The 104219-nt window shown below is 67.2% G+C and carries 117 protein-coding genes (1 of these 117 running past the window's edge); 11 read left to right on the top strand and 106 right to left on the bottom strand.

What is annotated here, in order from left to right; genetic code table 11:
• The 4 genes from ASF54_RS15435 to ASF54_RS15420 form a co-directional block, all read left to right on the top strand.
• Positions 1-1325, top strand: a 1325-nt coding sequence (locus ASF54_RS15435) for a branched-chain amino acid ABC transporter permease (protein WP_084816344.1), incomplete at its 5' end; no start/stop codon positions are given.
• A gap of 12 nt (positions 1326-1337) precedes the next feature.
• Positions 1338-2324 carry a branched-chain amino acid ABC transporter permease gene (locus tag ASF54_RS15430; RefSeq protein ID WP_055965080.1) on the top strand — a complete coding sequence of 329 codons (987 nt, stop codon included), beginning with the start codon at positions 1338-1340 and terminating at the stop codon, positions 2322-2324.
• A complete protein-coding gene (locus ASF54_RS15425) occupies positions 2317-3348 on the top strand; it encodes an ABC transporter ATP-binding protein (RefSeq protein ID WP_084816343.1) in 1032 nt (343 codons plus the stop codon). The genes ASF54_RS15430 and ASF54_RS15425 overlap by 8 nt, the downstream gene beginning before the upstream one ends.
• A 59-nt stretch (positions 3349-3407) precedes the next feature.
• Positions 3408-4130: an ABC transporter ATP-binding protein gene (locus ASF54_RS15420; RefSeq protein ID WP_370275166.1), complete on the top strand. Its 723-nt coding sequence runs from the start codon at positions 3408-3410 to the stop codon at positions 4128-4130.
• Between the two features lie 340 nt (positions 4131-4470).
• On the opposite strand, the gene ASF54_RS15415 is transcribed toward ASF54_RS15420, so the two are convergent.
• From ASF54_RS15415 to groES, 3 genes are all read right to left on the bottom strand, one after another.
• Positions 4471-5802: an ABC transporter substrate-binding protein gene (locus ASF54_RS15415; protein WP_055965076.1), complete on the bottom strand. Its 1332-nt coding sequence runs from the start codon at positions 5800-5802 to the stop codon at positions 4471-4473.
• A gap of 111 nt (positions 5803-5913) precedes the next feature.
• The gene (gene rarD / locus ASF54_RS15410; RefSeq protein WP_055965073.1) at positions 5914-6915 is read right to left on the bottom strand and encodes an EamA family transporter RarD; all 1002 of its coding nucleotides are present in this window, start codon (positions 6913-6915) and stop codon (positions 5914-5916) included.
• Positions 6916-7040: 125 nt separating this feature from the next.
• A complete protein-coding gene (gene groES, locus ASF54_RS15405) occupies positions 7041-7337 on the bottom strand; it encodes a co-chaperone GroES (RefSeq protein WP_055965070.1) in 297 nt (98 codons plus the stop codon).
• Positions 7338-7474: 137 nt separating this feature from the next.
• On the opposite strand from groES, the gene ASF54_RS15400 reads away from it, so the two are divergent.
• On the top strand, positions 7475-8689 hold the full coding sequence (locus ASF54_RS15400; RefSeq protein WP_055965067.1) for a class I SAM-dependent methyltransferase: 1215 nt from the start codon (positions 7475-7477) through the stop codon (positions 8687-8689).
• Between the two features lie 95 nt (positions 8690-8784).
• On the opposite strand, the gene ASF54_RS15395 is transcribed toward ASF54_RS15400, so the two are convergent.
• From ASF54_RS15395 to glmS, 10 genes are all read right to left on the bottom strand, one after another.
• A complete protein-coding gene (locus ASF54_RS15395; protein WP_055965064.1) occupies positions 8785-8976 on the bottom strand; it encodes a hypothetical protein in 192 nt (63 codons plus the stop codon).
• Positions 8973-9554, bottom strand: a complete 582-nt coding sequence (locus tag ASF54_RS16975) for a DUF4190 domain-containing protein (protein WP_055965061.1) — start codon at positions 9552-9554, stop codon at positions 8973-8975. The genes ASF54_RS15395 and ASF54_RS16975 overlap by 4 nt, the downstream gene beginning before the upstream one ends.
• Before the next feature lie 290 nt (positions 9555-9844).
• On the bottom strand, positions 9845-10903 hold the full coding sequence (gene tsaD, locus ASF54_RS15385) for a tRNA (adenosine(37)-N6)-threonylcarbamoyltransferase complex transferase subunit TsaD (RefSeq protein WP_055965058.1): 1059 nt from the start codon (positions 10901-10903) through the stop codon (positions 9845-9847).
• Positions 10900-11370, bottom strand: coding sequence for a ribosomal protein S18-alanine N-acetyltransferase (gene rimI, locus ASF54_RS15380; protein WP_235481102.1), 471 nt, complete (start codon positions 11368-11370; stop codon positions 10900-10902). The genes tsaD and rimI overlap by 4 nt, the downstream gene beginning before the upstream one ends.
• On the bottom strand, positions 11367-12098 hold the full coding sequence (tsaB, locus tag ASF54_RS15375) for a tRNA (adenosine(37)-N6)-threonylcarbamoyltransferase complex dimerization subunit type 1 TsaB (RefSeq protein WP_055965052.1): 732 nt from the start codon (positions 12096-12098) through the stop codon (positions 11367-11369). The genes rimI and tsaB overlap by 4 nt, the downstream gene beginning before the upstream one ends.
• 227 nt (positions 12099-12325) lie before the next feature.
• The gene (tsaE, locus tag ASF54_RS15370; RefSeq protein ID WP_268761024.1) at positions 12326-12856 is read right to left on the bottom strand and encodes a tRNA (adenosine(37)-N6)-threonylcarbamoyltransferase complex ATPase subunit type 1 TsaE; all 531 of its coding nucleotides are present in this window, start codon (positions 12854-12856) and stop codon (positions 12326-12328) included.
• A complete protein-coding gene (alr, locus tag ASF54_RS15365; RefSeq protein WP_055965049.1) occupies positions 12853-14031 on the bottom strand; it encodes an alanine racemase in 1179 nt (392 codons plus the stop codon). Before alr (ASF54_RS15365) ends, tsaE begins: the two co-directional genes overlap by 4 nt.
• Positions 14028-15131 carry an alanine racemase gene (gene alr / locus ASF54_RS15360; protein ID WP_055965046.1) on the bottom strand — a complete coding sequence of 368 codons (1104 nt, stop codon included), beginning with the start codon at positions 15129-15131 and terminating at the stop codon, positions 14028-14030. The genes alr (ASF54_RS15365) and alr (ASF54_RS15360) overlap by 4 nt, the downstream gene beginning before the upstream one ends.
• Positions 15131-15523: a holo-ACP synthase gene (locus tag ASF54_RS15355; RefSeq protein WP_233572915.1), complete on the bottom strand. Its 393-nt coding sequence runs from the start codon at positions 15521-15523 to the stop codon at positions 15131-15133. The genes alr (ASF54_RS15360) and ASF54_RS15355 overlap by 1 nt, the downstream gene beginning before the upstream one ends.
• A gap of 3 nt (positions 15524-15526) precedes the next feature.
• Positions 15527-17374 carry a glutamine--fructose-6-phosphate transaminase (isomerizing) gene (gene glmS, locus ASF54_RS15350; protein WP_055965044.1) on the bottom strand — a complete coding sequence of 616 codons (1848 nt, stop codon included), beginning with the start codon at positions 17372-17374 and terminating at the stop codon, positions 15527-15529.
• A 65-nt stretch (positions 17375-17439) separates the two neighbouring features.
• Between glmS and coaA the strand changes: the two genes are divergently transcribed.
• The gene (gene coaA, locus ASF54_RS15345) at positions 17440-18390 is read left to right on the top strand and encodes a type I pantothenate kinase (RefSeq protein WP_055965469.1); all 951 of its coding nucleotides are present in this window, start codon (positions 17440-17442) and stop codon (positions 18388-18390) included.
• Positions 18391-18420: 30 nt separating this feature from the next.
• Here coaA and glmM read toward each other — a convergent pair whose 3' ends face one another.
• From glmM to infA, 10 genes are all read right to left on the bottom strand, one after another.
• The gene (gene glmM / locus ASF54_RS15340; protein ID WP_055965041.1) at positions 18421-19791 is read right to left on the bottom strand and encodes a phosphoglucosamine mutase; all 1371 of its coding nucleotides are present in this window, start codon (positions 19789-19791) and stop codon (positions 18421-18423) included.
• A 19-nt stretch (positions 19792-19810) separates the two neighbouring features.
• A complete protein-coding gene (rpsI, locus tag ASF54_RS15335) occupies positions 19811-20296 on the bottom strand; it encodes a 30S ribosomal protein S9 (protein WP_055965039.1) in 486 nt (161 codons plus the stop codon).
• A 29-nt stretch (positions 20297-20325) separates the two neighbouring features.
• Positions 20326-20772: a 50S ribosomal protein L13 gene (rplM, locus tag ASF54_RS15330; protein ID WP_055965036.1), complete on the bottom strand. Its 447-nt coding sequence runs from the start codon at positions 20770-20772 to the stop codon at positions 20326-20328.
• A 185-nt stretch (positions 20773-20957) separates the two neighbouring features.
• Positions 20958-21836, bottom strand: a complete 879-nt coding sequence (locus ASF54_RS15325) for a tRNA pseudouridine synthase A (protein ID WP_233572916.1) — start codon at positions 21834-21836, stop codon at positions 20958-20960.
• 208 nt (positions 21837-22044) lie between these two features.
• The gene (gene rplQ, locus ASF54_RS15320) at positions 22045-22641 is read right to left on the bottom strand and encodes a 50S ribosomal protein L17 (RefSeq protein WP_055965034.1); all 597 of its coding nucleotides are present in this window, start codon (positions 22639-22641) and stop codon (positions 22045-22047) included.
• Positions 22642-22692: 51 nt separating this feature from the next.
• A complete protein-coding gene (locus ASF54_RS15315) occupies positions 22693-23685 on the bottom strand; it encodes a DNA-directed RNA polymerase subunit alpha (protein ID WP_055965031.1) in 993 nt (330 codons plus the stop codon).
• 201 nt (positions 23686-23886) lie between these two features.
• The gene (gene rpsK / locus ASF54_RS15310) at positions 23887-24285 is read right to left on the bottom strand and encodes a 30S ribosomal protein S11 (protein WP_055799944.1); all 399 of its coding nucleotides are present in this window, start codon (positions 24283-24285) and stop codon (positions 23887-23889) included.
• 42 nt (positions 24286-24327) lie between these two features.
• Positions 24328-24702, bottom strand: coding sequence for a 30S ribosomal protein S13 (gene rpsM / locus ASF54_RS15305; protein ID WP_055965028.1), 375 nt, complete (start codon positions 24700-24702; stop codon positions 24328-24330).
• A gap of 204 nt (positions 24703-24906) precedes the next feature.
• Positions 24907-25023, bottom strand: coding sequence for a 50S ribosomal protein L36 (gene rpmJ / locus ASF54_RS15300; protein WP_055965025.1), 117 nt, complete (start codon positions 25021-25023; stop codon positions 24907-24909).
• Between the two features lie 104 nt (positions 25024-25127).
• Complete coding sequence (gene infA, locus ASF54_RS15295; RefSeq protein ID WP_055965022.1) at positions 25128-25349, bottom strand: translation initiation factor IF-1; 222 nt, start codon at positions 25347-25349, stop codon at positions 25128-25130.
• A gap of 267 nt (positions 25350-25616) precedes the next feature.
• Between infA and ASF54_RS15290 the strand changes: the two genes are divergently transcribed.
• Complete coding sequence (locus tag ASF54_RS15290; protein ID WP_055965019.1) at positions 25617-26927, top strand: LCP family protein; 1311 nt, start codon at positions 25617-25619, stop codon at positions 26925-26927.
• Positions 26928-26974: 47 nt separating this feature from the next.
• On the opposite strand, the gene map is transcribed toward ASF54_RS15290, so the two are convergent.
• The 49 genes from map to ASF54_RS15045 all read right to left on the bottom strand — a co-directional run bounded on the left by map (position 26975) and on the right by ASF54_RS15045 (position 72246).
• A complete protein-coding gene (map, locus tag ASF54_RS15285; RefSeq protein WP_084816341.1) occupies positions 26975-27808 on the bottom strand; it encodes a type I methionyl aminopeptidase in 834 nt (277 codons plus the stop codon).
• 32 nt (positions 27809-27840) lie between these two features.
• Entirely contained in the window at positions 27841-28458 is a 618-nt protein-coding gene (locus ASF54_RS15280; protein WP_200919634.1) for an adenylate kinase, read from the bottom strand.
• The gene (gene secY, locus ASF54_RS15275) at positions 28455-29777 is read right to left on the bottom strand and encodes a preprotein translocase subunit SecY (protein WP_055965016.1); all 1323 of its coding nucleotides are present in this window, start codon (positions 29775-29777) and stop codon (positions 28455-28457) included. Before secY ends, ASF54_RS15280 begins: the two co-directional genes overlap by 4 nt.
• Positions 29778-29843: 66 nt before the next feature.
• Positions 29844-30413, bottom strand: coding sequence for a 50S ribosomal protein L15 (rplO, locus tag ASF54_RS15270; protein ID WP_084816340.1), 570 nt, complete (start codon positions 30411-30413; stop codon positions 29844-29846).
• A complete protein-coding gene (rpmD, locus tag ASF54_RS15265; RefSeq protein ID WP_194600685.1) occupies positions 30413-30595 on the bottom strand; it encodes a 50S ribosomal protein L30 in 183 nt (60 codons plus the stop codon). Before rpmD ends, rplO begins: the two co-directional genes overlap by 1 nt.
• Positions 30595-31317 (bottom strand): 30S ribosomal protein S5, encoded by a 723-nt coding sequence (gene rpsE / locus ASF54_RS15260; RefSeq protein ID WP_084816339.1) that lies wholly within the window; start codon positions 31315-31317, stop codon positions 30595-30597. The genes rpmD and rpsE overlap by 1 nt, the downstream gene beginning before the upstream one ends.
• Positions 31314-31685, bottom strand: coding sequence for a 50S ribosomal protein L18 (rplR, locus tag ASF54_RS15255; RefSeq protein WP_055965011.1), 372 nt, complete (start codon positions 31683-31685; stop codon positions 31314-31316). Before rplR ends, rpsE begins: the two co-directional genes overlap by 4 nt.
• Before the next feature lie 2 nt (positions 31686-31687).
• Entirely contained in the window at positions 31688-32224 is a 537-nt protein-coding gene (gene rplF, locus ASF54_RS15250) for a 50S ribosomal protein L6 (protein ID WP_055965008.1), read from the bottom strand.
• 6 nt (positions 32225-32230) lie between these two features.
• Positions 32231-32629, bottom strand: a complete 399-nt coding sequence (gene rpsH / locus ASF54_RS15245; RefSeq protein WP_055965006.1) for a 30S ribosomal protein S8 — start codon at positions 32627-32629, stop codon at positions 32231-32233.
• A gap of 140 nt (positions 32630-32769) precedes the next feature.
• Entirely contained in the window at positions 32770-33363 is a 594-nt protein-coding gene (gene rplE, locus ASF54_RS15240; RefSeq protein WP_055965002.1) for a 50S ribosomal protein L5, read from the bottom strand.
• Positions 33363-33722 carry a 50S ribosomal protein L24 gene (gene rplX / locus ASF54_RS15235; protein ID WP_055964999.1) on the bottom strand — a complete coding sequence of 120 codons (360 nt, stop codon included), beginning with the start codon at positions 33720-33722 and terminating at the stop codon, positions 33363-33365. Before rplX ends, rplE begins: the two co-directional genes overlap by 1 nt.
• A 3-nt stretch (positions 33723-33725) precedes the next feature.
• The gene (gene rplN, locus ASF54_RS15230; protein WP_055964996.1) at positions 33726-34094 is read right to left on the bottom strand and encodes a 50S ribosomal protein L14; all 369 of its coding nucleotides are present in this window, start codon (positions 34092-34094) and stop codon (positions 33726-33728) included.
• Positions 34095-34122: 28 nt separating this feature from the next.
• Complete coding sequence (gene rpsQ / locus ASF54_RS15225) at positions 34123-34434, bottom strand: 30S ribosomal protein S17 (RefSeq protein ID WP_055964993.1); 312 nt, start codon at positions 34432-34434, stop codon at positions 34123-34125.
• Positions 34434-34769, bottom strand: a complete 336-nt coding sequence (rpmC, locus tag ASF54_RS17025; RefSeq protein ID WP_055964990.1) for a 50S ribosomal protein L29 — start codon at positions 34767-34769, stop codon at positions 34434-34436. The genes rpsQ and rpmC overlap by 1 nt, the downstream gene beginning before the upstream one ends.
• Entirely contained in the window at positions 34769-35188 is a 420-nt protein-coding gene (rplP, locus tag ASF54_RS15215; protein WP_055964987.1) for a 50S ribosomal protein L16, read from the bottom strand. Before rplP ends, rpmC begins: the two co-directional genes overlap by 1 nt.
• A gap of 2 nt (positions 35189-35190) precedes the next feature.
• Entirely contained in the window at positions 35191-35982 is a 792-nt protein-coding gene (gene rpsC, locus ASF54_RS15210) for a 30S ribosomal protein S3 (protein ID WP_055964984.1), read from the bottom strand.
• A complete protein-coding gene (gene rplV / locus ASF54_RS15205) occupies positions 35982-36374 on the bottom strand; it encodes a 50S ribosomal protein L22 (RefSeq protein ID WP_055964981.1) in 393 nt (130 codons plus the stop codon). Before rplV ends, rpsC begins: the two co-directional genes overlap by 1 nt.
• A gap of 25 nt (positions 36375-36399) precedes the next feature.
• Complete coding sequence (rpsS, locus tag ASF54_RS15200; protein ID WP_055964978.1) at positions 36400-36681, bottom strand: 30S ribosomal protein S19; 282 nt, start codon at positions 36679-36681, stop codon at positions 36400-36402.
• 12 nt (positions 36682-36693) lie between these two features.
• Positions 36694-37533 (bottom strand): 50S ribosomal protein L2, encoded by an 840-nt coding sequence (rplB, locus tag ASF54_RS15195; protein WP_055964975.1) that lies wholly within the window; start codon positions 37531-37533, stop codon positions 36694-36696.
• Positions 37534-37551: 18 nt separating this feature from the next.
• On the bottom strand, positions 37552-37851 hold the full coding sequence (gene rplW / locus ASF54_RS15190; protein ID WP_055964972.1) for a 50S ribosomal protein L23: 300 nt from the start codon (positions 37849-37851) through the stop codon (positions 37552-37554).
• Complete coding sequence (gene rplD / locus ASF54_RS15185; protein WP_055964969.1) at positions 37848-38507, bottom strand: 50S ribosomal protein L4; 660 nt, start codon at positions 38505-38507, stop codon at positions 37848-37850. Before rplD ends, rplW begins: the two co-directional genes overlap by 4 nt.
• A gap of 3 nt (positions 38508-38510) precedes the next feature.
• Positions 38511-39164 (bottom strand): 50S ribosomal protein L3, encoded by a 654-nt coding sequence (rplC, locus tag ASF54_RS15180; RefSeq protein WP_055964965.1) that lies wholly within the window; start codon positions 39162-39164, stop codon positions 38511-38513.
• A 14-nt stretch (positions 39165-39178) separates the two neighbouring features.
• On the bottom strand, positions 39179-39487 hold the full coding sequence (gene rpsJ, locus ASF54_RS15175; protein WP_055964962.1) for a 30S ribosomal protein S10: 309 nt from the start codon (positions 39485-39487) through the stop codon (positions 39179-39181).
• Positions 39488-39940: 453 nt separating this feature from the next.
• Positions 39941-40750: a DarT ssDNA thymidine ADP-ribosyltransferase family protein gene (locus ASF54_RS15170; protein WP_055964959.1), complete on the bottom strand. Its 810-nt coding sequence runs from the start codon at positions 40748-40750 to the stop codon at positions 39941-39943.
• A 67-nt stretch (positions 40751-40817) separates the two neighbouring features.
• A complete protein-coding gene (locus ASF54_RS15165) occupies positions 40818-41792 on the bottom strand; it encodes a DNA topoisomerase IB (protein WP_055964956.1) in 975 nt (324 codons plus the stop codon).
• A 102-nt stretch (positions 41793-41894) separates the two neighbouring features.
• Positions 41895-42113, bottom strand: a complete 219-nt coding sequence (locus ASF54_RS15160) for an Rv0909 family putative TA system antitoxin (protein ID WP_055964952.1) — start codon at positions 42111-42113, stop codon at positions 41895-41897.
• A 200-nt stretch (positions 42114-42313) separates the two neighbouring features.
• Entirely contained in the window at positions 42314-43504 is a 1191-nt protein-coding gene (gene tuf / locus ASF54_RS15155) for an elongation factor Tu (protein ID WP_055964949.1), read from the bottom strand.
• 161 nt (positions 43505-43665) lie between these two features.
• Entirely contained in the window at positions 43666-45780 is a 2115-nt protein-coding gene (gene fusA / locus ASF54_RS15150; protein WP_055964947.1) for an elongation factor G, read from the bottom strand.
• Between the two features lie 124 nt (positions 45781-45904).
• A complete protein-coding gene (gene rpsG / locus ASF54_RS15145) occupies positions 45905-46375 on the bottom strand; it encodes a 30S ribosomal protein S7 (RefSeq protein ID WP_055964944.1) in 471 nt (156 codons plus the stop codon).
• Complete coding sequence (gene rpsL, locus ASF54_RS15140) at positions 46375-46749, bottom strand: 30S ribosomal protein S12 (protein ID WP_055964941.1); 375 nt, start codon at positions 46747-46749, stop codon at positions 46375-46377. The genes rpsG and rpsL overlap by 1 nt, the downstream gene beginning before the upstream one ends.
• 269 nt (positions 46750-47018) lie before the next feature.
• The gene (locus ASF54_RS15135) at positions 47019-47489 is read right to left on the bottom strand and encodes a CBU_0592 family membrane protein (protein ID WP_157510225.1); all 471 of its coding nucleotides are present in this window, start codon (positions 47487-47489) and stop codon (positions 47019-47021) included.
• 154 nt (positions 47490-47643) lie between these two features.
• The gene (locus ASF54_RS15130; RefSeq protein WP_157510224.1) at positions 47644-48096 is read right to left on the bottom strand and encodes a DUF6121 family protein; all 453 of its coding nucleotides are present in this window, start codon (positions 48094-48096) and stop codon (positions 47644-47646) included.
• Positions 48097-48278: 182 nt separating this feature from the next.
• Positions 48279-49082, bottom strand: a complete 804-nt coding sequence (locus ASF54_RS15125; protein WP_162237149.1) for a hypothetical protein — start codon at positions 49080-49082, stop codon at positions 48279-48281.
• Complete coding sequence (locus ASF54_RS15120) at positions 49079-49954, bottom strand: hypothetical protein (RefSeq protein ID WP_055964930.1); 876 nt, start codon at positions 49952-49954, stop codon at positions 49079-49081. The genes ASF54_RS15125 and ASF54_RS15120 overlap by 4 nt, the downstream gene beginning before the upstream one ends.
• On the bottom strand, positions 49951-51000 hold the full coding sequence (pilM, locus tag ASF54_RS15115; protein WP_055964927.1) for a type IV pilus assembly protein PilM: 1050 nt from the start codon (positions 50998-51000) through the stop codon (positions 49951-49953). Before pilM ends, ASF54_RS15120 begins: the two co-directional genes overlap by 4 nt.
• Before the next feature lie 46 nt (positions 51001-51046).
• A complete protein-coding gene (locus ASF54_RS15110; protein ID WP_055964924.1) occupies positions 51047-51877 on the bottom strand; it encodes a prepilin peptidase in 831 nt (276 codons plus the stop codon).
• Positions 51874-53721, bottom strand: a complete 1848-nt coding sequence (locus ASF54_RS15105) for a hypothetical protein (RefSeq protein WP_055964922.1) — start codon at positions 53719-53721, stop codon at positions 51874-51876. The genes ASF54_RS15110 and ASF54_RS15105 overlap by 4 nt, the downstream gene beginning before the upstream one ends.
• Positions 53721-54431, bottom strand: a complete 711-nt coding sequence (locus tag ASF54_RS15100; protein ID WP_055964920.1) for a prepilin-type N-terminal cleavage/methylation domain-containing protein — start codon at positions 54429-54431, stop codon at positions 53721-53723. The genes ASF54_RS15105 and ASF54_RS15100 overlap by 1 nt, the downstream gene beginning before the upstream one ends.
• Positions 54431-55798 (bottom strand): hypothetical protein, encoded by a 1368-nt coding sequence (locus ASF54_RS15095; protein ID WP_055964917.1) that lies wholly within the window; start codon positions 55796-55798, stop codon positions 54431-54433. The genes ASF54_RS15100 and ASF54_RS15095 overlap by 1 nt, the downstream gene beginning before the upstream one ends.
• A gap of 90 nt (positions 55799-55888) precedes the next feature.
• Positions 55889-56353: a prepilin-type N-terminal cleavage/methylation domain-containing protein gene (locus tag ASF54_RS17020; RefSeq protein WP_084816338.1), complete on the bottom strand. Its 465-nt coding sequence runs from the start codon at positions 56351-56353 to the stop codon at positions 55889-55891.
• A 227-nt stretch (positions 56354-56580) separates the two neighbouring features.
• Entirely contained in the window at positions 56581-57048 is a 468-nt protein-coding gene (locus tag ASF54_RS17015) for a type II secretion system protein (RefSeq protein ID WP_055964914.1), read from the bottom strand.
• 238 nt (positions 57049-57286) lie between these two features.
• Positions 57287-57769, bottom strand: a complete 483-nt coding sequence (locus ASF54_RS17010) for a type II secretion system protein (RefSeq protein WP_055964911.1) — start codon at positions 57767-57769, stop codon at positions 57287-57289.
• A 41-nt stretch (positions 57770-57810) separates the two neighbouring features.
• A complete protein-coding gene (locus ASF54_RS15075; RefSeq protein WP_157510222.1) occupies positions 57811-59037 on the bottom strand; it encodes a type II secretion system F family protein in 1227 nt (408 codons plus the stop codon).
• Complete coding sequence (locus ASF54_RS15070) at positions 59037-60650, bottom strand: type IV pilus twitching motility protein PilT (RefSeq protein ID WP_326934342.1); 1614 nt, start codon at positions 60648-60650, stop codon at positions 59037-59039. Before ASF54_RS15070 ends, ASF54_RS15075 begins: the two co-directional genes overlap by 1 nt.
• 92 nt (positions 60651-60742) lie before the next feature.
• A complete protein-coding gene (locus ASF54_RS15065; RefSeq protein ID WP_055964908.1) occupies positions 60743-62410 on the bottom strand; it encodes a GspE/PulE family protein in 1668 nt (555 codons plus the stop codon).
• A gap of 185 nt (positions 62411-62595) precedes the next feature.
• Complete coding sequence (locus ASF54_RS15060) at positions 62596-63633, bottom strand: GNAT family N-acetyltransferase (RefSeq protein ID WP_084816365.1); 1038 nt, start codon at positions 63631-63633, stop codon at positions 62596-62598.
• A gap of 237 nt (positions 63634-63870) precedes the next feature.
• Positions 63871-67752, bottom strand: coding sequence for a DNA-directed RNA polymerase subunit beta' (locus tag ASF54_RS15055; RefSeq protein ID WP_055964902.1), 3882 nt, complete (start codon positions 67750-67752; stop codon positions 63871-63873).
• 42 nt (positions 67753-67794) lie between these two features.
• Positions 67795-71286 carry a DNA-directed RNA polymerase subunit beta gene (gene rpoB, locus ASF54_RS15050; RefSeq protein ID WP_055964899.1) on the bottom strand — a complete coding sequence of 1164 codons (3492 nt, stop codon included), beginning with the start codon at positions 71284-71286 and terminating at the stop codon, positions 67795-67797.
• 342 nt (positions 71287-71628) lie between these two features.
• Positions 71629-72246, bottom strand: a complete 618-nt coding sequence (locus ASF54_RS15045) for a LysE/ArgO family amino acid transporter (protein ID WP_055964896.1) — start codon at positions 72244-72246, stop codon at positions 71629-71631.
• Positions 72247-72315: 69 nt separating this feature from the next.
• On the opposite strand from ASF54_RS15045, the gene ASF54_RS15040 reads away from it, so the two are divergent.
• Positions 72316-73239: a LysR family transcriptional regulator ArgP gene (locus ASF54_RS15040; protein WP_055964894.1), complete on the top strand. Its 924-nt coding sequence runs from the start codon at positions 72316-72318 to the stop codon at positions 73237-73239.
• Positions 73240-73282: 43 nt separating this feature from the next.
• On the opposite strand, the gene ASF54_RS15035 is transcribed toward ASF54_RS15040, so the two are convergent.
• From ASF54_RS15035 to ASF54_RS15015, 5 genes are all read right to left on the bottom strand, one after another.
• Positions 73283-74110, bottom strand: a complete 828-nt coding sequence (locus ASF54_RS15035; protein ID WP_055964891.1) for an SDR family NAD(P)-dependent oxidoreductase — start codon at positions 74108-74110, stop codon at positions 73283-73285.
• 178 nt (positions 74111-74288) lie between these two features.
• Positions 74289-75575, bottom strand: coding sequence for a sensor histidine kinase (locus ASF54_RS15030; protein ID WP_055964890.1), 1287 nt, complete (start codon positions 75573-75575; stop codon positions 74289-74291).
• 222 nt (positions 75576-75797) lie between these two features.
• Entirely contained in the window at positions 75798-76487 is a 690-nt protein-coding gene (locus ASF54_RS15025) for a response regulator (protein WP_442855789.1), read from the bottom strand.
• On the bottom strand, positions 76484-77674 hold the full coding sequence (locus ASF54_RS15020; RefSeq protein WP_055964888.1) for a sensor histidine kinase: 1191 nt from the start codon (positions 77672-77674) through the stop codon (positions 76484-76486). The genes ASF54_RS15025 and ASF54_RS15020 overlap by 4 nt, the downstream gene beginning before the upstream one ends.
• A gap of 7 nt (positions 77675-77681) precedes the next feature.
• Positions 77682-78179 carry a hypothetical protein gene (locus ASF54_RS15015; protein WP_055964886.1) on the bottom strand — a complete coding sequence of 166 codons (498 nt, stop codon included), beginning with the start codon at positions 78177-78179 and terminating at the stop codon, positions 77682-77684.
• Positions 78180-78311: 132 nt separating this feature from the next.
• On the opposite strand from ASF54_RS15015, the gene ASF54_RS15010 reads away from it, so the two are divergent.
• Positions 78312-79178: a spermidine synthase gene (locus ASF54_RS15010; protein WP_055964884.1), complete on the top strand. Its 867-nt coding sequence runs from the start codon at positions 78312-78314 to the stop codon at positions 79176-79178.
• A gap of 111 nt (positions 79179-79289) precedes the next feature.
• On the opposite strand, the gene csrA is transcribed toward ASF54_RS15010, so the two are convergent.
• The 25 genes from csrA to ASF54_RS14885 form a co-directional block, all read right to left on the bottom strand.
• Positions 79290-79556 carry a carbon storage regulator CsrA gene (gene csrA, locus ASF54_RS15005; protein ID WP_055964882.1) on the bottom strand — a complete coding sequence of 89 codons (267 nt, stop codon included), beginning with the start codon at positions 79554-79556 and terminating at the stop codon, positions 79290-79292.
• A gap of 128 nt (positions 79557-79684) precedes the next feature.
• Positions 79685-80737, bottom strand: a complete 1053-nt coding sequence (locus ASF54_RS15000; RefSeq protein WP_055964880.1) for a hypothetical protein — start codon at positions 80735-80737, stop codon at positions 79685-79687.
• A 44-nt stretch (positions 80738-80781) separates the two neighbouring features.
• Positions 80782-82776 (bottom strand): flagellar biosynthesis protein FlhA, encoded by a 1995-nt coding sequence (locus tag ASF54_RS14995; protein ID WP_233573023.1) that lies wholly within the window; start codon positions 82774-82776, stop codon positions 80782-80784.
• A 47-nt stretch (positions 82777-82823) separates the two neighbouring features.
• Positions 82824-83969 (bottom strand): EscU/YscU/HrcU family type III secretion system export apparatus switch protein, encoded by a 1146-nt coding sequence (locus tag ASF54_RS14990; RefSeq protein ID WP_055964874.1) that lies wholly within the window; start codon positions 83967-83969, stop codon positions 82824-82826.
• On the bottom strand, positions 83969-84730 hold the full coding sequence (locus ASF54_RS14985; RefSeq protein WP_055964873.1) for a flagellar biosynthetic protein FliR: 762 nt from the start codon (positions 84728-84730) through the stop codon (positions 83969-83971). The genes ASF54_RS14990 and ASF54_RS14985 overlap by 1 nt, the downstream gene beginning before the upstream one ends.
• Entirely contained in the window at positions 84730-85005 is a 276-nt protein-coding gene (gene fliQ / locus ASF54_RS14980) for a flagellar biosynthesis protein FliQ (RefSeq protein WP_055964871.1), read from the bottom strand. The genes ASF54_RS14985 and fliQ overlap by 1 nt, the downstream gene beginning before the upstream one ends.
• A complete protein-coding gene (gene fliP / locus ASF54_RS14975) occupies positions 85005-86042 on the bottom strand; it encodes a flagellar type III secretion system pore protein FliP (RefSeq protein ID WP_084816337.1) in 1038 nt (345 codons plus the stop codon). Before fliP ends, fliQ begins: the two co-directional genes overlap by 1 nt.
• Positions 86039-86539: a FliO/MopB family protein gene (locus ASF54_RS14970; RefSeq protein ID WP_055964869.1), complete on the bottom strand. Its 501-nt coding sequence runs from the start codon at positions 86537-86539 to the stop codon at positions 86039-86041. The genes fliP and ASF54_RS14970 overlap by 4 nt, the downstream gene beginning before the upstream one ends.
• Before the next feature lie 3 nt (positions 86540-86542).
• The gene (fliN, locus tag ASF54_RS14965) at positions 86543-87241 is read right to left on the bottom strand and encodes a flagellar motor switch protein FliN (RefSeq protein WP_055964866.1); all 699 of its coding nucleotides are present in this window, start codon (positions 87239-87241) and stop codon (positions 86543-86545) included.
• Entirely contained in the window at positions 87238-88170 is a 933-nt protein-coding gene (locus ASF54_RS14960; RefSeq protein ID WP_233572919.1) for a flagellar motor switch protein FliM, read from the bottom strand. The genes fliN and ASF54_RS14960 overlap by 4 nt, the downstream gene beginning before the upstream one ends.
• A 66-nt stretch (positions 88171-88236) precedes the next feature.
• Positions 88237-89262 (bottom strand): OmpA/MotB family protein, encoded by a 1026-nt coding sequence (locus ASF54_RS14955; protein WP_084816336.1) that lies wholly within the window; start codon positions 89260-89262, stop codon positions 88237-88239.
• Positions 89259-90071 carry a motility protein A gene (locus ASF54_RS14950; RefSeq protein ID WP_055964863.1) on the bottom strand — a complete coding sequence of 271 codons (813 nt, stop codon included), beginning with the start codon at positions 90069-90071 and terminating at the stop codon, positions 89259-89261. The genes ASF54_RS14955 and ASF54_RS14950 overlap by 4 nt, the downstream gene beginning before the upstream one ends.
• A 1-nt stretch (position 90072) precedes the next feature.
• Positions 90073-90414, bottom strand: coding sequence for a flagellar FlbD family protein (locus ASF54_RS16210; protein WP_084816335.1), 342 nt, complete (start codon positions 90412-90414; stop codon positions 90073-90075).
• A 212-nt stretch (positions 90415-90626) separates the two neighbouring features.
• Entirely contained in the window at positions 90627-91799 is a 1173-nt protein-coding gene (locus ASF54_RS14940) for a flagellar hook protein FlgE (RefSeq protein ID WP_055964861.1), read from the bottom strand.
• 182 nt (positions 91800-91981) lie between these two features.
• Positions 91982-92428: a flagellar hook assembly protein FlgD gene (locus ASF54_RS14935; protein WP_055964859.1), complete on the bottom strand. Its 447-nt coding sequence runs from the start codon at positions 92426-92428 to the stop codon at positions 91982-91984.
• Positions 92429-92441: 13 nt separating this feature from the next.
• Positions 92442-94130, bottom strand: coding sequence for a flagellar hook-length control protein FliK (locus ASF54_RS14930; RefSeq protein ID WP_055964856.1), 1689 nt, complete (start codon positions 94128-94130; stop codon positions 92442-92444).
• Positions 94127-94870: a C40 family peptidase gene (locus ASF54_RS17005; protein WP_055964853.1), complete on the bottom strand. Its 744-nt coding sequence runs from the start codon at positions 94868-94870 to the stop codon at positions 94127-94129. The genes ASF54_RS14930 and ASF54_RS17005 overlap by 4 nt, the downstream gene beginning before the upstream one ends.
• Entirely contained in the window at positions 94867-95319 is a 453-nt protein-coding gene (locus tag ASF54_RS14920; RefSeq protein WP_055964850.1) for a flagellar FliJ family protein, read from the bottom strand. Before ASF54_RS14920 ends, ASF54_RS17005 begins: the two co-directional genes overlap by 4 nt.
• Positions 95316-96689: a FliI/YscN family ATPase gene (locus ASF54_RS14915; RefSeq protein WP_084816334.1), complete on the bottom strand. Its 1374-nt coding sequence runs from the start codon at positions 96687-96689 to the stop codon at positions 95316-95318. The genes ASF54_RS14920 and ASF54_RS14915 overlap by 4 nt, the downstream gene beginning before the upstream one ends.
• Positions 96686-97294: a FliH/SctL family protein gene (locus ASF54_RS14910; protein ID WP_055964848.1), complete on the bottom strand. Its 609-nt coding sequence runs from the start codon at positions 97292-97294 to the stop codon at positions 96686-96688. The genes ASF54_RS14915 and ASF54_RS14910 overlap by 4 nt, the downstream gene beginning before the upstream one ends.
• Positions 97287-98312 carry a flagellar motor switch protein FliG gene (gene fliG, locus ASF54_RS14905; protein ID WP_055964845.1) on the bottom strand — a complete coding sequence of 342 codons (1026 nt, stop codon included), beginning with the start codon at positions 98310-98312 and terminating at the stop codon, positions 97287-97289. The genes ASF54_RS14910 and fliG overlap by 8 nt, the downstream gene beginning before the upstream one ends.
• The gene (gene fliF / locus ASF54_RS14900) at positions 98309-99973 is read right to left on the bottom strand and encodes a flagellar basal-body MS-ring/collar protein FliF (RefSeq protein ID WP_055964844.1); all 1665 of its coding nucleotides are present in this window, start codon (positions 99971-99973) and stop codon (positions 98309-98311) included. The genes fliG and fliF overlap by 4 nt, the downstream gene beginning before the upstream one ends.
• Positions 99973-100311 (bottom strand): flagellar hook-basal body complex protein FliE, encoded by a 339-nt coding sequence (fliE, locus tag ASF54_RS14895; RefSeq protein WP_055964842.1) that lies wholly within the window; start codon positions 100309-100311, stop codon positions 99973-99975. Before fliE ends, fliF begins: the two co-directional genes overlap by 1 nt.
• Positions 100311-100706, bottom strand: coding sequence for a flagellar basal body rod protein FlgC (locus tag ASF54_RS14890; RefSeq protein ID WP_055964840.1), 396 nt, complete (start codon positions 100704-100706; stop codon positions 100311-100313). The genes fliE and ASF54_RS14890 overlap by 1 nt, the downstream gene beginning before the upstream one ends.
• Entirely contained in the window at positions 100706-101047 is a 342-nt protein-coding gene (locus tag ASF54_RS14885; RefSeq protein ID WP_055964838.1) for a flagellar basal body rod protein FlgB, read from the bottom strand. The genes ASF54_RS14890 and ASF54_RS14885 overlap by 1 nt, the downstream gene beginning before the upstream one ends.
• A gap of 241 nt (positions 101048-101288) precedes the next feature.
• On the opposite strand from ASF54_RS14885, the gene ASF54_RS14880 reads away from it, so the two are divergent.
• Both ASF54_RS14880 and ASF54_RS14875 read left to right on the top strand, forming a co-directional pair.
• The gene (locus ASF54_RS14880; RefSeq protein ID WP_055964834.1) at positions 101289-101675 is read left to right on the top strand and encodes a DoxX family protein; all 387 of its coding nucleotides are present in this window, start codon (positions 101289-101291) and stop codon (positions 101673-101675) included.
• A 312-nt stretch (positions 101676-101987) separates the two neighbouring features.
• On the top strand, positions 101988-102467 hold the full coding sequence (locus ASF54_RS14875; protein ID WP_055964832.1) for a hypothetical protein: 480 nt from the start codon (positions 101988-101990) through the stop codon (positions 102465-102467).
• A gap of 46 nt (positions 102468-102513) precedes the next feature.
• Here ASF54_RS14875 and ASF54_RS14870 read toward each other — a convergent pair whose 3' ends face one another.
• The 4 genes from ASF54_RS14870 to fliD all read right to left on the bottom strand — a co-directional run.
• Entirely contained in the window at positions 102514-102729 is a 216-nt protein-coding gene (locus tag ASF54_RS14870; RefSeq protein WP_055964829.1) for a hypothetical protein, read from the bottom strand.
• A 295-nt stretch (positions 102730-103024) separates the two neighbouring features.
• Entirely contained in the window at positions 103025-103330 is a 306-nt protein-coding gene (locus ASF54_RS14865; RefSeq protein WP_123939668.1) for a hypothetical protein, read from the bottom strand.
• Positions 103323-103751, bottom strand: coding sequence for a flagellar export chaperone FliS (gene fliS / locus ASF54_RS14860; RefSeq protein ID WP_055964824.1), 429 nt, complete (start codon positions 103749-103751; stop codon positions 103323-103325). Before fliS ends, ASF54_RS14865 begins: the two co-directional genes overlap by 8 nt.
• A gap of 7 nt (positions 103752-103758) precedes the next feature.
• Positions 103759-104219 carry the 3' portion of a flagellar filament capping protein FliD gene (gene fliD / locus ASF54_RS14855; RefSeq protein WP_055964821.1) on the bottom strand. The gene runs 922 nt beyond the window's last position, so the window shows 461 of its 1383 coding nt (coding positions 923-1383); its start codon lies beyond the right edge, outside the window; the stop codon is at positions 103759-103761.

The following is a 104219-nucleotide window of genomic DNA, read 5'->3' as shown; positions in this document are numbered from 1 at the left end:
CCCGCCACTCGCTGGTCGTCGTGGCATCACTGCTGATGCTCGGGCTGCTGGCCAGCCTCGCCTCGCTCGTGCTCGCGCCGACCTCGGCGCAGGCGGCGACCACGACCTGTGTGGCCGACGCGACGACCGCGTGCATCCAGGGCACGCTGAAGACCAGCGACGGCAAGCCCGCCGAGGGCGTCACCATCTCGGCGAAGCCCGAGTCGGGCGATGCCCTCACCGGCACGACGAATGCGGTCGGCCGCTGGGTGATTCCGGCCAAGACGGCGGGCACCTACACCGTGTCGCTCGACGAGTCGACCCTGCCGAGCGGGCAGTTCCTGGCGAACGCCGGCACGAACGACCGCAAGGTCCAGGTGAGTCTCGGCTCGTCGGCCGGAACGCTCTTCCAGCTGACGACCACGAAGGGCGCAACGATCGACAACGCCGCGACCAACGACGTCACCTGGCAGCGCTTCGCCCAGCAGGCGGTCTCCGGGATCCGGCTCGGCCTCCTTCTGGCCCTCGCTGCCATCGGCCTCTCGCTGGTCTACGGCACCACCGGCCTCCAGAGCTTCGCCCACGGCGAGCAGGTGACGCTCGGCGGGTTGCTCGCCTACACGTTCGCGAACGTGCTGGGGCTCAACCTCATCCTCGCCGCGGTCGTCACGGTGGTGATCTCGGCGGCCACCGGGTTCTTCCAAGACGCCCTGATCTGGAAGCCGCTGCGCAAGAAGCGGCTCAGCCTGACGCAGCTCATGATCGTCACCATCGGTCTCTCGATCGCCCTGCAGTACGCGTTCCAGTACTTCTACGGCGCGGCCACGGTGCGCATCTCGACCGCCAACCCCCAGACGGTGACGATCGGCGGCGTGACGCTGACCATCCAGTCGTACGTCGCAATGGGCATCTCGATCGTCGTGCTCGCCGGCGCCGGCTTCTTCCTCCTGAAGACCCGCACCGGCCGTGCCACCCGCGCGGTCTCGGACAACCCGTCGCTCGCCGCCGCCTCCGGCATCGACGTCGACCGGATCATCCGCCTCGTGTGGACTGTCGCCGCCGGTCTCGCCGGCCTCTCGGGCGTCATGCTCGGCCTCGTGTTGAACGGGGTGAACTGGCAGACCGGTCTGCAGATCCTTCTGCTGATCTTCGCCGCGGTGACCCTCGGCGGCCTCGGCACGGCGTTCGGCGCCCTGGTCGGTTCCATGATCGTCGGCATCATCGTTGAGCTCACGAACCTCGTGCTCCCCGGTGACTTCAAGTACGCGACGGCCCTCCTCATCCTCATCCTCATCCTGCTGTTCCGGCCGCAGGGCATCTTCGGCCGCCGCGAGCGCATCGGTTAAGGGAGACAACTCATGGACTACATCGTCAATCTCTTCCAATCCCTGACCGTCCAGGCGCTCGCGCCGACGACGGCCGCCTTCGCCATCGCGGCGATCGGCCTCAACGTGCACTTCGGTTTCGCGGGTCTGCTCAACATCGGTCAGGCGGCGTTCCTGCTGCTGGGCGCCTACGGCTTCGCCATCGCGGTCGAGCGGGGTCTGCCGATCTTCGCGGCCGTCCTGGTCGCCATGCTCTGCGCGCTCGTCTTCGCGTTCATCCTCGGTCTACCGACGCTCAAACTGCGGGGCGACTATCTCGCGATAGTCACGATCTCGGCCGCCGAGATCATCCGGATGGTCGGCCGCTCGAGCATCCTCACCGATCTCACCGGCGGATCGAACGGCATCACCGGCAACTCGTACAACGGCGCCTTCACCGCCCTCTCGCCCCTGCCGAACGGCACGACCACCATCTTGTGGTTCACGTACGACAACAACGGCGTCAACGGCTGGTGGATCCGCATCGTCGGCTGGAGCCTCGTCGCCCTCTTCCTCCTGCTGATCTGGGCTCTCGCCCGCAGCCCGTGGGGTCGCCTGCTCAAGGGCATCCGCGAAGACGAAGACGCAGTTCGCAGCCTGGGCAAGAACGTCTACAGCTACAAGCTGCAGGCGCTGGTGCTCGGCGGTGTGATCGGCGCGATCGCCGGAATCATCTACGTGCTGCCGTCGTCGGTGCAGCCGGACGGCCTCGGTCGTTCGACGACGTTCTTCATCTACACGGCGCTGCTACTGGGTGGCGCGGCGACCGTCTTCGGCCCCGTGCTCGGCGCGATCCTGTTCTTCGTCATGCGTCTGCTCATCCAGACGCTGGCGCAGGATTTCATCCCCGACTCGATCATGGGAGCCCAGCAGACCGTGCAGTTCTCGTACGTTCTCGTCGGAATCGCACTTATGTGCCTGATCATCTTCAGACCACAGGGAATCCTGGGTAATAAGAGGGAGCTGTCGTTCAGTGTCTGAGACCACAACCAACCTGAAGCCCGGTTACGACTACGACCGCGTCGAACTTCGCAAGAAGCTCGCGACCGTCTCCGAACAACCAGGATCCGCCAAACCGAACCCGATCCTCACCGTCGACAATGTGATCCGCAAATTCGGGGGCATGACGGCCGTCGATGTGCAGCACGTCGAGGTGCAGCGCGGCGCCATCACCGCGCTGATCGGCCCGAACGGCGCCGGTAAGACCACGTTCTTCAACCTCCTCACCGGTTTCGACAAGCCGAACTCGGCTCCGTCGCTCACCAACCGGGGCGAGGGCACCGCCCGCTGGGTCTTCGACGGCAAGGCGATGGGCGCGGTCGGCGCGGCGAAGGTCGCCAAGAGCGGCATGGTGCGCACGTTTCAGCTGACCAAGGCGCTTTCGCGCCTGACGGTGATGCAGAACATGCTCCTCGGAGCGCGCGACCAGCCGGGCGAGAACTTCTTCATCGCGATCGTCAAGCCGCTCTGGAAGAAGCGCGAGGCCGAGATCGAGGCGAAGGCCGAAGACCTGCTGCAGCGCTTCAAGCTCTACGAGAAGAAGGACGACTACGCGGGCAGCCTCTCGGGCGGCCAGCGCAAGCTCCTCGAGATGGCTCGGGCGCTCATGAGCGACCCCGAGATGATCATGCTCGACGAGCCCATGGCCGGCGTGAACCCCGCGCTGACGCAGTCGCTGCTCGGGCACATCCAGAGCCTCCGCGACGAGGGCACCACCGTCCTCTTCGTCGAGCACGACATGCACATGGTTCGGCACATCTCGGACTGGGTCATCGTCATGGCCGAGGGCAAGATCGTCGCCGAGGGGCCCGCCGACACGGTGATGGACAACCAGGCCGTGATCGACGCCTACCTCGGCGCCCACCACGACACCGACCTCGGTGACGACTCCCTCCTCACCGACGACTCACTCGAAGAGCTCGAGGCCGAGGTCAAAGAAGAGGACGCCGCCCGGGCCGAGACCGAGCACGGCGCAGACGGCAAGGCATCGGAAGGCAAAGCATGAGCATCCTCGACACCAGCACCCACAAGGGCACGGAGAAGTTCGCCGGCCAGGAGCCGATCATGCGCGCTGAGCACCTCGTCGCCGGCTACCTCCCAGGCGTCAACATCCTGAACGACTGCGACCTCGTCTGCTATCCGGGCGAGCTCATCGGCATCATCGGGCCGAACGGCGCGGGAAAGTCGACGCTGCTCAAGGCGCTGTTCGGCGGCGTCAAGATCCACTCCGGGTCGGTCACGCTTGCGGGCCGCGACATCACCAATCTGAAGGCCAACAAGCTGGTCCAGGCCGGTGTCGGGTTCGTTCCGCAGACGAACAATGTCTTCCCGTCGCTGACCATCGTCGAGAACCTCCAGATGGGCATGTTCCTCCGCCCGAAGAAGTTCGAGGAGCGCCTCGACGTCATCTTCGATCTCTTCCCCGTGCTCCGAGACCGTCGCGACCAGCGCGCCGGCTCGCTGTCGGGTGGCGAGCGTCAGAGTGTCGCGATGGCACGAGCCCTGATGATGGACCCGAAGGTGCTGCTGCTCGACGAGCCGAGTGCCGGGCTCTCCCCCGTGCGTCAAGACGAGACCTTCATCCGCACCCGTCGCATCAACAAGGCCGGCGTCTCGGTGATCATGGTCGAGCAGAACGCCCGCCGCTGCCTGCAGATCTGCGACCGCGGCTACGTGCTCGACCAGGGCCGCAACGCCTACTCGGGCACGGGTCGCGAGCTGGCCGACGACCCGAAGGTGATCGAGCTCTACCTCGGCACCCTGGCGAAAGACGTCGACGGCGAGTAACCCCGCCCGCCTGCCCCGAGTGGCGGCATCTGCGACTTCGGCTTCGGCCGGAGCGGCAGATGCCGCCACTCGGCAGTTAAGGCGCCGCGAGGGCTGGCTGAGCGGCGGACCGCAGGATCCTGCCCCCGCCGCTCTGAAACCCCCACGACCGGCACGAACGCTCGCCGATCGGCACGGACGCCGCGGCTAGGCGTGCTGTTCATGCCGGCTGTGCGGGTTTCTGACGGCCAGGCGGGTCTCAGCCAGCCGCGCAGCGCAGCCCGCAGCCGATCCCCGCAGCACACGCCAAAGGGCCCGGCAGGATCGCTCCCGCCGGGCCCTCTGTGTCAGGGGTGGTGAATTACTTCACGTCACCCTGGATGCTGCTCTGGTAAACCGGCTTGTTGTCTTTGTCGAACTTGTAGATGCCGATGTAGGCGCTCGACGGGTCGTTGTTCTCGTTGAACGGTCCGATACCCGAGGGGCCCGTGTACTGGATGTCCGTGCCCGCGTCGAGGAGCTTCTTGCACTCGGCGTAGGTGGTGCACTTCGTACCACCGTCGGCACCCGAGACAGCGGCCATCTTCGACTGGATCGTCGGAGCGTCGGTGCCCTTGCCAGCTTCGGCGGCGAGAGCGGTCAGGATGATCGCGTCGTACGACTCAGCCGCGTACGAGTAGTCGCTGAGCGCCTTGCCGTTGTTCGTCTTGTACCAGGTGTTGAGGCGCTTCTTGAGGCTGTCGTTCGGCTGCGCGCCGGGGATGGTGCCCTGGGCGCCCGCGAGGGTCTTGGCCTTGAAGTCTTTCGAGTAGTCGGCCGTATTGCCGTCCGACATGTAGACGGTCGACAGGTTGGCGCCCTGCGAGACGAGCTCGGGAACGATCGACTTGGTCTCGTCAAAGGCCAGGATGACGATCGCGTCGGGCTTGGCGGCGAGCGCCGCGGTCACCTCGGACGAGAAGGTCGTCTGACCGGGAGGGAACTCCTGGCTCTTGCCCTTGCCGCCGTAGACGACCGAGCCGCCGGCCGCCTCAATGGCGGCCTGGGTCGAATCGCGGAGGCCGGTGCCGTACGAGTCGTTGAAGACGAGGAACGCGACCTTGGCGGCGCCATCGTTGACGATGAGCTGGCCGAGAGCCGAACCCTGGACCGAGTCCGGCGGTGCGGTGCGGTAGTAGTACGACGAGTAGCCCGAGAGAGTCGACGCCGTGTTGGCGGGCGAGATCTCGATGGTGCAGCTGCCGGTGATCTGGTCGACCACGTTCAGCGTGACACTGGACGACTCTGCGCCGAGCACGACGGAGACCTTGGCGGCCTTGAGCTTGGCGGCAGCCGCGCTCGAGACGGTGAGGTCGGTCGAGTCGCCGGAGTCGGTTGCGGTCGAGATCTCGGCGGGCTTGCCGACGACGCCGCCGGCCTTGTTGATGTCTTCGAGAGCGAGCCCGGCGCCGGCGATGGCGGGCGGGCCGAGGTACGCGAGCGAACCTGTGAGCGGCAGCATGGTGCCGATCTTCATCGCGTCAGTGCTCGGGGCCGACGGCTTTTTGCAGCTGGCGGCCGGATCGGCCTTCGTGGTCGACGACGCTGACGACGTGTTGGAAGGCGTTGCCCCTGTCGAGGAACAGCCCACGAGGAGCATGGAGGCTGCCCCCATGACGGCTAGTCCCTTGAGGGCGGTGATGGATCGGATCATCCGTGAACCCTTTCTTGACGGTGGTGATGCGGCCGCGCGATGGTGCGCGGCCCAACCGTGTGAATGGGTTAGAACCTATGTGCAGATTGTTTCGACCGTGTGTTGCGGGCGTCACCTTGCGGTTTCGTTAGCAATTCGTGATGAATCACCTGCGTGCTTCTGCGGTTCGTCGGCGGCGATACCGACTGCGGGCTCGGGTCGACCGCGCCTGGCCGCACGGACGGCGTCGGTGCTGAGCACGACGAGGGCCACCCAGATGAGCGCGAATCCGATCCACCGAGCGGTCGTCATCGGTTCGTGCAGGAGGGCGACGCCGACGATCAGCTGGAGGATGGGGGCGATGTACTGCGTCAACCCCAGCGTCGAAAGGGGTAGCCGCCGTGCCGCGCTCGCAAAGAGCAGCAGCGGAACAGCCGTGATCACGCCCGTGCCGACCACCGCCACGGTCTGCAGCGTGCCCGACGAGCCGAACGCGAGGCCGCCGGTCTGCGAGGTGAAGCCGGTCGCGCTCACGACGATAAGTGCGACGGCAGCGGGCACTGCCAGTGCGAGCGTCTCGATGCTCAGGCCGCTGACCGCGTCGACCCGGCCGCCGACCCTCTTCTTGATCAGACCGTAGAAGCCGAACGAGAACGCCAGGATCAGCGAGATCCACGGGAACCGGCCGTAGCCGATGGCGATTACCAGGATCGCGACGAGTGAGATTCCGACGGCCACCCACTGGAGCACCCGCAGGCGTTCGCGCAGCAGCAGCACGCCCAGCAGCACCGTCACCACCGGATTGATGAAGTAGCCGAGGGCTGCCTCGACGACGTGCCCGGAGAGCGTCGCGAAGATGAAGGTGGTCCAGTTGACGACGATGAACGCCCCGGCGAGCCCTAATGTGCCGGCGATGCTGCGATCGCGCAGAAGGGCGACGAAACGGCCGAACGAGCGCGTGACGGCGAGGAGCACCCCGCAGAAGACGAGAGACCAGAGGATCCGCCACGCCACGATCTCGACGGCGCCTGCGGGCCGCAGAAGCAGGAAGTACACCGGCAGCACACCCCAGAGGCCGTAGGCGATGACCGCGTAGATCAGGCCGGAACGGGCGGTGCCGATGTCGTCTTTCACTGGGAAAGACTATCGACGACCTCCGTCATCGGAGGGGTTCCGGACTGCCACACCCCGGCACGGGAGCGCCAACGACGAAGGGCCCCGTCTCCAGTGAGACGGGGCCCTTCGCAGGGGGCTTCGACCTAGTGGACGATGACCGCCAGCACGTCGCGGGCCGAGAGCACCAGCAGGTCTTCACCCGAGTACTTCACCTCGGTTCCGCCGTACTTCGAGTAGATGACCTTGTCGCCGACGGCGACGTCGAGGGGAACGCGGTTTCCGTTGTCGTCGATGCGACCCGGTCCGACAGCCACGACCTCGCCCTCCTGGGGCTTCTCCTTGGCGGTGTCGGGGATCACGAGGCCGGAAGCAGTGGTCTGCTCGGCGTCGACCTGACGAATGACGATGCGATCTTCGAGCGGCTTGATGTTGACCGACACGGTTGACCTCTTCTTTCTCACAAGCGGCGTGACTCTGGAAATCTCTGGTTGGCACTTCACGCGTGTGAGTGCCAGAACAAACTCTAGAGCGTGGCTGGCACTCGGTCAATCCGAGTGCCAGGTGCGACGATGAACTCATGGAATCCTCCGAGCTCCGCGAGCTCCTCACGCCCGAGGGGCTGCGGCTGCTCGATTCGCTGCCCGCCTTCGACCCGAAAGCGGACGTGGTGTCGCAGGTCGCACGCCTCCGAAAAGCCGGCCACTCCCCCGAGCTCGTCGCCGCGGTGCTCGGCCAGTCGCGGCTGCGCGCCAAGGGTCGTACCAAGTTCGGTGACTTCGCCGAGCGCATGCTCTTCACCGAGGCCGGGCTCGAGCAGGCCACACGCCTCGCGGTCGCCTCCACCCACGCGGGCCGCTTCCGCCGGGCGGGTGTCACCCGGGTGGCCGACCTCGGCTGCGGCATCGGCGGCGACGCCCTGGCGTTCGCGGCGCTCGAGCTGGGAGTGCTGGCCGTCGACCGCGACGAGGTGACCGCGGCCGTCGCGACCTACAACCTCGCCCCGTGGAGCGGCGCCGAGGTGCGGCTGGGTGACGCCGAACAGGTGGATCTGGCGGGGGTGGACGGCGTGTTCCTGGATCCTGCGCGCCGGACGGCCGGCCACGCCAACACGTCACGAATTCAGGATCCGAGTCAGTGGTCTCCGACACTCGACACCGCGTTCGCCTTCGCTTCGCGTTTTCCGACCGGAGTGAAGCTCGGCCCCGGCGTCGACCGCGATCTGCTTCCGAGCGATGCCGAGTGCCAGTGGATCTCGGTCGACCGCTCCGTGGTGGAGGTCGGCGTCTGGTTCGGCGCCCTGGCTCGCCCGGGCGTCGGCCGCGCGGCACTCGTCTTCGGCCCGGACGGGCCCTCCGAGATGACGGCCCCCGGAGACTCGGACGACGTCGACGTGGCGGAGCTGTCGGAGTACGTCTACGAGCCCGACGGCGCCGTGATCCGGGCACGCCTGATCGGCGATCTGGCCCGGACCCTCGACGCTCATACGATCAGCCGCGACATCGCCTACCTGTCGTCGGCGACCGCTCGGGCCACGCCGTTCGCGCAGTGCTTCCGCGTGATCGAAACGTTCCCGCTCGACGAGAAGCGCCTGCGCCAGGAGCTCAAGACGCGCGGCATCGGCCGGGTCGAGATCAAGAAGCGCGGGGTCGACGTCGACCCGGCGGCGTTCCGCAAGAAGCTGCAGCTGAAGGGTGCGAACGAGGCCACACTGATCTTGACGCGAGTTGCGGGCCGACACACGGCGTTGCTCTGCGAGCGCGTGACGGCGGCTGACCTCGGCGCCGGCGCCTAGCTCAGACGCCGCGTGAGATGGCCCGATCTCCCGCCGATCGGCACCACAGCCGCAGATACGGCCATCTCGCGGCGCTGTTGCTCTCGGCGCGGCACTCAGGCCCGGACGACAACCCAGACGAGCAGGGCGACGCACGCCACGACGACGAGCGCCGCCACGGCCAGCGCACCGATCCAGACACCGAGGATGACGCGCGTCGCCGTGGCCGGCAGGGTGCCCGGCGCACCCGGACGCACCCTGGAGCGGAGGGCGAGGAGCAGCCCGAGCCTCCAGAGTGCCGGGATCACGTGTTCGGGTAGGAGGAGGGGTCGAAGTCGCCGTTCGAGTATCCAGCCGAGAAGGCGACGATCACGAGGATGATGATGCCGATCGCGACGACGACGCCTGCGATGCCAAGGATGAGACCGGCCAGCGAGAGTCCCTTGCCGCCCTGGTTGCGCGCCTTGATCTGCCCGCGCGCGATGATCGCCAGGATGATGGCGGCGATGCTCGGCAGCACGACCGGGAAGATCGTGAGCCCAGCGATGCCCGTGATCAGCGACGCGATCGCAAGCCCGTTGGTGGTCGGACGGTCGTAACCGGGCTGGCCGTACGGCTGATACGGGTTCGGCTGCTGCTGGCCATACGCCTGCTGGCCGTACTGCTGCTGGCCGTAAGTCGGCTGCTGACCGTACGCCGGCGGCTGCGCGTTCTGCTGGCCGTAGGTCGGCTGCTGGCCGTACGTCGGCTGCTGGCCGTACGTCGGCTGCTGTCCGCTGGGCTGCTGCCCGTAGGTCGGGTTCGGCTCGTACCTCGGCGGCTGCTGCGAGTCTTTCCGCGCCTGGTCGTCGGCGGAAGGACGGTCGTGTGAGTTGTTGTCGGTCATGGTGACTAGCTCCGGTCTGTGATCGCGGCCGTGGGTCGTTCATCCCCGACAGTACCCGCCGCCAGGCAGAGGGTGGAGGCCCCAAAAGGAGTCTCCGCCACCGCCGACAGCTCCGGTCTGACTCGCCCCGGCCTCACCTGGCCCGATCGTCAACAATTTGAGAGCGATCCGTTCGGCGCCTCCCACAAGCACGGAGAAAAACGGGGCGACGACCAGAAATCACTCTCAAATTGCCGAGACGACCCCGAGCTCCCTAGCCGACCCACACGCACGCACGCACGCACCGGGCGTCAGCTCGCCTGCGCGCTCGTCACCGGCAACGTCGAGTCAGCGCCGAAGCCGAGGGGGCTGGGCGCCCGCCCGCGCGACGCCAGCTCAGCGCCGAGAGCCGCGATCATGGCGCCGTTGTCGGTGCAGAGGGCGAGCGGTGGGATCCTGAGTTCGATTCCCGCCGCAGCGCACCGCTCAGCCGCGACCTGGCGCACGCGCGCGTTGGCGACGACACCGCCGCCGAGCAGAAGGCGCGGCACGCCGAGCTCGGCGCATGCGGCGAGCGCCTTCGTTAGCAGCACGTCGACGACGGCCTCTCGGAAACTGGCGGCGACGTCGGCGGTCGGCACGTCGGATCCTGCGTTCTGAAGCTTTTCGACGTGCCTTGCGACCGCCGTCTTGAGGCCCGAGAACGAGAAGTCGTAGCGGTGCTGAGCCAGGTCTTTCGGCAGGGTGAGCCCGCGTGGAAAGCGGATCGCCTTCGGGTCGCCATCGGCCGCCACCCGATCGATCTGCGGCCCTCCGGGGTAGGGCAGCCCGAGCAGGCGCGCGACCTTGTCGAAGGCCTCGCCGGCAGCGTCATCGATCGTCTCGCCGAGCAGTTCGACGTCGTCGAGCAGGTCGCGCACGTGCAGCAGCGACGTGTGTCCGCCGCTGACCAGCAGTGCGATGGTGGGGAGTTCGATCTCGCTGCCGTCGTCTCGCAGCACATCGGCGCCGACGTGTCCGACGAGGTGGTTGACGGCGTACAGGGGCTTGCCTGCGCCGAGGGCCAGCGCTTTCGCCGCTCCGACGCCGACCATGAGCGCTCCGGCGAGGCCCGGGCCGCTCGTCACCGCGATGGCGTCGAGGTCGCCGAGCGTGACGCCGGCTTCGGCGAGCGCGGCCTCGAGCGTCGGTTGCAGTGCTTCGAGGTGGGCCCTCGCAGCGATCTCGGGCACGACTCCGCCGTAGCGCGCGTGCTCGTCCATCGACGACGCGATGACGTTGGCCAGCAGGGTGCGGCCGCGCACGATGCCGATTCCGGTCTCGTCGCAGCTCGTCTCGATGCCGAGCACGAGGGGTTCGGTGGCGCTCATTCGGCTTGCTCCAGGTCTTTCTTCATCACGAGGGCGTCGACGCCGTCGGGCATGTAATAGCGGGGGCGAACGGCGATCCCCTCGAAGCCGAGCGACTCGTAGAGGGCCTGCGCGCCGGGGTTGTCTACGCGCACCTCGAGGAACGTCTCGCGGGCGCCGCGCTCCACCGCCTCGGCGAGGAGACGGCTCATCAGGCTGCGGGCGATCCCCTGTCGCCGGGCCTCGGGCGCCACCGCGATCGTCTGCACGTCCGACTCCGGTGCGCCCCGAGGCGAGAGCAGCCCGGCGTAGCCGACCACGCTCTCGACCTGCTCGGCGATCAGATAGAAGCCCTGCGGATTCGCCAGCTCGGCAGCCATCAGCTCGGGGCTCCAGGCGTCGTTCACGAACAGCGCCGTCTCGAGCGCCATGATCGCGTCGAGGTCGTCGACCATGGCACGCCGGTAGACCGGTTCAGCGTTCGTCACGAGACCCTCTTGGGCGCGCCCGGAACGGTGACGTCGGGCGAGCGCAGGTAGAGCGGCTCGTCGCGGGCAAACGGACGCCCGGCGGCGAACAGCACCTCGCCGAGCATGCCCAGGGCGGCGGCCGACACGGGAGTGGAGGTCGGGTCGGTTCGCGTCGCCTCAGCGACGAAGGCCGAACCGCAGGATCCGGCGACAGCCTCATCGAGCTCAGCGGGGCGGGCCAGCTCGGGCGCTGCCAGCCGCACTGGCAGCCCGGCGTCGTCGAGTCCGCTGAACGCGCTCCAGTACAGCTCGCGGCGTCGCGCGTCGGTGATCACAAGAAGGGGGGCGGCGGGATCGGGTGCTGCGGGCTCGGGTGCTGCAGTTTCGGTGGCGGCGGGATCGGGTGCTTCGCCGCTGATCGCCAGGGCCAGCCCTCCGAGCCGCTCGAACGCGATGGCGTCGTGGCTGATGAGCGGCAAGCAGGGCTTGCCCGCTCCGAACGCGAATGCTCGCGCGGCCGCGATGCCGACCCGCAGCCCGGTGAAGGGCCCCGGGCCCATGCCTGCGACGACGGCGCTGAGCTCGTCCGGAGCGACGCCAGCCGCATCGAGGCAGAACGCGATCGACTCGCCAATGACCTCGGCGTGGCGGCGCGTATCGAGCTCGGTCACCTCGGCGAGCACGCCGCCGTCGCGGTCGACCACCGCCACCGAGGTTCCTGACGACGTGTCGATGGCGAGAAGCATCTGTCAACTGTATTCGCCCACGATGCGGACAAGGCACCACGGATCCTGATGGTGCCGAGTCCGCATCATGGGCCCGCCCGGCCTCCCCGCACCCCGAGCTGATTCGCGGGTGGCGGCACCTCCTCAGAGACGTTTTGCGCCGCATCAAATTTGATCGCGCGCAAAACGCCTCTAGGGAGGTGCCCACGCCCGCGTCGATGCCCCCGCCCTGCGTAACCTCCGGCCACTCAGCCCAGCGAAACTCCGTGCCAGCGCGGCCCGTGCGCTTCGACGACCACGTGACGCGGCTCGTCCTGCACCTCGGAGGCATCGATCGCGTCAAGGCCTGCATCATCCGCGGCACCAGCACCAGCACCAACACCAGCACCCACGGGCCGCGAGATCTTCACGTCCAGCCACGACGACGCCACGCCGTCGAGCAGCCCGGCACCCCACTCCACGACCACCACCGACGCGTCGTAGTCGATGTCGAGGTCGTCGAGCTCGGCCGCCGAACCCAGGCGATACGCGTCGACGTGCACGAGCGGCACTCCGCCCGCGGTGAGCGACGGGTGAGTCCGCGCGAGCACGAACGTCGGCGAGGCCACCTGACCCCGCACCCCGAGACCGCGGCCGAGACCACGCGCCATCGTCGTCTTCCCGGCTCCGAGCGGCCCGGTCAGCACGAGCAGGTCTCCGGCCCGAAGCAGCCCGGCGAGGCGCAGGCCGAAACCCTCCATGGCGGTTGCATCGGCCACAGGGCCGTCGAACAGGATCACACGTACACCCGTGGCACCCGCGCCCCGATCGAGCAGCACACCTCTTCGCCGATCGTTCCGATGAGGTCGGCCCACTCCCCCACCGTCAGTTCGTTCTGCGAGCCCGAGCCGAACAGCGTGACCTCGTCGCCGACCGACACCTCGTCGTCGCCGACGTCGATCAAGAACTGGTCCATGGCGACCCGGCCCACGATCGGGTACCGCTTGCCGTTGAGCGCGATCGTGACCCCGTGCTGAGCCCGCCGCGAGATGCCGTCGGCGTACCCGACCGGCACGAGAGCGAGCGTCGTGTCTTTCGGAGCGACGAACGTGTAGTCGTACGAGACACCCGTCCCGGCGGCCACGCGCTTCACCCGCGCGACCCGAGCCTGCAGCGTCATCACCGGGGTGAGCCCACGGTCGGAGGCCGAGACGCCATCCGTCACCGGGATCCCATACGTGTTCGACCCCATCCGAACCATGTCGAGCCGCAGTTCGGGGCGCTCCATCCCCGCGCTCGACGCCGTCAGATGCCTCAGTTCGAAACGCGCACCGAGCTCGTGAGCCCGCTCGATCGACTCGGACAGCAGCAGGGCCGAGTCGGTGTCTTCGTCGTCGGAGGCCTCCGCCAGGTGCGAGTACACCCCTCGAAGCTCCAGGATCCCCCGGCCCGCCAGTTCGACAGCGCGCGTCACGACGGCGTCCCAGTCGTTCTGCAGCACTCCGTCGCGGTGCAGGCCGGTGTCGACGTTCAAGTGCACCCGGGCGGGCTCGACCGAGCGCCCCTCGGTGGCGTCGGGCGCGGCAGCCTCGGCGATCGCCTCGACGGCCCGCGCCACCGCGTCGAGCTGCGCGACCGACGACAGCCCCAGGTCGATCTTCTCGGCGACGGCTCGCTCGAAGGTCTCCGACGCGGCGAACTGCCACGCGAAGACGGCGATCTCGGGGCCGATCCCCGAGGCACGCAACTCGTGCGCGTTCTCGAGACTCAAGGATCCGAGCCACGTCACCCCGGCAGCCACGGCCGCCGCCGCGACGTGTGTCACGCCGTGTCCGTATCCGTCCGCCTTCACCACGGCCATTAGCGCGGCCGGCGCTACGAGCTCGCGCAGGCGCGCGACGTTGCTCCGGTAGGCGCCGAGGTCGATGGTCGCGCGTCGCAGCCACGGTGTCTCGGCGGGTGAGACCTCGCTCATCGGTAGCTCCTCGGCAGCCGCGGCGACAATCGCGCCACGACCTCGTAGTTGATGGTTCCCGTCGATTCGGCCCAATCGAATGCGGTGGGGTGCCCGACCGTCGCGTCGCCGAACAGGATCGCCTCGTCGCCGAGGTGCACGGCCGCACCGGCGTCCGTCGGCTCGGGCCCGATGTCGACCGTCATCGAGTTCATGGCGATGCGGCCCACGACGGGTCGCAGTTCGCCGCCGATCAGGGCGAACGCACGGTTGCCCGCGTGCCGCTCGATGCCGTCGGCGTAGCCGAGCGGAAGGAGTGCGAGTCGCGTGTCACGCTCGGCACGCCAGGTGTAGCCGTACGAGGTGCCCTCGCCGGCCGCCACCTCTTTGATGCCGATCACCGGGGCCGACAGGGTCAGTGCCGAGCGGAGGCCGAGGTCGCCGGGTGAACGGTCGGCGAAGGGTGACAGACCGTATGACGCGAGGCCGATGCGCACCATCGTGATCCGCGACGCCCCGTACGACACTGAGGCCGCGGAGGCGGCGAGGTGCTGCAGCGGCGGCGTGATGCCTCGCTCGCCGAGCATGCCGGCGGCGGTGACGAACGACGCCATCTGGTGCCCGTCCTCCTGCGGCGAGGTGTTCGACAGGTGGCTCATGACGCCCTCGACCGTGATGCGGTCGCGGAGTTCGGCCGCCCGGTCGAAGAGCGCCGGCCATTCCGATTCCACCGCGCCGTTGCGACTCAGCCCGGTGTCGAGGCACAGGTGCACGCGGGGCACGCCAGCCGCGACGCAGGCTTCGAGCTGCGCGAGGTCGGAGATGCCCGGGGTGATGTCATGCTGCACGGCGCGCTCGAACGTCTCGCCGGGGGCGTGCAGCCAGGCGAGTATCGGCAGTTGCACCCCGCCGGCACGAAGCGCTGTGGCCTCGTCGAGGTCGACAACACCGAGCCAGTCGACGCCGGCGTCTTCGAAGGCGAGCGCGCACGCGACGGCGCCGTGCCCGTAAGCATTGGCTTTCACGACCGTCATCACCTTGGCGGGAGCGACCGCCGCACGGAGCACCTGGACGTTCTGGCGCAGAGCCGCTGTATCGATCGAGACGAGTGGGCCACGCATCAGCCGTCGGATCCTTGTCGTGTTGTCTGCTCGGCCACCACGAAGGCGGTCGCGATGCCGGCGTCGTGACTGAGCGAGAGGTGGATTTCGTCGGCTCCGCGGGAGGCGGCGAGCGCCGCAGCCCCGCCGCTGAGCTGGAGGGAGGGAGCCCGCTGGTCGTCGGCCCCCACGACCATGTCGTGCCAGAAGACTCCCGCCGAACCGCCGAGCGCCTTGATGAGCGCCTCTTTCGCCGCGAACCGGGCCGCGAGAGACTCGATCGCCCGCGGCTCGCCGTTTCGCACCAGTTCGGAGTCGCTGAAGAGTCGCCACCGCAGTTTCGGGGTCCGCTCGAGCGCACGCCCGAAGCGTGCGACGTCGACCACGTCGACCCCGATCCCGACGATGGCCACCGCTTACTCGACCGTGACGCTCTTGGCCAGGTTGCGGGGCTGGTCGACGTCGAGCCCCTTGGCGGCTGCGAGCTCCATGCCGAAGATGTGCAGGGGCACCACGGCGAGCAGCGACTCGAACAGCGGGGCCGCGAGCGGAATGTGCAGCACCTCGTCGGCGAAGGGCAGCACGGCGGCGTCGCCCTCTTCGGCGATGGCGATGACGCGAGCACCGCGGGCCCGGATCTCTTGGATGTTCGAGACGACCTTGGGGTGCAGCGAGCGCGGGTCGCGGGGCGACGGGACGATCACGAAGACGATCTGGCCCGGCTCGATCAGCGCGATGGGGCCGTGCTTCAGCTCACCGGCCGCGAAGCCCTCGGCGTGGATGTACGCCAGCTCTTTGAGCTTGAGGGCTCCCTCGAGAGCGATGGGGTAGCCGACGTGACGGCCGAGGAAGAGCACGGAGCGGGTATCCGCCATCCAGCCGGCCAGCGTCTTGATCCGCTCACCGGTCTCGAGCACGCGCGAGATCTTCTCCGGGATCGCCTTAAGGTCGTCGACCTGCTCGGCGATCTCGGCGCTCGTCATCGTGCCGCGGATCGTCGCGAGGTGGAGGCCGAGCAGGAACAGCGCGGTGCCCTGGGCGACGAAGGCCTTGGTCGACGCCACCGCGACCTCCGGGCCGGCGTGCGTGTAGATGACGGCGTCGCTCTCGCGCGGGATCGTCGCGCCCTGGGTATTGCAGATCGACAGCACCTGGGCGCCCTGCTCGCGGGCGTACTTGACGGCCATCAGGGTGTCCATCGTCTCGCCGGACTGGCTGATCGAGACGACGAGGGTCTGCGCGTCGAGCACGGGGTCGCGGTAGCGGAATTCGTGCGCGAGCTCGACCTCAACGGGGAGGCGCGACCACTGCTCGATGGCGTACTTGCCGAGGATCCCGGCATACGCCGCAGTACCGCACGCGATGATGATCAAACGGTTCACGGTCAGCAGGCGGTCTTTGATCGCGTCGAGGTCGTCGAGGTGAACGGCGCCGTCGACGGCGCGTCCGAGCAGCGTGTTCGCCACGGCTTCGGGCTCTTCGCTGATCTCTTTCGCCATGAAGCTCGACCAGCCGCCCTTTTCGGCCGCCTTGGCGTCCCAGGTGATCTCGAACTCGCTCGCTTCGACGGGGTTGCCCTCGAAGTCGATGACGTTGACGGCCTCGGACGAGATCGTCACGATCTGGTCTTGCCCGATCGCCATGGCGCGGTGAGTGAACTCGACGAACGCGGCCACGTCGGAGCCGAGGAAGTTCTCGCCGTCGCCGAGCCCGATCACGAGCGGCGAGTTGCGGCGGGCACCGACGACGACGCCGGGCTGGTCGGCGTGCACGACGAGGAGCGTGAACGCGCCCTCGAGCCGCTGCACGACCGCGCGGAGAGCCTCGGTGAGGTCGCCCGAACGGCGGTACTCCCGGGCGACGAGGTGCGCCGCGACCTCGGAGTCGGTCTCGCTGGCGAACTGGACACCCTCGAGCAGCAGCTCTTCTTTCAGCTCGGAGAAATTCTCGATGATCCCGTTGTGGATCAACGCGAGCCGGCCCCCGTCGGAGAGATGCGGGTGCGCGTTCTCATCGGTCGGGCCGCCGTGGGTGGCCCAGCGCGTGTGCCCGATTCCGGTGGTGCCGTCTCGGAGCGGAGCCGCCTCGAGGTCGTCCACCAGCATCTGCAGCTTGCCGGCTTTCTTGCGCATGCCGAGCTCTCCGTCGGCGTCGACGATGGCGATTCCTGCCGAGTCGTACCCGCGGTACTCAAGCCGCTTCAATCCGCCGAGAAGTACCTCGACGCTCTTGTCCGTTCCGACGTAACCCACGATGCCACACATGCGAGCCAGCCTATTCGACCGTGCCCGTGCACCTCGTCCGCCTCGCGATGGATAGCCTGTACCGCATGGCCGATGCGACCACCGCCGCTCCTCCCACCCATCCCACGCCGTTTGTCGAGATCGACCGTGCGGACTGGGCTGCCCTCGCGCCCGTGGCGAAGAATCCGCTGACAGAGACGGAGCTCGTGCAGCTCCGGGGGCTCGGTGACCGGCTCGATCTGCAGGAGGTCAGCGACGTCTACGTTCCGCTGAGCCGCCTGCTCAACCTCTACGCCGGCGGTGCGCGCAACCTGCACCGGGCCACCAGCGACTTCCTCGGCGAGCGCGCGCAGCGCACCCCCTTCGTCATCGGGGTCGCCGGCTCCGTCGCCGTCGGCAAGTCGACGGTCGCGCGCCTGCTCCGCGAACTGCTGTCGCGGTGGAGCGACACCCCCCGCGTCGAGCTGATCACCACCGACGGGTTCCTCTACCCCAACGCCGAGCTCGAGCGCCGCGGCATCATGGACCGCAAGGGCTTCCCGGAGTCGTACGACCGCCGCGCACTCCTGAAGTTCGTGACCAACGTTAAGAGCGGGGCCGAAGAGGTGCGGGCGCCGTTCTACTCGCACATCGAGTACGACATCGTGCCGGGGGCCGAGGTGGTCGTCCGCCGCCCCGACATCCTCATCGTCGAGGGCCTCAACGTGCTCCAGCCGCCGATCGGCGGTCGCCTCGCGCTCTCCGACCTGTTCGACTTCACGGTCTACGTCGACGCTCGCACGCACGACATCGAGAACTGGTTCGTCGAACGCTTCCGATCACTGCGCGAGGGCGCGTTCAGCCAGGAAGACTCGTTCTTCCACCGGTTCGCGGCCATCCCCGAGGCGGAGGCCCTCGAATTCGCACGCCAGGTGTGGCGCAGCGTCAACGAGCCGAACCTCAAGCAGAACGTTCAGCCGACGAGATCTCGTGCGACACTCGTGCTCCGCAAGGGCGCCGACCACAAGGTGTCGAGCGTGCTCCTGCGCAAGATCTGACGACAGAACCGAAGGATCCGGCGGCACGCCCTACGCGGCCGCAGTAGCCAGGCGCTCCCGCACGACCTCCGCGAGCGAGTGCGCGATCCGGTCGGCGTCGTCTTGGGATGCCGCCTCGACCATCACGCGCACGAGCTGCTCGGTGCCGGACGGGCGCAGCAGCACGCGTCCGGAGTCGCCGAGTTCGCGCTCCGCGGCCACGACGGCCTCGTCGATGACCTCGTCGCCGGTGAGGCGGGTCCGGTCGACGCCGCGCACGTTGATGAGAATCTGCGGGAACACGGTCATGACCGAGGCCAGCTCGGCGAGTGACTTGCCGGTGCGAGCCATCTCGGCCACGATCGAGAGCCCGGTCAGGATCCCGTCACCCGTCGTCGCGTGATCGGCGAACACGATATGCCCCGACTGCTCGCCGCCGAGGTTGTAGCCGTGCTCGTTCATCGCCTCGAGCACGTAGCGGTCGCCCACTCCGGTCTCGACCATCGCAATGCCGTTGGCGGCCATGGCGCGTTTCAGACCCAGGTTCGACATGACCGTCGCGACGAGCGTGTCGTGAACGAGGTCGCCGCGCTCTTTCATCGCGACGGCGAGGATCGCCATGATCTGGTCACCGTCGACCACGTTGCCGTCGGCGTCGACCGCGAGGCAGCGATCGGCGTCGCCGTCGTGCGCGATGCCGACGTCGGCCCCGTGCTCGAGGACTGCGGCCGCCAGGTTGTCGAGGTGGGTGGAGCCCACACCGTCGTTGATGTTCATGCCGTCAGGGTCTGCCCCGATGACGGTGACTTTGGCGCCCAAATCGTGGAAGACCTCGGGCGAGACGCCGGCTGCGGCGCCGTGGGCGCAGTCAAGCACGACGTGGATGCCGTCGAGCCGGTTCTTCACAGCTCCGAGCAGATGCACGACGTAGCGGTCTTCGGCGTCCGCGAAGCGGCGGATCCTGCCCACGTCGCCACCCACCGGCATCAGCCGCGGGGCGTCCATGGTCGCTTCGATCCGGTCTTCGACCTCGTCGGGAAGCTTGGTGCCTCCGAACGCGAAGAACTTGATGCCGTTGTCGGGTGCGGGATTGTGCGAGGCACTGATCATCACACCGAAATCGGCCCTCGCGTCGTCGACGAGGAACGCCGCGGCTGGGGTGGTGATCACTCCGGCGTCGAGCACGTCGACGCCCGAGGAAGCAAGGCCGGCAGCAACCGCAGCGGCCAAGAATTCGCCCGAGACACGGGGATCACGCGCGAGGACGGCCGTGGGGCGGCGGCCCTCCGCGCGGCGGGCATCGGCGTGATGCCCGCGAGTGAGCACGACCGCGCTCGCCTGGGCAAGACCCAGGGCGAGCGCGGCCGTCAGCTCACGGTTGGCAAGGCCCCGAACTCCGTCGGTTCCGAAAAGTCGCGTCATCGCGAAGCCTCGCCAGGTGTTAGCGCTTGGAGAACTGAGGAGCCTTACGGGCCTTCTTGAGACCAGCCTTCTTGCGCTCCTTGACGCGAGCGTCGCGGCTGAGGAAGCCCGCCTTCTTCAGCTCGGCGCGGTTGTTCTCTTCGTCGATCTCGTTCAGCGTGCGGCTGATGCCGAGGCGGAGGGCGCCGGCCTGACCCGAGGGGCCACCACCGGAGATCTTCGCGACGACGTCGTACGAGCCGAGCAGGTCGAGGACCTTGAACGGGTCGTTGATCAGCTGCTGGTGCAGCTTGTTGGGGAAGTACTCCTCGAGCGTACGGCCGTTGACGGTGATGACACCGGTGCCGGGCGTGAGGCGCACGCGGGCGATGGCCTGCTTGCGACGACCGACGGCGCCGCCGCCGACGGTGAGGACGGGGCGAGGGGCGGCCGCGGCAACCGGGGCTGCGCTCTCGGTCGTGAAGCTCTCGGGGGTGGATTCGATGGAATCGGCGATGCTTGCCACTGTAGGGATCCTTAAGTCTTCAGCGGTCGCTACTGGGCGACCTGGTCGAGGGTGTACACCGTGGGCTTCTGAGCGGCGTGAGGGTGCTCAGGGCCCGCGTACACCTTCAGCTTCGAGATCTGGGCACGGCCCAGCGAGTTCTTCGGCAGCATGCCGCGGATCGCCTTCTCGACGGCGCGAGTCGGGTGCTTCTCGAGCATCTCGGCGTAGGTCTGAGCGCGGAGGCCGCCCGGGTAACCCGAGTGGCGGTAGGCGAGCTTCGTCTGAAGCTTGGAGCCGGTCAGTGCGACCTTCTCGGCGTTGATGACGATGACGAAGTCGCCCATGTCCATGTGCGGAGCAAAGGTCGGCTTGTGCTTGCCGCGGAGGAGTGCGGCGACGTGGCTGGCGAGACGGCCGAGAACGATGTCGTTCGCGTCGATGATCAGCCACTCCGGCTGAACATCAGCCGGCTTGGGGGAGAAAGTGCGCGTCACAGTAGTGCTGCTTTCTGGTCGAGGTGAGAGGTTCGTGAATCCCGCTCCGTTGCCATTCACTCGCGATGCGAGACGAATGAGTCAGGTGGAGGGCTCAACTTCGGGTGAAGCGCGCAGTTGCGCAGACACCAAGGGGTTACGTTACAGGATCCGACAACACCCGGCAAGCGAACCGGTCGCGTCCGTCACATGGCCTCGCGCTTCGAGCGGGTGAGGGCCGCTCGCGAGGCGAACTCCGCTTCGTCGGGGTAGGCGACGTGCATCAGAGTGAGGCCGTTGGCCGCGGCGACCTTGAACTGGCCCTTGCGGGCGCGGGAGTCTCGGATCCTGACCACGTCGTCGACCTCCAGGCGGCCCTCGCCGACGGCGAGCGTCGCACCGACCAGCGACCGCACCATGCTGTGGCAGAAGGCGTCGGCTCGCACGCGGGCGACGAGGATCCCATCCGGGTCGCGTCGCCAGTGGAATGCCTCCAGTGTGCGGATGGTCGTCGCGCCATCGCGCTGCTGACAGTACGCCGCCCAGTCTTCCAAGCCGAGGAGCGAGAGGGCTGCTGCGTTCATCCGGTCGACGTCGACCGTCGCGTCGAACCACAGTGTGTCGAGGCGGCGGATCGGATGTCGGGGGCCTGAGAGATCCGACACCCGGTACTCGTATTCGCGCCAGAGGGCCGAGTAGCGCGCGTCGAAGGTGCGGGGCACGATCGTGGCGTCCGTGACGTGGAGGTCGCCCTCCGCGCCCGCCAGACCGTTGATCCGTCGACCGAGTCGCATGGCAGGCGGATACGGGGGGTACTTCGTGCGGTTGCGATGCGCCACCGACAGAAAGGCGAACTGCTCAGGTGTGAGATCGAGGTGCACGACCTGGCCGATGGCGTGGACACCCGTGTCGGTGCGACCGGCCACGATCAGTCGAGGCGCCGGCAGGTAGCGCTGGAGCGTGATCTCGAGAGCCCGGGTGAGCTCGCCCTCGACCGTGCGGAGGCCCGGCTGGGTGCTCCAGCCATTGAAGGCGGTCCCGTCGTAAGAGACGTCGAGGCGGATCCTTGTCATCTCGTCGCTCACGGTCGACGAGTCTACCGACCTGCCGCCCCTCCGAATTTGAAGGAGATTCTCGTCACACCGGGCCCGGATCGGCATGTTCTCGTCGCCGCCGGCGGGTTTTTCCTTCGAATTTGCAAGCCGGGTGGCGCTGGAGACGGCAGGGGCGCGAGACGGCAGAAGGCCCACCCTCCTGAGGAGGGTGGGCCTTCTGGGTGGTGCGAGTTGCTAGTTACTTCTTGGCCTCGTCGGCAGCGGCGTCGTCGGCCGGAGCCTCGTCGCTGAAGGCGGCCTCGGCGTCAGCCTCGGTCGTCTCGGCGGCGTTATCGGCGTCGGGAGCCTCGGTCGTGGCCTCGATGATCGCCTCGTCGGAGGTGGTCAGCTCTTCAGCCGGCTCCTCCAGCAGGGCCTCGGTCGAGGCGGGAGCGGCAGCAGCAGCCTTCGACGACGACTTCTTGGTCTTCGGGGTCACGGGCTCGAGAACGAGCTCGATCTGCACCATCGACGCGTTGTCGCCCTTGCGGAAGCCGAGCTTCGTGATGCGGGTGTAGCCGCCCTCACGCAGCTCGACCAGCGGCGCGACCTCGGAGAACAGGACGTGCGTGGTCTCTTTGTTGCGGAGGATGCTCAGCACGCGACGACGCGAGTGCAGGTCACCGCGCTTGGCGAAGGTGACGAGACGCTCGGCGACGGGGCGGAGGCGCTTGGCCTTCGTCTCGGTCGTCTTGATGCTCTTGTACGTGAACAGCTGGCCGGCCATGTTGGCGAGGAGAAGACGCTCGTGAGCGGGTCCGCCTCCGAGGCGGGCACCCTTGGTGGGCTTTGGCATGGTGGATTCCTAAAGGTGTGTAAGTGGATACGGCGAGAAGAGCCAGGAGACCTAGTTGGTCTCCTCCTCGTCGTAGCCGCTGTAGAAGTGAGCGCCGTCGAAACCGGGCACGGTGTCTTTCAGCGAGAGGCCGAGCTCGACGAGCTTGTCCTTCACCTCATCGACCGACTTCTGTCCGAAGTTACGGATGTTCATGAGCTGCGTCTCCGAGAGAGCGACCAGTTCGGAAACCGTGTTGATGCCCTCGCGCTTGAGGCAGTTGTAGCTGCGCACGGAGAGGTCGAGGTCTTCGATCGGCGTCTGGAGCTCCGACGAGAGGACGGCGTCGACCGGCGCGGGGCCGATCTCGATGCCCTCGGCCGCGTTGTTGAGCTCGCGAGCGAGTCCGAACAGCTCGGTCAGCGTGCGGCCGGCCGAAGCGATGGCGTCGCGCGGGCTGATCGCGGGCTTGGTCTCGACGTCGACGACCAGGCGGTCGAAGTCGGTGCGCTCACCGGCACGAGTCGCCTCGACGCGGTAGGTCACCTTGAGGACGGGCGAGTAGATCGAGTCGATCGGGATCTGACCGGCCTCGGAGAACTCCGAGCGGTTCTGCACGGCCGACACGTAGCCACGGCCACGCTCGATCGTGAGCTCGAGCTCGAACTTCGCCTTGTCGTTCAGCGTCGCGATAACCAGGTCGGGGTTGTGCACCTCGACACCGGCGGGAACCGAGATGTCGGCGGCGGTGACCTGACCGGCGCCCTGCTTGCGCAGGTAGGCCGTGATCGGCTCGTCGTGCTCGCTCGCGACGACCAGGCTCTTGATGTTCAGGATGATCTCGGTGACGTCTTCTTTCACACCGGGAACAGTCGTGAACTCGTGAAGCACGCCGTCGATGCGGATGCTGGTGACAGCTGCTCCGGGGATCGACGAAAGGAGGGTGCGACGCATCGAGTTGCCGAGCGTGTAGCCGAAGCCAGGCTCGAGGGGCTCGATCACGAAGCGGGAGCGGAACTCCGAGATGTTCTCCTCGGTGAGAGTGGGGCGCTGTGCAATGAGCACTGTGGATTCCTTTCGGCGAAGAGTCCGCTATATGACTCTTGGCGGTACGACTGGTGGCTGTCAGTCGGTCTGTTGAGTTGTGAAGCACCTCGGCGACCGGACGCGAGCGGCGTCGGAGCCGGGTGACGAGAGAACGAGCGGAACGCCGCGACCCCGGAGCCCCCGCGAGGAGGGCACCGGAGGCACGGCGAAACGGCTAACTCAGACGCGGCGACGCTTCGGCGGGCGGCACCCGTTGTGCGCCTGCGGCGTGACGTCGTTGATGGAACCCACCTCGAGGCCAGCGGCCTGGAGCGAGCGGATGGCGGTCTCGCGACCCGATCCCGGGCCCTTCACGAACACGTCGACCTTCTTGACGCCGTGCTCCTGAGCCTGGCGCGCGGCCGACTCGGCTGCGAGCTGTGCGGCGAACGGGGTCGACTTGCGCGAGCCCTTGAAGCCGACGGCGCCGGACGAAGCCCAGCTCAGCACGGCACCCGAGGGATCGGTGATCGAAACGATGGTGTTGTTGAAGGTCGACTTGATGTGGGCCTGGCCCACTGCGACGTTCTTCTTCTCTTTACGGCGGGGCTTACGCGCGGCCGACTTCGGTGCTGCCAATTTTTTCTCCTACAACCTAGATGGCTACGGCGGGCGCCGGGCCTATCGAGCCTTCTTCTTGCCGGCGACGGTGCGCTTCGGGCCCTTGCGGGTACGAGCGTTCGTCTTGGTGCGCTGGCCGCGCACGGGCAGACCGCGACGGTGGCGGATGCCCTCGTAGCTTCCGATCTCGACCTTGCGGCGGATATCGGCGGCGACCTCGCGACGAAGGTCACCCTCCACCTTGAAGTTGCCTTCGATGAAGTCGCGGAGGAGGACGAGCTGGTCGTCGGTGAGGTCTTTCACGCGGATGTTGCCGTCGACCGAGGTCTCGGCAAGAGCCTTGAGAGCGCGTGTGCGCCCGACTCCGTAGATGTAGGTCAGTGCGACTTCCACGCGCTTGTCGCGCGGGATGTCAACGCCTGCTAGACGTGCCATTGTGGCTTCTCCTTGAGAGATGGTGGAGGTATGTCACAGCATCGGTGCCAGGGCCTCCGCCCTGGGTGTCCGCCAAGGATCCGGAACCACGAGTGGTCGTGGATCCTTAGCTTCTGATGCTGCTTGAAGTGGTGCTGTTGGTACTGCGTGCTGGTGGCACTGCGTGGAGATGGTGCAGAGCACCGCCCCACAGAGACAGGCTTATTAGCCCTGACGCTGCTTGTGACGCGGGTTGCTGTTGCAGATCACCATGACGCGACCGTTGCGGCGAATCACCTTGCAGTGCTCGCAGATGCGCTTGACGCTGGGCTTGACCTTCATGTTGCTTCCTTTTGACTCGCTGGCCTCGTGCTCGACGGATGCGTCGAGCCGTTCCTTTCCAGCACCAGCCCTTGCCGGGGGTAAACCCTCGGAGAGGAGCTGGCCTACTTGTAGCGGTAGACGATCCGGCCGCGGGTCAAGTCGTAGGGGCTCAGCTCGACGATCACACGGTCTTCGGGGAGGATGCGGATGTAGTGCTGCCGCATCTTGCCGGAGATGTGCGCGAGAACCTTGTGCCCGTTGCTCAGCTCAACACGAAACATCGCGTTGGGCAGCGCTTCGACCACTGCGCCTTCGATTTCGATGACACCGTCTTTTTTGGCCATAGCCTCACTGTCGCTAAAAATTGGTTTGCTGGTCTTGCGGGGATTGGTGCCGCACGTCTCGCAGACGAGACCGAAGTCTTGCCAAGCTGAGAGCCCATGGATTCGACTCATAGGAATCGATCCGAAGATTGCACGCGGAGAGCGGCCCACGGCACCAAGGGTCGATCTTATTCGATTGCGCTACAGTTTTTCAACCTGGCGGGTCAACTCGACACGCCGATCGCCGCGCCAGTCCAGCGACGTCGCAGCCCTACGAAACGAGGAAACGTGCCCGGAGAACGCACGAGCCGTCGCCATACGGGCGCGAACCCCATCGCCCGCCACGGTCAGCTCCGCCGCCCGCACCCCTTCCGGTTCACGGCAATGCTCCTCGCAGTCGCGCTCGGCGTCGGTGTGATGAGCGTCGGCAGCGTGGCGGCCATCGCCGCCTTCAACCTCAAGTCGCAGATCAAGAGCGTGTCGATCGGCGCCGCCGAAGACAAGATCGCCGAGAACACCTCGATCGGCGCCATCGAGGGAGGCGCGAACATCCTCCTCGTCGGCAGCGACACCCGCGTCGGTCAGACCGAGGTGCAGGCCGGAGTCGCCGACGGCAGCCGAAACGACGTCACGATCCTGATCCACCTGTCGGCCGACCACAAGCAGATGACCGCCATCAGCTTTCCTCGCGACCTGATGGTCGACCTCCCCGCCTGCACGGGCACGGGCGGCGCCACGTTCCCCGCACTCAGCTACCAGCAGTTCAACACCAGCCTCGGCCAGGGTCTCGGTTGCACCGTCGCCACCGTCGAGTCGCTGACGGGTCTCTCCATCCCCTATGCCGCCGAGATCACCTTCGACGGCGTCATCTCGATGTCGAACGCCGTCGGCGGAGTCGACGTCTGCGTCGCCCAGGCCATCAGCGACACCGACTCGGGCCTGCAGCTCTCCGCCGGTACGCACACGCTCAAGGGTCTCCAAGCGCTCGAGTTCCTCCGCACGCGCCATGGTGTGGGCGACGGCAGCGACCTCGCGCGAATCTCGTCCCAGCAGGTGTTCCTCTCCGCCATGATGCGCAAGATCGCCTCGGCCGGCACCCTCAGCAATCCCGTGAAGCTCTACGGCCTCGCCTCCGCCGCCGTCAAGAACATGACGCTCTCCAGGAGCCTCAGCAACACTGACACCATGATCGAGCTCGGCACAGCGCTCAAAGACATCGACCTCTCCAGCGTCCTCTTCGTCCAGTACCCGACGGCCGAAGACCCGCAGAACTCCAACCGCGTCGTTCCGGCCGCAGCAGACGCCGCGATCCTCAATGCCGACCTGCAGAGCGACACCAAGTTCACGCTCGGAGACGACAGCACCGGACGGGCATCACAGGCGGAAAGCTCGACGGGCTCTGGCGGCTCTTCGGGCAGCAGCTCCTCCGGCAGCAGCAGCTCAACCGGCGGCGGGACAGCGGCGGGCAGCGGATCCTCGTCCGGAACGACGGCGACACCGAAATCCTCGGCGACACCGAGCTCGACGGCGACAGCACTTCCGTCGACCATCACTGGTCAGGCGGCCTCCGAGAAGACCTGCTCCGTCGGCAACGGCTGACCTCCCGAGGGTGGCAGGCATCGCCGTGCCCCCTTGGGAGCGGGGCGCTACGGGATCGGAACCGGCTTGACCCCGAGCGGAGCCAACCCGGAGGCGCCACCGTCTGGCGCGGTCAGCACCCAGATGCCGTCGGCATGGACCGCGACCGAGTGCTCCCAGTGCGCAGAGTCAGATGAGTCGGTCGTCGTGACAGTCCAGTCGTCGCCCTGGGTGAAGGTCTCGATTCCGCCAGCGGTGATCATCGGCTCGATGGCCACGACCAGGCCGGGCTTGACCGTCGGGCCGCGACCCTTGACGCGGTAGTTGAACACCGGGGGCTCTTCGTGCATCGAGCGTCCGATGCCGTGACCGACGTAGTCCTCGAGGATTCCGAATTCGCCCTGCGACTCGATGTACTCCTCGATCGCTTCGCCCACCTCATTGAGGTGCGAAGCCGCCGCCAGGGCGGCGATGCCGTGCCAGAGCGACTGCTCGGTCACGTGGTTGAGGCGCTCGCGCTCAGCAAAACGCTCAGGATCCGACGGGTCGGCAAGCACGAACGTCCGGGCCGAATCGCCGTTCCACTCGTCGAGCTGAGCTCCGCTGTCGATCGACACGATGTCGCCCGCAGCCAGCACCCGGTCGCCCGGAATGCCGTGCACGACGTCGGCATTCACCGATGCGCACACCGTGTGCCGATAGCCAGGGACGAGCATGAAGTTCGGCTCGCCGCCGCCGGCACGGATCGTCCGCTCGGCGATCGCATCCAGCTCGCCGGTCGTGATGCCGGGACGAATCGCCGCGGCGACGGCCTCGAGCGAGGCCGCGGTCAACAGCCCCGGGGCGACCATCCGCCGGAGTTCTTCGGGGGTCTTGTAGATGCCGGGACGGCGAAAAGCCACGCGGTGCCTTCGTTTCTGAGAGCGGAAAGAGGTCAGGCTGCGGCGGTGGGCCGGATGCCCCGTGACGCGAGAGCGTCGTCGATGCGCGAGGCAACCTCGTCGATCGAACCGAGTCCGTCGACCTCGAGTACGAGGCCCTTCTCGCCATACGCGGCGATCAGCGGACCGGTCTCGCGGAGATAGACGTCTTGACGGTGCCGAATGGCCTCTTCGGTGTCGTCACTGCGACCCTGCTCAACGGCGCGACGGCGGAGTCGCTCCACGATCTCATCGCGATCCGCGACGAGTTGCACGACTGCTGTGAGCTGCTCGCCCTTGCCCTGCAACAGGCTCTCCAGGTAGTCGACCTGATCGGCCGTGCGCGGGTAACCGTCGAGCAAGAAGCCCTGCTCGGCGTCGGGCTGAGCCAGGCGGTCTTCGATCAGCTCGTTGGTCAGCGTGTCGGGAACGTAGTCGCCCGCGTCGAGAATGGTCTTCACCTTGAGACCCAACGGTGTCTCGTTCTTCACGTTCGCTCGGAAGATGTCTCCGGTCGAAATCGCGGGGATCCCGTAGGTCTCAGCAATGCGCACTGCCTGAGTGCCCTTGCCCGCGCCGGGCGGACCGACGATGAGCAGTCGAGTGCCCTGGGCGTCTGCAGCCGGGGTCATCGAAGAAGACCCTCGTAGTGGCGCTGCTGGAGCTGGGAGTCGACCTGCTTCACCGTTTCGAGACCGACACCGACGATGATCAGAATGCTCGCGCCGCCGAAGGGGAAGTTCTGATTCGCGCCCACTGTGGCGAGAGCGATCAGCGGGATGAGGGCGACGAGGCCCAGATACAAGGACCCGGGCAGGGTGACGCGGGTGAGCACGTAGTCGAGGTAGTCGGCGGTGGGACGACCGGCACGGATGCCGGGGATGAACCCGCCGTACTTCTTCATGTTGTCGGCAACCTCTTCGGGGTTGAACGTGATCGCCACGTAGAAGTAGGTGAACCCGATGATGAGCATGAAGTAAAGGAGCATGTAGAGCGGCTTGTCGCCCGACGTGAGGTTCGTCTGGACCCAGCTGACCCACGCGGCCGGAGCCGTGCCGTTGGTCGGCGTGTTGAACTGAGCTACCAGGGCCGGCAGGTACAGGAGCGACGAGGCGAAGATGACCGGCACGACGCCCGCCATATTGACCTTGATCGGGATGTACGTGTTGTTGCCACCGTAGGTTCGCCGCCCGACCATTCGTTTGGCGTACTGCACGGGAATCCGTCGTTGTGATTGCTCGACGAACACGACAAGGCCCATGATGACGACGCCGACGACGATCACCATCAGGAAGATCTCGAAGCCCTTCGCCTGCTGGATGGCCCAGAGCGCCGTCGGGAACTTGGCCGCGATCGACGTGAAGATGAGCAGCGACATTCCGTTGCCGATGCCGCGCTCGGTGATCAGCTCGCCCATCCACATGATGAGGCCGGTACCGGCGGTCATGGTGATGACCATGAGGAGGATCGCGTACCAGGCGTTGTTCGTGATGAGCTGGCTGCACTCGGACACGGTCGACGAGCCGAACAGGGCACCGGAGCGGGCCACCGTGATCAGGGTCGTGGACTGGAGGATTCCGAGCGCGATGGTGAGGTAACGCGTGTACTGCGTCAGCTTGGCCTGACCGGTCTGGCCCTCTTTGTACAGCGCGTCGAAGTGCGGGATGACCACGCGGAGCAACTGCACGATGATCGACGATGTGATGTAGGGCATGATGCCCAGCGCGAAGATCGAAAGTTGAAGAAGCGCGCCACCGGAGAAGAGGTTGACGAGCTCGTAGAGGCCCGAGGTCGACTGGTTGCCAGCGAGGCAGACCTGCACGTTGCTGTAGTCGACGAAGGGCGAGGGGATGAAGCTGCCCAACCGGAAGAGCGCGATGATGCCGAGCGTGAACCCGATCTTTCGGCGAAGGTCGGGTGTGCGGAATATCCGCGAAATAGCTCTGAACATGGTGGCCTCCCGGTATGAGGATAAACGACTGATGGGGGTGGCCCTTACGGACCACCCCCTCAGGTACTACTTGGTGACTGTTCCGCCCGCGGCGACAATCTTCTCTTCGGCAGAGCCGGAGACCTTGTCGACACTCACGGTCAGCTTGACGGCGAGATCGCCCTGGCCGAGCACCTTGACCTTCTCGTTCTTGCGAACGGCACCCTTGGCCACGAGGTCACTCACGGTGACCTCACCGCCGGCGGGGTAGAGGTCGGTCAGCTTGTCGAGGTTGACAACCTGGTACTCGACGCGGAACGGGTTCTTGAACCCGCGGAGCTTCGGGGTGCGCATGTGCAGAGGCATCTGCCCACCCTCGAAGCCGACACGGACCGTGTAGCGAGCCTTGGTTCCCTTGGTACCGCGACCAGCGGTCTTACCCTTCGAACCCTCACCGCGACCCACGCGAGTCTTCGCCTTCTTGGCACCGGGAGCCGGACGAAGGTGGTGGACCTTGAGGATCTGCGGACGAGCGACGTCGGAAGACTCCGACTTCGCTGCGGCCTGAGTGGTTGCTGCCTTGGTGGCAGGCTTCTTGGTCGCAGCCTTGGGAGCTGCGGCCTTCGTGGTGGCTTCGTCTTTCGAAGTGTCAGCCATTAGTCAATCTCCTCGACCTTGACGAGGTGAGCGACCGTTACGACGTAACCGCGGTTCTGCTTGTCATCAGGGCGAACGACCGTCTGGCCGATTCGCTTGAGACCCAAGCTGCGCAGCGTGTCGCGCTGGTTCTGCTTCTCGCTAATTTTGGACTTGATCTGAGTCACGCGGAGCTGAGCCATCAGGCACCTGCCTTCTCAGTTGCGGCAGCACGAGCGTCGGCCTCGATGCGAAGCAGACGAGCGGGAGCGACCTGGTCGATGTCGAGACCACGACGAGCTGCGACGGCGCGCGGCTCTTCCAGCTGCTGCAGCGCGGCGACAGTCGCGTGCACGATGTTGATGGTGTTCGACGAACCGAGCGACTTGCTCAGAACGTCGTGGATGCCAGCGCACTCCAGAACGGCGCGAACCGGACCACCGGCGATAACACCGGTACCCGCAGCGGCGGGGCGGAGCAGGACGACGCCGGCTGCAGCCTCACCCTGGACGGGGTGCGGAATGGTGTTCGCGATACGAGGGACGCGGAAGAAGTTCTTCTTCGCCTCCTCAACACCCTTCGAGATGGCGGTGGGAACCTCGCGGGCCTTGCCGTAGCCGACACCGACGAGACCGTTACCGTCACCGACGACGACGAGAGCGGTGAAGCTGAAGCGACGACCACCCTTGACGACCTTGGAGACGCGGTTGATGGTGACGACGCGCTCGAGGAACTGGCTCTTGTCGCGGTCGTCACGACCACCGCGACCCTGGTTCCGGTCGCCGCGACCGGCGCCACGGCGGTCGGTACGACCACTGTTGCCACCCTCGCGGTTGTTCGACTCGGAGCCGGCAGCCGTCTCCACGGGGCGCTCGACGACGGCCTCGGCCGTCGGCTCGGGCGTCTTGTTCGTTGCGTCGCTCACAGGTCCAACCCACCTTCCCGGGCGCCGTCGGCAATTGCCGCCACGCGTCCGGCGTACTTGTTACCACCGCGGTCGAAGACGACCGCTTCGATTCCGGCAGCCTTGGCGCGCTCGGCGACGAGCTCGCCGACCTTCTTGGCCTTAGCCGTCTTGTCACCGTCGAACGTGCGCATGTCGGCCTCGAGGGTCGATGCGCTGGCGACGGTGTAGCCCTTGCTGTCGTCGACGACCTGCACGAATACGTGACGGGCCGAGCGATTGACGACGAGACGGGGGCGAACTTCCGTGCCCACGATCTTCTTGCGCAGGCGAGTGTGGCGTCGGCTCGTAGCGGCCGACTTGCTCTTACCTCTGGTTCCGAGACCCATGATTACTTACCTGACTTTCCGGCCTTGCGGCGGACGACCTCGCCGGCGTAGCGAACACCCTTGCCCTTGTAGGGCTCGGGCTTGCGCAGCTTGCGGATGTTGGCGGCCACTTCGCCGACGGCCTGCTTGTCGATGCCGGTGACGGTGAGCTTGTTGTTGCCCTCGACCGTGAAGCTGATGCCCTGGGGCGGCTCGACGGTGATCGGGTGCGAGTAGCCGAGGGCGAACTCGATGTTCTGGCCCTTGGCCTGCACGCGGTAACCGGTACCGACGATCTCGAGGCCCTTGGAGTAGCCCTGAGTGACGCCGGTGATCTGGTTCGCGATGAGAGTGCGGGTCAGGCCGTGGAGCGAACGCGACGAGCGCTCGTCATCCGGGCGGGTGACCAGAACGGTGCCCTCTTCGAGCTTGGCTTCAATGGGGCTGGCGACGACGAGCGACAGCTCGCCCTTCGGGCCCTTGACGGTGACGGCCTGGCCGTCGATCTTCACGTCGACCCCGGTGGGGATCGGAATGGGAAGGCGTCCGATTCGTGACATAGCGGGTTACCACACGTAGGCGAGGACTTCCCCACCCACGCCCTTCTTCTCGGCCTCACGGTCGGTCAGCAGACCGGAGGAAGTCGACAGGATGGCCACGCCGAGACCGCCGAGAACCTGAGGGATCTCGGTCGACTTTGCGTAGACGCGGAGGCCCGGCTTGGAAACGCGCTTGATGCCCACGATGGAGCGCTCGCGTGCGGGGCCGTACTTGAGGTCGATGGTGAGGGTCTGTCCGACGCGAGCGTCTTCGACCTTCCAGGACTCGATGAAACCCTCTTTTTTGAGGATCTCAGCGATGTGGGACTTGAGCTTGGAGCTCGGCAGCGACACGGTCTCGTGGAATGCCGAGTTCGCGTTGCGCAGTCTGGTCAGCAGGTCTGCGACCGGATCTGTCATCGTCATGCGAATTGATCTCTTTCTCGAGCGGTTTCGACTTCCGGTACACCGGGAGCCGACCTACGCGATCGGGTGGCCTGGAGCGATTCTCCAGACACGGAAGTGCGGCCGGACACTTCGAAACCGAAGTGTCCGACCGAACGATCTTAGTTGGCCGAGTCGGCCGAGCGGAACGGGAAGCCGAGTGCCTTGAGCAGAGCCCGGCCCTCGTCGTCGTTCTTCGCGGTGGTCACGACAGTGATGTCGAAGCCGCGAACTCGGTCGATGCGGTCCTGATCGATCTCGTGGAACATGCTCTGCTCGTTGAGACCGAAGGTGTAGTTGCCGTTGCCGTCGAACTGGCGGTCGCTCAGACCGCGGAAGTCGCGGATGCGAGGAAGCGCAAGCGAGAGCAGACGGTCGAGGAACTCCCAAGCGCGGTCGCCACGAAGCGTGACGTGAGCACCGATCGGCTGACCCTCACGCAGTTTGAACTGCGCGATGGACTTACGGGCCTTGGTGACCAGCGGCTTCTGTCCGGTGATGGCCGTGAGGTCTTTGACCGCACCGTCCATGACCTTCGAGTCGCGAGCTGCCTCGCCGACACCGGTGTTGACGACGATCTTCACGAGACCGGGCACCTGGTGCACGTTCGTGAATCCGAAGTCGCTCTTCAGCTGCGGCAGGATCTCGGCCTGGTACTTGGCCTTGAGGCGAGGCTGAGCGCTGGGCTCGACCGTCGCGGTAGTGGTGTCACTCATCAGAGATCCTCCCCCGACTTCTTGGCGTAGCGGACACGGACGGTCTTGGTGACTCCGTCTTTCGTGACCTTGTCTTCGCGGAAGCCGACGCGGGTCGGCTTCTTGCTCTTAGGGTCGACCAGCGCGACGTTCGACACGTGGATGGAAGCCTCGTGCGTCTCGATGCCGCCGGTCTTGGTGCCCCGCTGGGTCTGGCCGACACGGACGTGCTTGGTGACGAAGTTGACACCCTCCACGACCACGCGGTTCTTCTCCACGAGGACCTCGATGACCTTGCCCTGCTTGCCGCGGTCTCCGCCGCGGGCCTGCGTGGCTCCGGTGATGACCTGAACCAGGTCACCCTTCTTGATGTTTGCCATGACTTAGATAACCTCCGGCGCCAGCGAGATGATCTTCATGAACTTCTTGTCGCGGAGTTCGCGACCGACCGGTCCGAAGATGCGGGTACCACGGGGGTCTCCGTCAGCCTTCAGGATCACTGCGGCGTTCTCGTCGAACTTGATGTAGGAGCCGTCGTTACGACGGGTCTCCTTCTTGGTGCGAACGATGACCGCCTTGACGACGTCACCCTTCTTCACGTTGCCACCGGGGATGGCGTCCTTCACCGTGGCGACGATGACGTCACCGAGGCCGGCGTAACGACGACCCGAGCCACCGAGAACGCGGATGGTGAGGATCTCTTTGGCACCGGTGTTGTCGGCGACCTTGAGGCGGGATTCCTGCTGAATCACTTCTGTCTCCTATCGAGCAGGCCGAGGCCTACTTCGCCTTCTCGAGGATCTCGACCAGGCGCCAGCGCTTGGAGGCGCTGAGCGGACGGGTCTCGCTGATGACGACCAGGTCACCGACGCCGGCCGAGTTGGCCTCGTCGTGAACCTTGACCTTGGAGGTACGGCGGATGACCTTGCCGTACAGGGGGTGCTTCACGCGGTCTTCGACCTCGACGACGATGGTTTTCTCCATCTTGTCGCTCGTGACGTAGCCACGACGCGTCTTGCGGTAGCCGCGGACGAGGGTGTCCGACTCGACAGTGTCTGTCGAGGCCGCAGCAGCCTTCTTCTCGGTAGCCATTACTTGGTCTCCTCGGTCTCAGCGGCCTCGACGGTCTCGTCGGCCGGCTTCGCAGCGGCCTTCTTCGTCGACTTCTTGGCAGCAGCCTTGGGGGCAGCCGCGGCCGGGGCGGGGGTGGCACGAATGCCGAGCTCGCGCTCACGGAGCACCGTGTAGATACGAGCGATGTCGCGCTTGACGGCACGAACGCGGCCGTGGTTCTCGAGCTGGCCGGTAGCCGACTGGAAGCGCAGGTTGAACAGCTCTTCCTTGGCCTTCTTGAGCTCGTCGACAAGACGCTCGTCTTCGAATGTGTCGAGCTCGGTCGGAGCGAGCTCCTTGGATCCGATCGCCATTATGCGTCGCCCTCCTCGCGCTTGATGATGCGTGCCTTCAGGGGCAGCTTGTGAATTGCACGAGTGAGCGCCTCTTTGGCGACTTCCTCGCTGACGCCGCTGAGCTCGAAGAGCACGCGACCCGGCTTGACGTTGGCGACCCACCACTCGGGCGAACCCTTACCGGAACCCATGCGGGTTTCGGCCGGCTTCTTGGTTAGCGGGCGGTCGGGGTAGATGTTGATCCACACCTTTCCACCACGCTTGATGTGACGGGTCATGGCGATACGAGCGGACTCGATCTGACGGTTGGTGACGTAGGCAGGCGTGAGAGCCTGAATGCCGTACTCACCGAAGCTCACGCGAGTACCACCGGTGGCCTGGCCACTACGGCCGGGGTGGTGCTGCTTGCGGTGCTTGACACGACGGGGAATCAACATGGTTATGCCTCAGCTCCTGCGGTGACCGGGGCGTCCTGCGTCTGCGGAGCACGGGTGTTGCCACCACGGGATCCACGGTCGCGGTCGCCACCACGGTCGTTACGACGCTCGGGGCGCGACGACTTCTGGTTCGCCTGCTCACGCGCGAGCTCTTTGTTGGTGATGTCGCCCTTGTAGATCCAGACCTTGACACCGATGCGACCGAACGTGGTCTTGGCTTCGTAGAAGCCGTAGTCGATGTTGGCGCGGAGCGTGTGCAGGGGCACGCGGCCCTCGCGGTAGAACTCCGAGCGGCTCATCTCAGCGCCGCCGAGACGGCCCGAGACCTGGATGCGAACACCCTTGGCGCCGGCGCGCTGAGCACCCTGCAGACCCTTGCGCATAGCGCGGCGGAAAGCCACGCGAGCGCTGAGCTGCTCGGCGATGCCCTGGGCGACGAGCTGAGCTTCGGCCTCGGGGTTCTTGACCTCGAGGATGTTCAGCTGGATCTGCTTGCCCGTGAGCTTCTCGAGGTCGGCGCGGATGCGCTCGGCCTCGGCGCCACGGCGACCGATCACAATGCCCGGGCGGGCCGTGTGAATGTCGACGCGAACGCGGTCGCGGGTGCGCTCGATCTCGATCTTGGCCACGCCAGCGCGGTCGAGGGAGGTCTTGAGCAGGTTGCGGATCTTGATGTCTTCAGCGACGTAGTCGCTGTAGCGCTGGCCGGCCTTCGTGCTGTCGGAGAACCAACGCGACACGTGGTCGGTGGTGATTCCGAGACGGAAGCCGTACGGGTTTACTTTCTGGCCCATTACTTGCTCGCCTTCTTCGACGTCGTGGCCGCTTCGGCCTCTTCGGGCGTCGCGAGGACGACCGTGATGTGGCTGGTGCGCTTCAGGATCTGGAACGCACGGCCCTGAGCACGAGGCTGGAACCGCTTGAGGGTTGCTCCCTCGTCGACGTAGGCACTCGAGATGTAGAGGTCTTCGTCGTTGAGGTAGCTGTTCTGAGCGTCGGCCTTCACTCGGGCGTTGGCCATAGCCGACGCGACGAGCTTGTAGACCGGCTCCGATGCGCCCTGCGGCGCGAACTTCAGAATGGCCAGGGCCTCGAGGGCCTGCTTGCCGCGGATCAGGTTGACAACGCGACGGGCCTTCATGGGGGTGACGCGGATGTGACGCACGCGTGCGATCGACTCCACCATTTCTCTCCTCCTTCTCGCCGCCGCGTTAGCGACGACGACCCTTCTTGTCGTCCTTCACGTGGCCGCGGAAGGTGCGGGTGGGCGCGAACTCGCCGAGCTTGTGGCCGATCATGGATTCGGTCACGAAAACGGGGATGTGCTTGCGTCCGTCATGCACGGCGATGGTGTGGCCGAGCATGTTCGGGATGATCATCGAGCGACGCGACCAGGTACGGATCACGTTCTTCGTGTTGGCTTCGTTCTGAACAACAACCTTGCGGAGCAGGTGGTCGTCGACGAAGGGGCCCTTCTTCAGACTGCGTGGCATCTTCTACAACTCCTACTTGCGCTTGTTGCCAGCGTTGCGGCGGCGGACGATGAGCTTGTCGCTCTCGAGCTTGGGGTGACGAGTGCGGCCCTCTTTCTGGCCCCACGGCGAGACCGGGTGGCGTCCACCGGAGGTCTTGCCCTCACCACCACCGTGCGGGTGGTCGACGGGGTTCATGGCGACACCACGCACGGTCGGGCGAACGCCCTTCCAGCGCATACGGCCGGCCTTTCCCCAGTTGATGTTCGACTGCTCGGCGTTGCCGACCTCGCCGATCGTGGCGCGGCAGCGCGCGTCGACGTTGCGGACCTCGCCCGAGGGGAGACGCAGCTGCGCGTAGGGGCCGTCTTTGGCGACGAGACGAACCGAGGCACCGGCGGAGCGGGCCATCTTGGCACCGCCACCGGGCTTGAGCTCGATCGCGTGGATGACGGTACCGACCGGGATGTTCTTCAGCGGAAGGTTGTTACCCGGCTTGATGTCCGCGCCAGCGCCCGACTCGACGATGTCGCCCTGCGACAGCTTGTTCGGAGCGATGATGTAGCGCTTGGTGCCGTCCACGAAGTGGAGCAGCGCGATGCGCGCCGTGCGGTTGGGGTCGTACTCGATGTGAGCGACCTTGGCGTTCACGCCGTCTTTGTCGTTGCGACGGAAGTCGATGACGCGGTACTGGCGCTTGTGGCCACCACCGATGTGACGGGTCGTGATGCGGCCGGCGTTGTTACGACCACCGGTCTTCGACAGGGGACGAAGCAGCGACTTCTCAGGAGTCGAGCGCGTGATCTCAGCGAAGTCGGCGACGGATGAACCGCGGCGACCCGGAGTCGTGGGCTTGTATTTGCGAATAGCCATTATTTATCCCTCCGCGCCCTAGCCGACAGCCGTGAAGATGTCGATGGAGCCCGACTTGAGTGTCACGATGGCGCGCTTGGTGCTCTTGCGCTTGCCGATCCCGAACTTGGTACGACGCGTCTTACCCGGACGGTTCAGCGTGTTGATGCTGTCGACCTTGACGTCGAAGATCTTCTCGATGGCGAGCTTGATCTCGGTCTTGTTCGAGCGCGGGTCGACCAGGAAGGTGTACTTGCCCTGATCAATCAGGGAGTACGACTTCTCGGAGACGACCGGCGAGATCACGACGTCGCGGGGGTCTTTGTGGATGCCGCTCATGCGGTGGCCTCCTTGTTGGTCTTCTTGGCCACGAAGGCCTCGAAAGCGCTCTTGGTGAAGACGATGTCGTCGGAGACGAGGACGTCGTAGGCGTTGAGCTGGTCCCACGAGATGACGTGGACCTCGTCGACGTTGCGGACGCTCTTCTGCGTCAGCAGGTCATCGCGCTCGATGACGACCAGGACGTGCTTGCTCGTGGAGATGCTCGCAAGCAGCTCGAGAGCGGTCTTGGTCGAGACGACGTCGGCCACGAAGGACTCGACGACGTGGACGCGGGCGCCGCGAGCGCGGTCGGAGAGAGCACCGAGCAGAGCTGCGGCGATCATCTTCTTGGGGGTGCGCTGCGAGTAGTTGCGGGGCGTCGGGCCGTGGACGATGCCACCGCCGGTCATCTGAGGAGCGCGGATGGAGCCCTGGCGAGCGCGACCCGTTCCCTTCTGCTTGAACGGCTTGCGGCCGGCACCGGAGACCTCGCCGCGGCCCTTGACCTTGTGCGTGCCCTGGCGTGCGGCAGCGAGCTGCGCGACGACGACCTGGTGGATCAGCGGGACGTTTGCGACGACGTCGAAGATCTCAGCGGGGAGGTCGACGGAGCCGGACTTGGCGCCCTTGGCGTCGAGGACATCGACGGCGGTGGAAGCAGTGGTGATAGCCATGCGCTAGTTCCCCTTCACGGCGGTGCGGACGAAGACGGTGCGGCCACGAGCGCCGGGGACAGCGCCCTTGACGAGCAGCAGACCCTTCTCGACGTCGACGGCGTGAACCGTGAGGTTGAGGACGGTGACGCGCTCCCCACCCATGCGACCGGCCATGCGCATGCCCTTGAAGACACGGCTGGGGGTCGACGAAGCACCGATCGAACCGGGCTTGCGGTGGTTACGGTGCGAACCGTGGGATGCCGAGACACCCTTGAAGTTGTGACGCTTCATGACACCGGCGAAGCCCTTGCCCTTGGAAGTGCCGACGACGTCGACCTTCTGGCCGGCCTCGAAGGAATCGACCGCGAGCTCCTGGCCGAGTGCGTACTCGGCGGCGTCGGCGGTGCGAACCTCGGTGAGGGTGCGGCGAGGCGTGACGCCCGCCTTGTCGAAGTGACCGGTGCGGGGCTTGTTGGCCTTGCGCGGGTCGATTGCTCCGGCAGCGATCTGGACGGCTACGTAGCCGTCGACCTCTTCGGTGCGGATCTGAGTCACGACGTTCGGAGAGATCTCGACGACGGTGACGGGGATCAGCTTGTTGTCGGCGTCCCAGACCTGGGTCATGCCGAGCTTCTTGCCGAGGAGACCCTTGACGTTCTTGGTGGTGATAGCCATTAGTTCGTCGCCCCCTACAGCTTGATCTCGATGTTGACGTCGGCGGGGAGGTCGAGACGCATGAGCGAGTCGACGGCCTTCGGCGTCGGGTCGATGATGTCGATGAGACGCTTGTGCGTGCGCTTCTCGAAGTGCTCGCGCGAGTCTTTGTACTTGTGGGGCGAACGGATGACTGCGATCACGTTCTTCTCCGTGGGAAGCGGCACGGGGCCGACCACGGTCGCGCCGGCACGGGTCACCGTGTCGACGATCTTGCGGGCTGACGTGTCGATGACCTCGTGGTCGTACGACTTCAGCCGGATGCGGATCTTTTGTCCCGCCATGTGTGACTCTCTCTCGATATAAACGTCGCGCACCTTCACGGGGCCGCCTGACGCGCCTTCGCGGTCGTATCGCTTTCGCGAACTCCCACTCGGGCTGGGTCTTGTTCAGACTGGGGTCACTCCGGATGCCGCAGTTGCCTGCTCACACGACCGTCGCACCACTGTTGATGTGTCAATCCGTCTTCGACCGCATGCCGAAGGCCTGCGCTCGTAACCGCTCCGCTGATTTCGTAGCCGATTCAGCGTGATGGCCACCGTGGGGAGGTCATCTCTCGGGTTTCGATTGAAGAGGTGTCCTGCTACCCGCGGCCCAGTCGATACGACTGTGCACTGCCTGGCAGTGATTCGAACCGCACGCAGCGGCCGAAGTGTTGAACCAGACAAGCTTGCCACAGCCCGGCATTTGCTGCAACCCGGGCGTGTCGGAATTGTTGCGACTCAGCTCGAGTCGAGCTATTCCGCCTCGGAGGGGCGGAACCACGGCGGGTAGACGGCGACTCGCGGCGCCCGCCCCTCCACATCGCGGAGCAGGCTCTTGACCTCGTCGCGGGTGCGATCGTTCGGCACTCCGATGAGGGTGACCAAGGAGAGATCGAACGAGTCTGGCACCAGGATCTCGACCTCGAGCAGGTCGGGGTCAGCGATCGAAGCGCGTCGCGCGAGCGTAGCCGCCTCGGCCTGGCCGACTCCGAAACGCGCGAGCGGCCCGGCAGGGTCGCCGTCGGCGAGCACGAAGTCGTCGGGGAGGGCCGCTACGGGAGCCACGAGCACGACGAAGTCGGTGGGGCGGGTGGCTCGTGCTGCGGGTGACCACCGGGATCCTTCGGCGCCGCTGCGCACCTCGTTCCAGGTGGCCGCGTCGGGCGAGAGCGCGAACGGTACGTGACCGGCGACAGTGGAACCGGTCGGGAGAGCCGCAGCGGCACGCCGCTCGCGCGCCTCGGGCGACGCGACGTCGAGCTCGGGGACCGCGTCGGCTCGAAGGCGACCGTCGGAGAAGATGTCGGCGAGGTTCGACAGGTGGGTCCAGTGGTGGACACGCATCGTGGCGAGGTCGATGTCGGGAAGAGCTGCCGCTGCGGGGGCGGCGCGCTTGGCACCCGGAGCGCGGACGACTGCCGGCATCCGGATCGCCGAGCCGCCGACGGGAGCGCGTCGTGCAGCCGCCGGTCGAGCGACGGGCGCAACCACCGGCTCTTCTCGCTTGCGGGGCGTGCAGAGGTCGCAAAGCTCAGCATCGAGGCCGTGGATGCATTCGGTCACAGCAGTTGTTCCTCTCGCGCGCAACACGAAAGTCGCACAAACTTCAAGATTACGCGACCCGAGGGCATCACCGGTACAGAAGGGAACGAACCTCTGACTCCACGGCATGCACCCGGGCCGGATCGATCGTCTCACCCTGACGGAAGAGGTCGACGAGACGCGGGTCGACATAGCTGGCGCGGGCAACGGACGGCGTATTGCCGAGCACAGCCGACGCATCGCGCATCGCCTGGGCCACCGCCCGCTTGCGCCCGGTCTCGGAAGTCTTCGGCCCGGATCTCGCCAGGCTGATGGCCGCCGCAGCCGTTCCGTGGAGCGTTCGGAAGTCTTTCGCCGTGAACTCCCCGCCCGTCCGCTCGTGCACGTAGGCGTTGATGTCGACGGCGTGCAGCGGCCTCCACGCCGCGCCTTGCTCGGGCCGGTAGGCGAGGAGCCGAGCACGCCCACCCCGAGACTTGAGGCCGCGGATGATCGAGGCGAGCTCGGGATCCTCGATTTCGCTCTCCCACTCCTGACCGCTCTTCGCCGGAAAGGCCAGCCTGATGCTGTCACCGCTGACAGTCGCGTGCGAGCAGAGCAGGGTGGACAGCCCGTGGCTGCCGTGGGCGGTCGCGTACTGCTCTGAGCCGACGCGCAGCGAGCCCGTGTCGAGCATGCGGAATGCCGCCGCCAGAGCCCGGAGGCGATCCGGCTCGTCTCGCCGGAGGTCGAGTGTGACGAACCGACGCGCGGTCGGAAGCGCCTCGGCGAGAGAGAGCGCCCGGTCGAACTTGATCCGGTCTTTCTGCTCGCGCCAGGTGGGGTGGTAGATGTACTGGCGCCGACCGACACCGTCGATACCGGTCGCCTGGATGTGTCCGTTGGGGTAGGGCGCGATCCACACGTCTTTCCACGCGGGCGGAATGGCGAGGGATTCGATCCGAGCACGCAATTCAGGATCCGAGACGGTCACGCCCGCATCGTCACGGTACGTGAACCCGCGGCCGGCCTTGACCCGGGTGACACCCGGTCGGGAGGAGTCGGTTCGGCGCAGTCGAGGCATGCCGACGAGTCAACTCCCCCGCGCCGGAGAACAGCTGCGGGAGCACGACACCCGAGCGAACGACGAAGGCCTCCGACGGACATCGTCGGAGGCCTTTGGCGGCTATGCGCCGTCGTTGCCGATCTTCTTGTCGGCTGCGTCGCGCGCTTCTTGGATCTTGTCGTGGTGCTTACCGCCTGTGGCCTTGTCGGCTGCACTGGCCACGGCGTCCAGGATGCTGTCGCTGATGCCCTCCGCCTTATCGCTCTTCAGGGCGTCGGTGACCTTGTTGTCTTTCAGAAACTCTTGCGCCTTCTTGGTGACGTCGTCGAACCCAGCCATATGCGTTCCTCCCTGAACCGGTCGGCACCTCCGACCCGTGCCGACAATCCTGCACCGACCCGACGCGCGGGTCTAGGGCGACAACTCTTCTCTCAGGCGATGGTCCGGGTACGCCAAAGCGGGTCGGACCCGAAGGCCCGACCCGCTCAGGGTGATGCGTGTCTACGACGCGTCAGAGAATCTCGAAGAAGTCGGAAGGACTACTTGTTGATCTTCGTGACGGTGCCGGCGCCGACGGTACGGCCACCCTCGCGGATAGCGAAGCGGAGGCCCTCCTCCATGGCGATCGGCTGGATCAGCTCAACGCTGATCTCAGTCGTGTCGCCGGGCATGACCATCTCGGTGCCCTCGGGCAGCGTGATGACGCCGGTGACGTCGGTGGTGCGGAAGTAGAACTGGGGACGGTAGTTCGCGTAGAACGGGTTGTGACGGCCGCCCTCATCCTTCGAGAGGATGTAGACGTTCGCGTCGAAACCGGTGTGCGGCGTAACCGAACCGGGCTTGACGATGACCTGGCCGCGCTCGACGTCTTCGCGCTTGGTGCCACGAAGAAGAAGACCGGTGTTGTCGCCGGCCACAGCCTGGTCGAGCAGCTTGCGGAACATCTCGATGCCGGTGACGGTGGTCTTGGTCGTCGGGCGGATGCCGACGATCTCGATCTCCTCGTTGACGTTGAGCTGACCGCGCTCGACACGACCGGTGACGACGGTGCCACGACCGGTGATCGTGAAGACGTCCTCGATGGGCATGAGGAAGGGCTGGTCGAGGGCACGGATGGGGTCGGGGACGTTCTCGTCCACGGCCTCCATCAGGTCGGCAACCGACTTGGCCCACTTCTCATCGCCCTCGAGCGCCTGAAGCGCCGACACCTGAACGACGGGGGCGTTGTCGCCATCGAAGTCCTGGCTGGAGAGCAGCTCGCGAACCTCGAGCTCGACGAGCTCCAGGATCTCTTCGTCATCGACCATGTCGGACTTGTTCAGCGCGACGACGATGTAGGGCACGCCGACCTGGCGAGCGAGCAGCACGTGCTCACGCGTCTGGGGCATGGGGCCGTCGGTAGCGGCAACCACGAGGATCGCGCCGTCCATCTGAGCCGCACCGGTGATCATGTTCTTCACGTAGTCGGCGTGGCCGGGAGCGTCGACGTGAGCGTAGTGACGCTTCTCAGTCTGGTACTCGACGTGCGAGATGTTGATCGTGATACCACGAGCCTTCTCTTCGGGCGCGTTGTCGATCTGGTCGAACGCGGACGCCGTGTTGAGGTCGGGGTACTTGTCGTGCAGAACCTTGGTGATCGCCGCGGTGAGCGTCGTCTTGCCGTGGTCAACGTGACCGATGGTTCCGATGTTTACGTGCGGCTTGGTCCGCTCGAACTTGGCCTTCGCCACTGTGGGTCCTCCTCAGGACTCGGGAGCAGTTGCCCGGCCGGGCCCGTGAAGGCCCGTCTCCGGGGAACTGCGCTTTGGTGTATTCACATGCTACGCGGTCGAGGCTCGACCCCGCATTTCGGGCGGTGCGCTCTGTGGAGAACGCACCACCCTGGGGTGGGCTACTCGCCCTTGTTCTTCGCGATGATCTCGTCGGCGACAGCCCGGGGGACCTCCGCGTACGACTCGAACGTCATCGAGTAGACGGCACGACCCGAGGTCTTCGACCGCAGGTCACCGACGTAACCGAACATCTCCGACAGCGGAACGCTGGCCCGAACGACCTTCACACCACTGGCGTCTTCCATCGAGGCGATCTGGCCACGACGAGAGTTGAGGTCGCCGATGACGTCGCCCATGTACTCCTCGGGCGTACGGACCTCGACGGCCATGATCGGCTCGAGCAGCACGGGGCTGGACTTGCGTGCAGCCTCCTTGTACGCGATCGATCCGGCAATCTTGAACGCCATTTCAGACGAGTCGACATCGTGAGCAGCACCGTCGAGGAGCAGCGCACGAACACCCACGGTGGGGTAACCGGCGAGGACACCGACCTGCATGGCGTCCTGGATGCCGGCGTCGACCGAACCGATGTACTCGCGCGGAACGCGACCACCGGTAACCTTGTTGACGAATTCGTACGTCGACTCGGCCGTGACCTCGAAGGGCTCGAGAGCGATCTGGACCTTAGCGAACTGACCCGAACCACCCGTCTGCTTCTTGTGGGTGTAGTCGTAGCGCTCGATGCCCTTTTTGAGCGTCTCGCGGTAGGCGACCTGGGGCTTGCCCACGTTCGCCTCGACGTTGAACTCGCGCTTCATGCGGTCGACCAGGATGTCGAGGTGAAGCTCGCCCATTCCCTTGATGACCGTCTGACCAGTCTCGGCGTTGAGCTCGACGCGGAACGTCGGGTCTTCTTCGGCGAGCTTCTGGATGGCGATGGAGAGCTTCTCCTGGTCTTGCTTCGTCTTCGGCTCGATAGCAACCTCGATGACGGGCTCGGGGAAAGTCATCGACTCGAGGACGATCTGCTCGCTCGGGTCGCACAGGGTGTCACCCGTGGTCGTGAACTTGAGACCGATGACCGCGTAGATGTGACCAGCGGTCACGCCATCGACGGGGTTCTCCTTGTTGGAGTGCATCTGGAAGATCTTGCCGATGCGCTCCTTCTTGTCTTTCGTCGAGTTGATCACCTGGGCGCCGGACTCGATGGAACCCGAGTAGACGCGAACGTAGGTGAGACGACCGAAGAAGGGGTGCACCGCGACCTTGAAGGCGAGAGCCGAGAACGGCTCCGACGACTCGGGCTTGCGGATGATGATCTTCTCGGCGTCGCGGACGTCGTGGCCCTCCATGGGAGGCACGTCGAGCGGCGAAGGCAGGTAGTCGATGACGGCATCGAGCATCGGCTGGACTCCGCGGTTCTTGAACGCGGAACCACAGAAGATCGGGTAGAGCTCGGAGTTGACGGTCATCTTGCGGACCGCACCCTTGATCTCGTCGACCGTCAGCTCTTCGCCGGCGAAGTACTTCTCGAGGAGAGCATCGTCGGACTCGGCGACGGTCTCGAGCAGCTTCGCGCGGTACTCGTCGGCCTTCTCTTTGAGGTCTTCCGGGATGGGCTCGATCTCGTACTTCGCGCCCATCTCGACGTCACCCTTGGCGTCGCCGCGCCAGGTCAGTGCGCGCATCTCGACCAGGTCGACGACGCCCTCGAACGAGGACTCCGCACCGATCGGGAGCTGCATAACCAGGGGCTTGGCGCCGAGGCGGTTGATGATCGTGTCGACGGTGAAGTAGAAGTCGGCACCGAGCTTGTCCATCTTGTTGACGAAGCAGATGCGCGGCACGTCGTACTTGTCGGCCTGACGCCAGACGGTCTCGGACTGGGGCTCGACGCCCTCCTTGCCGTCGAAGACGGCGACGGCACCGTCGAGGACGCGGAGCGAACGCTCCACCTCGACCGTGAAGTCGACGTGACCCGGGGTGTCGATGATGTTGATCTGGTTCTTGTTCCAGAAGCACGTCGTAGCAGCCGACGTGATCGTGATGCCACGCTCCTGCTCCTGAGCCATCCAGTCCATCGTCGCAGCGCCGTCGTGGACTTCGCCGATCTTGTGGGTGATGCCCGTGTAGAACAGGATGCGCTCGGTGGTCGTCGTCTTGCCGGCATCGATGTGCGCCATGATGCCGATGTTGCGGACCTTGTTCAGGTCGGTGAGCACGTCCTGTGCCACGGGTTCCTCCGATTGGGGGGTTAGAGAGTGTGGTTACTGCGGGGCGGCGACCCGGTGCCGATCGGCACTGAGTCGCCACCCGCAGAGGTGGTGCCAGCGGTGCAGCACTACCAGCTGTGAAGTCTTACCAGCGGTAGTGAGCGAACGCCTTGTTCGACTCGGCCATCTTGTGCGTGTCTTCGCGACGCTTGACAGCAGCGCCGAGACCGTTCGACGCGTCGAGGATCTCGTTCATGAGACGCTCGGTCATCGTCTTCTCGCGACGGGCCTTGGCGTAGCTGGTGAGCCAGCGGAGAGCCAGGGTGTTGGCACGGTGAGGCTTGACCTCGACGGGCACCTGGTAGGTGGAGCCACCGACGCGACGCGAACGGACCTCGAGGGTCGGACGCACGTTGTCGAGAGCCTTCTTCAGCGTGGCGACGGCGTCCTGGCCGTTCTTCGCGGAGACACCGGCGAGGGCACCGTAGACGATGCGCTCGGCGAGGCCCTTCTTGCCATCAAGAAGGATCTTGTTGACGAGCTGGCTGACGATGGGGGCGCCGTAGACGGGGTCTGCGACGACGGGACGCTTGGGAGCGGGACCCTTACGAGGCATTACTTCTTCTCCATCTTCGCGCCGTAGCGGCTGCGAGCCTGCTTGCGGTTCTTGACGGCCTGGGTGTCGAGGGCGCCACGAACGATCTTGTAACGGACACCGGGGAGGTCTTTCACACGACCGCCGCGAACGAGCACCATCGAGTGCTCCTGCAGGTTGTGGCCTTCACCGGGAATGTACGCGGTCACCTCGGTGCCGTTGGAGAGCTTCACACGGGCGACCTTGCGGAGCGCGGAGTTCGGCTTCTTGGGGGTGGTGGTGTACACACGGGTGCACACGCCACGCTGCTGGGGGTTGGCCTTCAGGGCGGGGGCCTTGGTCTTGACGACCTTCGGCGTGCGTCCCTTTCGGACCAGCTGCTGAATAGTTGGCACTGGTTCTCCTTGACTTGGTACTTCTCGGTGTTCTGGCCGGCCCGGTCGGACGGCTTCCTCATCTCTGGAGCACGACAGTCACACTTCGAAATAACGAAGAGTGGTCGTCGCGCGTCTCCCCCAACCAGCGCACTATGAGTGCACAGCACCTATGACACACGGTGGGGCCCGATCGGTTCGGCGAGAAGTTCGCCACTCCGAAGAGACGGTTAAACGGGCGCGCCGCTAAGCGCACACCCGAGCAAGACTATCCCGTCGCCAGGGCAAGATCAAACGGGCTCAGCTGCGCTGCCGGCGAACCCGTGCTGCGCCTCGGCCTGACGGGCCTCGGTCGCACGAGCATCGACCTCGTGCTGAACGGCGGCGAGCGCCACGATGGCGAGAGCCGCGGTGACGACGGGGACGGAGTCGGCGAGGGTCGGGGCGGCGACGTGCTGGAGTTCGTCGGCGCGGATCCTGCGCTCTGTCTCTTCGAGGCCGGCGGCTTCAGCGGCCCGACGGGCTGCGGCACGGGCACGCAGCATGCGCGTGAGGACGACGGCGGCGATGATCGCCCACACGCCGTTCACGACCGCGGAAGGCCAGGCGCCGTGGGCTGCGACGTTGAGGGAGATGAACAGGGCTCCGACCAGATTGCTGAGCTGATACACCGGCCCGTTCGACAGTCGTCCGAGTGAGAAGAGGCCGTAGCCGCTGAGGATGACGGCAGCGCCGACCCAGCCCAGGATGGAGAGAAACACGCTCAGATACTCCTTGTCGTGCGAGCGCGACGAAGCAGCCAGGAGATCTCTGGCGCCTCGGGGGAAGGTGCCCGGACGAGAGCCGAGCGACCAATTGTAGGCACGCTCGCAGCGCGGTTTCGACACCCCGAGAGAGGGTGTTTCGACGTGTATCTCAGCGACCCTCGCGATGGCGTTCGGCCCGGTCGAGGAGCAGGGTTCCGGCGACCACGATCGCCGCCCAGACGGTGGTCGCGATGACGAAGGTCGACAGGGCATACCGGCCGGTGAACAGCACGAGCCAGACCGCTTCGCTGCGCCTCAGCGAGTAGAGCACCGCCCCGACGGCGAGCATGGCGACGTAGCTGGTGGCCAGTGTGATCAGTGCGGAAGCGAGGATCTTGGGCTGTCGCCTTTCGGGCTCACGCTCGGCGACCCCGAAGCTCCGCGCCAGCACGAAGAAGACGGTCGCCATCGAGGCGAGCACCATGGTTGGCCCGAGCGTCGTGCCCGCATCGGATTCGACGATGAGGTCGCGGCCGGTGACGTAGAAGATCAGACCGGCGGTGAGGACGACGAGCGCCAGGTGCGTGACCGTGGCCACGAAGGCGAGGAGGCCGCGGGACATGAGGTCAGGGTACGCGGGGGTGGGGCGGGTCGCCTGGTCGCCGGGGACGGTGATCGTCCAGGATGTGCTGATGTTCGGGCTGCGCCACCAGCAGATCGGGGACACTCACGCGCAACGGCGGCAGAGAAATGCCACGGGTCGGTCGATCGGGACCTCCGACCGACCCGTGGCGGCTTGTGCCCCTACTTGCCGGCGGCGGTGTCGGTGGAGGAGCTGGCTGAGGCCGCGTCGGCCGCGGTGGAGGTGGTGGACTGCTGCGTCTCTTGGACGGAGTTGGCGTCGGCGAGGGCGTAGACCAGGCCGCCGAAAGTCCAGTTGATCGTGTCGGTCGCATTGACGGAATCAGTCGTCGACTCCCCGCCGGTGTCCGAAGATCCCGCCGCGCTGGTGATGTTGGTCACCAGGAACAGCCGATCTCCGTCGCGCATACCCTGGAGAAACGCCAGGGCCTGGGCATAGGTCCCCTGCACAGACACCGTCAACGGGATCGTCGTGAAGTTCGACGGGGTGATCAGCGAATCGGTCGTCGCGATGGGTGCGGAGGGTGTCGCGGATGCGCTCGGGGACGGTGTCGCCGTCGCCTCGCTGGTACCAGTGGATGCCGCGGCAGCGGGCGCGGCTGCGGCCACCGGCGCCACGTAGGCCGAGGCGGACCCGAACTGGATATTGCTCAGCGTTGCCTGGGACGACTTGGCGACGCCGTTCAGCTCGGTGATGAGCGAGCCCGTCTCGACGTCGGCGGGAACGGACTGCTTGAGGTCGGCCAGTTCGCTCTTGAGGTCGTCGAGAGAGTCGTACTGCTTTTTGAGCGAAGTCAGGCTGGTCTGAAGCTGAGCGTTCTGGGCCGTCACCGAATCCTCGGTGGCGCGAGCCGTACTGGCGGCATCGAGTTGGGGCTTGACTCCGAGGAGGAAGCCTCCCGCGACGACCACGATCGCGGCGACAACTGCGGCGATCATCATGAGGCGATTGCGATCCACGGTCACTTACCTTCCTTCGTGTAGGCGTCCGAGAAGGCCTTCTCGTCGATGTGGACGACTACGCCTGCCGTATAGACACCGGTCTGCAGCTGGATCGTTCCCGCCTGGGCGTCCGTGTAGCCGGGCAGAGTCGCCAGCTTGGTCAGCCAGGTGGGAACGGACGGGAGCGACGTGCTCGTCGCGGAGAAGGTCAACGTGGCGACACGCTGCCCCTCGAGAGGTGTGGTCGCCTGCGCGTAGGACGCGACTGGCGACGCCGAATCGATCGTGACAGTAGCTAGAGTCATGCCGCTCGGGAGGGTCGCCTGCACCTTGGCGAGGTACGCCGGCCAGTTGATGTCGGTCGAACCGCCGACCTTGCGCGCTGCATCGATGAGGTCGACCTGCCCCTGAGTGGTCTTGACCGCCGAGTACTTCATCGTCTGCGACGCCAGGAAGGACGTCTGGTTCTGGGCCGAGGCGAGAGTCGCCTCGCTCCCCTGGGCGTAGAGGGCGGCGGTTCCGCCCGCAACTACGACGAGGATGGCCAGGCCTGCAACGGCTGTCCAGGCGCGACGCACATGAACGGCGGCGCGACGCTCGGCACGAACCTCGGGCGGCAGGAGATCGACTCGTGGAAGCCCGCCGATTGCGATGATCCCGCGATTTGGTTTGGGCTGCTTCGGCGGGGATGCCTCTCCAGCGGTCTGGGGCGCTGCCACCAGGCTCGCCGCCGCCGCGGGCGGTGCCGGCACGAGAGGAACGTCTGCGGTCGATCGGCGGGTGCCCTTCGGCGCCTTGGTGCCTTTTGTCGCTTTGGGGCTCTTCGCCGCCTTGGCTGAAGCCGGACCGCGACCTTCAGCAGCGAGCTGCGCCTGCTTGGTCAGATAGAACTTCATGCTGCGCTCCCCAGAGCGAGTCCGAGGGCGACGGTCAACGACGTGACATTCGACCGGACATCGGCCTCGGACGCCGAGCGCGCGAAGGAGACCCCCTGGAGGGGGTCGGCGGCCACGACGGGGATTCTGGTCACCTCGGCGAGGGCCTCGGGAAGGCCTCTCAATTGAGCGCCACCTCCGGACAGGACGATGTGAGTGACGTGCTCGGTCGGCCGCGTGTTGGCGTAGTAGCTCACGGTGTTGCGGAGGCTTCCCAACAGTTCGTTGACCGTCTCGAAGATGACGGCGGATGCGGTCTTGTCCTCTTTGGTGGCCGAGCTCGACACGAGACCCAGCGTGCGCTTGGCCCCTTCGGCCAGTTCGCGCGGAATCTCGAGGCGCGAGGCGAGATCGTTGGTGATGTCGTCACCGCCCGACGGGATGAGGCGGACGAACTGGGGGACGCCGTCGGAGACGAGTACCACCGAGGTGGTCGAGGCGCCGATGTCGATCAGCGCGACAGTGCCCGTCAGGCGAGCACGGTTGACGAGCAGGCGCGACACGGCGAAGGGGATGAGGTCGACCCCGACAGCATGGAGACCGGCGAGCTTCGAAGCACGGACGTTGCCGAGCACAGCGTCTTTGACGGCGGCGATGAGCAGGCCGTTGATGACCGGGCCGTGCTCCCCGATGCCCTCCGACACCGGGTAGAAGTCCAGGAGCGCATCAGCAACCGGAATCGGAAGCATGTCCTGCACTTGAAAAGGCAGAGCCTCCTGGATACGGGCCTTGGAGGCCTTGGCGACTGTGAGATCGCGCGCGAGAACCCGCTGATTGCCCATCCCCAAGACCACCTGCTTGCTCTTGAAGCCTGCCTGCGACCAGAGCGCCCTCATACTCTGGGCGACGGTCTGCGGCTCGATGACCTCTCCGCGGCTCACTGAACCGGCCGGCAGCGGTACCTCGCCGAAGCGCACGAGTGTGGGCCTGGCCGAGGTCGGGTTGGCGATCTCCACCGCGCGCAGCGAGGCTGCGCCGATGTCGACGCCGACGATGGACTTACTCATTGGTTCTCCAAGGACGAAAGGCGGGGGTCGGGCGATGCCGTGGACATCACGAGGCCAGACCGAGCAGTGCGAGGTAGCCGTTCCAGACGGCTGGACCGGCGAAGACGCCGAACCACGCGCCGACGAGCATCCAGGGACCGAAGGGGATCCCGCCCTTCCTCCCCATGCGCTTGAGGGCGATCAACACGATGGAGAACACTCCACCGAAGAGGAAGGCCGAGAAGCCTCCCACGATGAGAGGGCCCCACCCGAGGTATCCCAGATAGAGGCCAAGGAGGCCTGCGAGCTTCACGTCGCCGAAACCCATGCCTGCCGGGTAGAGGAAGGCGGCGATGAAGTAGAAGGATCCGAGGATCACGAGACCGAGACCGGCGCGGCCGAGGTCACCCCAGCTGCCGGAAAGCAGCGATGAGGCTGCCAGGAGCGTGGCACCGACCGCGTACGACGGGTAGACGATCCGATCGGGCAGCCGGTGGTGTTCGCCGTCGATGATCCCGAGCGCCATGCTGACGGCCGCGAGGTACAGGAAGGCGGCGATGAGAAGGATCCGGGCGATGAACGGTCCTGATCCGAGCGATTCCCCGCCCACCGGCCAGAACCGGATGGCCACCACGACGAAGAAGACGCCGGTGGCGAATTCCACGAGCGGGTAACGAGCGGAGATGGGGGTGCGGCAGTCGCGGCAGCGCCCACGCAGGACGAGCCAGCTGAGGATGGGCACGTTATCGAACGGACGGATCTCGGAATGGCAGGTCGGGCACGCGCTCGCCGGGTGCGAGACGGACATGCCGGCCGGTACGCGGTAGACAACGACATTGAGGAAGGAGCCGATCACGAGGCCGAAGACGGCAGCGAGGACGGGGAGCGCGACGATCACAGGTTCGCTCCTGTCGCCGAGATCGCTGTCTTGGACTCCGTGACCTGGGTGATGCCGTACGTGGTCGAGACCGGCGAGAGGAACTTCGGCGGGGCTTGGTAAGCCATCCGCTGGTCGTACAGGTAGTTCTTCGTGTAGCCGGAGACGATCGCTCCGCCTGACGTGGTCGCCACAGCGCCGCGGAATTTCTGCGCGATGGCCCCGAGCACGTTGAGCTTGCCCTTCGGGTTACCGCTGTCAGCGCTGTAGTTCTGCACGGTGAACGAGTGGAGGACGCTCATGACGGCCGCGTCGATAGTCCTATCGGACTTGCTCTGATCCAGGAGATCGGCGGTATGGGTCGTCGAGCAGGTTTTTGTCGGCTGCCCGGGGCAGGCGGCCGTCGTCGTGTAGTTGCCGATCGGGTTGTAGACGATGACGTTGTTCTCGCCAATGAGTCCCAGCATGTCGCTGGATGGGTCGCTGTAGAGGATATCGCCGGCCACGTAGAGGTAGTTGTTGGCTGCGACGGTCGCGTTGCCGTTGATGGTGCCCTGAACGAACGCGTCGCCGTTTGTGCAGCTGTAAGAGGAGCTGGAGGGCGCCGTCTCGTTGACCGCCGGGTAGCCGACGCCATTGCCGGTCGTCGTACCGTCGGCACCGGTGCAGGTGTAGTTCTTGGGAGTCTTGCCCTTCCAGTAGTTCGGGTCGCCGCTTCCGGCCGACTGCGGAACGTTCTGGACGTAGATGAGGTTGCTGTCGATCACAGGCATCGTCTGGCCGCCGGGGCTGCCGAGCGTGTTGCCACTGGACGAGTAACCGGGTGTTCCGCAGGCGGCCGGGGTGCTGCCGTCGGTGACCGGGTTGCCCTTGATGTTCGTCGCGATGGTCCACGGCGAGTAGACGGTCATCTTGCCGTCCGATGTGAACTTGATCGTCGTGGGCCCCGTGTACAGGCATCCCGGGCGAGGCACCGTCGATGCGGTGAGGTCGGAGCGGGTCTCCTGGATCAGGGATCCGATGGTCGACGGCATCTGGACGACCTGCTTGTATTTCGGGCTGCCTGTGACAGCGAACTTCGGTGCTCCGCAACCGGACGGGGTGGCGTACCGGGGAGCGATCGGGTTCGCTGTCGTCACAGAGTCCGCGAAAGTCGTGCCGCAGATGTACATGGTGTCGTTGCTGTGGGCCGGGCCGTTGATGACGTCGGCGGCGCCGAACTGGATCGTCGTGCAGTTCGGGCGGCCGTTGGCGACCGCCCAGGCGTAGGCGGCTGTGCAGCCGCTGGTCAGCGCAGGATCGCTGATCTCGTAGTCAGTGAAGTAGAGGAAGTCCAGGAAGCCCGACTGCTTCAGGTTGGCGATCACGGTGCGCGTGACGTTGCCGACCCGGCCCGTCGACTGGAGACGCAGGATGCCGTTGCTGGAGTAGCTCGAGTTGTCAACCTGATAGCGGTATGTCCCCGAGGATGGGTCGGACGCGTCGACCTTCGCCCAGGCGGTGGCCACCGTCCCGGTGTCCGCCCCGAGCCCGAACGCCGGGTTGTTGTTCGTGCCGGTAAACGTGCTGCCCGTGCTGAACGTGTTGCCGAGCGCGCCGTACTGGCTATAGGCGTTGTCGTTGGCCAATTTCGACTGGTAGTCCTCGACGCCCGCGTAGGCGGCGGCGCCGGCGGCGTTCCAGTTCGCATCGTAAACGGACTTCTGAGCGCCGGAGACCGAGACCGAGACGATGGCGCCGCTCATGAGCATGAGGACGGTGCCGAGGATGATGACGGTGGCTAACGCCATCCCGCGCTCGTCGTCGCGTGCGCCGACGACACGGAGGAGGCGCCTACCGATGCGTGCCCTGAGAAGCTTCAACATCAGTTCGTCCTTGCGACGTTCAGGTTAGGGAGGCCGACCGTGTTGGTCAGCAGCGTCGACTGGTTGGCGCTCGAGGTGGCGCCGAACTGCAGCGAAATCTTAACCGCGGCGACATTGACCACCTGCGCCGAGGGCAGCACGCCGGCGGCGGCGGAGATTGCCACGCCGGTCGAGTCGAGATACGTGAAGATGCTCGGGCCCCCGGCCGCAGGAAGGACCACGGGGGTGCCGAGGATACGGCTCGTGCAGGAGGTCGCACAGGTCGCCGCCGACGGGAACGTGAAGTAGCCACCGGACGCCGTGGCCGACCACTTCCACTCGACGAGATTTTTCGACGCATCGACGAAGAACTGCACCCGGACGGGCGCGAGCGTCGACGACGTCAGGTTGACGTAACTGTAGACGGTGAGCGCGTTGTCGTTCGCTTGGGTGAACGCCGGGTCGGACAGCGTCTGGTTCACCACGGCGTTGGTGGAGGCGCCGCGCAGCACGCGGGTGAGCTCGTCCATGGAGTTGGCCGCGGTGCGGTTCGTCGAGTCGACGGTGCGGTTCGTAATGTTGGCCCGGCTGGCGTTGACGAGGAACCCGCCGGTCATCGCGAGGAGGAAGCCGAAGACCGTCATCGAGACGAGCAGCTCGGCGAGCGAGAGGCCTCGCTCCGACGTTCGTCGGTCCGCGATGACGGAGAGGCGGCGGTGAATTGCCCGCATCACGGGGTCACCCCTCTCGGATCGAGTGTGACGGTGCTGCCGTTGACGGTCCCGCCGGTCAGGACGGCGTTCGACCCGGGCGTGATGCCGAGGAGACCGCCGAGCGTCGAGAACTTCCAGGTGCCGAACGGAAGCGCGAGAACGGGCGAACCGGAGATTGCGTTGAAGGTGTACTGGACCCCGGTCTGGCAACCGGGGTCGCCATTCGCCGTCGAGTTGACCGAGGTCGCGATGATGCCCGTGAGCCCGAGGGTGTCCGGCAGCTTCACGACGCCCATGGGAATGTTGACCGGCGAGGTCAGTGCACCCGGAGCCCCACCCGTAGTGAAGCTCGCACCGACCTTGTTCGAGGCGTTCTTGGTCGTCCAGTTTGCCGGATCGACGTTGAGGCAGGATGCGATCGCCTTGTTGTCCTTATCGGTGAGCCCGCTCGGCACGAGCGCCCCGGTCTCGTAGGTGTACGACGAGAAAGGGAAGAGGGTGACCGGGTTGGTGCTGCCCGGCTGGAAGGTGTCGATGCCGCCGGTGGTCGAGTTGAAGGTGAGGTCGAGATTCGTCGGGAGCGCCGCATTGCCGGAATAGTTCGAGGCGTAGTTGAGCTTGAAGGTCGCGGCTGTGTCGTAGGTGAAGGGGACGGTGGTCGCCGTCCCGGCGATGGCGACGGCCGGCGTGAACGATGGGTTGACGACCTGGTTGATATCGATGCCGTTGGTCTTCGTGATCGCGACCTTGTAATTGCCGGGCTTGACCTTGAGCGCGTAGGTGCAACCGTTGGCGTCCGTGGCCGCTGGCGCGGCAACTGTGTCCGCGCCGTTCGGGTTGGTCGACGTCGGAGCGACCGTCACCGCAACGCCGGGCAGGCCGGCACCGTTCGCGCCGGTGACGGCGACGATGATCGTGCCCAGGGCCGGGTCGTTGATGCGGCTGTTCGGGGCGAGGACGGTGGACGAAGAGACCGAGCCGGATCCTCTTTGCCCGTCCCAGGTCACGTTGTCGCGAACGGTCTTGAACTGGAGGGTTCCGGTTCCAGAGCCGCATGCGCTGGTTGCGGTCGAGGAGCTGTTCCACGCGACGGTGCGGGTGAGGTGGTAGGTCGTGCCCTGGACGGTGGCGTCCCACGCCTTGCTCTGCACAGAGAAGACGTCGGTGATCGAGCGCTGCAGGTCAAGATCCTGCGCGATGAGGTTGGCCGCGGTGGTGCGCGCGCGGCCGTCGCGGGTCAGGAGGAGCGAGTTCGTGATTGTGGCGGCGACGCCGACGGCGATCATCGAGAAGACCATCATCGCGATGATGACCTCGACGAGGCCGAGGCCGGCTTCGGGGTCGCGGTCGACGATGGCGCGGAGTCGGCGGCTGATGCGGTTCATTCGTGGTCACCTCCTGAGGTGGTCGTCGCTGGCGGATTCGGGCGGTTCGGGGCAGACGCTGTGTCGGGCGCCTGCCCCGCGGCATGCTTCTTACGGCTTGACGGTGGGGCTCGTGCAGGTTGTGGGGATGGTGCCGCTCAGCTTCGTCACTCCGGACGAATCCGTCGCGTAGTAGACGTCACCCGAGGCGCTCCAAGCGGACACGCAGAAAGCTGTTCCGGTTGTCTTCAACGTGATGGTGCCGGTGTTCGTCCCTTTGGTGAATCCCGCGTCGCTGATGTTGGTGACACCGCTCAGGTCTGTCGTCGAGGCAGGAAGGCTGCCGCTCGTCGTCTGGATCGAGATGACGGCAGTCTTCGCGTTGGTCAGATCCGACTGCGTGGCGGAAGCCTTGGCGTTGTTCTGTACGCCGAGGTACACCGGGATGGCGATCGCGGCGAGGATGCCGATGATGATGACGACGACGAGGAGCTCGATGAGCGTGAAGCCCTTGTCGCCATCCTGCGTGAGGTTCTTACGGCGAGCGTTGAGCTTGCCCATGAGTGTTGCGTACATGTTCTCGTCCTGTCGGAGATGAAGGGAGTGGGAGGGGTGGCGGCAAGCTCGGCCTGCCACTACTGACGCTATTTGCGGGGGAAGGGGTACAGAATCCCGCGTCCGGGGGGTTCGGCCCGATTTCCTGACCCCAGTCCGGGGCAACCCCGAGAGCCGCCCTCGTGATAACCCGCAAGGGCGGTCCCGCATCAGCGGAACCGCCCCTCGATGGCTCAGTGAGGTAGGGATTAGCCGGCGACGAAGGCTCCACCGGTCGAGCAGGTGCCCTTGGCGACACCGAGCTGGTCGGTCTCGGCAAACGAGACACCCGAGCTCGAGTCGCCTTGAACGCAGTAGGCGTTGGTGCCGTTCATGATCATCTTGATCGTGGTCGTGTTCGATCCGCGAGTGGCACCGGCGCCGGTGAGGGCGGACGTCAGGTCAGACGTCGAGTTGTAGGTAGCAGCGAGAGTCGAGACGGTTGTTCCGGACGTCTGGAGGCTAACGACGGCGGTCTTGAAGTTCGTCAGGTCGGACTGCGTGGCGGAGCTCTTCGCATTGTTCTGCACGCCGAGGTACACGGGGATCGCGATGGCGGCGAGGATGCCGATGATGATCACGACGACCAGGAGCTCGATGAGTGTGAAGCCCTTGTCGGCGTCCTGGGTGAGGTTCTTACGGCGAGCGTTGAGCTTGCCCATCAGTGCTGCGTACATTTTGAATCCTGTCGAGGGAGGGAGGGGTGATCGAGGAGGCAAGCCCTGCCTGCCGAGATAGACGCTACGAGCGCGGGATCGGGGGGAGAATCCCGCATCCGGGGGGTTTCTCAGCAAACCCTGGCCCCAGTTAGGGGTAACAGAACCCCCGATCAGGGGCCAGTTGACCGTGAGCGGCCAAAGAAAAACCTCGGCACCCCGTGGGGCACCGAGGCTTGAGCAGCTTTCACCTGATGGGTCAGGGCGCGGAGGTGACATTCGTCGTCGAGAACAGGCCGGCGGTCGTGCAGGAGCCCTTGGCGACTCCGAGCAAATCGGTCGCCGCGAAACTCTTGCCCGACTTCGAGATTCCGAGGAGGCAGTAGCTCGTGCCGTTCGGGTAGAAGGTCAGGCTCGTCGTGCTGGACCCGAGTGTCGCCCCGGCCTGACTGGTGGTGGTGTCGAACGCCGCCGTGGAAGTCCAGGTCGTCTTGGCCGCGGCCAGCGCCGAACCGTTGCTCGTCTGGATGCTCACCGCAGCCGTCTTCAGGTTGGCGAGGTCCGACTGAACACCGGAGTCCTTCGCGTTGTTCTGCACGCCGAGGTACACGGGAATCGCGATGGCGGCGAGGATGCCGATGATGATCACGACGACCAAGAGCTCGATGAGCGTGAAACCTCGGTCGGGATCCTGAAGCACTGTTTTTCGGCGCCGCTGGAGGGCGGTGAGGAGCGTGGTCACAAAGGGTCCGTTCGGGTGGCGGGTGAGGGGGCGAGCCGAGCTCAGTGGATCAGCGACGTGATCTGGAAGATCGGCAGGTAGAGGGCGACGATCATGCCGCCGACCACGACGCCGAGGAAGGCGATCAGGAGCGGCTCGATGAGGGACGTGAGCGCCTCGGTCGTCGCCTGCACTTCGGCGTCGTAGAAGAGCGCGATCTTCTCGAGCATGGTTTCGAGGGATCCTGCGTCTTCTCCGACCGAGATCATCTGCGTGACCATCGCGGGGAACACACCGGCCTCCGACAGCGGCACGGCGATCGACTCGCCCTGGCGCACCGACTCGGCCACCGTGACGAGGGCCTTCTGCAGCACGTAGTTGCCCGAGACCTCCCCCACGATGCGGAGGGCGGTCAGGATCGGCACACCGGCGCCGATCATGTTCGAGAAGTTGCGGCTGAAACGTGCGATGGCGATCTTGCGGATCAGCGGGCCGAAGACCGGCAGCTTGAGCTTGAGCGGGTCGACGACGCTACGGACCTTCTCGGTGTTCTTGTTGACGCGCCACCAGGCCGAGAAGGCGAGGAGAGCGACAGCCCCGATGGGAACGACGTAGACCATCGCATGCGAGGCGTAGACGAGCAGCTGAGTCGGCAGGGGAAGCTTGCCCCCGAGCGACGCGAACATGCTGCTGAAGATCGGCACGATGAACGTCAGCATCACGATGACGGCGATGATCGACATCGCCAGCACGACGACCGGGTAGGTCATCGCCGACTTGATGGTGCCGGTCAGCTTGACCTCCTTCTCGAAGTTCGTCGCGAGCGAGTCAAGGGCCGAGTCGAGGAACCCGCCCGTCTCACCGGCGCGGACCATGTTGATCATGATCGGCGGGAGGTACTGCGCGTGCTTGCCGATGGCGTCGGAAAACGACACACCGGTCTCGACGTCCTCGCGCACCTCGGTGAGGATCTTGGCGAGCTTCTCGTTCTCGGTCTGCTCGGAGAGGATCGAGAGGGTGCGCAGCAGCGACAGACCCGACGAGATCATCGTCGACATCTGGCGGCTCATGATCGCGAGGTCTTTGAGCTTGACGCCCTTCGAGAAGCCGGGGATCGAGATCTCGCGCTGGAGACCCGTGCTGCTCGACTCCGAGATCGCGATCGGCGCGACGCCCATGGTGCGGAGGCGCGAGACGACCGCGCCCTCGCTCGAGGCCTCGACCTTCCCCTTGACGACCTTGCCGGCGGAATCGCGCCCCCGGTAGGCGTAGGTCAGACTGGCGGCCATCAGTGCTCACTCCTCGAGAAGGCGTCACCGAAATCGATGCCGCCGGCGTCCATGCCCGTGCCGGCGCCGGTGTCGGTGCGCGTGACGAGGCGGTGGAAGCCCTCTTCGTCGTGCACCTTCTCCATGGCCGCCTTGAGCGTGATCTTTCCGGTGTTGACCAGGTCGGCGAGATCCTGGTCCATGGTGTGCATTCCGAGTTCGCGGCCGGCCTGCATCGACGACGAGATCTGGTACGTCTTGCCCTCGCGGATGAGGTTGCCGACAGCCGGCGTCATCATCATGATCTCGGTGGCCACGATGCGCCCGCGACCCGTGGCACGCGGAACGAGGGTCTGGCAGACGACGCCGCGCAGGGTGGCGGCGAGCTGCGTCCGCACCTGATCCTGCTGGTGCGGCGGGAACACGTCGATGACGCGGTCGATGGTCTGCGCAGCATCCTGCGTGTGCAGGGTCGCGAAGACGAGGTGGCCGGTCTCGGCGGCGGTCAACGCGACCGAGATGGTCTCGAGGTCGCGGAGCTCGCCGATGAGGATGACATCAGGATCCTGGCGCAGCACGTGCTTGAGCGCATTGGCGAAACTGTGCGTATCTGCGCCCACCTCCCGCTGATTGACCAGGGCCTTCTTGTGGGTGTGCATGAATTCGATCGGGTCTTCGACGGTGACGATGTGGTCGGCACGCGTCTCGTTGACCAGGTCGATCAGGGCCGCGAGAGTCGTCGACTTTCCGGATCCGGTCGGTCCGGTCACGAGGACGAGCCCGCGGGGCAGACCGGCGAACTTGCCGATGACCGGGTCCATGCCGAGCTGGTCGAGCGTCTTGATCTCGGTGGGGATGAGACGGAACACGGCGCCGAGCACGCCGCGCTGCTGGTAGAAGTTCACGCGGAACCGCGACTCGGGCGAGAGCGTGTACGCGAAGTCGAGCTCGAGCTCGGTGTCGAATTGATCCTGACGGTCGGCCGTCAGGAGGCTGGCCAGGGCCTGCTGCACTTTCGCGCGATCCCACGGCTCCGGCGACATGGCCGGCTGGAGGTGCCCGTCGACCCGGATGGTGGGAGCGGCGTCGACCGTGATGTGGAGGTCGGACGCGCCCTGGTGCACGACCTGGCAGAGAGCCTCGATGAGCTCCTTGTCGGCGTCGGTGCGAGCGTGGTGGCTGAGCTCGATGCCGGCGGTAGCGCCCAGGGGGTCGAATGCTGCGGTGGCTGGCGCGGATCCTGCGCTCTCGATGCGGTGGACCGGTGCGGCGGGAGCCGGGGTGAACGGGGTCGTCGCGGGGACGGCCGCCGGCGACGGGAACGACGACGTGGGCCACACCGGAGCATCGGTCGGAGCGGGAAGGTCGAACACCCGGGGCGAGTCGGGCGCCGGCGGGAGGCCGGCGGAGCGGGAGTCGAGCATCGCGGCGGACGCCGGAACGACCAGGTCGGGGAACGCCGTCACGCCCGGCGACAGCGGCGACGACGGCTGCTCGCGAGCCCAGCGCCGGCTGCCGACGGGGGCGGGCGTCCAGCCACCGGCGGGAGCCGCATCGGCGGCGTCGTCGAGGGAGTACACGGGACGCGAAGTGCCGTTCGGCGGCGTCTGCGGATCGTAGAGCGAGTCACTCATCGTGGGTGTCCGTTCGTGGGGGTGATCGTGATCGTGCGTGGCCCAGCGCCACGTCGGGGTCGTCCTGGCTCGCGCCACGGCGGTGTCGGGGTCTAGGCCACGACGCGGAGGATCTCTTCGACGCTGGTGAGGCCCTGCTTGGCCTTCTCCCAGCCGTCCTGGCGGAGCGTGAGCATGCCCTGCTCCTGAGCGAGCCGCGCGATTTCGGCGCTGGAGGCGCGTTTGACGGCGAGGCGCTCGATGTCTTCGGAGACCGCCATGACCTCGTGAAGGGCGACGCGGCCGCGGTAGCCGGTGTTGGAGCACGACTGGCAGCCGACGGGCTCGAACACGACCGGCGGCGCGAGATCGGGGTCGATGTGGAACTTGAGCGCATTCAGGTGCATCGGTGTGTACTCGGCGGGGCGCTTGCACCGGTCGCAGAGCCGACGCGCCAGACGCTGGGCGACCACGCAGTCGAGCGCGGAGCCGACGAGGAACGGCTCGATGTCCATCTCAGTCAATCGGACGATAGCGCTCGGGGCGTCATTCGTGTGAAGCGTGGAGAGCACGAGGTGACCGGTGAGCGACGCCTCGATGGCGATCTGCGCGGTCTCGTGGTCGCGGATTTCGCCGAGGAGGACGACGTCGGGGTCGGAGCGGAGAATGCTGCGCAGTGCGCTGGCGAACGTGAGGCCGGCCTTCGGGTTGACCTGCACCTGGTTGATGCCGGGCATGCGGTACTCGACCGGGTCTTCGACCGTGATCACATTGATCTCGGGCCGCGCGACCGCGTTGAGCGTCGTGTATAGCGTCGTCGACTTGCCCGATCCGGTCGGGCCGGTGACGAGGATCATGCCGTAGGGCTTCGAATACGACTCGGCGAAGACGTCGAAGTTGCGCTCGAGCATGTTGAGGTCGCGCAGGCTCATCGACGTGTTCGAGTTGTCGAGGATTCGCATGACGACCTTCTCGCCCCACACCGTGGGAAGGGTCGCCACGCGGAGGTCGATCTGCCGGTTGCCGTGGCGAACCGACATGCGGCCGTCCTGCGGGCGGCGACGCTCGGCGATGTCGATCTCGCTCATGATCTTGAGGCGCGAGATGACGCCGTTCTGGATGCTCTTGGGGGCCGGCTGCATCTCGTGGAGCACGCCGTCGATGCGGTAGCGGACCCGCACCTCGTTCTCGCCGGGCTCGATGTGGATGTCGGAGGCCTGGTCGGTGATCGCCTGGCTGACCAGCAGGTTGACGAATCGGACGATCGGCACGTCGTCGTCAGGGCTGCCCGCGATGTCCATCGCGCTCTGATTCTGGACGGTGTTCTCCTCCTCCAGCGTGGAGGTGAGGTCGTTCAGCTCGTCGTCGGCACGGATGTAGCGGTCGATGGCGGTCTTGAGATCGCCCTTCTCCGCCATCACCCATTCGATGGGCATCCGCGAGGCGGCGCGCACGTCGTCGAGGGCGAAGACGTTGCCGGCATCGCTGACGGCAACGAGCAGCAGCCCGCCCTGGATCGAGATCGGCAGCGCACCGTGGCGCCGTGCGATCGCGGCGGAGACCATCGTGACGGCGTTGCGGTCGACCGGGTAGTCGACGAGCTCGACGAACGACATGCCTGCCGCCTGAGCGCGCGCCTTCGCGATCTGCAGCTCGGAGACGACACCGCGCGCCAGGAGGTCGCGAACGCTCGCCTCTTCGTCGGCCGGATTGCTCATCAGGTCGAGCTGCTCGATCGGCAGAAGACCGTGCAAGATCAGGATCTCGGTCATCGACGCCATGCGGAACCTCCTAGGACAGGGGGCCGCGAACGGTGCACGCGACCGAGCCCGCCATGGGGAGCGGACCAGGCAAGTGTCACCCGATCGCCGTGCGGGGTACACGTCCCAATCGGAGTGGCACCCGTTGGGGGCGCGTGCTGTTCTCGGTGTCTAGCCGGCGGATCCTGGGGTGGTTAGCCCCGCTGCTAGAACTCTTTGAGCAGAGTGACCGATCGGTTGATAGGCGTGAACCCGAGGCCGGCGTAGAGTCCCGTCGCACCGGTCGGGCTCTCGGAATCGACGTCGAGGGTCGCGTGCGAGAGCCCGGCGTCGCGAAAGGAGCGCATCGTGTGGTTGAGCAGCGCCTGCGCGACCTTGCGGCCTCGCCACCCGCGGCGCACCCCCACGTAGTCGATGTAGCCGAAGGAGTGCCCGGCTGCCGCCCACTCCTCCTCGTTGACGCTCGACAGCACGAATGCCACGACCTCGTCGGTTGCCGGGTCAACGGCGACGAACGAGAGATCGGGTCGCGCGGTCGGCAATGCCCGAGCGACCTCCCAGTCAGCCGCCGGCGTGGCCTGCGATCCCCAGTGATCGCGGAAGACGTCGTTGCGAGCGAGGCGCGTGCGCTCCGACAGCGCGGCGGTGAAAGGCTCGAGACGAAGCGCAGGATCCAGCGGCACGTCACCGATCTCGTCGTCGAGGGCGCGGGTCAGCTCGAACCACCACCGCCGCAGCTCGTAGTCCCATTGCTCGTGCAGGCCGATCTTGTCCGTCGCCGCCTCGTCTGCGAAGGTGATGAGCCAGCCGGGGTGTGCCCCCTCGACACTCGCGAGCTGCTGACGCCCCCGCGCCTCGTGCCACCGCATCAAAGCCTGCCCGATACCCTCGCCGCGTCGGTCGAGACGGACGCTCCCATCCACCACGACTTTGGCGACCCCTGTCACCTCGTCGAACGGGAGGAGGGTCGAGAGCGCGTATGCGACGAGCGCGCTGTTTTCATCGAACCCGACGAGAGAATCGCGGTCGAGGTCGACCCCGTCGCGCGTGAGATCGTGCTGCATTTCTTCCAGCGTCACGACGTAGCGGGGGTGGTCGACGGCGCCGGCCTCGCGCTCGAGGGCGGTGATCGCTGCGGCTTCGTGGGCCGTAGCCGGTCGCCAGGTGACGCCGGGCGTGAGCGGCCGGTCGACGGTGGCGGGGGCAGCTGCCCGATCGCGGAGGGATTTCGGTGCCTGATCCATGCCGTCCATCCTGCCGCGTCAGGGGCGCCCACCCGAATTCGAAGGAGAAACCGAGGAGCGACCCCGCCGGATCCTGATGTTTTCGTTGCCGGCCGGGGGTTTTTCCTTCAAATTTGCATCAGGGGCGGAGAGCATCAGGGCGCGGGGCGGAGGGAGCCCGGCGGGGGACGCGGAAAGGCCCCGCCGCACCGGAGTGCAGCGGGGCCGTGCCTGGATCCTTGGACCCGATGTTCGGATTTAGTTGTACGTACCCGGCGTGAAGTCGTCGCTCGAGAACGAGTCGAAGTCGACGAAGCTGAGGTCAGCCTCGTTGAACGACGCGTCGTCGGTGAAGACACGGTTCGGGTAGCGCTCGGCCTTTGCCTCTTCGGTGGCCTCGACGGCCACGTCGCGGTAACGGCTGAGGCCGGTACCGGCCGGGATCAGCTTTCCGATGATGACGTTCTCTTTCAAGCCCATCAGCGGGTCGGACTTGCCCTCCATGGCGGCCTGCGTGAGCACACGCGTGGTCTCCTGGAAGGAAGCGGCCGACAGCCACGACTCAGTCGCGAGCGAGGCCTTGGTGATTCCGAGGACCTCCTGACGAGCCGAAGCCGTCTTCTTGCCCTCGGTCAGAGCCGCACGGTTGATCTCGTTGTAGCGCATCCGGTCGACGAGCTCACCGGGGAGCAGGTCGGTGTCGGCGTGGTCGACGACGGTGACCTTGCGGAGCATCTGACGAACGATGACCTCGATGTGCTTGTCGTGGATCGGCACACCCTGCGAACGGTAGACGTCTTGGACGCCACCGACGAGGTGCTGCTGAACCGCACGGACGCCCTTGACTCGCAGGACCTCCTTCGGGTCGACCGCACCGGCGATGATCTGCTGACCGAGCTCGACGTGCTGACCATCTTCGATGAGGAGGGTCGAACGCTTGAGCACCGGGTAGATCACCGGCTCGTCGCCGTTGTCGGGGGTGAGGATCACGCGACGTGCACGGTCGGTGTCTTCGATCTGCACACGGCCGGCGCTGTCGGCGATCGGCGACGCACCCTTGGGGGTACGGGCCTCGAAGAGCTCCGTCACGCGGGGAAGACCCTGCGTGATGTCGTCCGCCGAAGCCGAACCACCGGTGTGGAAGGTACGCATGGTCAGCTGCGTGCCGGGCTCACCGATCGACTGGGCGGCGATGATGCCGACGGCCTCTCCGATGTCGACGAGGTTGCCGGTGGCGAGCGAACGGCCGTAGCACTTCGCGCAGACACCGACGGCCGACTCACACGTGAGGACCGAGCGCACCTTGATGGTCTCGACACCCGCGGCGACCAGCTGGTCGATCAGGACGTCTCCGACATCGGCGCCAGCCTCGGCGACGACCGTGCCCTTGGGGTCGGCCGCGTCGGCCGACAGGGTACGGGCGTAGACGGTGTTCTCGACCGTTGCATCGCGGACCAGGACACCGTCGGCGCCAGGAGCAGCGATGGGCATCTCGAGACCGCGCGAGGTACCACAGTCGTCTTCACGGATGATGACGTCCTGCGACACGTCGACGAGACGACGAGTCAGGTAACCCGAGTCGGCCGTACGGAGAGCCGTGTCGGCCAGACCCTTACGAGCACCGTGCGTCGCGATGAAGTACTCGGCGACCGACAGACCCTCGCGGTACGAGGAGATGATCGGACGAGGGATGATGTCACCCTTCGGGTTGTTCACCAGACCACGCATACCCGCGATGTTGCGGACCTGCAGCCAGTTACCACGAGCACCCGACGTCACCATGCGGTTGATGGTGTTGTTCTTCGGGAAGTTCGCGCGCATTGCAGCGGCGACCTCGTTGGTCGCCTCCGTCCAGATCTTGATCAGGTCGGCGCGACGCTCGGCATCGGAGATGAGGCCCTTGTCGAACTCGCCCTGCACAGCCGCAGCCTGCTTCTCGTAACCCGCGACGATCTCCGGCTTGCCGGGAGGCGTGAGGATGTCGGAGAGAGCAACGGTGACACCGGAACGCGAGGCCCAGTAGAAGCCCGCGTCTTTGATGTTGTCGAGAGCTGCCGCGACGGCGACCTTCGGGTACCGCTCGGCGAGGTCGTTGACGATCGTCGAGAGGACCCCCTTGTCGGTGACCTCCTGGACGAACGGGTAGTCCTCGGGGAGAGCCTCGTTGAAGATGGCGCGACCCAGAGTGGTTTCGACCAGGGTGGTGTCACCCTCGACGTAACCGGCGGGAGCGTCGCCCTCCGCGAAGGTCAGACCCGGGATGCGGATCTTCACGACGGCGTTGAGGTCGAGCGAGTGCTGGTCCTTGGCCAGGATGGCCTCGGAGACGGACGAGAACGCGCGGCCCTCACCCGTGGCACCCTCGGTGACCGTCGTCAGGTGGTGCAGACCGATGATCATGTCCTGTGCGGGCAGGGTCACCGGACGACCGTCGGACGGCTTCAGGATGTTGTTCGACGCCAGCATCAGGATGCGGGCCTCGGCCTGGGCCTCGACGCTCAGCGGGAGGTGGACAGCCATCTGGTCGCCGTCGAAGTCGGCGTTGAACGCCGCGCAGACGAGCGGGTGCAGCTGGATGGCCTTGCCCTCGACGAGGAGAGGCTCGAAGGCCTGGATGCCGAGACGGTGCAGCGTGGGCGCGCGGTTCAGCAGAACCGGACGCTCGCGGATGATCTCTTCGAGGACATCCCACACCTGCGGGCGCGAACGCTCGACCATGCGCTTGGCGCTCTTGATGTTCTGAGCGTGGCTGAGGTCGATGAGGCGCTTGATGACGAACGGCTTGAAGAGCTCGAGGGCCATCTGCTTGGGCAGACCGCACTGGTGCAGCTTCAGCGTCGGTCCGACGATGATGACGGAACGACCCGAGTAGTCGACGCGCTTTCCGAGGAGGTTCTGGCGGAAACGACCCTGCTTTCCCTTGAGCATGTCGCTCAGGGACTTCAGGGCGCGGTTGCCGGTACCCGTGACGGGGCGACCACGGCGGCCGTTGTCGAACAGTGCGTCGACGGCCTCCTGCAGCATCCGCTTCTCGTTGTTGACGATGATCTCGGGAGCACCGAGGTCGAGCAGACGACGAAGACGGTTGTTGCGGTTGATCACACGACGGTAGAGGTCGTTGAGGTCGGAGGTCGCGAAACGGCCACCGTCGAGCTGCACCATGGGGCGGAGCTCGGGCGGGATGACCGGGACGACCTCGAGGACCATGGCGGCCGGCGAGTTGCCGGTCGACAGGAACGACGACACGACACGGAGACGCTTGATGGCGCGGATCTTCTTCTGACCCTTGCCGTTCGCGATCTGGTCGTGGAGGATCTCGGCCTCGGCCTCGAGATCGAACGACTGGAGACGCTTCTGGATCGCCTCGGCGCCCATGTGGGCCTCGAAGTAGATGCCGAAGCGGTCCTGGAGCTCGTGGAAGACAGCGTCTTCCGGCTTCAGGTCGCCGACCTTGAGGGTGCGGAAGTCTTCCCAAACGCGCTCGAGACGGTTGATGTCTTCGTCGAACGCCTTGCGCGTCTGCGACATCTCCTTCTCGGCACCGTCTTTTGCACGACGCTTCTGGTCGCTCTTGGCGCCTTCCGCCTCCAGGGCGGCCAGGTCGTCTTCGAGCTTCTTCAGACGGTCGGCGATGCGGGTGTCGCGCTGCGACTCAAGCTGCTTGATCTCGAGACGGAGCTCGTTCTCAAGACCCGGCATGTCAGCGTGACGACCCTCGTCGTCGATCGAGATGACCATGTAGGCGGCGAAGTAGATGACCTTCTCGAGGTCTTTCGGCGCCATGTCGAGCAGGTAGCCGAGACGCGACGGAACACCCTTGAAGTACCAGATGTGCGTGACGGGTGCGGCGAGCTCGATGTGGCCCATGCGCTCGCGTCGGACCGAGGACTTGGTGACCTCGACGCCGCAGCGCTCGCAGACGATTCCTTTGAATCGGACTCGCTTGTACTTACCGCAGGCGCACTCCCAGTCGCGGCTGGGCCCGAAGATCTGCTCTCCGAAGAGGCCGTCTTTCTCGGGCTTGAGCGTGCGGTAGTTGATGGTTTCCGGCTTCTTGACCTCACCGTGCGACCAGGCGCGGATGTTCTCAGCCGTAGCGAGACCGATCCGCAGCTCATCGAAAGTTGTTGCTTCGAGCAATGTTTATCCCTTTTTCGAAAAGTGTCTTTGAGAGGGTGAGGCTTAGATCTCGTCGATGTTCGACGATTCGAAGCGAGAAGAGATGTTGATGCCGAGCTCTTCCGCAGCGCGGAACACCTCGTCGTCGTTGTCGCGCAGGCTGACCGTCTGGCCGTCGGCCGAGAGGACCTCGACGTTCAGGCAGAGCGACTGCATCTCTTTGATGAGGACCTTGAAGCTCTCGGGGATGCCGGGCTCCTGGATGTTCTCACCCTTGACGATTGCCTCGTAGACCTTGACGCGGCCGAGGATGTCGTCGGACTTGATGGTCAGGAGCTCCTGGAGCGCGTAAGCGGCTCCGTAGGCCTCGAGGGCCCAGACCTCCATCTCACCGAATCGCTGACCACCGAACTGCGCCTTACCACCCAGCGGCTGCTGCGTGATCATCGAGTACGGACCGGTCGAACGAGCGTGGATCTTGTCGTCGACCAGGTGGTGCAGCTTCAGGATGTACATGTAGCCGACCGAGACGGGCTCGGGGAAGGGCTCGCCGGAACGGCCGTCGAACAGCTGGGCCTTACCGGACGAGCCGATGAGGCGCTCGCCGTCGCGGTTGACCAGCGTGGAGTCGAGCAGACCGGCGATCTCGTCTTCGGATGCACCGTCGAACACCGGGGTGGCGACCTTCGTGCCGGGCGCCGCCTGGAGGGCGTGCTCGGGAAGGTTGTTGGCCCACTCCTGGATTCCGTCGACGTTCCAGCCCTGCTTGGCGATCCACCCGAGGTGGATCTCGAGCACCTGGCCGAAGTTCATTCGACCGGGAACACCCAGCGGGTTGAGGACGATGTCGACGGGGGTTCCGTCGGCGAGGAACGGCATGTCTTCGATCGGGAGGATCGTGGAGATGACGCCCTTGTTGCCGTGACGACCCGCGAGCTTGTCGCCCGCGGTGATCTTGCGCTTCTGGGCGATGAAGACGACAACGCGCTGGTTGACGCCCGAGCCGAGCTCGTCGTCGCCATCCTGCGAGTCGAAGACCTTGACGCCGATGATCGTGCCCTGCTCGCCGTGAGGCACCTTCAGGGACGTGTCGCGGACCTCGCGGCTCTTCTCGTTGAAGATTGCACGGAGCAGGCGCTCCTCGGCGCTGAGCTCGGTCTCGCCCTTCGGCGTGACCTTGCCGACGAGGATGTCGCCGGGGCGAACCTCGGCACCGATGCGGATGATGCCACGCTCGTCGAGGTCGGCCAGCAGATCCGGGCTGACGTTGGGGAGGTCACGGGTGATCTCCTCCTTGCCGAGCTTGGTGTCGCGGGCGTCGACCTCGTACTCCTCGATGTGGATCGAGGAGAGCGTGTCGTCTTTCACCAGGTTCTGGCTCAAGATCATCGCGTCTTCGTAGTTGTAGCCCTCCCACGGCATGAACGCCACGAGGAGGTTCTTACCGAGTGCGAGCTCGCCGTTCTCGGTCGCGGGACCATCGGCGAGGACTTCGCCGACCTCGACACGCTGGCCGGCTTCGACGATGACGCGGTGGTTGTACGACGCACCCTGGTTGGAGCGGTCGAACTTACGCAGGTAGTAATCCTGCGTGCCACCCTCGTCGAGCTGCACGGTGACGACGTCGGCCGAGACCTCGAGGACCACACCGGCCTTGTCGGTCGTGACCACGTCGCCGGCGTCGATGGCGGTGTAGCCCTCCATGCCGGTACCGACGAGCGGCGACTCGCTGCGGACGAGCGGGACAGCCTGACGCTGCATGTTGGCACCCATGAGGGCGCGGTTCGCGTCGTCGTGCTCGAGGAACGGGATGAGCGACGTAGCAACCGACACCATCTGGCGCGGCGAGACGTCCATGTAGTCGACCTCGTCTTTGTCGACGAGCTCGACCTCGCCGCCCTTCTTACGGACGAGCACCTTGTCGTCGACGAAGTCGAACTTGTCGTTGAGGGGTGCGTTTGCCTGGGCGACGACGTAGTCGTCTTCCTCGCTGGCGGTCAGGTAGTCGATCGTCGTGGTGACGTTGCCCTTGCTGACACGACGGTACGGCGTCTCGATGAAACCGAACGAGTTGATGCGCGCGAAGGACGCCAGCGAGCCGATCAGACCGATGTTCGGGCCTTCCGGGGTCTCGATGGGGCACATGCGGCCGTAGTGCGACGGGTGGACGTCGCGAACCTCGACACCGGCGCGCTCGCGGCTCAGACCACCGGGGCCGAGAGCCGAGAGACGACGCTTGTGGGTCAGACCCGAGAGCGGGTTGTTCTGGTCCATGAACTGCGACAGCTGCGAGGTTCCGAAGAACTCCTTGATCGCGGCGACGACGGGGCGCACGTTGATCAGGGTCTGCGGGGTGATCGCTTCGATGTCTTGCGTGGTCATGCGCTCGCGGACGACGCGCTCCATGCGGGAGAGACCGGTGCGGACCTGGTTCTGGATGAGCTCGCCGACGGCGCGGATACGACGGTTGCCGAAGTGGTCGATGTCGTCGATGTCGAGACGGATCTCGACCGGGTTGCCGTCGCGGGTGCCGCTAATCGTCTTCTGCTCGGCGTGGAGCGAGACCAGGTACTTGATCGTGGCGACGATGTCGTCGACGGTCAGCACCGAGTCGGTCAGCGGGGCGTCCATGCCCAGCTTGCGGTTGATCTTGTAACGACCCACCTTCGCCAGGTCGTAGCGCTTCGGGTTGAAGTAGAAGTTGTCGAGGAGCGCACGCGCAGCCTCGGCAGCGACCTGCTCGCCCGGGCGGAGCTTGCGGTAGATGTCTTTGAGGGCCTCTTCTTTGGTGAGGACCGTGTCTTTTTCGAGAGTGGCCTCGATCGAGGCGAAGCCCTTGAACTGCTCGGCGATGTCTTCGCTCGTGAGGCCGAGGGCCTTGAGGAACACGGTGACGCTCTGCTTGCGCTTGCGGTCGATGCGGACACCGACCTGGTCGCGCTTGTCGATCTCGAACTCGAGCCAGGCACCGCGGCTCGGGATGATGCGCGACGAGTAGACGTCTTTATCGGAGGTCTTCTCGGGGGTGCGGTCGAAGTAGACGCCGGGCGAACGGACGAGCTGCGACACGACGACACGCTCGGTGCCGTTGATGATGAAGGTGCCTCGCTCGGTCATGAGCGGGAAGTCGCCCATGAACACGGTCTGCGTCTTGATCTCACCGGTGAGGTGGTTCATGAACTCGGCGTTGACGTAGAGAGGAGCCGCGTAGGTCTTGCCGCGCTCCTTGCACTCGTCGATGGAGTACTTGGGCTCTTCGAGCTCGGGAGCCGTGAACGAGAGCTGCATCGTCTCGCCGAGGTCTTCGATCGGCGAGATCTCTTCGAAGATCTCTTCAAGGCCGGAGTTGACGGCGAGGTCGGTGCGGCCGGCAGCCTGGCCATCGGCCAGTCGCCCCTTCCACACGTCGTTGCCGACCAGCCAGTCGAAGCTCTCCGTCTGAAGCGCCAGCAGGTCGGGGACCGTGAGCGTGTCGGTGATCTTCGCGAACGAAAGCCGTGATGCGGCGCGGCCGTTCTTGGGTGAGTTGGTTTGTGCGTTGGGCGCAGCAGCCAAGGAAACTACCTCCGTGGACCCATAGGGCCCTGTCGTCTGTTGGGACGTGTCGTCTGTTGGGACAGTACGTTGTGGTTGTGTGGAGTGGAGCTCGCCAGGTGTCGGGAGGCCGAGACCTCAGACAAAACATCCACCTCGGTGGCGGCGTGAACCGACACAGCGACCGTGTCAGCTAACACAGTCTCGAAGCACCTCAGTCGACCGCAATATGACGTCTGAAAGCATGGGGAGCGCAAAGGTCAACTATATGTGGGTGTGACGCGCCCTGTCCAGTAGGGTCGTTGACCTTTTTCTCATCGACCGGTATAAGCGTCGCGCGGTGGGCAGATCCGGGCCGAAGGGTCAGGCGCCGAGGGCCAGCCGCAGACCCAGCGCGATCATGACGACGGCGATCAGTGCGTCGAGCACACGCCAGGCCGACGGGCGGGCGAAGACGGGGCGAAGGATCCGCGCACCGAACCCGAGCCCGGCGAACCAGAGGCAGCTCGCCAGCACTGCTCCCGCGGCCCACCACCAGCGCTCGTCGGGGCCCTGACGGTTGGCGACCGACCCCAGAAACACGATCGTGTCGAGGTACACGTGCGGGTTCAGCCAGGTGAGCGCGAGGGCGGTCAGCACGGCCCGTCGCGCCGACAGCCCGGTCGACGCGTCGGACGCCAGGAGGACAGCCGGGCGGAACACACGCCTCGCGGCGAGGAGCCCGTAGCCGAGGAGGAAGGCCGCCCCGACGACTCGGATCACGACCAGTGCGACCGGCGCCGCTTCGACGAGCGCGCCGACCCCGACGACGCCCGCGACGATGAGCACCGCATCCGAGACGGCGCAGATCACGACGACAGGGGCGACGACGCCGAACCGACCCTCGATGCCGGTGCGCAGCACGAACGCGTTCTGTGCGCCGATGGCCACGATGAGTGAGAGACCGGTGAGCAGTCCGAAGAGCGCGGGAAGGAGGTGCACGGAGTCACCGTAGAGCCGATCGGGGAATGCAGGCCAGCTAAAGTTCCTTAGGATCCTTAAGCTTGCCTTATGCACCGGGACCAACTCGAGACACTCGCCGCGCTGATCGATAGCGGCACGTTCGAGGCCGCGGCGAGCCGACTGCACATCAGCGCCTCGGCGGTCTCGCAGCGGGTAAAGGCGATGGAGCAGAATGCCGGCCAGATCTTCGTGCGTCGGACGACACCCGTGACGCTGACCGAGGCCGGCACGGTGGTGCTGCGGTATGCACGCCAGGTCGAACTCCTCGAGACGGAGACCGCCGCGGCTCTCGCCCGGGTCTCGGGCTCCCCCGGTGACAGCGGGGCGACGCTCATCCCCCTGGCCGTCAACGCCGACAGCCTCGCCACCTGGTTCCTCGAAGCGCTCGCGGGGCTCGACCGCCACCTCACGTTCGACCTCCGCCGCGAAGACCAGCAGCTCACGACCGACCTGTTGCGCGCTGGCACCGTGATGGCCGCGGTGACCTCGACGAGAGACGCCGTCCAGGGCTGCACCACCGAAGCGCTGGGCGCGATGAGGTACCGAGCGGTGTGCTCGCCGGCATTCGCTGAGCGGTGGGGCGTTGCGCCGGATCCTTCGGTTCTGGACGGCACCCAGGATCCCTCGCTGCGGCGACTCGAGACGGCCCCGGTCGTTCACTTCGACCGGAACGACGATCTGCAGCTCGCCTTTCTCCGGCGGCTCGAGCTCCGGACGGATGCCGGGCCGCGACACTACATTCCGACGTCGGACGACTTCGCGCGGGCGGTGACGCTCGGATTCGGGTGGGGTGTGCTGCCGGAGCAGCAGTGCACCGGGCCGCTGGCCGACGGGATGCTCGTGGAACTCGCACCGACGCAGCCCGTCGATGTACCGCTCTACTGGCAGCGGTGGAACCTGACCTCGGTGACGCTCGATGCGGTGTCGGAAGCAGTGCGCGTGGCGGCGCGGGCGGCATTGCGGCAAGCGTGAGCCGGAAACCGGCGGGGCGGCGCTTCAGGAGAACGCTCTCGGGTCAGGAGCGGGAGCCCACCGTCTTCGCCGCAGCCCAGAGCGCGACCCGCTTCGGCAAGAAGCGCACGCCGACCCGGGCGAGGAGAGCGTTGTAAGTGCCGTCGACGACGCTCGGCCGGCCATCGCCCAGAGCACGCTTGGCGGTGACGATCAGCTGGGCGGTGGTGCGCTTGGTGCGGGCGAAATCCTCTCCCGCGATAGCGAAGAAGGGTGTCTCGGTCGGCCCAGGGCAGAGAGCGAGCACCCGCACCCCGGTGCCCTGCGTCTCGTGCCAGAGTGCCTCGGTGAACGAGAGCACGTAGGCCTTCGTCGCTCCGTAGACGGCCATCTGCGGCAGCGGCTGGAACGCCGCGTTGCTCGCGACGTTGACGATGGTGCCGCGGCGGCGAGACGTCATGCCGGGCAGGAAGCGCTGGCTGAGCTCGGTCAGCACCTCGCAGTTCAGGCGGATCTCGTCGCTCAGCCGGTCGGGGTCGGCCAGGGCGACTGGTCCGTGGGTGCCGAATCCGGCGTTGTTGAGCAGGAAGTCGACCTCGATGCCGAGCGCGTCGACGTCTTCGACGAGGGAGGCGGCGGCTCCCGGCCGGCCCAGGTCGCGGGCGAGAACGGTGACGTGACGCCCCGAATCGGAGCGGATGGATTCGGCGAGCGCTTTCAGCTTGTCGGCACTGCGAGCGACGAGCACCAGGTCGAGGCCGTCGCTCGCGAGACGGCGCGCGAAATCGGCGCCGATGCCGGTGGAGGCGCCGGTGACGAGGGCCGTGCGGGCGGTCGTCAGGCGGCGGGCCGGGCTGGGGCGATCGGCAGAAGAGCTGCGGTGGGAGGCCATTCGCCGATGGTACCGAGTCGGGCGGCTCAGGGGTGCGTTCCCGAATTCGAAGGAGAAACGGCCGCGTGACCCCGTCGGATCCTTGATTTTCCGTTGCCGACCGTGCGTTTTTCCTTCAAATTCGGGCGGGGCGGGGCGGGACGGGGCGAGCGGGACGAGCAGGAGGGGCGGGGCGGGGTCAGGACAGGGAGGCGCCCGCCGGCACCGGAAAGCGGAGCGTCACGCGGGTGCCCGAGCCGGGAGCGCTGCGGATCGAGGCCTCGGCCCCGACGTTGCGCGCGCGCTCCAGGATGGAGACCCGGACGCCGAGCCGCTCCGACGGGATCGAGGTGTCGAATCCCACTCCGTCGTCGATGACCGTGATCTGCGCCGCACCGTTCATCACCCGGATGTCGACGAGCCGGGACGCGCCGGGGCCGGCGTGCTGGCAGCTGTTGACGAGGGCCTGGCTCGCCGCATCGGCGAGGGTCTCGACGACATCGACCGGCAGCAGCACGGCGGGGATCTCTTCGGCGGGTGTGAGCTCCGCCGTCGGGTCGAGCGTCATCAGTGTGGCGGCGAGGCGATTGCGCACCTCGGCGAGGAGGACGGGTCGATCCCCGGTAGGCGTCTCGGCGGTGAGCGACGTCAGGCGGGCCATGCTCGCTCGCGCCATCGAGGCAGCGAGCCCGCGCGCGGCGGTCGTGTCGGCCTTGGCCGCGGACAGCAGCGTCGTGAGCACCCCGTCGTGCACGATCGCGTCGACCTCGACGCGTTCCACCTCGGTCGCGTGCTGCCGGACGGCATCGCCGTATCGGAGAACGGCCGCAGACTGGGCGGAATCGACCGCGGCCGCTGCACGCCGGAGCAGGGTGACGAGGATCAGGATGGCCGCACCGAGCAGGAACGCGTAGAAGCTCTCGAGGAGGGCGTGGTCGGCGGCGCCGTTACCCCCCGAGGGCGTCTGCCGCACGACGAAGAAGATGGCCGGCACCACGACCACGTAGACCGCGGCGATCCACGTCACGAATGCCGACACGGCGGCGGCCATGACGAGGTTGCAGATGTACCAGAGCCAGGGCACGGAACTCTGCACCACGGTGTGGTCGAGAGTCGCGAACGGCCAGGTGATGAGAGCGGCGAGGTAGGCGATCGACACGAAGATCGAGGCGGGAGCGATGCTGCGGCCGAGGAGGCCGATCACGGCCATCACGGCGAACGAACCGTACAGCGCGACGACGAGCACGATCGTCCACACCGGTTCGAGCTCGTCTCGCTGCTGAAGCACGAAGGGGATCGCCTGCCCGCCGAACACGAGACAGAAGATCGCGAGGCTGCGACTCAGGATGCGCTCGATCAGCAGGCCCGTAACAGGCTTGGGTCCCCGGCGCGCCGACGGGCGCTCGAGCGTCGGCTCGCCGAGCGCAAGCGCGGTCGGAGGCGCGATCTGCGGCGCAGTCACAGGCGCGGACACGGGGACGGTCATGCGGTTCTCACGGGAATCGGTGGCGGGGAGCGGGTCGAGCTGACTGGCCGGTCAGATTACCGGACGGTTCGAACACTAATCGGCGAGAGGTCTGGTGAGGAGCCCGAGGCGCAAAACGCACGTCTATTGGGGGTACGTGGGGCGTGTCGTGTCGGCGATCGACCCTCAGGCGAGAGCGAGAGCGAGCACGAGCACGAGCACGAGCACGAGCACGATCGACCCTCAGGCGAGAGCGAGCGCGATCGCCTGTGCCCTGGTCGAGACGCCGAGCTTGGCGAAGATCGTGTTGACGTGGGCCTTCACTGTGGCGACGCTCACGAACAGGCGTGCCGCGATCTCTGGATTCGAGGCTCCCTCGGCGATCAGGGCGAAGACCTCCGCCTCGCGGGCGGTGAGAGCAGGGTGCCGGGTGCGGAGCGCGTCGGCAGAAGCACGCGGGGTCGCTGCGGGCGCCGAGTCGGCGACCGGGGTAGGCGCGTCGGATCCTCGAGTCAGCTTCTCGACCAGACGAGCCCCGACCGACGCGTCGAACGTCGTCTGCCCGGCCGCGACCGCGCGGATCGCACTGCTGAGCTCGACTCGACCCGCGTCTTTCGTGAGGTAGCCGCGGGCACCGGCGCGGAGGGCTCCGATGATCGACTCGTCGTCGGCGAAGGTCGTGAGCACGAGCACGGCGATCTCGGGGTGGGAGCGCACGATGAGCGCGGTGGCGTCGGCACCCGAGAGTCCGGGCATGCGGAGGTCCATCAGCACGACGTCGGGACGCACCGTGTCGGCGAGGCCGACCGCCGCAGACCCATCGGCGGCCTCCCCTACAACCTCGAAGCCCTCGACGAGCGACAGCAGAGTGACGAGGCCGTCGCGGACGATGGCCTGGTCGTCGGCGACGAGCATCCGGATGGCGGCGCTCACCGACCGACCCCCGCGGGCAGTTCGGCCACGACCAGGAACGAGTCGCCCTGCCGTCCTGCCTCGAGGTGAGAGCCGTCGCCCAGCTCGGCAAGGCGGGAGCGCATGCCGGGGAGTCCGGCACCGCCACCCGGGCTCGCGGGGGTGCCGTGGCTCTCGTCCGCGGTGTTCTCGATGACCGCGCGCAGGATCCCACCGCCTGCCTCGACCGAGAACGTCACCTGCACGGCGCGACCCGGCGCATGCCGACGTGCATTGCTGAGGGCCTCCCGCAGTACCCCGGCCAACGCCCTCCGGTGGCTCTCGTCGAGGAGGTCGAGGTGAACCTCCCCCGCAACGGCAATGTGGCCACCGAGTTCGACGTGGGTTTCGAGAAGTCGTTCGATGGCCTTCGGATCGGCGGCGGCAGCCGCGGCAGGCATGACGGTGGCACCATTGTCGGCGCCGGGGTCGCGCAGGGTGGCGACGGCGCGACGCGCCTCTCCGAGCCCCTCCGCCGCGAGAGTGCGGGCGGCCGCGACCCGGGTTGCGGCCTCGTCGGTGCGGCCGTTCTCGAGGAGCGCCTCGACGGCGTCGAGCTGGATGACGAGGCCGCCGAGGCTGTGCGCCAAAAGATCGTGGATGTCACGGGCGATGGTGGCCCGATCGGTGAGGAGTGCCGACCGGTTCCGCTGGCGTTCGAGTTCGAGCTCGCGCTCGGCCAGGGCGCGGTCTCGGTCGACCGCGAGAGCGTTCTGGCGACGACTCACGCCCACGACGACACCGAGGGCGTACCCGGCCAGGATGCCGAGGAAGAAGGAGAGCGGCCGTTCGGCGGTGAGCCCCGCCACGACGGCGATCGTGAAGCCCGCCGCCCCGAGCAGCGGACCGGTGACGAATCGGTGCCTCGTCGTCGCCGTGACACCGGCGATCGCGACGATCGCCGGCGTGATGAGGAGCGCATCCGTCGGCTGGACCATCGCCGAACCCCCGGCGACCATGACCAACGATGCGACGTCGGCGACGACCTCGGACCGGGTGATCGCCCGAACCAGCCAGGCCACAACAGCGAGGAGGCTGACCCCGAGCACCACGGGCGAAGCGGACGCGTCGAGCGTCACGACCCAGAAGCCGACGACCACAGCCCCGACGCAGTTGAGCGCGGGGCTGAATCCCCGGGCACCGGGGTGGATCGGCGGGGCAGTCGTCACGCTGCCATCATGCCCTGCTGGCGACGGCGCGCGGCAGGCGGGCGTCGACCACGAAGGCGGCGGCGGCGCGGTTGGCCGCGACCGTGAGAAGGATCACGCCGGTGGCGGTGAGCAGGTGCGCGCCCAGCAGTCCGCCGACGACGTCGAGACCGATGCGGAAGGCGATGAGTCCGATCCACAGGGCCATTCCGGCACCGCCGGTCTTGGCCTCGATCGTGACGCCCTTCGCGTCGGGTGCCGCAGCGCGGAACGTCGTGATGCGCCCCATGACGAGGCCGACCGCGACCGCGAGGACGAGCTCGACTGCGATGAGCGCCACGTCGACCGGACCGGCCGCCAGCGTCGTGGCCGCCGACGACAGATTGACGAGGCCGAGGATCCCGAGGATCGCCGGCAGACGCCACACGCTCGTCCGGTCGACCCGGCGCCAGCGGAGCTGCTTCGAGCCGACATAGACGACGAGCGCGATTCCGAGGAGGACGTTGGTGAGCAGGTGAAGAGACATGGGGAGCCTTTCTGACGGGGCCGGTGGGGAGGTGATTCCAGCCTCGCCGCGTCGGGCCGTCGACCCCACCACCCCAGGGTGGAGACACCGGTGACCAGGGTGGAGATTCACGCCGCGTGGCAGGCTAGGCACATGGCCTCCCCCTCCTCGCCCGACTCCGACGCGCCCTCCGAGATCACGATCGGTGCGGGCCAGGCGAGGATCGACCCCGACAAGTACAGCCCCGGCTCGTTCACGCTGATAGTCGACGGAACGCCGCAGTCGCACGTCGACCTCGAGGATCCCACCCACCTCGTCTTCGAATACGTCCGCCGCATCGGTCACGCCATCGATACGCTGCCGGACGGCCCGATCACCGCCCTCCATCTCGGCGGCGGCGCTCTCACGCTGCCGCGCTACGTGGAGGCGATGCGGCCGGGCTCCCGCCAGCAGGTGATCGAGCTCGAGCAGGATCTCATCGACCTGGTGCGCGCCGAGCTTCCCTTTCCGCGCGGAGCCTCGATCCGGGTCCGGTACGGCGACGCCCGTGCCGTGATGGAGAAGCTCCCGGCCGGCCTGCGCGGGACCGTCGACCTGCTCGTCGTCGACGTCTTCGGCGGATCGAGGATCCCCGCCCACGTCACCTCGCTCGAGTTCTACACGGCGGCTGCGGCTTTTCTGTCTCCGCGTGGGATCCTCGTGGTCAATTCGGCCGACGGAGCCGGCCTCGCGTTCGCGCGCGGCCAGGCGTCGACGCTCGCGACGGTGTTCGAGCACGTCGCGGCCGTCGCCGATCCGGGCACGCTCAAGGGGCGCCGGTTCGGCAACGTCGTACTCATCGGGTCGCACGCCGAACTGCCGCTGGGCGAGATGCCGCGGGTGTACTCGGCGGATCCGCTGCCGGCGAAGGTCGTGGCCGGGCGCGAACTGCGCGACTTCATCGCGGGGGCGCCGGTCGTGACGGATGCGACCGCCGTGCCATCGCCGGAGCCGTCGCGGTCGGTGTTCGGAGGGCGCTAGCGGCGGGGGCTGGTGCAAATTCGAAGGAAAAACGCGCGCCTGCGGGCTCGGATCCGCGAGAGTTCGGCGGCCGAGCGAGGTTTCTCCTTCGAATTCGAAGGAGAGGCGGGGCTACTTCGAGTCAGGCGCGGGCGGAGCGTCGGGGGCCGGCTTGTCGCCCAGCAGGTCGAGCAGGCGCGCCTCGGCGTCGTCAGAGGCCGCGGCCGCCTCGGCGTTGGCCTCGGTCACCGCCCGGACGACCTCTTCGCGCTGCACCTTGATGCCGCGGGGGGCGTCGATGCCGACGCGGATGCCGTCGCCACGGGAATCGAGGATGGTGAGGACGATGTCGTCACCGATGAGGATCCTCTCCCCGACCTTGCGCGTAAGCACCAGCATCCCGCAAGACTACCGGCGCGGGGCGCTGCCGCAAGACGCCGTGCGGACGGAGCGACGTGCCGCGGCACGAGCGGCAGTCCGTACGACACCGTGCGGCGGAGCGACCAGGCAAAGGAGCCCGGCAGCAGCTAAGCGTCGGCCCACCCGACCGGCAGGCCGAGCGCGCGCACCGTGTCGGGGCTCGACGTCTCGGCGATCCCCGTCACGGCGAGACCGTCAGCGTCGATGACGGCCGTGACCTGGGCGACGAACCGCTCGGTGTCGGCGTGTTTGCGGGCGGCGTCGACGACGACCCAGATCTGATCGGGCGCCAGATCGCGGACGATGTCGGCGGCGCGGGAATCCCACCCCACCGCGACGAGGGTGGCCCGGTCGAGCTCGACCCCGGAGGCGCGCGCGTCGAGGGCACCCCGACGATCCGAGACGGCGACGAATCGGCCGTCGGCGCAGGTGCCGGCCACCCGCACCGCCGCCCTGGTGCGGCTCGACCCCTCGGCCATCGCCTGGACGGTGGCGGACGTGTCGGGGCGCTCGCCGACGACGACCACGAGGTCGCCCGGGCCCTCGAGCAGCGACGGGGCGAGCGGGCCCGCGGCAGCAGCGGCGGCGCGACGACCGCGGCCGGTCGGCGCGGGCCTGATCGGAACGGCGAACAGAGGATCCGACGGGGCCGGCCCGGCGGGAGCGCTCGGCTCCGTGATCGCGGGGGCGACGCCGTTGAAGGCGAGATCGTCCATGAGGTCGGCGAATGCTCCCGACCGGGTCGAGACCGCTGGCTCGGGAGCGGCGAACGCGGGCGACCCGGCAGCGGCGGGCGCACCCGTGCCCGCCGAGGAGCCCGACGCGGACTCCTGAGCGAAACCCTCCTCGGCCTCTTCGGCGTCGGCCAGCAGAGCGGCGAGCCCGACGCGCTGGGCCGGGGTCGGCGTGAAAGCGCGCTCGGCGTCGGGGCCGGTGAGGGGTCGGGCTGGATCCTTCGCCGGTGCCGCCCGGCGGCCGCGCTCGGGAAGCTCGACGGTCGCCTCGACGTAGCGCTTCGAGAACAGCCCGGCGATGCCGAGACCGCCCGAGGTGACCCGTTCGGCCGCGACGATCCGGGCCCTCGGGCCGTGCTCGCTGCGGACGCGAGCGGCGATCTCGTCGAGGGTCTTGCCCTTCAGGACGATGCGCTGGCCGGTCATGGAGTCAGCCTCTCACGACCTCCGCGACCCCGGAAGCCCACCGGTCAGGCCGCGAGCGAGTCGGCGCCGCGCACGACGCCGACGGTCTCGATCGTGACGTGGCCGGCCGTGGCCTCCTGGTACGACAGGACCGGCAGACCGCCGGTCTGGGCCGAGACGAGACGGCGGATCGCGGGGCGGAGGGCCGGCGCGCAGACCAGCACGGCCGAGAGCCCCGAGGCCTCGACGTTCTGCACCTGCGCCTTGAGCGACCCGAGGATCATCTCGATGCGGTTCGCGTCGAGGAGGATCTGGGTGCCGTTCTCGGACGGACGCAGCCCCTCGAGCAGTGACTGCTCGAGCACGGGGTCGATCATGATGACGCGGAGGATGGCGCCGTCGAGGTACTGGGCGGCGAGCGCCGGGCCGAGCGCCGCCCGAGCCGCCTCGATCAGACCCTCGGGGTCGCTCGACACCTTGGCGCGGAGGGTCAGCGCCTCGCAGATGCGGCCGAGGTCGTTGATGGGGATCTGCTCCTGCAGGAGGCCCTGGAGCACGCGCTGCAGTTCGGCCATGCTCAGCATCGACGGGATGAGCTCGTCGACCGCCGGCGCGTTGACCGTCTTCACACCCTCGACCAGCACGCGCACGTCTTCGCGGCTGAGCAGGCGAGCCGCGTTGTCGGAGATCATCGACGACAGGTGGGTGACGAGCACCGAGACGCGGTCGATCACGGTCGCGCCGGTCATCTCGGCGGAGTGCCGCATCTCGGCGGGGATCCACTTGCCGGCGAGGCCGAAGACCGGCTCGACGGTCGAGACGCCGGGGAGCGCGTCGAGGTAGTCGCCGAGAGCGAGCACTTTGCCGGCGGGAGCGATGCCCCGGCCCGCCTCGACACCGGCGATCCGGATGGCGTAGGTCGACGGCGGCAGCTCGACGCTGTCGCGGGTGCGCACCGGCGGCACGACGACTCCGAGCTCCATCGCGATCTTGCGGCGCAGCGCCTTGACGCGGCCGAGGAGGTCGTCGGAGGCGCCCGAGACCATGTCGACGAGGTCGGGGGCGAGCTGGATCTCGAGGGCGTGCACGCGCATCTGCTCGAGCAGGTCGTCGGTCGTCTCGGCGGGCGCGATCGCCGCGGTCTGCGCGGCGAGCTCGGCGCTGGCCTGCTCGGCGGCGGTGCGGGCCTTGATGCGCTGACCGATGACGAGCAGCATGACGCCGACGATGATGAAGGGGATCTTCGGCATGCCGGGGATGAACGCCATGGCGAGGGCTGCGACGCCGGCGATGGTGATCGCGACGCGCGACTGGGTGAGCTGGGTCGACGCCGTCGAGCCGAGGTCCGACTCGGCGTTCGAGCGGGTGACGATCATGCCGGTCGAGACGGCCATGAGCAGCGCGGGGATCTGGGTGACGAGACCGTCGCCGATGGTGAGGATGCCGTACTTCTGCACGGCGTCGCCGATGGCGAGACCGCCCGTGGTGACACCCATCGCGATGCCGCCGATGAGGTTGATGATGATGATCAGGATCCCGGCGATCGCGTCGCCCTTCACAAACTTCGAGGCGCCGTCCATCGCGCCGTAGAAGTCGGCCTCGCCGGCGACCTCGGCCCGGCGCTGCTTGGCGATCTCGTCGGTGATGAGGCCGGCGTTGAGGTCGGCGTCGATCGCCATCTGCTTGCCGGGCATCGCGTCGAGGGTGAAGCGCGCGCCGACCTCGGCGACGCGCTCGGCGCCCTTCGTGACGACGACGAACTGGATGACCACGAGGATCAGGAAGATGACGGCGCCGATGATGACGCTGCCAGCGACGGCGACGTGGCCGAACGCCTGGATGACGTCGCCGGCGAAGCCCTGGCTGAGCACGAGGCGGGTCGACGCGACGTTCAGGCCGAGACGGAAGAGCGTCGCGATGAGCAGCAGCGACGGGAACACCGAGAAGTCCATCGGCTTCTTCACGAACATCGTCGTGAGCAGGATCACCAGCGCGAGCAGGATGTTCACGATGATCAGCACGTCGAGCAGGATGCTCGGCACCGGGACGACGAGCAGCATCACGATGCCGACGACGCCGACCGGGACTGCGAGTTTCGGCAAATTCTTCACGAGGTGGCTCCAACGAGGGTGGTGGGTGCTGCTGCGGGAGGTTCGGGTGCGGCGGCGATGGTGCCGCCCGGCATGGTGTGGACGCCGTGCGCTGCGCGGGATCCTCGTGCCTTGAGGGCCATGACGAAAGTGAGAACGCGGGCCACGGGCGAGTAGAGGTCGACCGGGATCTCGTCGTTCAGCTCGCAGGCGGCGTGGAGGGCCCGGGCGAGCGGGATGTCTTTGACCATGGGCACGCCCTCGGCCTCGGCCTTCTCGCGGATGCGGCGGGCGACCTCGCCGGAGCCCTTCGCCACGACCCGGGGCGCGGATCGTCCCGGCTCGTACTTCAGGGCGACGGCGACGTGCGTCGGGTTGATCATGACAACGTCGGCGTCGGCGATGGTCGACATCATCCGGTTGCGGCTCATGGCAAGGGCCCGCGAGCGACGCTGCTGCTTGATCAGCGGATCGCCGTCCTGCGACTTGCTCTCGTCTTTGATCTCTTTCTTGGTCATGCGCGTCTTCTTCCGGTTGCGACGCATGACCACGATCATGTCGAGGCCACCGAGCGCGAGACCGGCGACGACCGCGGCGACGACGAGCGACGACACTCCCCCGCCGGCGGCCGACATCAGCGACGCCAGCGGAAGGTTGGCCGTCATGAGCACGGGCATGAGGTTCTGGATGACCATCCAGAGCACGAGCGCGACGACGCCGGTCTTGAGGAGCACCTTGGCTCCCTGCCAGAGCGCCTGCAGGCCGAACATGTTCTTGATGCCTGCGAGCAGGTTGAAGTGCTCGAACTTCATGATCGACTTCTTGAAGTGGATACCGCCCTGGACGACGGCGGTGACGAGCACCGCGATGCCGACGATGGCGAGCATCGGGGCTACGATCCCGCCGATCGACGAGAAGGCGTCCATCATGGCGGCGGTGGCGCGCGCGGGCGTCGGGTCGTCGATGACGTCCTGCAGGGTCATGAGCTGGTGGAGGCCCGCGACGGTCGAGCGGTCGATCGCGCCGGGGATGGCGATGACGGCCGCGCCGACGCCGACCCACGCGCTCAGGTCGGTCGATTTGGAGAGTTGGCCCTTGTCGTGGACCTCCTTCATCCGCTTCTCGGTGGCGTCCTCTGTCTTTTCGCCGCTGTCGTCGGCCATCAGCTCACCGCCCCCATCATCGCGTCGACGGCCTGCTTCGAGAGGCTGTTGACGATCTGCGGAAGAGCGACGAAGACCATGCCGGCGAGGCCGAGCGTGATCATGATCTTGAGCGGGTAGCCGAGCTGGAACGCATTCAGGGCCGGGGCCACGCGAGTGAGCAGGCCGAGGCCGGCATCGGCGAGGAAGAGCACCACGATGAGCGGCCCCGCGATCTGCAGGGTGGAGAGGAACATCTGCGTGGTGGTCGACACCAGCAGCTGCACGGGGTGGGCGAGATCGAGGCCGACGCCGACGGGGATGGCGTCGAAGGTGCGGGTGAGGCCGCCGATGATCAGCTGGTAGCCGCCCGAGGTGAACATCAGCACGAGGGCGGTCATCTGGAAGAGGCGGGTGAACTGAGCGCCGTTGACCTGCGAGCCGGGGTCGTAGCCCATGGCGAGCTGGAACCCGCCGAAGAGGTCGACCGCGCTGCCGGCCGCCTGGACGGCCGCGAAGACGAGCCACACCAGGAAGCCGAGGACGGCCCCGGCGACGACCTCGAGCACCAGTGAGACGAAGAAGGATCCCGTCGTCTGCAGCTGGTAGCCGGGGACGACCGCCGGGGAAACCGCGATGGCGAGACCGACCGACAGCATCGCCTTCACGCGCGCCGGAATGGCCTTGTAGGAGAACGGCGGGGCGATGACGAGGAACGCCACCATGCGCACGCCGGCGAGCATGATCGCCTCGACCGCGCCCATCGAGAAGTCGATGCCCATCAGCCACCGCCGAGCAGACCGGGGATCCGGTCGAACAGCGCCGTGGTGAAGCTCACCATGGTCGAGATCATCCAGTTGCCGCAGACGACGAGGGCGATGGCGACGGCGATGGCCTTCGGCACGAACGCGAGCGTCGGCTCCTGGATCTGGGTGATCGACTGCAGCAGCGAGATCGCGAACCCGACCACGAGCGCCGTGATGAGCACGGGCGCGGCGAGCTTGCCGGCGACGAGCAGGGCCTGCACGCCGATGTCGAGGACTCCGGTGGTGTTCATCAGTTGTAGCTCTCGATCAGGCTCTTGATGATGAGGCCCCAGCCATCGACGAGCACGAACAGGAGGATCTTGAACGGCAGCGAGATCATCACCGGCGGGAGCATCATCATGCCCATCGACATCAGGGCGGCCGACACGACGAGGTCGATCACGAGGAACGGCAGGAAGATCACGAAGCCGATGATGAAAGCGGCGCGGAGCTCCGAGATCATGAACGACGGGATGAGGGTGAGCATCGGCACCGACTGGATGTTCTCCGGGTTGGCCTTCTTTGCGGCCCGGGTCATCAGCGCGATGTCTTCTTCACGGGTGTGCGCCGTCATGAAGGTGCGGAGCGGCCCCTCGGCGAGCTCGATCGCCTTCTGGAAGTCGATCTTGCCGCTCAGGTAGGGCTGCAGCGCGAGGTCGTTGATGTGGATCAGCACCGGCCCCATGATGAACAGGCTGAGAAAGAGCGCGAGGCCCGCGATGACCTGGTTCGGCGGGATCGACTGGAGGCTGAGGGCGTTCCGCGTCATCGCGAGCACGACGAAGATCTTGGTGAAGCTCGTCATCATCAGCAGCAGCGCGGGGGCGACGCTGAGCAGCGTCAGGCCGAGCAGCGTGACGACGGCGGAGGAGGGCGTGCCGTCGGGGCCGTTGATGTTGACCGACATGCCGCCGGTGCCGGTCGTCGCCGGGGCGGTCGGCGTGGTCGGGGTGACGGGCGCGGTCGGCTCGACCGGCGCGGCATGGCCCGCGTTCGCGGTGATCAGCAGGATGCCGACGACGAGGGCGAGGACGGCGATCACGATGGCGACGACGCGCAGCACACGGGCGAGGCGCTCGCGGCGGTCGCGGGCGGTGACGACACGGCTCGTGAGCGCGGCGGGCTTGGCTGCTCCGACCAGCCGGCCGGCGAGCGAGTGCTCGAAGCCGAGGCGGAGGGCCTCGGCCAGGCTGGCCGGGCGGCGGCGAGGAGTGCCGAAAAGGACGACGGCGGGCGCGCCGAACGGAGCCGCGGCCCACGAGGAGCGGCGGAGGGGCGGGGGCGTCATGCCCTCTTCTGCGTTCGCATGGCTGCCGCCGCCTGCTTCCAGGTGCTGGCGGAGAGAATCGAACCGGCGATCGGCGAGGCGGCGACCGGCGTTGCGGCGGCGGCGCGGGCGGCCCGCCGCGGACTCAATACGACGGGCTCAGGATCCGGCTGCACCGCGATCGGCGCCGGCGTCTGCTCGAGCACCGCAGCGAATGCACTCCCCGCGGCCGGAGCCGCCGAGATCGCCGTGACCGTCGCGTCGACCGGCGCCACGGTCGACCCGATGACGCTGACCGACTGCTCGGTCACGCCCAGGACGTAGCGGACACCCTCGACGTCGACGACCGCGACGGACGCCTTGCCCGAGATGCCCTGGCGGGCGACCACGGTGACGTGCTTGGCCTGCTTCGCGCCACGACCCGTCTTGGTGGCGACCTTCTTCTGGATAGCCCAGAGGAGGCCCAGCACCGCGGCGAGGGAGATGACGACCCGAAGGGCCAGGAAGAGGGTGTCCACGGGTCAGTTCTGCCCGTCCGCGAGGTCGAGGATCTGGGTGATGCGGACGGCGTAGTCCTGGTCGACGACGACGACCTCGCCGTGGGCGATGAGGCGGCCGTTGAGGAGCACGTCGGCCGGGGCGCCCGCAGAGCGGTCGAGCTCGATGACGGCACCGGGCTCGAGGCCGAGCACGTCGCGGACCGACATGCGGGTGCGACCGATCTCGACGGTCAACGCCATCTCGACGTTGTTGATGCGGCCGAGCTTGTCGGCGACCGATCCCTGGAACGGGACCGCTGCGGATCCTTGCCCCGGGTTGACGGCGCCGAACTCGCGGATGCGCACGACGAACCAGCCGGCCGGGCGACCGGCGTCGGTGAGCTCGAAGAGGATGCTGTCCGGGTCGGCGGCGAGCGCCTGTGCGTCTTCCTGGCGGACGTCGCCGAGCACGCCGGCGCCGAGGGCGTTCGCGGCTCCCTCGAGAGCGGGACGGAGCAGGTCGCTGGCGTTCAGGCCGGCCGGGGCGATACCCGAGGCGTCGGTGTGGACGAGGGCGAAGTCGGCCGACACGTCGCCGACGAACGTCGCGGTGACGGCCTCGGCGAGGGCGCCGTAGGGGGCGGACTGGACGATCTGCGTCGTGAGCGGGACGCTCGAGGGCAGGAGGCCGGCGAGGGCCTTCGCCGCGCTGGCGTGCAGGGCGGTGACGGTCGGGGTCATGCGAGTCTCTCTTCGGTGGTGACGATGATGCCGGCGAGGCGCGAGCCGTTGGCGCCGACGGCCGCGCGACCGACGGAGATGCCGCCGACGGTCATGTCGAGCGGGCGGTGCGCGGGGTGCGGCAGGGAGATGAGGTCGCCGACCGCGAGGTCGAGGACGGCGGTCGGGCGCATCTGCGCCGGGAGGAACTGCAGGGCGACGTCGACCGGCACGGAAGCCAGCTGGGCGTCGATGAGCTCGCTGGAGTTCTGCGCCGTGGAGGTCGGGTTCGTCTCGCCGAGCTGCGGGAGGAGGATCTCGGCGGGCAGTGCGAGGGTGGCCGGGGTGGCGAGCTCGCCGACGCGGATCTCGAACGAGGCGACGATCATGAGGTCGCTCTTCGCGGCGGCCTGGGCGAACTGCGAGTTGTACTGGAATCCGCCCACCGAGATCGGGGTGACCAGGAGGGATCCGAGCGAGTAGCGGAGGTCTTCGAGCGCGTCGTCCATCAGGCGGCGCACGAGGGCCTGCTCGATGGGCGTGAATTTGCGCTCGGGCAGCACGGTCGACGCGTGCGTGTTGCCGCCCAGCATGTGGGTGACCCAGCCGAGGGCCGCCGCCGACGAGAACTGGATGACGGCTTTCGCGCTGACGCCCTCGAGGGGGCACAGCACCATCGCCGTGGTCGCCGGGAGCGACGCGGCGAAGTCGTCGTAGGTCGTCATCTCGACCTGGTCGCAGGTGACCTGCGAGAGCACGCGCACCTTGGCGGTGAGCTGCGTGCCCCACTGGCGGGCGAACGTCTCGAAGCCGAGCTCGAGCACGCGCGAGTGCTCACGGGCCAGCGTCGTCGGTCGACGGAAGTCGTACACCTCGATCGAGCGGGCGGAGCCGGTGCGCGTGGGCGCAGGCTTGAGCACGCTCGGGGCGGTCTGATCGAGGAGGGTCACGTAAACCCTTATCGGCCGGACCGCGCCGGGCGTTAGCCACGATTGTGAATTATCTCGCCGAGTGAGCTAATGACCGCCCTCGGCCTCGGTGGACGTCGCCTTCTCCTCGGTGGTCGACTCTGTCGTCTTCGACGCCGTGGGCGCGGCTCCCGTGGCCGCCGCCTCGGCCGCTGCGATCTTCGGGATCAGGGCGTTGACCTCGTCTTTCTGGTTCGAGAGGACCACGATGTCGACGCGCCGGTTCTTCGCCAGGTCGGCGTCCGAGTCACCCTTCGCGAGGGGCCTCGAGGATCCGAAGCCGACCGACTGGATCCTTTCGCCCGGCATCCCGCCGCGCTCGACGAGGTCGCGCAGCACCGCGGTGGCCCGTGACGCCGAGAGCTCCCAGTTGGTGGCATACGGCGCCGTCGACGCTCGCGAGTCAGCGTGACCCTCGACCGAGACACTGTGGCTCGCGGTCTTCAAGACCGGTGCGATCGCGTCCATCACCCGCTTGGCGGTGCCCGAGAGGTCGGCCGAGTTCGAGCCGAAGAACGTCTCTGAGCCGACCAGCCGGACGGTGAGGCCACGCGAGGTGATCGCGAACTCGACGTCTTTCGACAGACCCTTCTGCGCGAGCTTTGCGGCGATCGCCTTCTTGATCGCCGTCAGGTCGTCGACCTCGGCGGTGGCGGCTTTCGTGTTGGCCTTCTGCTGAGCTTTGGTCTGAGGGACCGCGGCGGCGGCCTTTGCGGCGGCCTGGCCGGATCCTGCGGCATCGCTGTTCGTGGAGTCGGTGCCGCTCGCCGCCGTCGCCGTCTTGGCGTCGGTCTTGGAGGCGGAGTAGCCCTCGCCCTCCTTGGTGGCGTCGGCGGCCTCGACGATCGTGCCGGAGGCGGTATCGACCGTCTCGGACTTGGTCTGGCCGAAGCCGGTGGCGAGCGACTCCTTGAGGGCGGCGAACTTGTTGGCATCGACGCTCGACATCGCGAACAGCACGATGAACAGGCACATGAGCACGGTGATCATGTCCATGTACGAGGCCATCCAGCGCTCGTCGGGATGATCGTCGCCGTGCTCCTCGGCGTGAGCCTTCTTGCGGCGGGCACTCATGCCGCGATGTCTTCCTTGTCGCCGACCTTGGTCGACTTGACGGTCTTGCCCTCGGCGGGCAGGTCGACCTTCGGCACCATCGCGCGGAGGCGGGCACCGAGGAGGCGGGGCTGCGTGCCCTCCTGTATGGCGAGGACGCCCTCCATGAGCAGGGTCATGCGGGTGACCTCGAGCTCCATCATGCGCTTGACGCGGCCGGCCAGAGGCAGCCACATCAGGTTGGCGCTGATGAGGCCCCAGAGGGTCGCGATGAACGCCGAGGCGATCAGCGGGCCGAGTTCGTCGGGCGAGGAGAGGTTCTCGAGTACGTGGGTGAGCGAGACAACTGTGCCGATGATTCCGACGGTGGGGGCGTAGCCGCCCATGCTCATGAAGAACTTCGCGCCCTGACGGGCCTGAGCCGTACGGCCCTGGATCTCGTCTTCGAGCAGCTCGCGCAGCTCGTCGGCGTCGGTGCCGTCGGCCACGCTCTGCAGCGCGCCCTTGAGGAACGGGTCGTCGACGCCCTCCGCCTCCTGCTCGAGAGCGAGGAGGCCGTTGGCCCTGGCCTTCTCCGAGATGGAGACGAGCTCCTCGATCGACTTCGCCGGGTTCGCCTTCTTGGCGAGGATCGACGGGAGGATGATCTTGAACGAGTTGATGGCGTCTTTGAGGGCGCCCGAGGCGATGCCGACGCCGAGCGTCGTGCCGAAGACCAGCAGCAGCGGCCCCGGCAAGAAGATCGACGTGATCGAGACGTGCTCGATCGTCATCATGCCGACGAGGGCGCCGAACGCGAGAACCGCGCCGATGAGGAGTGCGGGATCCATGTCAGCGACCGCCGTTCTGCTCGAACGCGCCGGCGGTCACGAGGCCGAGGGCGGGGCGGGTGGCGGAGCTCCTGGCGGCTGCGGCCTGTGCGACCGGGCGGGCGACAGGCTGCGCGGCTTGGCGGGCGACAGGCTGCGCGACGGGCTGGTCGTCGTAGGCGAGTGCGACGATGCGCGAGCGGTACCGGGCGACCAGGTCGATGACCTCGGCCATCGTCTCAGTCACGATGAACTTCGCGCCGTCCACCATCACGAGGGTGGTGTCGGGGGTTTCGTGGATTCGCTCGATCAAGTCGGGATTGATCGCGAACTGACTGTCATTGAGTCGTGTGACGACGATCATCGGCCCGTCCTAGGTCTGTGTCTCCCGGCGCATCCGTGCTCCGGGGAGCGCACGTCCTGTGCTGCTCACTACCCACTATCGGCCGGGGGCGGGAGTGCGTTAGGTGGTCGTGCACCGAATTCGTCGGAACGCAAAAACACCGGTTTCAGGCGAAGACACCACCGAAGGGCGGTGTCGACGACTGAAACCGGTGTCAGGCGAAGCGGAAGCGGCTAGCGCTTGAGGTTCGTGAGCTCCTGGAGCACCTCGTCGGAGGTGGTGATGATGCGGGCGTTCGCCTGGAAGCCGCGCTGGGCGACGATCAGGTTGGTGAACTCCTGCGACAGGTCGACGTTCGACATCTCGAGGGTGCCGCCGGCGAGCGCGCCGCGGCCCGGCTGCCCGGGGGCGCCGAGGGTGCGTGCTCCCGAGTTCGACGACACGACGTAGCCGGAGTTGCCGACCTTCTCGAGGCCGGCGGGGTTGGTGAAGGTGGCGAGGGCGAGCTGGCCGAGCTTCGAGGTGGTGCCATTCGAGAAGGATCCGATGAGGGTTCCGTCGGCCGAGATGGTGTAACCGTTCAGCGTTCCGGCCTGGCGACCATCGACGTCGGAGATCGCGGCGGTCGAGAGGGTGGCGAAGCCGGTGAGGCTCGACATGTCGGCGGTGATGTCGCCGACGGTCAGCGAGCCGGAGGTGGTCTGCTTGCCGTTGACGAAGGCGAGGTTCGTGGTGCCGGTGTTGCCCTGTCCGTCGGTTCCGGCGACGCTCCACCCGGCCGTGGTCTTCGTGTAGTCGAGCGTCAGCGTGTGCTTCGTGCCCTTCTTGTCGTAGATGTCGACGTCGCGGGTGATGACGGTGCCGTTGGCCGCGTCGCCCGGGAGGTTGCCGGCGACCTTCGCGGTGGTCGTCTCCTGCGCGGCCGACGTCGCGCCGACCGGGAGCATGATGTCGGCGAGACCGCCGTTGGTGTTGACGACGCCGTCGGTCGCCGGGTAACCCTGGACGATCTTGCCGTCGGTGGTGGTGAGGCGGCCCTGGCTGTCGAAGTCGAACGAGCCGGCGCGGGTGTAGACGCTCTCGTTGCCGTTGCGGGTGACGAAGAATCCGTCGCCCGAGATCATCAGGTCGGTCGCCTTGCCGGTGGCCTGAGCAGAACCCTGCGAGAAGTTGGTGGTGATGCCCGCGACCTGCACGCCGAGGCCGACCTGTGCCGGGTTCGTGCCGCCGAGGCCCTCCTGGGCGCCGCCGGCGCCGTGGGTGATCTGCGACAGGGTGTCTTGGAACACCGTCGACGAGGCCTTGAAGCCGACCGTGTTGACGTTGGCGATGTTGTTGCCGGTGACGTCGAGCATGGTCTGGTGTGCGCGGAGGCCGGCGATGCCGGAGTAGAGCGAGCGGAGCATGGCGGATGCCTTTCGAGAAGAAAGAGGGAGGAAGGAAGTGTGAAGTGGTGCGGCCTTCCGTGGCCGTGAAGCCGGTCGCCATCCGTGGCAGCCGTCGTGTTCGGTGTCTATGGCGCCGGGGCCCTGAGGCCGCCGGTCGCGCGTCGCTGGTCGAGGTCGTCGTTCGCGACTGAGAAGAGGGTCTACGGCGTGGTGGCCGCCGCGGAGGTCTTGTCGACGATGCCCGAGATCGAGTCGAGCGGGATGTCTTTGCCGCCGACGCTGACGGTCGGAACCGTGCCCGTGAACGAGACCGACGAGGCCGTGCCCGACACCTGCGTGCCGGTCCCGTCGTCGTAGGTGACCTGCTTGCCGACGAGGTTCGCTGCCGAGATGCGCATCTGCAGCGAGAAGTTCTCGTTGCCGGTGGTCGTGTTGTTGGTGACCTGCTCCATCATCGCCAGCTGAGTGGTCTGGCTGATCATGGCATTGGTGTCCATCGGGCTGGAGGGATCCTGGTTCTTCAGCTGCGAGACCAGCAGCTGCAGGAACATCTCGCTGTCCATCGACTGCTTGGGCGCACGGGACGTCGCGGTGGTGGAGGCGGGCACGCTTGTCGTAACCGTGCCGGTGATGCCTTCGAGTGCCATTCGTTCAGTCCTTTCAGGCCATCACGTCGATGGAGGTGGCGGAGATCGAGTGCGCACGAGGCGCGCTCGACGGAGACTCTTCGTTCTCACTATCGGCAGGTGTCGCCGATCCGTCAGTGCGCGGGCCGCGGCCGGCCTGGCTCTGACCCTGGCCCTGCCCGAGGGCGCTCTGACCCTGCTGCGGCTGGTTCTGGCTCGACAGGTCGACGGTCGACGAGACACCGGCGGACTGCAGGTCGCGGCGAAGGTCGCCGAGGATCCCGCGGACCGCCTCTCGACCGGCGTCCGACTGCGCGAACAGCTCGACCCTCATCCCCTCCGCACCCACGTGGGCTCGGACAGTGACCGGCCCGAGCGCGTCGGGGCTGACTTGAACGGTCACGACGTGCTCGCCGTGACCCGCAGCCGCGAGCGTGAAGACCGGACGGGCGAGCTGGGTGTGCAGAGGGGCCGCCGGTTGGGCCGGGGCTGCGGCGACCGGGGTGGCGGTCGTGATCGCGGCCGGGGCGGGGGCCTGCGGCGCCTGGACAGCGGCGAAGGCCGCGGCGGTGTCGGGGACGGTCGGCTGCGCCGCGGTCGCGGTAGCACCGGACGGTGCGGCGGCAGGCGGCTCGGTGTCGAGGGCGGGTGCGACGACGGTGCGAACGATCGGCGTGGTGGCCGCCGTCGGAGCACTCGCTGCGCCCGACGCCGCTGCGACGGATGACGCGAGGGCCGGGGAAGCGGGCTGAGTGGCAGCCGGCTGGACGGCGGCGGCTACCGGGCCAGTGGTCGGCGCTGCGGTGGTCGGCACTGCAGTAGTCGGCGCAGCGGTGGTCGGCACAGCAGTACTCGGGATTGCGGTAGTCGGCACTGCGGTGGTCGCGCCCGCCGCGAGCCCGGTGGCCGAGCTGGACTTCGCGTCACCGCTGGCGGCCGCGGTCGTCGATTCCGATTTGGGGCGCGTGCTCGAGCCAGGGGGCGTCGTGCCGGCGACCAGCGCGGCTGGCAGCTGCGACGCCGAGGGCAGGGCCGTGGCGGGCGCGGCCGGGTCGACCGGCGCCGCGGCGATGGCAGCCGGGGCGAGGCCGGCAGTTGGTGCTACTGCCGATGGTGCCACCGGAGCGGACGCCGCCGACGAGGTGGCCGTCGGCGTCGGTACGACCGGGGATGGCGAGACAGCCACGACGGAGGCGGGTTCGGCCAGCACGCCGCCGAGCGGTACTGCGACCGTGGCAGTGGCAGTGGCAGTGACGAGGGAGGTCTGAGCTGCCAGCGCGGCCGGCAGGGTCGCGCCCGGCGCGGTCGCAGCCGACGTGGTCGCAGACGGCGCGGTCGCGCCAGAAGAGGGCACGGCCGACGGCTGAAGTGCCGCGACGAGCGAAAGCGCGGAAAGGGGCAGGCCAGACACGGGCGAGGCCGGGGCCGCCGAAGCATCCGCCACCGGAGCGGCGTCTGCGGCAGCGGCAGGGCTCGCAGCGTCGGCAGGCGTCGTGTCGGAACCGGAGCCGCCCTGCGACGACGGGTCGCGGGTGTCGCGCTGCAGCGAACGCGCGGCAGCGGTGCGGGGCGCGACGGGCTCGCGGGCGGGAGCCGAGGGATCCTGCGCGTGCATCGCGTCGCCGAAGGCGGACGCCGAGGCGGGCGAACCGGACGACCGCGAGGGCATGGACGGCGACGAGGCGGGGCGCGCCCCGAGCAGGTCGGCGACGGCGGGGCTCACGCGGAGGCTCCGGATGCCATGAGCTGCTGGAGGGCCGCCGTGACGAGGTCGGACTGCGAACCGGTCGCCTTCGCGGTCGACGCCGCCGACACCGACGCCGATGCGGTCGACGGCACGATGCGGCGGATCTCGCCGATGTCGCTGTCTTTGAGGTAGTTGTCGATGATGCGGACGTCCTTGCCGGGTCGGGGCGCGTGCAGGATCTTGCCGTCGCCGAGATAGATGACGATGTGGCCGCCGTCTTTGGTGCTGATGAGGTCGCCGGCCTTGGCGTGGGCGAGATCGGGGATCTTGACGCCCATCTCGGCCTGGTCGGGCACCACGCGCGGCATGGTGATTCCGAGGTCTTTGAAGACGGTCTGGACGAGGCCCGAGCAGTCCATGCCAGAGGTCGTGGTGCCGCCGAAGACGTAGGGCACGCCGAGGTACTTCTTGGCGTCGGCGACGATGTCGTCGCCGGTGACGCCGTTGTCGACGAGGCCGCCGGTCGGGCTGGCAGGGGTCGCCTTCGTGCCGGCTGTCGAATCGAGGCCGGTCGTGGAGGCCGCGGAAGTCGCTGCAGCCGCTCCGGTTGCACCCGTCGTGCCGGTGGTGGCGTTCGCCGACGCCAGCGCCGACGCGAACGTCGACGCGCTGTCGGTCGACGAAGTGCTCGAGGGGGTGGAGAACTCCCCCGACTGGATCTGGGCGATGGTGCTCTGGATCTGCGAGATCCGGGTCATCACGTCCGTGACGCTCATGACTGCTCCCCCTCACGGGCGGTGAACTGACTGGGACGGTGGTTGTTCGAGGCGATCTCGTCGAGCGCGAGCTGCTCGTCGCGGAGCTCCTCGGCGAGGGCGAGCGCGTTGTGTCGCTCCTCGAGCTTCTCCAGGGCGATCGACCGGGCCCGGGCCCCGTTGAACTCGGACTGCGCCTCGGCCGCCTCGATCCGGTGCGCGTCGGCGACGGCGTCGAGCTCGGCGATCATGCTGCGGGTCGAGGCGCGTGCCGCGGCCACCGCGATGAGGGTGGCCGCATCGGTGACGATGGATTTGGAGCCGGCGGCGTCGACGAGAGTGCGCTCCACACGGGCACGGCGTTCGGCGACGTCGCGGATCCTTCGGTTCGCCTCCGACAGCTCGGCGAGCGCCTTCTGCTGCTGGGCGTGACGGACGCGGAGCAGCCCGGCGAGAGAGAACTGCTTCATAGGGCACCGCCGAGGATCCGAGCGAGCCGTTCCAGCCTCGCCCACGCGTCTGCCGCGGGCGTCTGGTCGTCCATGCTCTGCTGCAGGAACGCGTCGATCTCGCCCTGGTGGGCCACCGCCGCGTCGACGAGCGGGTTGGTGCCCGGCTGGTACGCGCCGACGTCGATGAGATCCTGCGCCGACTTGCGAGCGGCCATGACGGTGCGAAGGTGCTTGGCGGCGGCGGACTGCTCGCGCGAGATGACCTTCGACGCGACGCGCGAGATCGAACCGAGCACATCGATCGACGGGAAGTGCCCGGTGACGGCGAGCTTCCGGTCGAGCACGACGTGGCCGTCGAGGATCGAGCGGGCGGCATCGGCGATGGGCTCGTTGTGGTCGTCGCCATCGACGAGCACCGTGTAGAGGCCGGTGACCGAGCCGGTGACGTCCGTGCCGGCGCGCTCCAGGAGGTTCGCGAGCGTCGAGAACGTCGACGGCGGGTAGCCCCGGGTGGCGGGAGGTTCGCCGACGGAGAGTCCGATCTCGCGCTGAGCCATGGCGACGCGGGTCAGCGAGTCCATCATCAGAACGACGTCGGAGCCGCCGTCGCGGAACGACTCGGCGATGCGGGTGGCGGCGAACGCGGCACGGAGGCGCATGAGGGCGGGCTCGTCGGAGGTCGACACGACGACGACGGAGCGGGCGAGCCCCTCGGGGCCGAGGTCGTCTTCGAGGAACTCGCGCACCTCGCGGCCGCGCTCGCCGATGAGGGCGATGACGCTGACCTCGGCGTCGGTGCCGCGGGCGATCATCGACAGGAGCGACGACTTGCCGACGCCGGAGCCCGCGAAGAGACCGAGGCGCTGTCCGCGACCGGCCGTGGTGAGGGTGTCGAGAGCGCGGACGCCGAGCTGGAGGGGCGTGTCGATGCGGGCGCGCTGCATCGAGTTCGGGGTCGCGTGGTCGATCGAGACGAGCTCGTCGAAGTCGAGCGGGCCCTTGCCGTCGAGAGGACGGCCGAGCCCGTCGATCACGCGACCGAAGAGGCCACGGCCGGTGGGGACGAGGATCGGGCGACCCGTCGGGCGCACGGCCATTCCGGCGCGAACACCCGTGAGCGGACCGAGCGGCATGCAGCGCACCCCGTCGGCCGTCGCTGCGACGACCTCGGCCAGGCGCTCGACACGCTGGCCGGACGCATCGACGAACGGTTCGCCCACCGCGACGACCTCGCCGAGAGCGGAGTCGAGGCCCGTCACGCCGAGGCCCAGGCCGACGACACTCGACACGACGCCGACGCGCAGCGGTCGCGCCGCACGCGAGGCCGCACGCACCTGGGCGGCGACGTCGAGCGAGGGGGCGAGGAGGGTCGGTGCGGCGAAGGTCACGCGGCGCCCCCGAGCAGTTCGTGGCGCGCGCGATCGAGCGCCGAGCCGAGCGTGGCGTCGATGAACCCGGCGGTGAGGTCGGCGCGGGCGTCGCCGCGAGCGAGGGAGGCGTCTGCCACGAGGTGCACGCCGAGCGCGTCGCCCTGCCCGTCGAGGAGTGAGAGGTCGGCGGGGTTGAGGCGCACCGAGACGACGTCGGCGGGATCGACCTCGGCGAGCGCGCGGGTGAGCGCGGCGACGACGGTCGACTCGGGGTTCGTCTCGAGCTCGTAGCCGATCACGGCGGTGGCGAGCTGAAGGGAGGTGGCGAGGAGGGTCTGCTGCACCTCGGTGCGGAGGGCTGCCTGACGGGCGTCGATAGCGGCGGTGGCCGCGTGGAGCACGGCGATGGCGGCATCGGCGCGGGCGTTCGCGTGGGCGATCACGGCGGCCTGCTCGGCGGCGAGCGCCTCGCGGAGGGCGGCGGTCTCGGCCGCGGCGGCACGGAGCCCCGCCGCGTACCCGGCGGCCTCGCCGCGCTGGGCGGCCTCGTCTTCGCGCGCCGCCGAGAGCGGGTTGCGGAGCACGGGGAACGCGACGCGGGTGAACAGGGTGTCGCTACTCAACGAGGGCCTCCTCGTCGCCGCGCTGCACGGTGATCGCGCCCTGGGCCTCGAGTTCGCGAATCGCGCTGACCACCGAGGCACGGGCCTCTTCGACCTGCGACAGGCGCACGGGTCCGGCGGCGCGGATCTCGTCGTCGAGCAGCTCCCGGTTGCGCTCCGAGACGTTGCCGCGGATGACCTCGGTGACGGCCTCGGGCGCGCCCTTCATGGCGATCGCGAGCACGGCCGCGTCGATGCCGCGCAGCACCTGCTGGACGTCGCGCGGGTCGAGCTTGACGATGTCGACGAAGGTGAGCATGCGCGAGCGCACCTCTTCCGCGAGCGCAGGATCCCGCGCCTCGAGCCCTTCGAGGAGGATCCGTTCGGTCGCGGCGTCGGAGCGGTTGATGATCTCGACCAGCGGCTGGATGCCTCCGACGGCCTCGACCTGCTCGCGGGGCGCGACGACGGCGCCGGCCCGCACCTTCAGCGTCTGGGCGACGATGCCGACGGCCTCGGGGGTCGCGGTGCCCATGGTGGCGATGGCCTGGGCGACGTCGGTACGGAGCGAGACGTCGAGCCCGACGAGCACCGCGGAGGCCTGGTCGGCCTTCAGGTGCGCGAGCACGAGCGCGATGGTCTGCGGCAGCTCGCTGTCGAGCAGGGTCAGCAGCTGACCGGAGTCGGCGGCGTCGAGGAACTCGAACGACTTGCCGGCCATCGACGAGGCGAGACGCTCCATGACGCCGGCGGCACGCTCCGATCCGAACGAGGCCTCGAGCAGCCCGACCGCGAAGTCGCGGCCGCCACGGCGAGTGACCCGGCCCTGTGTCGACAGCTCGTGGAACTCGCCCACGGCCGTGTCGGCCACGCTGGACTCGACGCGACGCATCTTGACCAGCTCGGCGGTGATCTCGTCGGCCTCGGTCTCGTTGAACTTCTGCATGACCGTGGCGGCACGCGCCTGATCCATCTGCATGAGGATCACGGCGACCTTCTGCGCCCCGGTCAGCTCGACCGGCTTGACTGCGGAGCTCATACGGTCTGCTTGTCTTCGAGCATGCCGCGGAGGAGCTCGGCCGTGCGGTCGGGGTCGCTGGCCGCGAGGGCGTCGATCTCGGCGCGCTTGCGCTCCATCGTGGCTCCCTCGGGGGCGAGTGAGGGCAGCTGCACGGTCGGGGCGTTGCTCGCCGAGAGGGCTTCGAGACGGCGGCGCTCGGCGTCGGCGAGAGCCATCGACTGGGTCTCGGCCTCGCCCGGCCAGGTGCCGGCGACCGACGAGATCTCGCCGAGGTCGATGTCTTCGCGCTCCTGCTTGCGGCCCTTGCGGGTCAGCAGGAACAGCGCGATGAGCAGCGGGATCGCGATGGCGGCGATCGTTCCGACGGTGCGGATGGTCGCCCACATGCTGTCGCTGGCGGCCTGCGCGTCGGCGGCCTTCAGCGCGGCGGCGGCGGCCTTCGCGCCCGAGGTGTCGAACGACACGGCCTGCACGCTGACCGAGTCGCCGCGCTTGGTGTCGACGCCCGCGGCCTTCGACACGAGGTCCGAGATCGCGGTGAGGTTCTGCGAGCCGGCGATCGAGCTGTTCAGTGCGACCGAGATGGTCTGCTTGTTCAGCTGACCGGCGGGGATGTTCGTGGTCTCGGTGGTCTTGTCGACGGCGTTGTTCTTCGTGGCCGACTCGTTGACGTAGCCGTTGCCGCTGGCCGACGAGGTTCCCGAGGTGGCCGACCCACTCGGGACGGCGATGTTGTCGGGGCCGAGCACACCGGTCGTCCCCGAGGATCCGGCAGCGCCGTCTCCCGCATACGACTCCTTGGTGCTCGACTCGCTGAGGGGCTGCGCCCCGCCCGTCGGGTCGGCGTACGACTCCGACACCTTCGTGCCCGACGACTGGTTCATGTCGGCCGCGACGACGACCGTCGAGTTGCCGGCGCCCAGCACCTTGTCGAGCATCGCCTGGACGCTCGCCTGCACGCGGCTCTCGTAGTCGCTCGACTGCTGCGACGAGTTGCCGGTCGTGCCCGTGCCGACCGCCGAGAGGACGACGCCCTTCGAATCGACGACCGAGACGTCGGTCGGCTTCATGCCCTCGATGGAGGCACTCGTCAGGTGCACGATCGCATCGACCTGGTCGGTCGACAGGGTGACGCCCGACTTGGCCTGGACGAAGACGGAAGCGGTGGGATCCTTGGTGTTCTCCGCGAAGACGGTCTCCTGCGGGATCGCGAGCTGCACGCTCGCCGCCTGGACGCCGTCCATGGCGCCGATCGTCTTGGCGAGCTCGCCCTCGATCGCGCGCTTGTAGGTGACGTTCTGCTGGAACTCCGACGAGGTGACGCCCATGGTGTCGAGCAGCGAGTAACCGCCGGTGTTGTCGGCGGGGAGGCCTGCCGACGCGGCCTTGAGGCGCTCCGAGTAGACCTGCGACTGCGGCACGAGGATCGTGGATCCGCCGTCGGTGAGCTGGTACGGAACGCCGTCGGTGGTGAGCTGGTCGACCACGGCCGAGGCGTCGGTCGCGGCGAGGCCGGTGAACAGCGGCGTATACGACGGCTTCGTGAGGAACGACGTGAGAGCGACGGAGCCGAGCACGAGCACGGCCACGCCGATGATCGCGAGCGTGCGCTGGGCGACGGTGAACGCCTTGATCCGGTCGGAGAGGCCGGTGAACATGGAGCGGAGAGCGGGGGGCATCAGGCCTGCATCCTCATGATCTCGTTGAACGCGTCGACGCCCTTGTTACGGACGGCCGCGACGAGTTCCATCGTGACCTGGGCACGCGTGGCGGCGATCGTGGCTGTGTGGACGTCGTCGAGCGACCCGGTGACGGCCTTGACCGCGAGATCCTGCGACTGACCCTGCAGCGACTGCAGGCCGTCGATGACGTTGCCGAAACTCGAGGCGCCCGTGGTGGGAGTGGCGTCGAGGCCGTTGATCGCCGAGGCGTCCTGCGTGGCGCCGACGGAGCCGACACCGGAGTTGAGGGCGGTCGAGCCGGTCGGGAAAGTCCCGGAGACGGGGTAGATGGGCATTAGTTGCGTCCGATCTGGAGAGCTGCTTCGTAGCTCGTCTTGGCGCGGTCGACGACCGCTGCATTCGCTTGATAGCCGCGCTGGGCCATGATCAGGTCGGCCATCTGCGTGCCGAGGTCGATGTCGGGCATGCGCACATAGCCGTTTTTGTCCGCCTGCGGGTCGTCGGGCGAGTACGTGACCCGCCCCTCGGCCGAACCGAACGCGGCCGCCTTGACGTAGACGCCCGAGACGCCCTCGCCCTCCTGCACCTCGACGTAGCGCGCCTGGAATGCGGCGCCCGACATCGGCTTGACGGTGTTGACGTTGGCGATGTTGTCGGAGATGGCGTCCATCCACTTGCGGTGGACGGTGAGGCCGGTGCTCGCAATACCGATCGCGTCGAACATGCCCATCAGCTGGTCCTGAGTGCGGCGCGGACGCTGGTGATGACGTTGTTCTCAGCCTGCGCGGCGAACTGGTACTGCAGCACGGTGGTCGTGTTGCTGAGAGTCTCGGTGTCGAGATTGACGTTGTTGCCGTTCTCGTTGGTGGGCTCGAGCGAGCGGGCCATCGTGGCGGTCGTCGCTCCGTTGCCCTTCTCGACGCTGGCCTTCAACGCGTCCTCGAACGACACCCGCTCGGCCGTGTAGCCGGGGGTGTTGATGTTGGCGATGTTGTTCGAGATCGCCTTCTGGCGCATCGAAAGGCCGTCGAGGGCACTTTCGAGAGCTCGGGAGGTCACGGATTCCAGCACGTCTGCTCGCTTCGCAAGTAGCAGGGAGAGGCGGCCGATCCGTGGCCTGAGGAGTGAGCGATCCGTGCTCACGTTGCTCTATCGACTCGGGCCGGGGTGGCGTTAGGAGGTCTGCCGATTCAGGCGCCCCCGTCTTCGGGGGTCAGGGGGGCGGGGGCCGGGTTGGCCGGGGCTGGGTGGCCCGGGCTGGCGGCAAGGCTGGTTTGCTAGACATCGCGTGGTGTGCGGCAGACTTGTCTGCATGTCTGTTCCCCGCACCCTCGCCCGCCTTGCCCTCGGTGGCGCCCTCGTCTTCGCTGGCACCACCCACCTCACTTCCGCGCGCGAGGCGTTCCGCGCCCAGGTGCCCACCTGGCTCACCGCCAAGACGCCCCTCACCGAAGACCAGGTCGTGCTGGCCTCCGGCGTCGTCGAGATCGCACTCGGCGCGGCGCTCGTTTCCGGCGTAAAGCGCCACGCCGTCGGCAACCTCGCGGCGACCTTCTTCACCGCGATCTTCCCCGGCAACATCTCGCAGCTCGTCACGCGCACCGACGCGTTCGGGCTCGACACCGACCGTAAGCGCGCCGTGCGCCTCGTCTTCCAGCCCGTGCTGGTGGCCGTGTCGCTCTGGTCGACGCGCCGCTAGTTCTCGCTCGGGCCTGGCCTCCTGGGTCGCTCGCCTGCCGCCTCCCGGCCGCCAATTTGAGAGCGATCCGGCCCTTCAGTCACACCTGTTGCCGCGATTGCGGGCGCGTCGCCGCACATCACTCTCAAATTTGCAGGCGCAGGCTAACTGGCTCGTCAACGAGCAAGTATTGACATGTTAAACAGTGCGTTCTAGGGTTGCCGTGCCTGCCCAGACGGGGAAGGCGACGCCGATAGCGATCTCGGTGAGATTCCCTGAGCGACGGAGCTAGCCCCAGTGACACCCAGCGAGCCCTCATCCTGGCCGCCAGAAATGCACTTCACGGTCGAGGCGGCCGACCCCGAGCTCTCAGCCCTCCTGTTCACGAAGCTGATCGAGGGTGACGCGGCTCGAACACCCCAGTGGCAAGAAGCATGGACTAGACGCCTGTCGTCGATCTGCTTCTTCGACGATCGCGATCTGGAACTCGACGGGCAAGAAGGTCTCGCTGCCGCGTATGCAGATCACGTGGCCAGAACCCCCGCTCCCTGGAGCGATCGCTTCAGCCCCGACGAGCTGACGTCATTCCACGAATGGATGGACGGGATCGAGGCCGCAATTGACGACAAGCTCCCCGAGACCCCTTCGGCGGCTCTGGTCGAAGCCTGGCGCCGGGGGCTAAATCACTTCGTCGTCATACCGGTCGACGAACACGTCGTCCACAAGCTAGGCGCACACAGAATGCTCGTGTCGCACGTGGTCTGGAGTGACCCGGCGGCATTCGACGCAGCAGTCGCCAGCTGGTCGGGATGATGGGCGATCGGGGCGCAGGATCCGGCACGACCATGCACACCCGAAGTCACCTAGCCGACTTCGACCAGCCCGCCCGCAGCGCCTGAAAATAGCTCTGCCGTGGGCGCGGCCACACCAGAATGAGCACGGTCGCCAGCATCCCCAGCGGGAGTGACACGAAGAACCAGACGGTGCCGGAGCGGCCCTTACTGCGGGCGAGCTGCGAGTTGATGAGGGCGATCGCGAGCGACACGATCTGCATCCACAGCGTCGTCCAGTCCATGCGTCCATCCTATTTGCCGAGTCACCCTGCCAATTTGAGAGCGATCCGGCCTCTCAGTCACACCCGTTGCACGCAGATATAGCGGCCCGCCTCGGATCACTCTCAAATTTGCCGGCCGGGTCGCCACAGAGCCAGGCGCGGCGCGGGTCGCAAAGCCGGACGGCCGGAGCTTGTCGCAGGCCCGGCTTCGCGACCCGCGTCGCGCCAGAAAGGTCGGCGTGGCGCGGGTCGCAAAGCCGGACGGCCGGAGCTTGTCGCAGGCCCGGCTCTGCGACCCGCGTCGCGCCAAAAGGGGCTAGCCGGTCGCGTCGAGGTAGACAGCCCGATCGGTCTCGCGCGCGGGCGGCACCGACCGCAGCGCGGCCAGGTGCTTCGACACCGATCGGCGGGCCTCGAGCACGCGCTCGATGGCCGACTTCTGCGCCCGCTGCACCTCGCGGGCACGGTCGGCGAGCTCGGCCGGGAGGGGTCCGAGGTCGGCGACGGGCCGGGCCAGGGTGCGAGGGGGCACGAAGGTGCCGTCACCCGAAGCGCCGGCTACGGCTTCCATCTCGGCGAGTGCCTCGAGCCAGGCGGCGCGGGTCTCGTCCGACCTAGGCAACTCCGAGGCTCCCGCCGAATGCGGCCGGTGCGGCGGGAACGAGCGCGGCAGCTTCGTGCCAGGCCTGCCGGAGCGGCTCGAGCAGCACGATGCTCTCACGAGTGAGCGCGACGTCGCGGTGCACGTTGGCATTGACGAGGGCGACCGAGACGTAGGTGTAGAGCGCCTGGAGCTCGACGCCGCCCTCCCACAGCTCGACGCGGAGCGACGTGGTGAGCTCGGAGACGATGGCCTGGGCGTGGACGAGGTTTTCAGAGGCGGTGGCCCAGGATCCTTGGTTCTGTGCCGCTTCGGCACGACCGAGGTCGAGCAGGAGGCGGTCGTACAGCATCGTGAGGAGCCGGATGGGCGTGGCCGAGAGGACTGCCTCGCGGCCGTAAGCGTTGCGCTGCTTGGCTGCGGCGCCGAAGGTCATAGTCATGGCGTGCCTAGCTGTAGGTCGGCAGGTTCGCGAGCGACGACGTGAGCGACGACGACTGCGACTGGAGGTTGGAGAGCTGCACCTCGAGAGCGGAGTAGAGCTTCTCGAGCGAGGCGCGGCGGTCGGTGAGGCGGAGATCCCACTCGTCGACCTGTTTGCTCATCGAGGTGACGAGCGTCTGCTGGCCGGTGATCACGCTGGTCAGCTGGCCGTTGTATTTGTCGGAGACCTGGTTCGCAGCCGTGGCGACACGGGCGGTCAACGTTGAGAACATCGCTTGGGTGCCGGCGGGGTCGGCGGCCATGGCGGCGGCGAACTTGTCGGCGTCGAACTCGAGCGTGCCCGAGCGGGTGATGCTGATGCCGATCTGCGACGGCGATTTTCCGTCGATCGGCAGGGAGGCGGCGTCCATGAGCGACTGGTTGGCGCTCCGGATCGTGCTGTTGCCGGTGAACGGTCCGCCCGACA

It is taken from the genome of Frondihabitans sp. Leaf304 (assembly GCF_001423105.1).
GTDB lineage: Bacteria > Actinomycetota > Actinomycetes > Actinomycetales > Microbacteriaceae > Frondihabitans.
The sequence above is the reverse complement of the archived record's forward strand: the minus strand, read 5'-3'. Positions and strand labels throughout refer to the sequence as shown.

Coding starts and splice junctions, on each gene's coding strand:
- ASF54_RS15095 (WP_055964917.1), bottom strand. CDS start 55,798: ATGAACCGCATCAGCCGCCGACTCCGCGCCATCGTCGACCGCGACCCC.
- alr (WP_055965046.1), bottom strand. CDS start 15,131: ATGCGTGGCCCACTCGTCTCGATCGATACAGCGGCTCTGCGCCAGAAC.
- ASF54_RS15120 (WP_055964930.1), bottom strand. CDS start 49,954: ATGAAGTTCTATCTGACCAAGCAGGCGCAGCTCGCTGCTGAAGGTCGC.
- ASF54_RS16975 (WP_055965061.1), bottom strand. CDS start 9,554: ATGACCGACAACAACTCACACGACCGTCCTTCCGCCGACGACCAGGCG.
- ASF54_RS14950 (WP_055964863.1), bottom strand. CDS start 90,071: ATGGATCCCGCACTCCTCATCGGCGCGGTTCTCGCGTTCGGCGCCCTC.
- rpsM (WP_055965028.1), bottom strand. CDS start 24,702: ATGGCACGTCTAGCAGGCGTTGACATCCCGCGCGACAAGCGCGTGGAA.
- ASF54_RS14985 (WP_055964873.1), bottom strand. CDS start 84,730: ATGGGCATCGACTTCTCGATGGGCGCGGTCGAGGCGATCATGCTCGCC.
- rpsG (WP_055964944.1), bottom strand. CDS start 46,375: ATGCCTCGTAAGGGTCCCGCTCCCAAGCGTCCCGTCGTCGCAGACCCC.
- rpsQ (WP_055964993.1), bottom strand. CDS start 34,434: ATGGCTACCGAGAAGAAGGCTGCTGCGGCCTCGACAGACACTGTCGAG.
- fliP (WP_084816337.1), bottom strand. CDS start 86,042: ATGACGCCCCCGCCCCTCCGCCGCTCCTCGTGGGCCGCGGCTCCGTTC.
- ASF54_RS15040 (WP_055964894.1), top strand. CDS start 72,316: ATGCACCGGGACCAACTCGAGACACTCGCCGCGCTGATCGATAGCGGC.
- rplP (WP_055964987.1), bottom strand. CDS start 35,188: ATGTTGATTCCCCGTCGTGTCAAGCACCGCAAGCAGCACCACCCCGGC.
- fliE (WP_055964842.1), bottom strand. CDS start 100,311: ATGCCCATCTACCCCGTCTCCGGGACTTTCCCGACCGGCTCGACCGCC.
- ASF54_RS15060 (WP_084816365.1), bottom strand. CDS start 63,633: ATGGATCAGGCACCGAAATCCCTCCGCGATCGGGCAGCTGCCCCCGCC.
- ASF54_RS15065 (WP_055964908.1), bottom strand. CDS start 62,410: ATGGCGTCGATGACCGAGATCCTGATCTTGCACGGTCTTCTGCCGATC.
- tsaD (WP_055965058.1), bottom strand. CDS start 10,903: ATGAGCGCCACCGAACCCCTCGTGCTCGGCATCGAGACGAGCTGCGAC.
- ASF54_RS15420 (WP_370275166.1), top strand. CDS start 3,408: ATGCGCGCTGAGCACCTCGTCGCCGGCTACCTCCCAGGCGTCAACATC.
- ASF54_RS15035 (WP_055964891.1), bottom strand. CDS start 74,110: ATGGCCTCCCACCGCAGCTCTTCTGCCGATCGCCCCAGCCCGGCCCGC.
- csrA (WP_055964882.1), bottom strand. CDS start 79,556: ATGCTGGTGCTTACGCGCAAGGTCGGGGAGAGGATCCTCATCGGTGAC.
- fliF (WP_055964844.1), bottom strand. CDS start 99,973: ATGCCCCCCGCTCTCCGCTCCATGTTCACCGGCCTCTCCGACCGGATC.
- rplE (WP_055965002.1), bottom strand. CDS start 33,363: ATGAGTGACACCACTACCGCGACGGTCGAGCCCAGCGCTCAGCCTCGC.
- ASF54_RS14995 (WP_233573023.1), bottom strand. CDS start 82,776: ATGCTGCTCGTCGTCCCGGTGCCGAGCATCCTGCTCGACGTGCTGATC.
- ASF54_RS14875 (WP_055964832.1), top strand. CDS start 101,988: ATGCACTTCACGGTCGAGGCGGCCGACCCCGAGCTCTCAGCCCTCCTG.
- rplF (WP_055965008.1), bottom strand. CDS start 32,224: ATGTCACGAATCGGACGCCTTCCCATTCCGATCCCCACCGGGGTCGAC.
- rplR (WP_055965011.1), bottom strand. CDS start 31,685: ATGGGTCTCGGAACCAGAGGTAAGAGCAAGTCGGCCGCTACGAGCCGA.
- ASF54_RS17005 (WP_055964853.1), bottom strand. CDS start 94,870: ATGAGCGTCACGGACGTGATGACCCGGATCTCGCAGATCCAGAGCACC.
- rpsJ (WP_055964962.1), bottom strand. CDS start 39,487: ATGGCGGGACAAAAGATCCGCATCCGGCTGAAGTCGTACGACCACGAG.
- rplX (WP_055964999.1), bottom strand. CDS start 33,722: ATGGCAAACATCAAGAAGGGTGACCTGGTTCAGGTCATCACCGGAGCC.
- ASF54_RS15280 (WP_200919634.1), bottom strand. CDS start 28,458: ATGACCCCGGCTGCAGACGCCCAGGGCACTCGACTGCTCATCGTCGGT.
- rplW (WP_055964972.1), bottom strand. CDS start 37,851: ATGAGCGGCATCCACAAAGACCCCCGCGACGTCGTGATCTCGCCGGTC.
- ASF54_RS15430 (WP_055965080.1), top strand. CDS start 1,338: ATGGACTACATCGTCAATCTCTTCCAATCCCTGACCGTCCAGGCGCTC.
- ASF54_RS15030 (WP_055964890.1), bottom strand. CDS start 75,575: ATGACCGTCCCCGTGTCCGCGCCTGTGACTGCGCCGCAGATCGCGCCT.
- ASF54_RS15070 (WP_326934342.1), bottom strand. CDS start 60,650: ATGAGTGACTCGCTCTACGATCCGCAGACGCCGCCGAACGGCACTTCG.
- ASF54_RS14870 (WP_055964829.1), bottom strand. CDS start 102,729: ATGGACTGGACGACGCTGTGGATGCAGATCGTGTCGCTCGCGATCGCC.
- ASF54_RS14935 (WP_055964859.1), bottom strand. CDS start 92,428: ATGGCACTCGAAGGCATCACCGGCACGGTTACGACAAGCGTGCCCGCC.
- fliG (WP_055964845.1), bottom strand. CDS start 98,312: ATGAGCTCCGCAGTCAAGCCGGTCGAGCTGACCGGGGCGCAGAAGGTC.
- rpsS (WP_055964978.1), bottom strand. CDS start 36,681: ATGCCACGCAGTCTGAAGAAGGGCCCCTTCGTCGACGACCACCTGCTC.
- glmS (WP_055965044.1), bottom strand. CDS start 17,374: ATGTGTGGCATCGTGGGTTACGTCGGAACGGACAAGAGCGTCGAGGTA.
- rpmC (WP_055964990.1), bottom strand. CDS start 34,769: ATGGCGATCGGATCCAAGGAGCTCGCTCCGACCGAGCTCGACACATTC.
- ASF54_RS14940 (WP_055964861.1), bottom strand. CDS start 91,799: ATGCTCCGCTCGCTCTACTCCGGCATCGCCGGCCTCCGCGCACACCAG.
- ASF54_RS15105 (WP_055964922.1), bottom strand. CDS start 53,721: ATGTTGAAGCTTCTCAGGGCACGCATCGGTAGGCGCCTCCTCCGTGTC.
- rpsH (WP_055965006.1), bottom strand. CDS start 32,629: ATGACGATGACAGATCCGGTCGCAGACCTGCTGACCAGACTGCGCAAC.
- ASF54_RS14920 (WP_055964850.1), bottom strand. CDS start 95,319: ATGAAGCAGTTCTCTCTCGCCGGGCTGCTCCGCGTCCGTCACGCCCAG.
- ASF54_RS14990 (WP_055964874.1), bottom strand. CDS start 83,969: ATGGCCGACGACAGCGGCGAAAAGACAGAGGACGCCACCGAGAAGCGG.
- pilM (WP_055964927.1), bottom strand. CDS start 51,000: ATGAGTAAGTCCATCGTCGGCGTCGACATCGGCGCAGCCTCGCTGCGC.
- rplQ (WP_055965034.1), bottom strand. CDS start 22,641: ATGCCAAAGCCCACCAAGGGTGCCCGCCTCGGAGGCGGACCCGCTCAC.
- fliS (WP_055964824.1), bottom strand. CDS start 103,751: ATGACTATGACCTTCGGCGCCGCAGCCAAGCAGCGCAACGCTTACGGC.
- ASF54_RS15160 (WP_055964952.1), bottom strand. CDS start 42,113: ATGGCTGGGTTCGACGACGTCACCAAGAAGGCGCAAGAGTTTCTGAAA.
- infA (WP_055965022.1), bottom strand. CDS start 25,349: ATGGCCAAAAAAGACGGTGTCATCGAAATCGAAGGCGCAGTGGTCGAA.
- ASF54_RS17015 (WP_055964914.1), bottom strand. CDS start 57,048: ATGTACGCAGCACTGATGGGCAAGCTCAACGCTCGCCGTAAGAACCTC.
- ASF54_RS15130 (WP_157510224.1), bottom strand. CDS start 48,096: ATGTCCCGCGGCCTCCTCGCCTTCGTGGCCACGGTCACGCACCTGGCG.
- tsaB (WP_055965052.1), bottom strand. CDS start 12,098: ATGCTTCTCGCCATCGACACGTCGTCAGGAACCTCGGTGGCGGTGGTC.
- ASF54_RS15400 (WP_055965067.1), top strand. CDS start 7,475: ATGGAATCCTCCGAGCTCCGCGAGCTCCTCACGCCCGAGGGGCTGCGG.
- ASF54_RS15010 (WP_055964884.1), top strand. CDS start 78,312: ATGGCCTCCCCCTCCTCGCCCGACTCCGACGCGCCCTCCGAGATCACG.
- ASF54_RS14955 (WP_084816336.1), bottom strand. CDS start 89,262: ATGAGTGCCCGCCGCAAGAAGGCTCACGCCGAGGAGCACGGCGACGAT.
- ASF54_RS15100 (WP_055964920.1), bottom strand. CDS start 54,431: ATGCGGGCAATTCACCGCCGCCTCTCCGTCATCGCGGACCGACGAACG.
- coaA (WP_055965469.1), top strand. CDS start 17,440: ATGGCCGATGCGACCACCGCCGCTCCTCCCACCCATCCCACGCCGTTT.
- ASF54_RS15000 (WP_055964880.1), bottom strand. CDS start 80,737: ATGACCGGCCAGCGCATCGTCCTGAAGGGCAAGACCCTCGACGAGATC.
- alr (WP_055965049.1), bottom strand. CDS start 14,031: ATGAGCGAGGTCTCACCCGCCGAGACACCGTGGCTGCGACGCGCGACC.
- rpmD (WP_194600685.1), bottom strand. CDS start 30,595: ATGGCTCAGCTCCGCGTGACTCAGATCAAGTCCAAAATTAGCGAGAAG.
- rplV (WP_055964981.1), bottom strand. CDS start 36,374: ATGGTGGAGTCGATCGCACGCGTGCGTCACATCCGCGTCACCCCCATG.
- rpsC (WP_055964984.1), bottom strand. CDS start 35,982: ATGGGCCAGAAAGTAAACCCGTACGGCTTCCGTCTCGGAATCACCACC.
- ASF54_RS14880 (WP_055964834.1), top strand. CDS start 101,289: ATGTCTGTTCCCCGCACCCTCGCCCGCCTTGCCCTCGGTGGCGCCCTC.
- secY (WP_055965016.1), bottom strand. CDS start 29,777: ATGTTCAGAGCTATTTCGCGGATATTCCGCACACCCGACCTTCGCCGA.
- ASF54_RS15165 (WP_055964956.1), bottom strand. CDS start 41,792: ATGCCTCGACTGCGCCGAACCGACTCCTCCCGACCGGGTGTCACCCGG.
- rplC (WP_055964965.1), bottom strand. CDS start 39,164: ATGGCTATCACCACCAAGAACGTCAAGGGTCTCCTCGGCAAGAAGCTC.
- ASF54_RS17020 (WP_084816338.1), bottom strand. CDS start 56,353: ATGTACGCAACACTCATGGGCAAGCTCAACGCTCGCCGTAAGAACCTC.
- fliQ (WP_055964871.1), bottom strand. CDS start 85,005: ATGAACACCACCGGAGTCCTCGACATCGGCGTGCAGGCCCTGCTCGTC.
- rpmJ (WP_055965025.1), bottom strand. CDS start 25,023: ATGAAGGTCAAGCCCAGCGTCAAGCGCATCTGCGAGCACTGCAAGGTG.
- ASF54_RS15415 (WP_055965076.1), bottom strand. CDS start 5,802: ATGATCCGATCCATCACCGCCCTCAAGGGACTAGCCGTCATGGGGGCA.
- ASF54_RS14890 (WP_055964840.1), bottom strand. CDS start 100,706: ATGGGCATGTTCGACGCGATCGGTATTGCGAGCACCGGCCTCACCGTC.
- rplO (WP_084816340.1), bottom strand. CDS start 30,413: ATGGCTGACACTTCGAAAGACGAAGCCACCACGAAGGCCGCAGCTCCC.
- rplD (WP_055964969.1), bottom strand. CDS start 38,507: ATGGCTATCACCACTGCTTCCACCGCCGTCGATGTCCTCGACGCCAAG.
- fliN (WP_055964866.1), bottom strand. CDS start 87,241: ATGACCCCGACCGTCACCGCCCTGCACGCCAGCGCGGCGAAGGCCCTC.
- ASF54_RS16210 (WP_084816335.1), bottom strand. CDS start 90,414: ATGATCGTCGTCACACGACTCAATGACAGTCAGTTCGCGATCAATCCC.
- glmM (WP_055965041.1), bottom strand. CDS start 19,791: ATGACGCGACTTTTCGGAACCGACGGAGTTCGGGGCCTTGCCAACCGT.
- rplB (WP_055964975.1), bottom strand. CDS start 37,533: ATGGCTATTCGCAAATACAAGCCCACGACTCCGGGTCGCCGCGGTTCA.
- ASF54_RS15015 (WP_055964886.1), bottom strand. CDS start 78,179: ATGTCTCTTCACCTGCTCACCAACGTCCTCCTCGGAATCGCGCTCGTC.
- ASF54_RS15075 (WP_157510222.1), bottom strand. CDS start 59,037: ATGGCCGCCAGTCTGACCTACGCCTACCGGGGGCGCGATTCCGCCGGC.